Raw genomic sequence first — 92,715 nt, forward strand, 5'->3', positions numbered from 1 at the left:
CAGCCCGTCACCTGCTCCTCCGCCCGGCTCCGTTGGTTGCCGTCCGGCTCCGGCGGGTGCCGGGCCTATGACTCGCCCTGGCCGAGTCCGTCGAGGGCGCGCGAGATCCGGTCGGCCCGTGGGTGGTCGCCGAGGCCCCGCAGTACGCCGACGAGTACGTGATAGGCGGCGACGAGGTCCCGGCCGTACGTGGCCGGTGCCCGCTCCGCGAGCTCCTGGTAGAGCTCCACCGCCTCCATGGCGGCGTCGAGGGCCGCGGGAAGCTCCGCCCCCGCCGCGAGGCGCATACTGGCGTTCGCCACGAGAACGGCGGCCAGCGCCGGTGGCGTGACGGCGTCGGCCCGTACGCAGAGCCGGATGAGCTCCGTCGCCTCCGCGCTGTGTGCGAGAGCCGGCTCGAAGTCCTCCAGTGCGGCTTCGGCGATCGAGGTCAGGTGCAGGGCGTTCCCCAGTTCGTGCCGGTACGCGTCCGGGTCGTTCCCGGCGAGGTCGCGGTACCGCTCGACGGCCTGGGTGAGCAGGTCACGGCCCTGCGCGAAGTCGCCTTCGGCGAGGTACTGCTCCGCTCGGTGGACCAGGACGGCAGCGGCCAGGGCGTACGCGCCGACGGAGGACACCGAGATGTGGCGGACCCCGCGCCGGAGAGCGGTCCGCCGCAGCTCGGCCGGGAACGAGGTGTCGTCGAGGTCCTCCTGGACCTCCCGGCTGGACCGCACGGCCTCGGTGTACCGATCCCGCCGTACGGCGGCCAGCTCCGTGTAGGTCTCGGTCGCCTCGGCCGCGGCGGTGGCGGCGCGGCCGGTGTCGGTCCGCAGCACCTCCCGGACCGCCGCGTACTTGTGCAGGCTCTCCGCGAGGCCCGGCCGGTGGGCGGCCGGATCGGCCTCGGCGAGCCGTCGTTGGACGTCCACCGACTCGGCGGTGGCGGTGAGGGCTTCCTCCGGCCGGCCCGTCTGCGCGTACATCATGCCGAGATTGCCCAACGCGGCGCCGAGGGCCGCTTCGGCGGCGTGCGGGACGGGGCCCTCACGCAGCGAGCGGCAGGTTCCGACGGCCTCCTCGGCGACTTCCACGGCCTCCTGATGCCGTCCCAGCGCCCATAACTGGCCTCCCTGATTGGTCAGGAGCCGCACGAGCGTCGGCCCGTGAGCGGCCGGATCGATCCCGGCCCACACGCGGTGGGCCCGCACCGCCGCCGTGGTGTTCGTCAGCGCGTCCTCGTACCGGCCCAGCGCGGCCTGGGAGTTGCCGAGGCCGCCGAGGGCGGTCAGCAGTCCGCCGGCCTGGTCGACCGAGAAGTCGGCCTGGTCGAGCCCGCGGTAGATCGCGATGGCTTCCCGGTATTCGACCACCGCCTGGAGATGGAGGTCCGCGGACGCCAGCCTGGCACCGAGCAGGGTCCGCAGCCAGGCGCGGGCCGCGGCGTCGTCGGTGCGGGCCAGCCGGTCCTCGGTCAGACGGCGGGCGAACGCGGCGATGCCGACGTCGAGTTCCAGGCTGGGACCGACGGGGAGATGGGCGTCGATGCCTTCCAGCAGGTCGCTGTCGAGGAAGTCGAGTTCGGCCAGCGCGGTCAGCACGCCGTTGCCGCCCCGCACCGCGAGCCAGGGACGTTCTCGAAGCGCCCGGCACAGCCGCTCCGCGATGTGCGGCCAACGGCGCGCGGTCTCGATCATGACGGTCAGTGCCGGGCGGATCCAGGGGGACGCGGGGTCCTCCGGTGCTTCGGACAGCAGCTTCGCCATCGCCTCGTCCGCCCATGGGTCGGATTCGTGCGTGCGAGCGGGTAAGGGAGTGGACAGGGCGAGGAAGTCCTCGCCGAGGCGGTCCGGATACAGCGGTTCGAGGACCATGCCGGCGGCCGACGGGGGATAGCAGACGGTGTGGCTGGTGAGGACCTGATCGGGGTCGGCGGAGCGCATACCGATCCTGTGCAGGGCTCGCACCCCGACACGGTGGGGCAGTGGGCCGGTGAGCGTCGCGGTGTAGACGGCTCGGGCCATGGTGCCCGGGTCGGTCGGGACCAGGCGGCCGGGACCGTTGTACAGCTCCTGCCAGAAATAACGTTCGCGGGCGAGGAGGTAGGCGGAGACCTCCGTGGGTTCGGTAGGCGCCGTGGTCCCGTCGAGATGCGCGAGGACGGCGGTGAGCGCGGCCATGTGCACACTGAGGACCAGGCGGTACGCCTCGTGCCGCATGAGGGCCGGCGGTGCCGCCACGGCTTCCGGCTCCGGCACGCCGAGCTGCTCGGCGAAGCTGTCGCGGGCCGCCGTGAAGAGGTCGATCCGGCCGACGGGGTGCTGTGCGAGCGGTCCCAGCTCCTGGGCGTCCGCGGGCACTTCCATGCGGTAGGTGATCGGGTACTGGAGTCCCTGCCACCAGTGGCCGGGTGACCGGGCGAGGAGGAGGACCCGGACGGGGCCGCCGCCGGGCACGAGGAGGTCCTTCAGCAGGGAGAGCAGATCGGCGGTGTCCCACCGCTCGGCGTAGTCGACCACCACCAGTGTGCCGCGGGCGCCTGCCGTCGGACCGGCGGACCGCGCGGCCGGCGCGGGCTGGTCCCGGCGGTGATGGGCGATCAGCACCGACCACCCGTCGGCCGACCACAGCCGGGCGACCTGTGCGGCCAGGCGGGACTTGCCCTGCCCACCGGGGCCGTGCACCAACCGCACCGCCACGACGGGCAGGGAGACGTCGTCCCGCCAGCGGCGAAGGCTCTCCAGCTCCGCCTCGCGGCCGGTGAAGCGCACGACCGCGTTGTTCGTACGCAGCAGCAGGCTGGGGTGCGAGCGCGCTCGCTCCGGGGCCAGGACGGGCAGGTCGGCGGACCAACTCGTGAGGCCGTACGGCGCCGGCGCCTCGTAGACGGTCGTGTCCCCGGCGGACATGACGATGCGGCCGTGGTCCGACGCCGATGCCTTCATCGACACGCCGGGACGGTCCTCCCCCGCGGACGGGGGAGCGGGCACCCCGTGAGGGCCGGCTTCGCCGGTGCGGCTGTCCGGCGGCCGTCCGTTCTTGTCGGTCGGCCGGTTCCTGAACCAGCGAAGACGCGGCACCTCGACTCCCTCCAGGGGGCCGCTGCTCCTGCGACGAACCGGAACAGTCGTCAAGCGGCCGGGAACACCTCGATCAGCACCCGCGCCGGGGCGAGGGGCCTCCTGCCGTGTGCGTCCCGCAAGGGCCGTGCGGGAGCGAGGGGTCCGCGGGGGGCGGACGCCGACGCGGTCACCTGACGTTGACGTCCCTGCCCGCCACGTTCATCCGGGCATGTCCGGAGGCGGTCGCGGTGATCACGATCGACCCGTCGTGGGCCCGGGCGTGCTCCCTCAGCACCGGGTCCAGCGTCTCATCGAGCAGTCGTCGCAGTCCGTCCGCCAACGCGGGGTCCTCACCCAGCAGTTCCTGGAGCCGCACCTGCCAACTGCCGGTCAGCGCGGTCACGGTCGCGGTGTCCTCCGCGTCCTGGGCGGTGAGGACCTGGGTGCGGACGTCGGCGAGTTCGTCCCCGACGGCGTCGGCCTGTGCCGGGCGCACCCGCCGCCACAGCGCGACCAGTCCCGCTCGGGCTTGCTCCCAGCCGTCCGTGGCCATCGAACTGACCAGGGCCGACCCCGCCGCCAACACGATCGGATCCATCGTGCGCTCCCCCTCGCTGAGTCAACTCTGATACGACAGTAGGCACTTCGGCCCCAACTCGCTACCTTTTCGGCCCCCTTCGCAGGGGCTTCGTCGGCACGTCGTAGCGCGGCGGAGGCGTGCTCCCAGGTCGGCGAGGGCCGACAGCGAGCGACGTCAGGCGGGGGGCGTCGGTACGCGGTACGGGGGAAGCGGCCCCAGTCGGGCGACAGACACGGTGTGTGTCCCTATGGTGTGCGGAAAGTGAGGGTCACGCGCCACGCGGCGGAGTGCCGCGGTGGCGCTTCCGCGTGGGCGGGTTGAGGTGGGAGGGCACCGTGGACGGGGAACGGCGAGGGCGAGACGGGCATCCTCCGTTGCTTCGGGCAGCAGTTGCGGTTGCTGAGGACGAGCCGGGGGCTGACCCGCGCCGAGCTGGGCGCGATGCTGGGTTACGGCGAGGACATGATCGCCTCGGTGGAGTTGGGGCGGCGCATCCCGAGACCGGAGTTCATCGACCGGGCGGACGCGGCGCTCGGGGCCGGCGGGCTGCTGGTGGTGATGAAGGACGAGGTGGCCAGGGCTCGGTATCCGGCGTTCTTCCGGGACGCTGCAGCGTTGGAGCCGGAAGCGGTTGAGCTGCATGTGCACGCCTCGAGGCGGTGTGAGCCCGGGGCCACCGTGAGCCGGCCGTCCCCTGGCCGGTCGAGCGGAGGCGCGGGGCGACTCGTGAGGTGGGCGCTTCGCCCGAGGAAGCGCCCACCTTCGCCATGAGGACCGGCACCCGTACCTCGCCGCTCCCAGGCGGACTCCAGCGACCAGCGGCGCGCACCGAACGGGCGCGCCTCGACCACCACCTGCCCCATCCGGACGCGGCGGTGGCTCACCCGTCCTGAGCGGGCGGTGTCCTGGCCGGGTCCGCCCGCGCCGCACGGCCGCCCGCCCCCGCGGCCGCCGTAGGGGGACGTCCGGGCAGCGCACCGGCCCCCTCCCGGCCCGGCAGCGCGCGGCCCGCCACCGCGCCCGCCCCGGCGACCCCGGCGAGCACCGCCAGGGGCAGCCCGGCGCTCCCGCCGGCCGTCCGCAGCGCGGTCGCCGCGGCCACGCCCAGGACCGGGCCCACGTTCATCGCGGTCTGCTGCAAGCCGCCCGCGACCCCCGCGGAGGTGACCGCCGCCTCCCGTACGACGACGTGCGTCGCCGCCACCATCACCGTGCCGAACCCCGCGCCGAGCAGCGCGAAGCCGACGCCGAGACCGAGGGCGCCCGAGGCCCGGGCGAGCACCAGGACGCCCAGCGCCAGCGCGGCCATCGCCGCCACCGACGTACGGCGGGCTCCGCAGCGGCGCAGCAGCACCGGGCAGGCGGGCGCCGCGAGCACCATCAGCAGGGCCAGCGGCAGACTGCGCAGGGCGCTTTGGAAGGGGTCGAGGCCGAGGGTGTCCTGAAGGACGTACGTGACGACGAACAGGGTGCCGGACAGGGCCGCCGACGCGGCCACCAGCACGGCCAGCGCCGAGCCGACGGCCGCCGACCCGATGACGTCGGGCGGCAGCAGCGGGTCGCCGGTCCGGCGTTCGTGCCGGACGAAGCCGGTCATGGCGGCCACCGCCACCAGCGCGCCGACGGCCGCGGCCGGTCCGCCGCCGCCGGGTTCCGGCAGCGCGACCAGGGTGTGCACCGCGCAGCCGAGGGCCAGGGCGAGCAGCAGCGCGCCGGGCAGGTCGAGCCGTCCCGCCGGGGGCCGGTCCGGCCCGGTCCGCCCAGGGCCGGGGAGCAGGAGCGCGAGCAGCCCGAACAGCAGCGCCGGTGCGACGTTGAGGAAGAACACCGCCCGCCAGCCCGGCCCGGCCACCAGCGCCCCGCCTGCCACCGGCCCGGCGGCGGCCGCCAACGCGATGGCGCTCGTCCGCACCGCCAGGGGCGGGCCGAGCCGGTCGGGCGGGAACGCGGCGCGCAGCATCCCCAGCGTGGCGGGCTGCGCCAGCGCCCCGAACACCCCCTGGACGACGCGCAGTGCGATCACCCAGCCGATGCCGGGCGCCAGGCCGATGCCCGCCGAGGCCGCGCCGAAGCCCAGCATGCCGACGGCGAACAGCCGCCGGTGCCCGACGGGGCGCCCCCCGCGCCGCAGGCCGTGGGGGAGATCGCCCAGCCGGCCCGCGAACACCAGCAGGCTCGCCACCGCGACGAGATACCCGGTGCTGGTCCACTGGACCTGCGCGTACGACGCCCCCAGCTCCCGTTGCAGCCTGGGCTGGGCGACGGTGAGGACCGTGCCGTCCAGGGCGACGATCACCGCCCCGCCCACACTGCAGGTGAGCGCCACCGCCCGCTCGCGGCGGCTCACGGGGTCTCCTCCGGCCCGAGGTGCGCGTCGAGGACCGTACGCAGCAGCGGCGCGAGGTCGTCGGCGCCCGTGGCGAGCTGGAGGCTTCCCCAGCCCCAGAGCTGGGCGACGCCGTGCAGGCCGGCCCACAGGGAGCCGGCGACCAGGCGGGCGTCGGCGCCGGGGCGGACCCGGGCGACGAGGTCCACCAGGATCCCGAAGAGCGGCAGGCTGGTGTCCCGCAGGCCCAGGTGGCCGCTCTCCAGCAGGTCGTGCCGGAACATCAGCTCGTACATGCCGCGATTGCCCAGCGCGAACTCCAGATGGACCCGGCCCAGCGCGGTGAGCTGGGCGCGCGGGCTCGCCGTGCCGTCGCCGAGCGCGGCCGCGACCCGCTCGGCCAGCTCGGCGAAGCCGCGGCGCGCGATGGCCGACAGCAGCTCCAGATGGGTGGGGAAGTAACGGCGCGGCGCCCCGTGCGAGACACCCGCCCGGCGGGCGATCTCCCGCAGGGTCAGCGCCTGGGCGCCCTCCTCGGCCACCAGCCGCGTCCCCACGTCGACCAGCCGGTCCCGCAGTGCTCCCGGACCCTTCTCCGCATCACTCATAGACAGTGTCTACCAGTTGGGAGTAGACAGTGTCTACCGCTGTCGGCCGGGGAATGCGCGGCGCTGCCCGGCGAGTTGACCCCGGCATGACCCAGGACACAGCGCACGATCCCGCGCAGGCCGCACTCCTCGCCCTGCTCTCCGAAGGGCACGGCGGAGTGCTGGTCACCCTTAAGCGCGACGGCCGGCCCCAGCTCTCGAACGTCAGCCACGCCTACGACCCGGACGAGCGCGTCATCCGGGTGTCGATCACCGACGACCGCGCCAAGACCCGCAACCTGCGCAGGGACCCCCGGGCCTCCTACCACGTCACCGGCCCGGACCGCTGGGCCTACACGGTCGCCGAGGGCACCGCGGAACTCTCCGCGGTGGCGGCCGACCCGTACGACGAGACCGTGGAGGAACTGATCCGCCTGTACCGGGCCGTGCTCGGGGAACACCCCGACTGGGAGGACTTCCGCGCCGCTATGGTCCGCGACCGGCGGCTTGTGCTGCGGCTGCGGGTGGAACGGGCGTACGGCATCCCGGCGAGGACCGGGGGGCCGGGCGAGGACTGACGCGCCCCGGCCGGGCGGTCCCGCGCGTCAGTCCCGGAGGCCGGTGCGCGCCTCCAGCGCGCGCAGGACCGCCACCATGTCCTCGGCGCCGTGCCCGAGCGTCACCGTCTCCTCGAACAGGGCGTGGCAGACGTCGAGCAGCGGCGAGGCGATGCCGGACGCGCGGGCGGCCTCGGCGATCAGCCGGTTGTTCTTGAGCACGTCGAGGGCGGCCGCCTGCACCGCGAAGTCCCCGGCCAGGAGCTTGGGCGCCTTCATCAGCGAGACCGGGCTGGCCATCGGGCCGGCGCCCAGGACCTCCAGGAACAGCCGCGGGTCTAGCCCCTGCCGCCCGGCGAAGTGGAAGGACTCGGTGAGCCCGGTCACCTGCGTGATCAGGAACAGGTTCACCGCCAGCTTCATCAGCAGCGCGCCGGGCGCCGGACCGCACACGAACGTCCGCTCGCACATGGGCGCGAGCAGCGGCCGCACGGCCTCGACGGCCCGTTCCTCCCCGGCCAGCATCGCCACCAGCCTGCCGTCCTCCGCCGGGACGCGGGAGCCGGAGACCGGCGCCTCCACGTAACTCCCGCCCGCGGCCCGGACGGCGGCCTCCAGGTCCCGGGAGTACCCGGGCGAGGTGGTGCCCATGTGGACGACCGTCCGCCCCGCCACCCGGTCCGCGAAGTCCGCCGTGCCCCGGCACAGGACGGCGTCGATCGCGGCGCCGTCGGCGAGCATCAGGATCACCGTGTCCGCACGGGCGAACACCTCGCCCGGCCCGGCCGCCGCCTCGGCGCCGGCGGCGCACAGCGCGGCGGTGCGGGCGGCCGTGCGGTTCCAGACGACGAGGGGGGTGCCGGAGCGGAGCAGCCGGAGCGCCATGGGCCGTCCCATGACTCCGAGACCGATGAAACCGACGTTCACGGGAGACCGTCCTGGGGGCGAGACAGTTCTATGACGGCGGTCATAGTAGCGGGGTTTATGACGTCAGTCATAGGGTGGAGGCCGAGAAGTCCGCCGAACGGCGCCGGGAGGTAACACGATGACGGGAAGCCGACGGGGGCCGCGCGAGCGGATGGTCTTCAGCGCGGCCCAGCTCATCCGGCGCGACGGAGTCGGCGCGACGGGCATGCGGGACGTCGCCGCCCACGCCGAGGCGCCGCGCGGATCGCTCCAGCACTACTTCCCGGGCGGCAAGGAGCAACTGGTCAACGAGGCGGTGGCGTGGGCCGGCCGCTACGCCGGCCGGCGCGTCCCCCGCTTCCTGGCGGGGCTGGCCGAGCCGACGCCGAGCGGTCTGTTCGCCGCGATGGTCCGCCAGTGGACCGACGAGTACGAGACGACCGGCGCCGTGGGCGGCTGCCCGGTCGCCGCGGCGACCGTCGACCACGCGTCCTGCGGCGCGTCCACCCGGGAGGCGGCCGCCGCCGCGTTCGCGAACTGGCGGCAGCCGGTGGCCGAGGCCCTGGCCGAGCTGGGCGTGCCGACCGGGCGGGCGGAGTCGCTGGCCACGCTGATGATCAGCAGCCTGGAAGGGGCGATCATCATGGCCAGGGCCGAAGGCGGCACCGGGCCCCTGACGACCGTGGCCCGTGAACTGGGTCCGCTCCTGGACGCGGCCGTGTCACCGGCCGACGACCACCGCGCCACCGCCGGCCGGGACGGGGTCTGACCGGAACGCGGGGTACTCCGGCGACCGGCGCGCCTCGTCGGACGAGCGCGGGGCCCCGGGCGTTCCCGCCGGGGCCCCGCTCGGCCGAGGGCGCGAGGTCACCGCCGGGCCCCGCTCCTCGTCGCCCGGCGGCCGCCGAGGAGCGGGCCGCCGAGGGGCAAAGCCCGCTACGGCCCGGTGTTCCGCTACGGCCTGGTGTTCCACTCCGCGACGACCGGCCGGTCGTGCTCCGTGGACAGCCGGCTGACCGTGCCCGTCGCCAGTTGGAACAGCCGCCCGTCCGCGGGCGTCAGGCCCAGCCTGCGGGCGGTCAGCACCCGCAGGAAGTGGGCGTGCGCGACCAGGACCACGTCCCCGGCGTCCTGGCCGAGCGCGGCGTCGGCCCGGGCGAGCACCCGGTCGGCGCGCCGCCCGACCTCCTCGGGCGACTCGCCGGGGGCGCCGTCCGGCCCCGGCGGCACCCCGTCGGTCCACAGGTCCCAGGTGGGACGGGTGCGGTGGATCTCGGCCGTGGTCACGCCCTCGTAGCCGCCGTAGTCCCACTCGTGCAGATCGGGGTCCGGCACGGCCCCGGTCAGGCCCGCGAGTTCGGCGGTGCGCACGGCGCGGCCGAGCGGGCTGGTGAGCACCAGTGCGAAGGTCCGGCCGGACAGGAGCGGAGCGAGCGACTTGGCCTGTTCCTCACCGTGCTGGGTGAGGGGCAGGTCGGTGTGGCTGGTGTGCTGGCCCGACACGCTCCACTCCGTCTCACCGTGGCGGACCAGGAGAAGGTCCCCCACGGCGGATCAGCCCTTCTTCGCCGACTCGACGGCGTGGCCGCCGAACTGGTTGCGCAGCGCGGCGATCATCTTCATCTGCGGCGAGTCCTCCTGGCGGGAGGCGAACCGCGCGAACAGCGAGGCGGTGATCGTCGGCAGCGGCACGGCGTTGTCGATGGCCGCCTCGACGGTCCACCGGCCCTCGCCGGAGTCCTCCGCGTAGCCGCGCAGCTTGTCCAGGTGCTCGTCCTCGTCGAGGGCGTCGACCGCGAGGTCGAGCAGCCAGGAGCGGATGACCGTGCCCTCCTGCCAGGAACGGAAGACCTCGCGGACGTTCTCCACGGAGTCGGCCTTCTCCAGCAGCTCCCAGCCCTCGGCGTAGGCCTGCATCATCGCGTACTCGATGCCGTTGTGGACCATCTTCGCGAAGTGGCCGGCGCCCACCTTGCCGGCGTGGACGTACCCGTACGGGCCCTCCGGCTTGAGCGCGTCGAAGATCGGCTTGAGGTGGTCGACGCACTCCTTCTCGCCGCCCACCATGAGCGCGTAGCCGTTCTTCAGACCCCACACGCCGCCCGAGACGCCCGCGTCGACGAAGCCGATGCCCCGCGCGTGCAGCTGCTTGGCGTGCTTCTCGTCGTCCGTCCAGCGGGAGTTGCCGCCGTCCACGACCACGTCGCCCGGCTTGAGCAGGGTGGCGAGCTGGTCGATGACGTGCTGGGTGGCGCCGCCGGCCGGGACCATCACCCAGACGGTGCGCGGGCCGTCGAGCGCGTCGACGAGGTCGACCAGGCTTTCGACGTCGGAGAGTTCGGGGTTGCGGTCGTATCCGACGACCGTGTGGCCGGCGTTGCGGAGGCGCTCCCGCATGTTGCCGCCCATCTTGCCGAGGCCGATGAGTCCGAGCTGCATGTCAGTTCACTTCCTGAGTGTGCGGTAGGCGGCCACGAGGGCGGCGGTGGACGGGTCGAGGCCGGGCACGTCCGCGCCCTCGGTGAGGGCGGGTTCGACGCGTTTGGCGAGGACCTTGCCGAGTTCGACGCCCCACTGGTCGAAGGAGTCGATGTTCCACACCGCGCCCTGGACGAAGACCTTGTGTTCGTACAGGGCGATGAGCTGGCCGAGGACGGAGGGGGTCAGCTCGGTCGCCAGGATGGTGGTGGTGGGGTGGTTGCCGTGGAAGGTGCGGTGGGCGACCTGTTCCTCGGGCACGCCCTCGGCGCGTACCTCGTCGGCGCTCTTGCCGAAGGCGAGGGCCTGGCCCTGGGCGAAGAGGTTGGCCATGAGCAGGTCGTGCTGGGCCTTGAGTTCGCCGCTGAGTTCGGCGACGGGGTTGGCGAAGCCGATGAGGTCGGCGGGGATGAGCTTGGTGCCCTGGTGGATGAGCTGGTAGTAGGCGTGCTGGCCGTTGGTGCCGGGGGTGCCCCAGACGACCGGGCCGGTCTGCCAGTGGACGGGTTCGCCGTCGCGCTGCACGGACTTGCCGTTGGACTCCATGTCGAGCTGCTGGAGGTAGGCGGTGAACTTCGACAGGTAGTGGCTGTAGGGCAGGACCGCGTGGGTCTGGGCGTCGAAGAAGTTGCCGTACCAGATGCCCAGCAGGCCGAGCAGGAGGGGGGCGTTGGCCTCGGCGGGGGCGTTTTGGAAGTGGTCGTCGACGATGCGGAAGCCGTCGAGCATCTCGCGGAAGCGGTCTGGGCCGATGGCGATCATCAGGGACAGGCCGATGGCGGAGTCGTAGGAGTAGCGTCCGCCGACCCAGTCCCAGAACTCGAACATGTTGTCGACGTCGATGCCGAACGCGGTGACCTTCTCGCTGTTCGTGGACAGGGCCACGAAGTGCTTGGCGACGGCCTTGTCGTCGCCGTCGAGTCCGTTCAGCAGCCAGGTCCGGGCGGAGGTGGCGTTGGTGATCGTCTCGATGGTGGTGAACGTCTTGGAGGCGACGATGAACAGGGTCTCGGCCGGGTCGAGGTCACGGGTGGCCTCGTGCAGGTCGGCGCCGTCGACGTTGGAGACGAACCGGACGGTGAGGTCGCGGTCGGTGAAGGCGCGCAGGACCTCGTAGGCCATGGCGGGGCCGAGGTCGGAGCCGCCGATGCCGATGTTGACGATATTGCGGATGCGCTTGCCGGTGTGTCCGGTCCACTGTCCGGAGCGGACCCGGTCGGCGAAGCCGGCCATCTTGTCCAGCACGGCGTGCACCTTCGGCACGACGTTCTCGCCGTCGACCTCGACCACCGCGTCCCTGGGGGCGCGCAGCGCGGTGTGCAGCACGGCCCGGTTCTCGGTGAGGTTGATCCTCTCGCCGCGGAACATGGCGTCGCGCAGTCCGAAGACGTCGGTGGCGGCGGCCAGTTCCCGCAGCAGGGCCAGGGTCTCGTCGGTGATCAGGTGCTTGGAGTAGTCGATGCGCAGATCGCCGACGCGCACCGTGTACCGCTCCGCGCGGGAGGGATCCTCGGCGAACAGCTCCCGCAGGTGCGACGTCCACTGGCCGCGGTGGTCCGCCAGGGCGGACCACTCGGGCCGCCGGTTGAGCTCGGGGGTGTCGGACATGTCAGACGGTCTCCTTGATGCCGTCGCCGCGCAGGGCGATGGCGTACATCTCGTCGGCGTCGAGGCGGCGCAGCTCCTCGGCGATCAGTTCGGAGGTGGGGCGGACCTTCAGCGCGAGGGTGCGCGACGGCTGGCCCGGCAGGGTCAGCGTGGCCAGCGGGCCCTCGGGCCGGTCGATGACGATCTCGCCGGCCTCGGTGCCGAGGCGGACGGCCGTCACGAACGGTCCGGGGCTGCCGACCCGGTCGGCCGTGACGCCCAGCCGGGCCTCCAGCCAGCGGGCCAGCAGCTCGGCGCTCGGGTTGTCCGGCTCGGCCTCCACGGCCGCCGAGGTCACCTTCACCCGGGCCTGGTCCAGTGCGGCGGCGAGCATCGAGCGCCACAGGGTGAGCCGGGTCCAGGCGAGGTCGGTGTCGCCGGGCGCGTAGTGCCGCGCCCTCGACTCCAGGACCTCCAGCGGGCGGTCGAAGGCGTACAGGTCGGTGATCCTGCGCTGGGCCAGCGCGCCCAGCGGGTCCTCGGCCAGGTTGGCCGGCGCGTCCACCGGCCACCAGACGACGACCGGCGCGTCCGGGAGCAGCAGCGGCAGGACCACGGAGTCGGCGTGGTCGGAGACCTCGCCGTAGGTGCGCAGCACCACCGTCTCGCCGGTGCCGGCCTCGGAGCCGACCCGGACCTCCGCGTCCAGCCGGGAGTGGGTGCGGTCCCGCAGCGTGCGCGCGTGCCGCTTGATCACGACCAGGGTGCGCGAGGGGTGCTCGCGCGAGGCGTCCTCGGCCGCCTTGACCGAGTCGTAGGCGTTCTCCTCGTCCGTGACGATGACCATCGTCAGGACCATGCCCACGGCGGGCGTGCCGATGGCCCTGCGGCCCTGGACCAACGCCTTGTTGATCTTGCTTGCCGTGGTGTCGGTCAGGTCGATCTTCATGGCCTGCGCCAGCTCCGTCCGTCTCGTGCGAGCATCTCGTCGGCTTCCCGCGGACCCCATGTCCCCGACCGGTACTGGGCGGGCCTGCCGTGCTCGTCCCAGTAGGCCTCGATCGGGTCGAGGATCTTCCAGGACTCTTCCACTTCCTGGTGCCGGGGGAACAGGTTGGCGTCACCGAGCAGCACGTCCAGGATGAGGCGCTCGTACGCCTCCGGGCTGGACTCGGTGAAGGACTCGCCGTAGGCGAAGTCCATCGACACGTCCCGGATCTCCATCGAGGTGCCCGGCACCTTGGAACCGAACCGGACCGTCATGCCCTCGTCCGGCTGGACCCGGATCACCACGGCGTTCTCGCCCAGCTCCTCGGTGGCCGTGGAGTCGAACGGGGAGTGCGGGGCCCGCTTGAACACCACCGCGATCTCCGTCACCCGGCGGCCCAGCCGCTTGCCGGTGCGCAGGTAGAACGGGATTCCGGCCCAGCGGCGGTTGTCGATCTCCAGTTTGACCGCCGCGAAGGTGTCGGTCTTGGAGTGCGGGTCGATCCCCTCCTCCTGGAGGTAGCCGACCACCTTGGCGCCGCCCTGCCAGCCCTCGGCGTACTGGCCGCGCACCGTGTGGGCGCCCAGGTCCTCGGGCAGCCGCACCGACTTCAGCACCTTCAGCTTCTCGGTGAGCAGCGCCTCCGCGTCGAAGGCGATCGGCTCCTCCATCGCGGTGAGCGCCATCAGCTGCAGCAGGTGGTTCTGGATGACGTCACGGGCGGCGCCGATCCCGTCGTAGTAGCCCGCGCGACCGCCGATGCCGATGTCCTCGGCCATGGTGATCTGCACGTGGTCGACGTAGGACCGGTTCCAGATCGGCTCGTACATCTGGTTGGCGAAGCGCAGCGCCAGGATGTTCTGGACGGTCTCCTTGCCCAGGTAGTGGTCGATCCGGAAGACCTGCTCCGGGTCGAACACGTCGTGCACGATCCGGTTCAGCTCGCAGGCGCTGTCCAGGTCGTGGCCGAACGGCTTCTCGATCACCGCGCGTCGCCACGAACCCTGCTGGGCCTGCGCCAGCCCGTGCTTCTTGAGCTGCTGCACGACCTTGGGGAAGAACTTCGGCGGCACCGAGAGGTAGAAGGCGAAGTTGCCGCCGGTGCCCCGGGAGGCGTCCAGCTCGTCGACGGCCTCCTTGAGCTGCTTGAAGGCGGTGTCGTCGTCGAAGTCGCCGGGGATGAACCGCATCCCCTCGGTGAGCTGCTGCCAGACCTCCTCGCGGAACGGGGTGCGGGAGTGCTCCTTGACCGCCTCGTACACCACCTGGGCGAAGTCCTGGTTCTCCCAGTCGCGCCGGGCGAACCCGACCAGGGAGAAGCCCGGCGGCAGCAGACCGCGGTTGGCGAGGTCGTAGACGGCGGGCATCAGCTTCTTGCGGGACAGGTCGCCGGTGACGCCGAAGATGACGAGCCCGGAGGGGCCCGCGATCCTGGGCAGCCGGCGGTCCCGGTCGTCGCGCAGCGGATTCGCCCATTCGGCGGCGGGAGCGACCGGGAGGCGCACGTCGGACGGCGCGGTCCCGGCCGCGGCGGCCCCGGACGGGGCATCCTTCGACGGCTTCCGTCCGGACCGCTCGGCGGGGGCCGGTGCGGTCTCGGACTGCATGGCCTTGGGGCCCGGCTCCTGCGGGCGCCCGGCGGCGTCCACCGACGGGCTCTGCGCCGCGTCCGGCGTCGCCGGTTCGGCGGGCTTCTTGCTCATTCCGCGTCAACTCCCTTGCTGTTCAGGGACTTCGTGACCGCGTCCAGCAGGTCCTGCCAGGCCGCCTCGAACTTGGCGACGCCCTCGTCCTCGAGCTGCTGCACGACCTCGTCGTAGGAGATCCCCAGCCGCTCGACCGCCGCCAGGTCGGCGCGGGCCCGCTCGTAGCCGCCGGTCACCGTGTCCCCGGTGATGTCGCCGTGGTCGGCGGTGGCGTTCAGCGTGGCCTCCGGCATGGTGTTCACCGTGCCGGGCGCGACCAGCTCGTCCACATACAGGGTGTCCTTGTAGGCCGGATCCTTCACCCCGGTCGACGCCCACAGCGGACGCTGCGCGTTCGCGCCGGCGCCCGCCAGCTCGGCGAAGCGCTCGCCGGCCGGCCGCGCGCCGTCGGCGGAGCCGAACACCTGCTCGTACGCCTCGTACGCCAGCCGTGCGTTCGCCAGCGCCGCGCGGCCCTTCAGCGCCAGGGCCTCCTCGCCGCCCAGCAGGGTCAGCCGCTTGTCGATCTCGGAGTCGACCCGGGAGACGAAGAAGGAGGCCACCGAGTGGATCAGCGACAGGTCACGGCCCGCGGCACGCGCCTTCTCCAGACCGGCGAGGTAGGCGTCCATCACCTCGCGGTAGCGCTCCAGGGAGAAGATCAGCGTCACATTGACACTGATACCCGCTCCGACGACCTCGGTGATCGCCGGCAGGCCCGCGCGGGTGGCCGGAATCTTGATCATCACGTTGGGGCGGTCCACCAGCCAGGCGAGCTGCCGCGCCTCGGCGACGGTCGCCACCGTCTCGTGCGCGAGGCGCGGGTCGACCTCGATGGAGACCCGGCCGTCCCGGCCGCCGCTCGCCTCGTACACCGGCCGCAGGACGTCGGCGGCGGCGCGCACGTCGGCGGTGGTCATCATGCGCACCGCCTCGTCGACGGTGACGCCGCGCACCGCCAGGTCGGCGAGCTGCTCCTCGTAGCCCTCGCCGGAGCCGATGGCGGCCTGGAAGATCGACGGGTTCGTGGTGACACCCACCACGTGCTTGCTCTCGAGAAGACCGGCCAGGTTGCCCGAGTCGATCCGCCGCCGCGACAGGTCGTCCAGCCAGATCGACACGCCCTGCGCGGACAGGCGCTGGAGCGCTCCGGCGGTCGCGGTTGCTTTGGTCACAGTGATCATCTTCCTTGTTGCGTTCTCATCATGCGCGCGCTGCGGCCAGCGATTCGCGGGCCGCGGCGGCGACGTTCTCGGGGGTGAAGCCGTACTCGGCGAAGAGGGTCCCGGCGTCGGCGGAGGCGCCGAAGTGTTCCAGGGAGACGATGCGTCCCGCGTCACCCACGTAGCGGTACCAGGTCAGTCCGATGCCGGCCTCGACCGCGACCCGCGCCCGCACCGAGGGCGGCAGCACGCGCTCGCGGTACTCGCGGGGCTGCTCCTCGAACCACTCCACGGACGGCATCGACACCACGCGGGTGCCGATCCCCTCGGCCTCCAGCCGTTCCCGCGCGGCCACGGCGAGCTGCACCTCGGAGCCGGTGGCGATGAGCACGACGTCCGGGGCGCCGGTGGAGGACTCCTTGAGGACGTAGCCGCCCTTGGCCGCGTCCGGGTTCGGCGCGTACGTCGGCACGCCCTGGCGGGTGAGGGCCAGACCGTGCGGGGCCGGGTTGGTGGAGTGCCGCTTGAGGATCTCCGCCCAGGCGATCGCGGTCTCGTTGGCGTCGGCCGGGCGGATCAGGTTCAGCCCAGGGATGGCGCGCAGCGAGGCCAGGTGCTCGACCGGCTGGTGGGTGGGGCCGTCCTCGCCGAGGCCGATGGAGTCGTGCGTCCACACGTACGTCACCGGGAGCTGCATCAGCGCGGACAGCCGCACCGCGTTGCGCATGTAGTCGGAGAAGACCAGGAAGGTGCCGCCGTAGACGCGGGTGTTGCCGTGCAGGGCGATGCCGTTCAGCTCCGCGGCCATGGAGAACTCGCGGATGCCGAAGTGGACGGTGCGCCCGTAGGGGTCGGCCCCCGGCAGCGGGTTGCCGACGGGCAGGAAGGACGACGTCTTGTCGATGGTGGTGTTGTTCGAGCCGGCCAGGTCGGCGGAGCCGCCCCACAGCTCGGGCAGCACCGCGCCGAGCGCCTGGAGCACCTTGCCGGATGCGGCACGGGTGGCGACCGCCTTGCCCTCCTCGAAGACCGGCACCGAGTCCTCCCAGCCCTCGGGCAGCTTCCCGGCCACGATCCGGTCGAGCAGCCCGGCGCGCTCCGGCTGGGCCCCGCGCCACTTGTCGAGCCGCTTGTCCCAGGCCGCGTGCGCCTCGGCGCCCCGGTCCAGGGCCTGCCGGGTGTGGGCGAGGACGTCCTCGTCCACCTGGAAGGACCGCTCCGGGTCGAAGCCCAGGAGGCGCTTGGTGGCGGCGATCTCGTCCTCGCCCAGCGCCGAGCCGTGCGCCGCCTCGGTGTTCCGGGCGTTCGGGGCCGGCCAGGCGATGATCGTGCGCATCGCGATGATCGAGGGGCGGCCGGTCTCGGCCTTCGCCGCCGTCAGCGCCGTGTACAGGGCGGGCACGTCGATGTCGCCGTCCCGCGTCGGCTCCACGCGCTGGGTGTGCCAGCCGTAGGCCTCGTAGCGCTTCAGCACGTCCTCGGAGAAGGCGGTGGCGGTGTCGCCCTCGATGGAGATGTGGTTGTCGTCGTAGAGGAAGACCAGGTTGCCGAGCCGCTGGTGGCCGGCGAGCGAGGAGGCCTCGGCGGAGACGCCCTCCTCCAGGTCGCCGTCGGAGACGATCGCCCAGATGGTGTGGTCGAAGGGGGACTCGCCCTCGGGCGCGTCCGGGTCGAACAGGCCGCGCTCGTAGCGGGCGGCCATCGCCATGCCCACGGCCATCGCGACACCCTGGCCGAGCGGGCCGGTCGTGGACTCCACGCCCGCGGTGTGCCCGTACTCGGGGTGCCCGGGCGTCTTCGAACCGTAGGTGCGGAACGCCTTGAGGTCGTCCAGCTCCAGTTCGTAGCCGGCCAGGTAGAGCTGCGTGTAGAGGGTGAGCGACGTGTGCCCGGGGGAGAGCACGAAACGGTCACGGCCCGTCCACTCGGGATCGGCCGGATCGTGACGCATCACCTTTTGAAAGATCGTGTACGCCGCCGGGGCCAGGCTCATCGCGGTGCCGGGGTGGCCGTTGCCCACCTTCTGCACGGCATCGGCCGCCAGCAGGCGGGCGGTGTCGACGGCACGCCGGTCGAGGTCGGTCCACTCGAAGCGGTCGGTTGTCTGCTCGCTCATCTTCAAGAAGTCCTCGGAAGAAGCGGGATTGCTGTCGGACGTGTTCGAACTTAAAAGTCTGACTTTTTCGCGGGAAGGTCTGTGTGTGTCAGCCTGTGGTGAAAATGGGACACCCCCGACGGACGAGATCGCCCGGCGGGCGATCAAGGTGGTACGGAACGGACATGGCGGACGCGATCACCCGGGGAGCGCACGGCGCCCGGGACGACGGCGGCGAGGGGATCAGGACCTTCCCCTTCCCGGTCGACCTCAGCCTCGGCGGCGTCGGGCTCCAGATCGGCCCGATGGGCAGCGAGCGCACCTGGCACGCCGAGGCTCCTCTGCATCGCGTCCACCGCATCGACTTCCACGTGGTCATGCTCTTCAGCGACGGCCCCGTACGGCACATGGTCGACTTCGCCGAGTTCGAGGCCGCGGCCGGCGACGTGCTGTGGGTCCGCCCCGGACAGGTCCATCGCTTCTCCCGCACCGACGAGTACCGCGGAACCGTGCTGACCATGCAACCCGGCTTCCTGCCCCGGGCCACGGTCGAGGCGGCCGGCCTGTACCGCTACGACCTGCCGCCCCTGCTCCACCCCGACGAGGCCCAGCGCTCGGCGCTCGAGTCGGCGCTCGCCCAGCTCCGCCGGGAGTACGAGGACACCGACACCCTCCCGCTGAGCCTGCACACCGCGGTGCTGCGCCACTCGCTCACCGCGTTCCTGCTGCGCCTCGCCCACCTCGCGGCCAGCTCGGCCGAGGCGGCCCGCCGGCAGGACGACACCACCTTCACCCTGTTCCGCGACGCGGTCGAGCAGGGGTTCACCACCAACCACAGCGTCAGCGCCTACGCCGACGCCCTCGGCTACTCCCGCCGCACCCTCGTCCGCGCGGTCCGCGCCGCCACCGGCGAGACCCCCAAGGGCTTCATCGACAAACGGGTCGTGCTGGAGGCCAAACGCCTGCTCGCCCACACCGAACTGCCGATCGGCCGGGTCGGCGTGGCCGTCGGCTTCCCCGACGCGGCCAACTTCTCCAAGTTCTTCCAGCTCCACACGGGGCAGGCGCCGGTGACGTTCCGGGCGGAGCTGCGGTGAACGCGCGGGGGCTCCACGCGAGTCGCGTGGAGCCCCCGCGCGCCCTGCCCGGGCACGGGTATCAGTGGCCGAAGTCGAACCAGTTGACGTTCACGAAGTCGGCCGGCTGGCCGCTGGTGAAGGTGAGGTAGACGTCGTGGGTGCCGGTGACCGGGGAGATGTTCGCGGGCACGGTGCGCCATGACTGCCAGCCGCCCGTGCCGGCCAGCGCGAAGCTGCCGACGGGCGCGTTGCTCCGGCTGTCCAGGCGCACCTCGACCAGCCCGCTGACGCCGGCCGCCGCCCCGCTCGCGACCCGGCCGTAGAACTGCTTGGCGGGCGTGGAGCCGAAGTCGACGCCCTTGTAGAGCGCCCAGTCGCCGTTGGCGATCGCCCCGATGTCCCGCCCGCCGCCGCTGTCGGTGGTCGACTCGGTGATCACACCGCTCTGGCCGTCGTAGGACTCGGCCTGCACGGGGCCGTAGGCGTCGCGGCCGCCGGTCGGCGGGGGAGTGGTGCCGCCGCCGCTGCCGGCGGAGCGGAGCACCTGCACATAGTCCACCACCATCGGGTGGCCGGGCTCGGTGCCGCTGTCCGGACCGCCGCCGAACGCGCCGGGGAAGCCGCCGCCCATGGCCACGTTCAGGATGACGAAGTAACCGTGGTTCGTGGCGTTGGCCCAGGTCGTGGCGTCGACCTGACTGGCCCTGACCGTGTGGAAATTGACGCCGTCGAGGTAGAAGCGGATCTCCTCGGGGCTGGTGGACCTGTCCCACTCCATCGCGTAGGTGTGGAACCCGGCCTGGCAGGTGGCTCCGGCACAGGGGGTCGTACCGCCGATGCCGGAGGTCTCGTTGCAGGGGCCGCCCGGGTTGGTGCCGCAGTGCATCGTGGCCCAGTCGGTGTTGAGGCCCTGCACGTTCTCCATGACGTCCAGCTCGCCGACGGCCGGCCAGTTCTGGTAGTTGCCCCGGTAGGGCGAGCCCAGCATCCAGAAGGCGGGCCAGTAGCCCTTCGCCGCGGCGCCGGTGACGTTCGGGAGCTGGATCCGCGCCTGCACGCGCAGTTTGCCGCCCGCCGGGGGCTGGAAGTCGGTGCGGGTGGTCTCGATCCGGCCCGAGGTCCAGTGACCGGAGGCGTCCCGGCGCGGGGTGATGAGCAGGTCGCCGTTGCCGTCGAGCGAGACGTTGCCGGTGGCGGAGGTCATCGTCTCGACCTCACCGGTGCCCCAGTTGGCGGCCCCGCCCGGATACGACGTGCCCGTGTCGTACTGCCAGTTCGCCGTGTTGACGCCGGATCCGGCGGCGCCGTTGAAGTCGTCGAGGAAGACCTGGGTCCAGCCGGACGGGGGAGCGGGCGCGGAGGCGTTCGCGGACGGCGTCGCGACGGTCGCGGCCGCCGCCGCCAGACCGAGCGTGCCGAGCACCGCGACGAGTGCCCGCCGCACGGAACGCCGTCCGTGCCGAGCGCCGACGGATCTGCCCGCGGGCGGGCCGGAGGGCACGTCGGAGGACATGCCGAGGGGTATGCCGGAGGGTTCGCTCATGGGGGGTGCCTCTCGGGTACGGAGCGGTGGGGAGGGGTGGGAGGGGTGTGGGGGGTTCCGGAGGCCCTGGGGTTCCGGGGCTTCCGGGGTTCCGAGGAGAACTGTGAGAGCGCTCTCAAGCGGTGGGTGCGCCTGAGAATGTGCTCCCGGCCGCCCGGGTCGTCAAGACTTGAAGCGAGGAAAGTGCTTGGCCCGTACGCGAGTTCAGCTGATGAAGCCGGAGAAATCCGAGTTGTCCCGGCGGTGGAGGGAGGGGAACGGAGGGACCCGGCCGGTCATGCGCGGTCTGCCGCCCGCGTGGGGGAGGGGCTGGGGCGGGGCGGGCCTCTTACCCGGCCGCCGCGTGGCCGCGGCGTGGTCCGTCAGGCCGGGCGGCGCCGTCGCGGTGGGCCGATCAGCGAGGGTCCCGTTGCGACGGCGACGGCGACGGCGACGGCGACGGTGATGGCGGCGGCGGCGATGGCGGTGGGCGGGGCGGTGGGGCGCCGGTCCGTGGTCGTGGTCCGGCGCCCGGTGTCCGCTTCCACCGCCGTCCGCTTCCGTCCGCGTGCGGCGGAAGCCGTCGTGGTCCTACCGCTGCCGGTACGAGTAGACGGTCGTCGTGACCTCGCACACGCCCGGTGCGACGACCTCGGCGCGCAGCGTGCCGCGTGCCGCGTCGTAGTCCACGCCCTCCGCCTCGAACGTCCCGGAGCACACGCTGCGCTGGGGCAGCGCGAACAGGCTGGACACGTGCCCGGCGACCGGGCCGCCGTCCAGCTTGTGGGCCAGGTCCACCTGGAGCAGCGGCCGGTCCTCGGGGAAGAGCGCCTTCGAGCCGTCGTTCGACGCGCACAGCAGCCGGGTGTCGTCGACGAAGTCGCAGCCCTGGATGTCGCGCACGGGCTTGTCCAGGGTGATCTGGGGTGCCTGCGGCAGTGAGCCGCCGGTGGGCGGGGTGGCCGGGTTGAGCAGCGGAGCGGGGAAGACCTGGAGCCGGTTCTGGTCGCCCCACTCGCCCGACACCAGCCATTGGGCGTCCGGTGAGACGGCGGCGAAGGAGTTGTTCACCTTCTCGCCCGCGTCGAGCGGGTGGACGTACTCGTAGCGCTTCCCGTCCGGGGTGGTCACCGCGAACATCTTGGACGTCGCCGTGTCCGCGCCCTGGTACGCGTCGAAGACGTGACCCCGCGCGATGTCCGGGTCGCCTATGTGGTTCCAGCCCTTGACCCGCAGGCTCAGCGGGATCGAGGCGAGCCCCCGGTGCAACAGCGAGCCGTCCGCGCGGCTGGCGAGCCCCTGCCCACCGGTCAGCGAGTCGGTGTACGCGGTGCCGGACTCCTGCCAGAGCGGGCCGGCGGCCGCGGCGGAGGTGGCCGCGCCGAGGGTGACCGCCGCCGACAGAGCGGCCAGGACGAACAGTTGACGTCTCATCAGTACCTGCCGTGTCCACGAGGAGAGGATGGGTTCGCATCGAACCACGCGCGCGGCCGCCGGGGCACGGCTTTGCGGCGGGCGGTCCGGACCGGTCACCGGGGCCGCTCGTTCGGATCCCGCCGGCTCGAAGCGTCCGGGCACCGGCCCGCGTCGTTCCCCCGGAGTCCCGCCGTTCCGCGAGCGGTTCGCGGGCCGTGACACCGGCGACGAGTAGGGTTCGTGGCGAGCCGGCGACGGCCGGCGCAGCAGGCGTGGCGGGAAGGGTGCGAGGGTGAGGCTGACCATTCTGGGCGGCGGCGGATTCCGGGTGCCGTTGGTGTACGGGGCGCTGCTGGGCGACCGCGCCGAGGGCCGGGTCACCGAGGTCGTGCTGCACGACCTCGACACCGGACGGCTGTCCGCGGTGACCCGAGTGCTGGCCGAGCAGGCCGCCGGGGTGCCCGACGCTCCGGCGGTGCGGGCGACCACCGATCTCGACGAGGCGCTGAGCGGCGCCGACTTCGTCTTCTCCGCGATCCGGGTGGGCGGTCTGGAGGGGCGGGCGAACGACGAGCGGGTGGCCCTGGAGGAAGGGGTGCTCGGCCAGGAGACCGTCGGCGCGGGCGGCATCGCCTACGGTCTGCGCACGGTGCCCGTCGCGGTCGACATCGCCCGGCGGGTGGCCCGTCTCGCGCCCGACGCCTGGCTGATCAACTTCACCAACCCGGCCGGACTGGTCACCGAGGCCATGTCCCGCCACCTCGGCGACCGGGTCATCGGCATCTGCGACTCGCCGGTCGGCCTGGGCCGCCGCATCGCCCGCGTGCTCGGCGCCGACCCTCGGGAGGCGTGGATCGACTACGTCGGGCTCAACCACCTCGGCTGGGTGCGCGGCCTGCGGGTGGCCGGACGCGACCAACTGCCGCGCCTGCTGGACGACCCCGAACTGCTCGGGTCCTTCGAGGAGGGCAGGCTCTTCGGCGCCGAGTGGCTGCGGTCGCTCGGCGCGGTGCCCAACGAGTACCTGCACTACTACTACTTCAACCGCGAGGCCGTACACGCCTACCAGCGGGCCGAGAAGACCAGGGGCGCCTTCCTGCGCGACCAGCAGGCGCGGTTCTACGAGGAGTTGCGCGACCCGGACGCTCCGGCGCTCGCGGCCTGGATGCGCACCCGCGCCGAGCGGGAGGCCACCTACATGGCGGAGAACCGCGAGGCGGCCGGGGCGGGGGAGCGGGAGGCCGACGACCTCTCGGGCGGCTACGAGAAGGTGGCCCTCGCCCTGATGCGGGCCATCGCCCGCGACGAGCGCGCGACGCTGATCCTCAACGTCCGCAACCGCGGCACCCTTTCGGCCCTGGACGCCGACGCCGTCATCGAGGTCCCCTGCCTGGTCGACGCGGGCGGCGCACACCCCTTCTCGGTCGACCCGCTGCCCGGCCACGCCACCGGACTGGTCTGCGCGGTCAAGGCGGTCGAGCGCGAGGTGCTCGCCGCGGCCGAGTCGGGCTCCCGCGCGACGGCCGTGAAGGCCTTCGCGCTGCACCCGCTGGTCGACTCGGTGAACGTGGCCCGCAGGCTGGTCGAGGGGTACACCCGGGTCCACCCCGGTCTGGCGTACCTCGGCTGAACGCCGAGGGAGAACACACCGGGGCGGCCGGCCGCTCCCCCGTACAGCGGCCGACCGCCCCGTCCCCCGTGCTCCCCCGTCCCCCGTGATCCCCCGTGATCCCCCGTGATCCCCCGTGATCCCCGCTTCCCCACCCTTGAGAGTCGGGGGCGGCCGCCCTGATACACCCCTGACGGAAAAAATCTCGGGGAAGGATTCCGCGGTGGGGAGTCCGACCGGCCGACCGCTGACCGGCTGACCGCTGACCGGCTGACCGCCGTCTGGTCGACCGCCGGGCGCCGACCGGCCTGCCACGCCCGTGGGTCGGCCTGTCGCGGGTCCCTCGGCCGGGTGAGGCACGGCGCGCGGATTCGGCCACGCGGCCGGAACGGTGGCCCGGGAACCCCCTTGTCCGGATGCGCGCGGCTGTGTTCTTGTGGTGCCCGACCGGTGTGGTACGGACAGAGGGAGAGCGGTGACGGGGACAGCGGGCGGGGGCGGGCGGCTGCTGGCCGTCAGCGACCTGCACATCGGCTACCGCGAGAACCGGGCGCTGGTCGAGGGCATGGAACCCGGGTCGGACGACGACTGGCTGATCGTGGCCGGGGACGTCGCCGAGACCGTGGCCGACATCCGCTGGGCGCTGAAGACGCTGGCGGGCCGCTTCCGCAAGGTCGTCTGGGCGCCCGGCAACCACGAACTGTGGACCCATCCGCGGGACACCGTCGAACTGCGCGGGGTCGCCCGGTACGAGCACCTGGTCGACCTCTGCCGCGAACTGGACGTGGTGACGCCCGAGGACCCCTACCCGGTCTGGGACGGCCCCGGCGGCCCGGTCGCCGTGGCGCCGCTGTTCCTGCTGTACGACTACTCGTTCCTGCCGGCCGGCTGCGCCACCAAGGAGGAGGGGCTGGCCTACGCGCACGGCACCGGAATCGTCTGCAACGACGAGCACCTGCTGCACCCCGACCCGTACCCGACCCGCGAGGCGTGGTGCCGGGCCCGGGTCGCCGAGACCGAGCGCAGACTCGCCGAACTGCCCGGTGACCTGCCCACCGTGCTCGTCAACCACTACCCGCTGGACCGGCACCCCATGGACGTGCTGTGGTACCCCGAGTTCGCGATGTGGTGCGGCACCCGGCTGACCGCCGACTGGCACCGCAGGTTCCGCGTGGCCGCCATGGTCTACGGACACCTCCACATCCCCCGGACCACCTGGCACGAGGGGGTCCGCTTCGAGGAGGTCTCGGTGGGATACCCCCGCGAGTGGCGCAAACGCCCGGGACCTCCGGGCCGGCTGCGCCGGATCCTGCCCACGGAGGACTGAACCGGTGATCGATGAGCTGCTCCCGGACTCGGTGGTGGCCGTGGAGGCGTACGGCGAGGAAGCGCGCCGCCTCGCCCCGCTGTACCCCGAGGAACTGGCCTGCGTGGCGCGTGCGGTGGACAAGCGCCGCCGTGAGTTCGCCGCCGTACGGGCCTGTGCCCGCCGCGCCATGGAGAAGCTCGGCGTCCAGCCGCAGGCCGTCGTCCCCGGTGAGCGGGGGGCCCCGCGCTGGCCGGAGGGCCTGATCGGCAGCATGACCCACTGCGACGGCTACTGCGCCGCGGCTCTGGTCCGGGCCGGTGACCTGGCCTCCCTCGGTGTCGACGCCGAACCGCACGGCCCCCTTCCGGACGGGGTGCTGCCCAGCGTCGCCCTGCCCGACGAGGCCCGGCGCCTGGCGAACCTGACGGCGCTCCACCCCGAAGTCCACTGGGACCGGCTGCTGTTCAGCGCCAAGGAGTCCGTGTACAAGGCGTGGTTCCCGCTGACCGGGAAGTGGCTCGACTTCAAGGAGGCGGACATCGAGGTGCACACGGACCCCGGCACGTCCCGGCTCGGTGGGTTCCGCGCCGCGCTGCTCGTGCCCGGGCCCGTGGTCGGCGGCCGCCGTCTCAGCGGCTTCGAGGGCCGCTGGACCGTCACCGGAAGCCATGTCGCCACCGCGGTGACCGTCCCGCACGCCTGACCCGGCCTGCCGGCCGCCGGGCCCGCCCGGCACGGGGCGGCGCACGGCGCGGCACCCCGTCCCCGCCTGGTCCCGGCCCACGCCCCCCTGCTCAGGTCCGCGGCTCCGGAGGGCAAGTGGAGCGGACGCGCGGACTCGGAGGGAACGTGGGGCAGACACGCGGCCTCGGACGGGACGCCGGGCGGGCGCGCGGCCCCGGGCCGGTTACCCAGGTCGGACCCCCCGCGCCGGATAGCCAGGTCGGACACCCCGCGCCGGATGCCCCGGCCCGGCGGGCCGGGCTCCAGGGGCTCAGGGCTCCGTGCACCAGTTGCCGAGGAGGTCGAAGAAGGCCGCCTCGTTGCCCGCGAGACCGGCCCGGGTCAGGGCCAGTTCCGCCTCGGCGAGGACGGAGGGCGGGACGAGCGGTGGCCGGCCGGCGGTCGCCGGGCCGTCGAAGGTGGCGCGCACGGTGTGCAGCAACCGCAGGTAGGCCTGGACGGCGGTGCGCTCGTGGTCGGTCAGTACGGCGGTCGGCATGGTCGCTCTCCCCGGTTTCGGCGTCACGCGGTCACGCGCCCGGTTGCCCGTACGGCGCGGTCCCCCCAGCTTGCCGCCCACCACTGACAATGCCCCCGCCGTCCGTTCCGGTTCGCCCGCTCGGCGGAGCGGAAAACGCCGCCTCTACGGCCGGTTCCGGGGCAGCGGGTCCGCTTCCGCTTCCGCTTCCACCCGCCGGCCCAGGTAGCCCAGCGACGCCTCGATCCGCCCGGCCAGGTGATCGCGCTGCACCGGTCCGCGCAGCGACGAACCGGCCAGCCAGGTACGGCACTTGCTGGCGAGCAGCAGGCCGAAGCTCTCCGCTTCCTCCTCCTCGGCCACGTCGAAGCGGCTGCGCGCGGCCGCGCTGCGGACGGCCGCGAGGAGACCGGCGCGGTCGGCGCGGTCGTCCAGCAGGCGCGCGGCGACGGCGACCCCGTCGACGTGGTGGCGCCCGTGCCCCGCCCGCATGTGCCACAGCTCGTGGCCCAGGATCACCAACTGGTGGTCGGGAGCGGTGCGTTCCTCGACGAGCACCAGGTCCTGGTCGGCCATGTCGAGCCACAGCCCGCTCGCGGTCCCGGGCGGGAAGGCGGCCGTACGGAACCGCACCGGCCGTTCGCGCCGCCTGCTCATCGCGTCGCACAGCGCGGCGTACAGATCGTCCGGCCGGGCCGGCGCCGTCAGGTTCAGCTCGCCGACCAGCGCGCCGCACAGCCGGCGCATGTCCCGCCCGATGCCCACGCCCCTGCGCAGCATCACGACTCGGGCCGCTTGACGCTCTCCAGAAGCATGTCCAGCCACTCCGCGACCTTGTCGCGGTGCTGGTCGGTGGGCAGTTGCGCGGCCCGCCAGGCGATCCCGCGCACCCCGTGGTCCTGCAGCAGCCGCTCCAGCGGGTCGTCGGCGGCCGCGGCGGCCTCGCGCTCGGAGTCCGCGAGCCGTTGGAGCAGTTCCTGCTCGGTGCGTTGCAGGGCGCCGGCGAGCGCCTCGGGGTCCTCGGCGGTGAGGAAGCCGGCGTGCACGCGGAAGAACCGCTGGATGGCGTCGCAGTGCTCCATGGTGGGGCGCCGGTCGCCGTTGATGAGGGCCCCGGCCTGCTGCCGCGACATGCCCGCGCCGTCGGCTATCTCCTGCTGGGTGTAGCGCCGTCTGTTGGGCTTGAGCCGGGTACGGCGCAGCAGGTCCAGCCGTTGCAGGAAGCGGGCCTGCACATCCGGTTCGCCCGCCGGCCGGCCGCTCAGCAACGCCCTGATCACGGGCTCCGGCACGCCACAGGCCACCGACAGGCGGCCGACGTCGAAGACCTCCGACTGGGGAACGCCCAGCCGGTCGGCGAGCGTGCTGACACGTGCGACGACCGCCGACAGCACAGCCGAAGCCACGGTACCCGGATCCTCGATGCCATCCGTCACCGACAGATCTCCTACGTCTCTCACAGAGTTCTCACAGGGCGGGGTGCCGTGAACTTCCCGGAGAGTAGCCCGTCGCTCGAACTCACATCCAGGTCTCGCCACAACTGTGGCTAATTCCAGCCGTCAACCGGCATGAAATGCCACGATAGTTGACACAGTCGCGTCCGAACAGCAGGATCAAGGCGCCGCGTGAAGGCCGCAGAGGCAAGAGGGGTGACCTCCCGATGGCATTTCAGGCAGGAGGGCAGCGGCCGGCGCCGCGGCCCGTTCCCGTCAGTCCCGAGGCGCAGGCCTATCTACAGGACTACGCCGTCTTTCTGGAGGCCGTCTCCTTTCCCTCTCTCGTCATCGACCACCGCTGGGACGTCGTCCTGACCAACGGCGCCTACACCTCGCTCTTCCAGGGCGTCGGTCAGTATCCGACCGCCATGCCCGAGGAGAACTTCCTGCGTTTCGTCCTGTTCCACCCGGACGCCGGCACCGTCCTCGGCGACCACGAGACCCGCTGGTGCCTGCCGATGCTGGCGCAGTTCTCGGTGACCGTGGAACGCATGGGCCACGACCACGGCGTGCAGGCCATCCGCCGGGACATCGCCCAGGACCCGATCATGGACGCCGCCTTCCGGCAGGGGCTGCCGCACTGGATCCGCGCCGTCGGCCCGTCGGCCACCATCTCCGACGGCGCCGTCCGCCCGCTGCTCCACCCCGATCCGCGCTGGGGCGCCACCGACTGCCGGGTCATCGAGGAGACCCCGGCCACCCTGCGGGACCTGGGCTACACCCGGCTCACCCTGGTCCTGAGGGAGCCGCCCCGCCCCGCTCGCCCCCGGCACCGGCCGCGCCGCGCCCGCCGCCCGGCCGGCCACCTCAGCGTGGTGCCCGCGCGCGAGGCCTGACGCCCCGGCACCGTCGGCGTTCAGGTCGCCGACGGCGCCGGGTCCCCCCGCTCACGGCCCGGCCGGGACCGGGACCAGCGGCACGCCCGCGCGCGGAGCCGGCCGCGACCCGCCGGACGTGACGGCGCCCGCCTCGCGCAGCGCCGACGCGAAGCCCTTGCCCTGGTGAGGGATCAGGCCGAAGGAGCCGGACCGGTCGAGGCGGCGACCCGGCCGAGGGCGTTCACCAGAGGCACGCGGGCGGTGCTCCGCCTCGCGGCGCACCGTACGCCGCTCCGTGACGGGCAAACGCTGCCTGCCGCCGCACTAGAGAGTCAGCCGCAGGGCCACGAGCCGCGCCGCCGACTCCTCGACGCACCGCTCGGCCAGCGAACGGGCCGATTCGGCCGTCCCGTCCCGCACGGCGCGGACGACGGCGCGCTGCCGCTCCGCGACTTCCTCGCGGTACTCGTCGTCCCCCAGCACGAGACACAGCAGCGCGCCGACCTCGGTCTGGAGCGCGACCTGCTCCCGGGCGAGCCGGGCGGACCGCGCCGCCGCCGCGAGCTCCACGTGGAACCGGCCATGGACCCGGCCGCGCGCGGCGGCCTCCGCGGCCCCCGCCAACTCCTCGACCGAGCGCCGCAGGTCAGCGAGGTCCGCCGGCTCCGTACGGCCGGCCGCGAGCCGGGCCGCGGCGCCCGACAGCGCGGCCCAGTGATCGCCGAGGTCGCGCAGCTCCTGGCTGCTCCAGCCGCGCAGCCGGCTCAACAGCCGCTCCACGCCAGGTGGTTCGGGCACGGCGACGAAACTGCCCCCGCCGCGTCCGCGCCGGGTGGTGACCAGCCCCTGCTGCCGCAGCACCGTCAGCGCCTCCCGCAGGGTCACCGTGGACACGCCCAACTGCCCGGCCAGCCGGCTCTCGCCGGGCAACTGCTCTCCGTCGGCGAGCAGGCCGAGCTCTATGGCGTCGCCGATCCGGCGGACGACCGCCTCCACCCGGGCCCGGCTCTCCACCGGCGCGAAGACCGCCCCCAGCGCACCGGACCGACGCGGTTCGGCCCCCTCCCCGCCGGCGCCGCCCGCACCGCGCGCGCCGCCCTCCCCGCCGGCGCCGCCCGCACCGCGCGCGCCGCCCTCCCCGCCGGCGCCGCCCGCACCGCCCGCACCGCGCGCGCCGCCCGCACCGCGCGCGCCGCCCCCGCCGTACACCCCGAGTGAGCCGCGCGTCCTGACCGCGCCGCCCGCGTCACCCGCGCCGCCCGCGTCACCCGCGCCGCCCGTGCCCCCGCTCCCGCCCGTCATGACGGCCGGGCCCCCATGACGTCCGTTCCGCCGATGACGTCCGTACCGTCCGCTCCGGCGGTGCAGCGGGCGCCCGAGCCCCCGGCCCCGCTCCCGACGTGTCGCTGCCTCACGGCCACCACCCTGCCCGACCGGCCCGGGCATCGCCCGCAGGCGGTCTTGAGCTTTGAACTATGACTTCATATCTTTCCGTTCAGCGTTGCAACGTCGGCGAGCGCCAGAGAGGTTCCCGTATGGAGGGAATTGCGGTCCGGCTGCAGGGCCTGCGCAAGACGTTCGGGGAGACCACCGCGGTGGGCGGGCTGGACCTGGAGATCCGGGACGGGGAGTTCTTCTCGATGCTCGGCCCGTCCGGCTCGGGGAAGACCACCGTGCTGCGGCTCGTCGCCGGGTTCGAGGCCCCCACCGAGGGCCGGATCGAACTGGCCGGCCAGGAGGTCACCGGCCTCGCTCCCTTCGAACGGGACGTCCACACCGTCTTCCAGGACTACGCCCTCTTCCCGCACATGACCGTCGAGCAGAACGTCGCCTACGCCCTCAAGGTGCGCAAGGTGCCCAAGGCGGAGCGGCTGGCGCGGGCCCGCAAGGCGCTCGCCGAGGTCCGCCTCGAGGGGTACGGCGGACGGCGCCCGGACCGGCTCTCCGGCGGCCAGCGTCAGCGGGTCGCCCTCGCCCGCGCCCTCGTCGGCCGCCCCCGGCTGCTGCTGCTCGACGAGCCGCTCGGCGCCCTCGACCTCAAGCTGCGCGAGCAGATGCAGCTCGAGCTCAAGGCGCTCCAGCGCGAGGTCGGCATCACCTTCGTCCTGGTCACCCACGACCAGGAGGAGGCCCTGACGCTCAGCGACCGCATCGCCGTCCTCCGGCAGGGCCGGCTCGAACAGGTCGGCACCCCCGCGGAGATCTACGAACGCCCCGCGACGTCCTTCGTCGCCTCCTTCGTGGGCACCTCCAACCTGCTGCGCGGCGAGGCCGCCCGGCGCGTGCTCGGCGCCGCCGGCGCGCACAGCGTCCGGCCGGAGAGGATCCGGGTCCTCAAGGAGCACGCGATCGTCGACGACCACGGGCACGCCACCGCCACCGGCACCGTCGCCGAGGTCGTCTACCTGGGCGACACCACCCGCTTCCTGGTCGACCTCGACGCCGGCGGCCGCCTCATCGCGCTCCAGCAGAACCTGGAGACGTCCGCGGCGGACGTCGCCGCCTACCGCGGCACCCGGGTGCGCCTGGCCTGGGACCGCCGCCACACCGTCCAGCTACCCGACGCCCGCTGAACACCCCCGTCCCGTTGGGAGTCACGCCGTGCGCCTCACCCGAACCCTGAAGTCGGCCGCAGCCGCCGCACTGCTCCTGGCCGCCACCGCCTGCGGATCCTCGGACGACGCGGGCGGCGCCACCGCCGGCGGCCTCAACCCCCCGGATCTCAAGGCGCGGTCCAGCCTCGGCCCACCCGAGGGCGAGGTCGACCTGATCGCCTGGGCCGGCTACGTGGAGGACGGCTCCAACGACCCCGAGGCCGACTGGGTCAGCGGTTTCGAGAAGCGGACCGGCTGCCAGGTCCGCTCCAAGGTCGCGGCCAGTTCGGACGAGATGGTCAAGCTGATGAAGACGGGGGAGTACGACGCCGTGTCCGCCTCCGGCGACGCCTCCCTGCGGCTGATCGCCTCCGGCGACGCCGCACCGGTCAACACCGATCTCGTACCGAACTACAAGGACATCTTCCCCGACCTGAAGACGCAGGCCTGGAACTCCGTCGACGGCAAGGCCTACGGCATCCCGCACGGCCGCGGCGCCAATCTGCTGATGTACGACACCAGGAAGGTGACGCCCGCCCCCACCTCCTGGTCCGCGGTCTTCGACGACGCCGCGGCGCACAAGGGACACGTCACCGCCTACGACTCGCCCATCTACATCGCCGACGCGGCGCTCTACCTCCGGGCCACCAGGCCCGAGCTGGGCATCAAGGACCCGTACGCGCTGGACCAGAAGCAGTTCGACGCCGCCGTGGCCCTGCTGAAGAAGCAGAACGCCGACATCGGCGAGTACTGGAGCGACTACCTCAAGGAGGTCTCCGCCTTCAAGAGCGGCGACTCCGTGATCGGCACCACCTGGCAGGTCATCGCCAACCTCGCCGCCTCCGAAGGAGCCCACGTCAAGGCGTTCGTACCGAAGGAGGGCTCGACCGGCTGGTCCGACACCTGGATGGTCTCCGCGAAGGCCAAGCACCCCGACTGCGCCTACAAGTGGCTGGACTGGATCGTCTCCCCGAAGGTGAACGCCCAGGTCGCCGAGTACTTCGGCGAGGCGCCCGCCAACGCGAAGGCGTGCGCGCGGACCGCGGACCGGAACTTCTGCGCCGTCTACCACGCCGGTGACACGGCCTACTGGAAGCGGATCGCGTTCTGGAACACGCCCATCCAGCAGTGCCTGGACGGCCGCAGGGACGTCAGGTGCGTGCCGTACGCGAAGTGGGTGGAGGCATGGACCGAGATCAAGGGCTGAGCGCGACCGCCGCCGCGCGTCCCGGCGGGCCCGGCTCCCCGGGCGCCGCCCGTCGGCCGGCCGGGGCGCTGCACCGCAGGCCCCGGCTCTCACTCGCCCTGCTGCTGACCGCCCCGCTGCTGTGGCTGACCGTGCTCTACCTGGGCTCGCTGGCCGCGCTGTTCGCCTCCGCCTTCTGGACGACCGACTCCTTCACCTCCGAGGTCGTCAGGGTCTGGTCGGTGGACAACTTCCGCGCCCTGCTGACCACCCCCGTCTACCGCCAGGTGGTCGTGCGCAGCATCGGCGTGGCACTGGCGGTCACCGTGCTGTGCGCGCTCGTCGCCCTTCCGCTGGCCTACTGGACCGCCCGTGTCGCGCGGCCCCGGTGGCGGCCGCTGCTCGTGGTGGCGATCCTCACCCCGCTGTGGGCGAGCTACCTGGTCAAGGTGTACGCCTGGCGGCTGATCCTGTCCCAGGGCGGACCGGCCGACTGGATGCTGAGACCGTTCGGGCTCGCCGGGCCGGGATTCGGACTGCCCGCGGCCGTCCTGACGCTGACCTACCTCTGGCTGCCGTACATGATCCTGCCCGTCCACACCGCGCTGGAGCGGCTGCCGGCCAACCTGCTCGACGCCTCCGCCGACCTCGGCGCCAGGCCCGGGCGCACCTTCCGGTCGGTCGTGCTGCCCATGGTGCTGCCCTCCGTCGCCGCCGGCTCGGTCTTCACCTTCTCGCTCAGCCTCGGCGACTACATCACCGTGCAGATCGTCGGCGGCAAGACACAGCTCATCGGCAACCTCGTCTACTCGAACATCGAGCTCAACCTGCCCATGGCCGCCGCCCTCGGCACGGTCCCCGTCCTCGTCATCGTGCTCTACCTGCTGGCCGTGCGCCGCACGGGCGCGCTCAGCAGTCTCTAGAGGGGGTGTCCGCACGTCATGCAGCTCTCCCGCGGCGCGCGCGTCGCACTGGGCGCCGCCGCCGCCCTCGGCTTCGCGCTGATCTACCTCCCGCTGCTGCTGGTCCTCGTCAACTCCTTCAACCCGGACCGCAGCGCGGGCTGGCCGCCGTCCGGCCTCACCACGCACTGGTGGGCCGCGGCCTGGCGGAACACCGGCGCCCGCCACGCGCTGTGGGTGTCGGTGAAGGCGGGCCTCGGCGCCACCGGGATCGCGCTGGTGCTGGGCACGCTCATCGCCTTCGCGGTGGCCCGGCACCGCTTCTTCGGCCGCTCCGCGGTGTCCTTCGTGGTCGTCCTGCCGATCGCGCTGCCCGGCATCGTCACGGGCATCGCCCTCAACTCGGCCTTCGCCGCGGTGCTCCGGCCGCTCGGGGTCGGCCTCGGCCTGTTCACGGTGGTCGTCGGCCATGCCACGTTCTGCGTCGTCGTCGTCTTCAACAACGTCGTCGCCCGGCTGCGGCGCACCTCCGGTTCCTACGAGGAGGCGGCGATGGACCTCGGCGCGTCCGCCTTCCGCGCCTTCGCCGACATCACCTTCCCGCTGGTGCGCTCCGCGCTGTTCGCCGGCGGGCTGCTCGCCTTCGCCCTGTCCTTCGACGAGATCGTGGTGACCACCTTCACCGCCGGGCCGGGCGTGGAGACCCTGCCCATCTGGATCTACGACAACATGACCCGGCCGCAGCAGGCCCCGGTGGTCAACGTCGTCGCCGCCGTCCTCGTGCTGCTGTCCGTCCTGCCCGTCCACGTCGCCCAGCGGCTGTCGGCGGACACGACGGGCGCCGGCAGGGTGTAGGGGCCCCGGCCGGCCCGCGCCGCGTCGCCGAACACGCGTACCGCCGGCCGCGGCCCGGCGGGGGCGCTCCACCGGGTGCCCGGGGCACCCTGGCGGGAGCGGGGAGAGCGGTGGCCCCCCGGCGGGCTCGCGGTAGTGTGCCCCGGTGACCACGCATTCGAACACACCTGCAGGCTGGTACGCCGATCCGCACGGGGCGGCGCAGACGCTGCGGTACTGGGACGGCTCGCAGTGGACCGAGCACACCCATGCCGAACACCAGGCCCCCGCGGCGCAGCAGGTACCGCCGCAGATGCCGGCCCAGCCGGCCGGCCCCGACGCGGGCGTGCGGCGCCAGGTACGGGAGGAGGCCGGCGTCGCGACCGCCGGCGTCGGCGGCGGCAGCCTGTTCAGCGAGCCGGTGCTCGTGGTGAACCAGAAGGCGAAGCTGATCGAGCTGACCAACGAGTACAAGGTCTTCGACCAGAACGGCAACCAGATCGGCTCGGTCACCGAGATCGGGCAGGGCGTGTTCAGGAAGATCCTGCGGTTCGTCTCCAGCCTCGACCAGTTCCTGACGCACAAGCTGGAGATCCGGGACGGCTACGGGCAGCCGCAGCTGTTGCTCACCCGGCCCGCGAAGTTCCTCAAGTCGCGGGTGGTCGTGTCCCGTCCCGACGGCTCGCAGGTCGGCGAGATCGTCCAGCGGAACGTCTTCGGCAAGATCAACTTCGCGATGAACGCGAACGGGCAGCAGGTCGGCGCGATCAAGGCGGAGAACTGGCGCGCCTGGAACTTCGCGATCGTCGACCACGCCGACCACGAGGTCGCCCGGATCACCAAGACCTGGGAGGGCCTGGCCAAGACGATGTTCACGACGGCGGACAACTACGTGCTGCAGATCCACTACCAACTGCCCGAGCCGCTGCTGAGCCTCGTGGTGGCGACGGCCCTGACCGTCGACACGGCGCTCAAGCAGGACTCGCGCGGCCTGGGCTGAGGGGACCGCACGACGGGGCGGCCGTCACCGCGAGGGTGCGACCGTCGCGACGGCGCGACCGTCACCGCGCGGGTGCGGCCGTCACAGGGGTGTGAGGTGTTCCGGACCGGCCGGCCGCGGCCGGGGCAGGAGCGCCGGTTCCTGGGCCGCCGAGTCCGGTTCCAGGGCCAGTACGGCGGCCACGGGGTGCTCCTCGTGGCCGTCCGGCCGTCCGTGCCCCGCTCCGGACCGGGCGGCGGGGACCGCGGGAGCGGGTTGCATGCCACCGGACCGCGGACGCGCGGGGTCCGAAGACACCGCCGGTCGCGAACCCCCGGCCGCCCGGTGCGCGGTCGCCGGGACCAAGGGCACCGAGTCGAGGCCGGCCGGCCCCCGGCCCGCCGGTTCCGGGTCCGGCGAGGCAGGGGCGTCCGCCGAGGCGCGGGCGTCTGCCGAGGCGCGGGCGTCCGCCGGGACCGGGCCGGACGAGACCGGGCCGGACGAGACCGGGTCCGAAGCGTCCGCGGCCGCCGTGTCCGCGGCCGCCGCGTCCGGGTCCGAAGCGGCCGCCGCGCGCGGAGCGGCCCGGGAGAGTTCCACGACCCCCCAGGCGGCGAGCGCCGCTCCCGCCAGGGCGAGCAGTACGCCCCGCGGGCCGCCCTGGAGCCCCTGGCCGAGCAGCGTCAGCCCGATCACCGCGGCCGCCACCGGGTTGGCCAGCGTCACCACCGCCAGCGGAGCGCCCAGGCCGCCCCGGTAGGCGGTCTGCGCCAGCAGCAGCCCGCCGGCCGCGAAGGCCGCGACGAGCAGCGCCACGACGATCACCCGGGCACTGAGCAGCGGCCCGGTGTGGTCCGTCGCGGCCACCGTCACCGTCTGGGTGAGCGCGGACGCCACACCGGAGGCGACTCCGGACGCGGTGGCGTGCCGCAGCCCCGGCCGCGCCCCGGGCCGCGAGAGGGCGCCGATGAGGACGGCCGTCGCGCCGGCCACCGCCAGCGCCTCGGCCGGGCTCAGCACCTGTTCGGGGGCGGGCCCCGCGGCCGCGAGGAGGAGCGCGCCGAGCCCGAGCAGCGTGCACACCGTGCCCCGCCACTCGGCCGCGACGACCCGCCGCCCCGCCATCCGCGCCCCCATCGGCACGGCCGCCACCAGTGTGAGCGCGCCCAGCGGCTGCACCACGGTGAGCGGGCCGTACTTGAGGGCCACCACGTGCAGCAGGGCCGCCCCGCCGTTCAGCGTGACGGCCCACCACCAGCCGCCCGAGCGCAGCAGCCGCAGCGGGCCGGCGCCCGCGGCGCGCGAGGCGAGCCGCTCCTGGGCGACGGCGGCGGCCGCGTAGGCGACGGCCGAGACCAGCGACAGGAGCACGGCGAGCAGGGCGGCGCTCATCGGGCCGCTCCGACCAGGACGTGCTCCTCGGCCGGCACGGGCCGGCGCGGGGTCGGTGCGGTGGCGGCCGGCGTGCGGTGCGGCAGCGGTATCGCCGCGAGCACCAGACCCAGCAGGGCCGTCGCCGCCATCGCGTCGAGCCAGTAGTGGTTCGCGGTGCCCACGATCACCAGCAGCGTGAACAGCGGGTGCAGCAGCCACAGCCAGCGCCACCGGGACCGCGTGGCGACGATCAGCGCGACGGCCACCATGAGGGCCCAGCCGAAGTGCAGCGAGGGCATCGCGGCGAACTGGTTCGAGAGGTGGTCGGTCTTCGGCGGTCCGTACACCGAGGGACCGTACAGTCGTGCGGTGTCCACCAGGCCGGTCGCCGTGAGCATGCGCGGCGGCGCGAGCGGGAACGTGAGGTGCAGCACCAGGGCCGCGGCGGTCACGGCGGCGAGCGCCCGGCGGGTCCAGACGTAGTGCGCCGGGCGGCGCAGGTAGAGCCAGACGAGCAGGCCCGCGGTGGCGGGGAAGTGCACGGTGGCGTAGTAGGTGTTCGCGACGTGCACCAGGGTGTCGCCGTGCAGCAGCAGGGACTGCACCGCGCCCTCGCCGGGCAGATGGGCCCACCGCTCCAGGTCCCACACGTGGTGTGCGTTGCGGAAGGCCTCGCCGGTGTGGTCCGCGGCGAGCTGCCGGCCCACCTTGTAGACCAGGAACAGCCCCGTGACGAGCAGGAGCTCGCGTACGAGCGGAGGCCGCGCGGGCCTGTCGGGCGCCGCTGCGGCGGCCTCGTTTCGGGATTTCATGCCCCGGCCCCCTCGCTGGCGGTGTGTGTGCATGCGTGGCCTGTGCTCGGGCCTGTCGAGCCCTGCTGCCGACCGGCACGCTGATGCGGAACGGCATCGATACGGTAGCGTACCGATACGCAAGTGTACCGATACGGCGCAGTACCGGTACACTTGCGTATCGGATCGGTACGTCACACGGCGCCGCGTCACACTGGAAGTGGTCCGGAGCCGGAGCACGAGCGAGGAGAAGAGCGATGACGTCGCAGGCCGCGGACGGACCGGACACGGTTGTCGCCTCGCGCCGCTCCAAGATCACGCCCGAGCGTGAGCAGGAGTTCTTCGACGCCGTGCTCGAACAGATCCGCGAGTGCGGGTACGACGCCGTCACCATGGAGGGCGTCGCCGCCAGCACCCGTTGCAGCAAGTCCACGCTCTACCGGCAGTGGAAGAACAAGCCGCAGTTCGTGGTGGCCGCGCTGCGCGCCAACCGCCGGGCGAGGTTCGCGGGCATCGACAGCGGCTCGCTCGCCGAGGACCTGCGGCAGGCCGCGCGGGCGGCCGGCGAGTGGTCGGGCAAGGACACCCGGCTCCTCCAGGCGCTCGGCCACGCGATCACGCAGGACCGGGAGCTGAAGCAGGCCCTGCGCGAGACGCTGGTGGAGCCGGAGGTCGCGGCGCTGCGGGAGATCCTGCGGCGCGGCGTCGAGCGCGGGGAGGTCGACGCCGGCAATCCGGCGCTGGAGTACGTGCCCGCGCAGATGTTCGGCGTGCTGCGCATCCGGCCGGTGCTGGAGGGGGACTACGCCGACCCGGACTACCTGGTCCGGTTTGTGGAGGCCGCGGTGCTGCCCGCACTCGGCCTGGACCCGGAACCCAGGCCGCCGTCCAAGGGATGACTGGACGGTGACCTGTAGGCGCCGCACCGTGGGGACGGGGGCGGCGCACACCCCCGGCCGGGCGGGGTCCCTCTGGAGCGGAGAGGGACCCCGGCCGGCCGGCACAGGGGGGCGGCTCAGACGTTCTGGCCGTCGCCCCCGCCCGAGGACACCTTGATGCCCCGGGTGATCTCGTCGATCAGGGACAGCTTCTGCCCGACGTCCAGGCCGAAGCGCACGACGACCATCCGCCCGGGGTCCGCCGGGGAGGGGAAGGCCAGGGACTCGACATATCCGTCGGCGCCCTTGGCGGTGACCGCCTTCCAGCGCACCAGATAGCCCTTCTGCCCGGCCACGGTGACCGCCTGGGCGGCCAGCACCTCGTGCGAGGTGATGCCGCCGTACGCCTTGCCGTAGGCCTGCTCGGCGTTGGCCGCGATGTCGGCCTTGGCGACCTCCTCCGCCGTGTCGCCCAGTGCGCCGAGCACCGTGGGCGCCGAGGAGGCGCCGCCCTTGTTGCAGGTCGCGGAGGTGTCGCCGGGGCACTTGTAGGAGTCGTCGGAGTTGACCTGGGCGCCGCCCCGGGTGCCCTGCTGGCCGTACCAGCCGTCGGGGACGGGCAGGCTGATGCCGCTGGCCAGGTCGGTCACCGAACCGCTCCTGATCTTCGGCGGCTCGGACTGCCCGGGCCCGGGCGCCTGCCCGCCGGAGCCCCCGGAGCCCCCGGAACCGCCGGAGTCCCCGGAACCGCCCGAATTCCCGGAGCCGCCGTTGCCGCCCGTGCCGCCGCCGAAGGGCCCGCCCCGGCCGCCGGAGCCGTCCCGGCCGCCCTGCCCCTGCTGCGAACCGGCCCGGCTGCCGCTGCCGCCGTCGTCCTTGGTCAGCGCGTACACACCGACCCCTATGCTCGCCAGCACCGCGGCGGCCACCGCCACGGCGATGCCCGTGCGCAGCCCGCGGCGCGGGGCCGCGGCCGGCTGCCCCGGGTATCCGGGGTGCCCCGGGTACGCCGGCGGGCCCTGGTACGCCGGCGGGTACGCCGCCTGGCCAGGAGCCTGCGGGTGACCGGCATCTCCGGGAACCCGCGGGTAACCGTGATTTCCGGGCGCCTGCGGGTAACCGGCGTTCCCCGCGGGCGCCGGGTACGGCCCCGCGGCGGGCGGCTGCGCCGGCGGACCCCATGCGGCGGCCGACCCGGCCGGGCGGGTCCGGTCCGTCCATGCCCCACCGTCCCACCAGCGTTCGGTGGCGGGGCCGTCACTTGTCTGCCCCGGGTCGGGGTACCACCCGGGAGGAGTCACCTGCGTCATGTTCCCACCGTATGAGGCGTCCGTGAAAGAGGTATGAGAGGCCCCCGACTCCACCGCGAAGAACGGGCCTCACCACCCCTGTTGACGTCTCACCCCTTCCCGCGCAGGTCGCGGGCCCGCCGCGTCGCGCGGCCGCACCGGCCGTCACCCGTCACGGCAACAGGTGCGTGGTCCGGCCTCCGACCGGGCCATCCGGCCGCTACGCTCGGGATTCGTACGTCGTTCGGGCGACTTGGGGAGGTACCGGGATGACGGAGGTACGGCCGGGCACGGCCGCCTCGGCTTCCCTGTGGGAGCGCGACGAGGAAGTCACCGCCGTCCAGCGGGCGGTGGACGCCCTGTGCGACGAGGGCACGACCGCCGGGGGGCTGCTGGTCTTCCAGGGCGAGGCGGGGCTGGGCAAGACCGCCCTGCTGGCCGAGACCCGCCGCATCGCCGAACGGCGCGGCTGCACCGTGTGGACGGCACGGGGCGGCGAGATCCTCCGCTCCGTGCCGTTCAACGTGGTACGGCAGTTGCTCCGGCCGGCGCTGATGTCGCTGCTCGAGGAGGAGGCCCGCGACTACCTCGGCGAGTGGTACGGCATCGCCGGGCCGGCCCTCGGCATCACGGAACCCGGGGACCGGCAGGCGGACCCGCAGGGGGTGTGCGAGGGCCTGGTGCACGTGGCGCGCCGGCTGGCCGGGCGCCAGTGGCCGCTGGTACTGATGATCGACGACGCCCACTGGGCCGACGAGGAGACCCTGCACTGGCTCGCCGCGTTCGTCGAGCGCCTGGCCGACCTGCCCGTGCTGCTCGTGGTGGCCCGCAGGCCCGGCGGGACCGGCGGGGAGAGCGCCCGGCTGCTGGACGCGGTCGCCGCCGCCGCCGGCGTCAGCGACCTCAGCTCCCTGTCCCCGGACGCCACCGCCGGACTCACCCGCGCCGTCCTCGGCCCGCACGCGGACGCGCCGTTCTGCCGCGAGGTGTGGGCGGTCACCGACGGCAACCCCTACGACACCGTCGAACTCCTCGCCAAGGTGCGCGACGGCGAACTCCAACCGGTCGAGGCCCGGGCCGCCGAACTGCGCGACCTGAACCGCTCGGCCCGCGGCGGCGGCATCGTCGCGCGCCTGGAGGAACTGGGCGTCGACGCCACCCGGTTCGCCTGGGCCGCCGCCATCCTCGGCACCGACATCTCCGTGGACCTGGTCGCCCGGCTCGCCACCATGGACCGCGCGGACGCGGCACGCTGCGCCGAACGGCTGCGCGGCGCCCGCATCCTCACCGAACCGGACCCGGCGACCGCCCGCGGCGACGACGGGGACCTGGAGTTCGTCCACCCGCTGATCGCCACCGCCGTGTACAACTCCATCCCCGACGCCCTGCGCACCGCCATGCACGGCATCGCCGCCCAGGTCGTCACCGACTCCGGCCGGGGCGCCGCCGCCGCCTCCCGGCACCTGATCGAGGTGCACCCGGACGACGACGAGGAACTCGTCGACCAGCTCCGGCAGGCCGCCCGCGAACACCTCGCGGTCGGCGCCCCCGAGGCGGCCCGCCGCTGCCTGGAACGGGCCCTGCGCGAGCCGCCCACGCCCGAGGTCCACCCGCGGGTGCTCCACGAACTGGGCTGCGCCACACTCCTGACCGCCCCCGCCACCACCATCGAGCACCTGCGCCTGGCGCTGAGCATGCCGGGCCTGGACGGGCCGGCCCGGGTGGACGCCGTCTGGCGGCTCTCCCAGGCCATGCTCCACAACAACCAGTTGGAGGAGGCCGTCCGCACGGTCGAGGCCGAGGCCATCCGCCACGAACCGGGCCCCACCCGGCTGCGGCTGCACGCCGTGCAGTACATGTGGGAGGGCCTGCACGCCGGTGCGACGATCTCACCGGACCGCTCCCAGCGGCTCGCCGAACTCGCCGCCGGCTGCACCGGGCGCGACAACTCCGAGCGGGCCCTGCTGATCCTGCGCGGCTTCGACGCGATGGTCCGCGGCGAGAACGCCGAGGAGGTCGTCGAGGTCTGCGACCGCGCCCTGGTCAACGGCCGCCTCGCGCCCGGACTCGGCTGGACCGACACCGAGTGGGGCATCGAACTGCTGCTGATGCTCGCCGGCGCCTACGCCTACAGCGACCGCCTGGACCGCGCCGAGGCCTTCTACACCGAGGCCCTGCGCGCCTACGAGAGCGCGGGCTGGAACGGCGGCCACCTCGCCCTCGCGCACGCCTACGTCGGTCTGGGGCACCGCCGGCGCGGCCGGCTGAGGGACGCGGAGGCATCACTGCGCGAGTCGCTGCGGATCGCCGAGCGGGTCGGACGCGGACTGCCCCTGTACTGGACGGCGACCTGCAACCTCGTCGACACGCTGCTCGCCCGCGGCCACGTGCAGGAGGCGTGGGAGGCCGCCGAGCGCCACGAGTTCGCCCCGCCCTACCCGGCCACCATCGTGATCCCCGACCCGCGCAGCGTCCGCGGCAGGCTGCTGCTCGCCGCCGGCCGCACCGAGGAAGGGATCGACGAGCTGGAGGCCGCCGAGAAGGCCGCGGCCGTGCGCGGCCACCACAACCCGGTGATGGCCCCCTGGGCGGCCGACCTGGCCCGCGCCCTGGCCACCGAGGACCCGGCCCGCGCCGCCCGGCTCGCCGCGGACGTCCGCCGGCAGGCCGAGCGGTTCGGCACCGACACCGCGATAGGCGAGGCGCTGCGCTGCGCGGCCGCCCTGGAGACCGGTCAGCGCGCGCTCGGCCTGGCCGCCCAGGCCGTCACCTACCTCGAAGCCTCCCCGTGCCAGTACGAGCACGCCGCCGCCCGCGTCGAGTACGGCATCCTCTCCGGCTCGGCCGCCGAGCTGGACCGCGGCCTGGCGCTGGCGCGTTCGTGCGGCGCGGACGGGCTGGCGGACCGGGCGCGGGAGGCGCTGCGCTCGGGGAGCCGCCCGGGATAGGGCGGGCGCCGCCGGGCCGGGGCCGGACCCCGGGCCGGCGGCCGCGGGTCAGCCCGCCGCGTCCGTCCCCGGCTCCTCGGCCAGCACCCGCTGGGCCACCGCGAACGCCGAGTTCGCGGCCGGCACCCCGCAGTACACGGCGCTCTGCAACAGCACCGCGCCGATCTCCTCGGGGGTGAGCCCGTTGCGCCGGGCCGCGCGCACGTGCATGGCCAGTTCGTCGTAGTGGCCGTGGGCGACCAGCGCCGTCATCGTGATCATGCTGCGCTCACGGCGGGTGAGCGTCGGGTCGGTCCAGATCTCGCCCCAGGCGTAACGGGAGATGAAGTCCTGGAACCGGGCCGTGAACGGGGTCTGCCGGGCCTGCGCCCGGTCGACGTGCGCATCGCCCAGCACCTCGCGCCGCACCTGGACCCCGCGCCGGGGAGCGCCGCCGAGGTGGGTGCGCAGCGCGGCCAGGACCGCCTCCGGGCACTGCGCGGGCGCCAGGTGCGAGGCGCCCGGGATCTCCACGAGCGCGGCGCCCGGCACCGCGTCCGCGATCTGCCGCAGGTGCGCGGGCGGGGTGGCCGGGTCCTCACGGCCCGCGACGAGCAGCGTGGGCGCTCCGATCGCCGGCAGCCGGTCGGTCAGGTCGAAGGCGGCGAGCGCGTCGCAGCAGGCGGCGTACGCCTCCGGGTCGGCCTCCCGGTGGTCGCGGAGCAGCCCGGGGACGGTGAAGTCACCGGCGAACCAGCGCGCTCCGGCGCTCTCCACCAGCCACTGGAGGCCCTCGCGGCGGACCCGCTCGGCCCGTTCCCGCCACGCCCGCGCACCGTTGAAGTGGGCCGAGGAGCAGAGCACCGCCAGCGACGCCACGCGCTCGGGGTGGTGCACGGCGAGGTGCAGACCCACCGCGCCGCCCAGCGACACACCGGCGTAGGCGAACCGCTCGATGCCCAGCGAGTCGGCGAGCGCCAGCACCAGATCGGCGAGGTCGCCGACGCTCGCGCCCGGTGCGATGAGGCCGGCCGCCGATCCGCCGTGCCCCGGCAGGTCCCAGCGGACCACCCGGTGCGAGACGGCCAGCTCGGGGGCGACCGCGTCCCAGAGCGCGTACGACGTGCCGAGGGACGGCCCGAGCAGCAGCGGGGGAGCGGAGGCGGGGCCTTCGAGGAGGTGGTGCAGTGTCAACGTCGCTCCAGAGCGCGGTCGGTGAGGGCTCCGGCGGAGCCGGTGTAGCGGGTGGGGTCGGTGAGCTCGCTCACGTCGATACCGGTCAACTCCTCCTGTTCGGAGAGGAGTTCACCGAGGCTTCGGCCTTCGGCGTAGCAGCGGCGGGCCAGCTCGGTGAGCAGCCGTCCGGCGCGGGTGCGGCCGAGCACCCCGGCCAGCTCGGCCGACAGCCGCTCGGAGACGATCAGTCCGTGGGTGAGCCCGAGGTGGGCGAGCATGGCGTCCGCGTCCACCCGCAGCCCCTCGGTCAGCTCCGCGGCGTCCCGCGCCGCGCCGCCGACCAGGCGCAGCAGGTCGCGCAGCGGCTCCCACTCGGCGTGCCAGGCGCCGGCCGGGCGTTCGTCCTCGGCCGCCAGCGAGCCGTACAGCGTGGCGGCGAGCTGCGGGGCCCGCCGGGCAGCCGCCGCGATCAGGGTGGAGCGCACCGGGTTCGCCTTGTGCGGCATGGCCGAGGAGCCGCCGCCGCTGCCCTCCGCCAGTTCGGCGATCTCCGTACGGGAGAGCACCAGCACGTCCACGGCCGTCTTGCCCAGCGCCCCGGCCGCGAAGGCGAGGCAGCCGGCGAGGTCGGCGACCGGGGTGCGCAGGGTGTGCCAGGGCAGCAGCGGCGCGCGCAGGCCCAGTTCACGGGCGTAGGCCGCGGGCAGGGCGGTGGGGTCGTCGGCGCCGTAGGCCGAGAACGCCGCCAGGGTGCCCGCCGCCCCGCCGAGCTGGGCGGGCAGCGAGTCCCGTACGCGCGCCAGACGGTCCCGGGCGTCCAGCACCAGTGACCGCCACCCGGCCGCCTTGAGGCCGAAGGTCGTCGGGACGGCGTGCTGGGTGAGGGTCCGGCCGGGCATCGCCGTGTCGCGGTGCTCGGCGGCGAGCCGGGCCAGTGCCGCCTCGGTGCGGGCCAGATCCTCCAGGGCCGGGTCCAGGGCGCGTACGGCGACCAGCATCGTCGCGGTGTCCATGATGTCCTGGCTGGTCGCGCCCCGGTGGACGTAGGGGCCGTACTCCTCGCCGACCGCCCGGGTCAGCTCCGCGACCAGGGCGATGACCGGGTTCCCGCCGCCGCGGGCGCGCTCGGCGAGCGCGCCCGGGTCGAAGCGGGCCGGGTCGGCCGCCCGGGTGACCGCCTCCGCCGCCCCCGCCGGGGCGAGGCCGAGCGCGGCCTGGGCCCGGGTGAGGGCGGCCTCGGCGTCGAGCAGCGCCCGCAGGTAGGCGCCGTCGCTCGTCGCCGCGGCGGCGGGGGAAGCGGACCAGCCGGGCCCGAGCAGGCCGCGGTCGGCCTCGGCGGATGACGCGGGTGATGTCACCGGAACTCCAGGAAGACCGTCTCGCCCTCGCCCTGAAGGCGGATGTCGAAACGGTACGTCGCGTTCCCCTGGTCCGCGGCGATCAGCGTGCCGCGTCGCTGCTGGTCCAGCCGCGCGAGCAGCGGGTCGGCGGCGAGGGCCGCCTCGTCGCCGGGCAGGTAGATCCGGGTGAACAGGTGCACCAGCAGCCCGCGCGCGAACACGCACACGCTGAGGTAGGGGGCGTTGCGCCCGCGCGCGCCGGGCCGCAGGGTCCGCGCGTACCAGTGTCCGTCGGCGTCCGTCTGGATGCGCCCGAAGCCGGTGAACTCCACGCCGTTGCGGCCGAGGAAGCCGCCGGAGGCCGGATCGCGGCGCATCGAGCCGTCGACGGCCGGCAGGGCGCCGTCCGGGTCCGGCCCCCACACCTCCACCAGCGCGTCCGGCAGCGGCCGGCCCTCGCCGTCGTGGACGTACCCGTGCACGGTGACCGTCTCCGGGTGGCCCAGCGGCGCGATGTCCTCGCCGCCTCGGAAGGGCAGCGCGTAACCGTAGAAGGGGCCCACGGTGTGCGACGGAGTGGGCGGCACGCCCTCCGGGCCGCTCGTGTCGATCTTCGTCATGGCAGGTCAGCGTCCTTCTTCGATCCAGGTGGCGGCGGGGCCGTCCAGCACGATGTCCCAGTGGTAGCCGAGCGAGAACTCCGGCACCGACAGGTCGTGGTCGTAGGTGGCGATCAGCCGCTGCCGTGCGGCGTCGTCCGTCACGGACTGGAGGATCGGGTCGTACGGGAAGAGCGGGTCGTTCGGGAAGTACATCTGCGTCACGAGCCGCTGGGTGAACGCCGAGCCGAAGACCGAGAAGTGGATGTGCGCGGGACGCCAGGCGTTGAGGTGGTTGCGCCAGGGGTACGGGCCCGGCTGAACGGTGGTGAACCGGTAGTGGCCGTCCGCGTCGGTCAGGGTGCGGCCGAAGCCCGTGAAGTTGGGGTCGAGCGGGGCGTCGTGCTGCTCGCGCTGGTGGGCGTAGCGGCCGGCGGAGTTGGCCTGCCAGATCTCGACGAGCTGACCGCGCACCGGGCGTCCCGCGCGGTCCAGCAGCCGGCCCGACACGGTGATCCGCTCGCCGACCGGCTCCCCGGTGTGCTGCCGGGTGAGGTCGTTGTCGATCCCGGTGACGTCCCGCTCGCCGAACGCGGGCGAGGACAGCTCGACCAGCTCCGGGTCCTTGGAGGTGTCGATGGCGACCAGCGGCTGCTTGGGGTGGCGCAGCACCGAGGAGCGGTACGGCGCGTAGTCGCGGCGCGGGTGGTGCTCCACGGGGGCGCCCTCGGCGAGCCGCTTCTCGTACGCGGCGTGCTCCGCCGCGATCTCCTGGTCGATGTCGTGCTGGGTGAGAGCCATGTGGGTTACCTGACGCTTCCTTAGCGTTCGAGGACGAGGGCGAGGCCCTGGCCGACGCCGATGCAGAGGGTGGCGACTCCGGTGCCGCCGCCCCGGCGGGCGAGCTGGTGGGCGACCGTGCCGGCGAGGCGGGCGCCGGAGGCGCCGAGCGGATGGCCGAGGGCGATGGCGCCACCCTGCGGATTGAGCACCGCGGGGTCGAACTCGGGCCACTCGGCGAGGCAGCCGAGCACCTGTGCGGCGAAGGCCTCGTTGAGTTCGAGGACGTCCAGGTCGGCGAAGGTCCTCCCGGCCCTGGCCAGGGCGCGGTTGACGGCTTCGACGGGGGCGAGACCGAAGTAGTGCGGTTCGAGGGCGCTGACCCCGGTGGCGGAGATCCGGGCCAGCGGCTCGCGGCCGGTGGCCCTCAGGCCCGCCTCGTCGGTCAGCAGCAGGGCCGCCGCGCCGTCGTTCAGGGGCGAGGCGTTGCCCGCCGTGACCGTCCCGTTCTCGGTGCGGAACGACGGCTTGAGCCCGGCCAGCGCCGCCGGCGAGGTGTCGGGGCGTACCGACTCGTCGGCGGCGAGGACGACCGGTTCGCCCTTGCGCCGCGGGACGCTCACCGGTACGAGCTCGGCGTCGAACAGGCCGTCGGCCTGCGCCTTTGCGGCCTTGCGGTGGGAGGAGAGGGCGAACTCGTCCTGCCGCTCACGGCTGATCCCGTGCTTGTCGGCGATCAGCTCCGCGCTCTCGCCCAGCGGAACGGTCCACTGCGGCTCCATCCGCGGGTTGACCATGCGCCAGCCGAGGGTGGTCGAGAACAGCTCGGCGTGGCCGGCCGGGAACGGCCGGTCCGACTTGGGCAGCACGTACGGGGCGCGGGTCATGGACTCCACGCCGCCGGCCACGGCGACGGAGGCGTCGCCGACGGCGATGGCGCGGGCGGCCTGGATCACGGCCTCGAGGCCGGAGGCGCACAGCCGGTTGACGGTCACCCCGGGCACGCTGGTGGGCAGGCCGGCCAGCAGCGCGGCCATCCGGCCGACGTTGCGGTTCTCCTCGCCGGCGCCGTTGGCGTTGCCGAAGTACACGTCCTCCACCCGGGCCGGGTCCAGCCCGGGGGTCCGGGCGAGGAGTTCGCGGATGGCGTGGGCGGCCAGGTCGTCCGGGCGCACGCCCGCCAGGCCGCCGTTGTAACGGCCGATCGGCGTGCGGACCGCGTCGACCACGTAGACGGTCTTCACCGTGCTGCTCACTTCAGCCCCTCCACGACGGTCAGTTCGGCGTCGGTCCGGGCGGCGATCTCGTCCACGCTGACGCCGGGCGCGGTCTCGACCAGGACCAGGCCGTCCTCGGTGACGTCGAGGACGCCCAGGTCGGTGATGATCCGGTTCACGCACGCCCTGCCGGTCAGCGGCAGCGCGCACTCCTTCAGGATCTTGGGCGAGCCGTCCTTGGCCGTGTGGGTCATCACCACGATCACCGTGCGGGCGCCGTGGACCAGGTCCATCGCCCCGCCGATCCCGGTGATCATCTTGCCCGGGACGGCCCAGTTGGCCAGGTCGCCGCCGGCGGAGACCTGCATGGCCCCGAGCACCGCGACGTCGATGTGGCCGCCGCGGATCATCGAGAAGGACAGCGCCGAGTCGAAGAACGAAGCCCCCGGCAGGACCGTGACGGTCTCCTTGCCGGCGTTGATCAGGTCCGGGTCGACCTGCTCCTCGGCGGGGTAGGGGCCGGTGCCCAGGATGCCGTTCTCCGACTCCAGGACCACCTCGACGTCCTCGGGCAGGTAGTTCGGGATCAGCGTCGGCAGACCGATGCCGAGGTTGACGTACTGGCCGTCGCGCAGCTCGCGCGCCGCACGGGCGGCCATCTCCTCACGCGTCCAGGCCATCAGTCGCTCACCGTCTCCCGCGCGGCGGGCGTGGACACCGTCCGCTTCTCGATCCGCTTGTCCGACGCCTGCCCGGGAGTCAGCGCGACCACCCGCTGGACGAAGATCCCCGGCAGGTGCACCGCGTCCGGGTCCAGCTCGCCCGGCTCGACCAGCTCCTCCACCTCCGCGACCGTGACCTTGCCGGCCATCGCGGCGAGCGGGTTGAAGTTGCGGGCGGACTTGTTGAAGACCAGGTTCCCGTGCCGGTCGCCCCGGGCCGCCCGGACCAGGGCGAAGTCGGTGCGGATGCCGCGTTCCAGCACGTACTCGGCGCCGTCGAACTCGCGGACCTCCTTGGGCGGCGAGGCCAGCGAGACGCCGCCGGAACCGTCGTAGCGCCAGGGCAGTCCGCCGTCGGCGACCTGGGTGCCCACACCGGCGGGGGTGTAGAAGGCGGGGATCCCGGCGCCGCCGGCCCGCAGCCGCTCGGCCAGCGTGCCCTGCGGGATCAGCTCGACCTCCAGCTCACCGGCCAGGTACTGGCGGGCGAACTCCTTGTTCGCCCCGATGTAGGAGCCGGTCACCCGGGCGATCCGCCCGGCCGCCAGCAGCACCGCCAGACCGGAGTCCATCGCGCCGCAGTTGTTGGAGACGACCGACAGGCCGCCGACCCCGCGCTCGTGGAGCGCCTGGATCAGCACGTTCGGCACGCCGCTCAGCCCGAAACCGCCCACCGCCAGGGACGCGCCGTCCGGCACGTCCGCCACCGCCTCCACGGCCGTGGCGACCACCTTGTCCATCGAAAGAAGCCTCATCTCTACCGAGCGATACCCAGCGACACCTGGTGGGCTCGCAGCGACACCCAGCGACCTCAGCGCCCCGAATAGTCAGCGCACTGATTATTTCCGCGAGGTTGCCCTCACGCTGCCACTAGGCGGGTGAGCAGTCAAGAGTCCGCCAAAATGGCCTGTGTCTCCCGATTGGACGCTGATCCGGATGGCGGCAACACGCTGTATCGTTCAGTGCACCTACGAAATGTCGGTGACACGGCAAGGACTCTGGCGAGGAGCGCACATGGCCGCGGTGGACCTCACGACCCACCCCGGGCACCTGGCCCGGCGGCTCCAGCAGGCCCACTACCTGCTGTGGAACGCGATGGTCTCCGAGGAGATCACCTCGCCGCAGTTCGCGGTCCTCAACGCGCTCGTCGCCGAGCCGGGACTCGACCAGCGCACGGTGGGGGAGCGGGTCGGTCTGGACCGCTCCACCATCGCCGAGGTCATCAGCCGGCTCGGCCGCCGCGGGCTGCTCGACAAGGTCCGCGACCCGCAGGACGGCCGCCGCTTCCTGCTGCGGCTCACCGACGAGGGCGAGCGGACCCATCGCAGGCTCGCCGTGCGCACGGCCCGGATGAACCAGGTCTTCCTCGGCCCGCTCAGCACCGAGGAGCGGACCCAGTTCTTCGACCTCATCCGCCGCGTCGCGGACGCGGCCGAGGGGCTGCGCAACCCGGCGGACCCCGCCCGGACCTGAGGACGGCGCCCACCGCGCCCGCTCCCGGTCACGGGCGCCCGCCTCCGGCGGTGCGTGCCGGTCACCGGCCGTGCGCGCGGGGCCGGGCCTTTCCCGCGTGCCGGGGCTGTCCCCGTGTGCCGAGGGTCGTGTCGCCCGCCGTGGTCTTCCTCGCTCGTCACCGGCCGCGCGTGCCGGGGCCGTGTCTTCCCCCGTCCGCCAAGTGCCGTGCCCGCCCGCCACCGGCCGTGCCCGCGCCCTGGTCCGGCCGTCGCCGCCCGGTTCGGCCCGTCCGTGCTCCGCCCGGCCGGCCCGGCCCGGCGGTTCGCCCGGTCGGCCCCGGGTACCCGGGCGTCGGCGAAGGTGACGGAACGCGACGAAGGGCGCGACGCGATGAAGGCAGTGACCTGGCAGGGCAAGCGCGACGTCCGGGTGGAGGACGTCCCCGATCCGAAGATCCAGGAGCCGACGGACGCCGTCATCCGGATCACCTCCTCCGGCCTGTGCGGCTCCGACCTGCACCTGTACGAAGTGCTCACCCCGTTCATGACACCCGGGGACATCCTCGGTCACGAGCCGATGGGCATCGTCGAGGAGGTGGGACCGGAGGTGCCCAACCTCAAGCGCGGCGACCGTGTGGTCGTGCCGTTCCAGATCTCCTGCGGCCACTGCTACATGTGCTCCTCGGGCCTGCAGACCCAGTGCGAGACCACGCAGGTCACCAGCGAGCACATGGGCGCCCCGCTGTTCGGCTACACCCGTCTGTACGGCGCCGTCCCGGGCGCCCAGGCCGAGTACCTGCGCGTCCCCCAGGCCCAGTACGGGCCGATCAAGGTCCCGGTGGGGCCCGCCGACGACCGCTTCGTCTACCTCTCCGACGTGCTGCCCACCGCCTGGCAGGCGGTCGCCTACGCCGACGTCCCGCCCGGCGGCACCGTCGCCGTGCTGGGCCTCGGCCCCATCGGCGACATGGCCTGCCGGATCGCCCAGGTGCGCGGCGCCGAGCGGGTGTTCGGCGTGGACCTGGTCCCGGAGCGGCTGGAGCGGGCGCGCCGGCGCGGTGTGAAGACGTACGACCTGCGCGCCTTCGACAGCGAGAAGGAACTGGTCGCCGCCATCCACGACGAGACCGACGGACGCGGCCCCGACGCCGTGATCGACGCGGTCGGCACCGAGGCGCACGGCAGCGCGGTCGCCCGCATGGTCCAGCAGGCCGCCGCGGTGATGCCCCGCGCCCTGAGCGGACCGCTCGCGGAGCGTTTCAGCGTGGACCGGCTCGCCGCCCTCTACACCGCCATCGACCTGGTGCGCCGCGGCGGCACCATCTCGCTGTCCGGTGTCTACGGCGGCTCCGCCGACCCGATGCCGATGCTCACCATGTTCGACAAGCAGCTCCAGATCCGGATGGGCCAGGCCAACGTGCGCCGCTGGACCGACGTGATCATGCCCTTCCTGACGGACGAGGACGTGCTCGGCGTGGACGACTTCGCCACGCACCGGGTGCCGCTGTCGGACGCGCCGCACGCGTACGAGATGTTCCAGCGCAAGGAGGACGGCGCGGTCAAGGTGCTCATGACGCCGTGACCGGGCGCCCCTGACGCCGCTCCCCGGCTCGTGCCGCCCCCGGCCCGCGCCGGACGGACCTCCGGCCCGCGCCGGACGGACCTCCGGCCCGCGCCGGGCAGGGCGTCCTCAGCTTCCGGGGGGCCGGCCGAGGATCTCCGCGAGGTCGTAGCGGACCGGCTCCTCCAACTGGGCGTAGGTGCAGCTCTCCGGGGTGCGGTCCGGGCGCCAGCGGCGGAAGCGCGCCGTGTGCCGGAACCGCGCCCCGTTCTCCATGTGGTCGTACGCCACCTCGGCCACCCGCTCCGGCCGCAGCGGCACCCACGACAGGTCCTTCCCGCCCGACCAGCGGCTGGGCGCCCCCGGCAGCCGGTCCGACTCGTGGGCCGCCGCGTCCGACCAGGCCGCCCACGGATGTCCGGCCGGGTCGTCCATCCGCAGCGGAGCCAGCTCCTCGATCAGCTCGGCGCGCCTGCGCATCGTGAAGGCGGCCGCCACGCCGACGTGCTGGAGCCGCCCCTGGTCGTCGTGGAGCCCGAGCAGCAGGGAGCCGACGACGGGGCCGCTCTTGTGGTGGCGGTAGCCGGCCACCACCACGTCCGCCGTGCGTTCGTGCTTGATCTTGAACATGGCCCGCTCGTCCTGGCGGTAGCGCAGCCCCGGCGGTTTGGCGATCACCCCGTCCAGACCCGCGCCCTCGTACTGCTCGAACCACTGCCGGGCCACGTCGACGTCGGTCGTGGCCGGTGCGACGTGGACCGGGGCCGTCACCCCCTCCAGCGCCCGGACCAGCAGCGCCCGCCGGTCCGACAGCGGCACGTCCAGCAGCGACTCGCGGTCCAGCGCGAGCAGGTCGAAGGCCACGAAGGAGGACGGGGTCCGCTCGGCCAGCATCCGCACCCGGGAAGCGGCCGGGTGGATCCGCTCGGTCAGCGCGTCGAAGTCCAGCCGCCCCTCCCGGGCGATCACGATCTCCCCGTCCAGGACGCACCGCTCGGGCACCCGCTCCTTCAGCGCTTCCACCAGTTCCGGGAAGTACCTGGTCAGCGGCTTGCCCGTACGGCTGCCGAGCTCGACCTCCGAGCCGTCGCGGAACACGATCGCCCGGAACCCGTCCCACTTCGCCTCGTACTGCATGTCCGGCGGGATCCTCGCCACCGACTTGGCGAGCATCGGCTTCACGGGCGGCATCACGGGCAGATCCATGCAAGCGATTGTGCGCGCGCACGGTCCGCTGCGCCCGGTGTGCGAGGCGTGCGCGGGACGCCTACCGTGGCTCCCATGGGCGATGCGGTGGAACTGGACGTGGCCGGACGGACCGTACGGCTGTCCAGCCCCGACAAGGTCTTCTTCCCGGAGCGCGGCTACACCAAGCTGGACGTCGCCCGGTACTACCAGGCGGTGGCCCCCGGCATCCTGCGCGCCCTGCGCGACCGTCCCACCACCCTGGAGCGCTACCCGGACGGCATCAGCGGCGAGTGGTTCTTCCAGAAGCGGGCGCCCAAGGGCATGCCCGGCTGGATCCCGACCGCCCACATCACCTTCCCCAGCGGGCGCAGCGCCGACGAGATGTGCCCCACCGAGGAGGCGGCCGTGGTGTGGGCCGCCCAGTACGGCACGCTCACCTTCCACCCCTGGCCGGTCCGGCGCGAGGACGTCGACCACCCCGACGAACTGCGCATCGACCTGGACCCGCAGCCCGGCACCGACTACGCGGACGCGGTCCGCGCCGCGCACGAACTGCGCGCCGTGCTGGACGAGTTCGGCGGTCTGCGGGGCTGGCCCAAGACCTCGGGCGGACGCGGACTGCACGTCTTCGTGCCCATCGAGGCGCGCTGGACCTTCACCCAGGTGCGGAGGGCCGCCATCGCGGTGGGCAGGGAGCTGGAGCGGCGGATGCCCGAGCAGGTGACGACCAAGTGGTGGAAGGAGGAGCGGGGCGCCCGGATCTTCGTGGACTACAACCAGACCGCCCGCGACCGCACCATCGCCTCCGCCTACTCGGTGCGCCCCCGTCCGCACGCCCCCGTCTCGGCGCCCCTGCGCTGGGCGGAGGTGGGCGTCGCCCACCCCCGGGACTTCGACATCGCGACCATGCCCGTCCGCTTCGCCGAGGCGGGCGACGTGCACGCCGACATGGACGACCACGCCTTCTCCCTGGACTCCCTGCTGGAACTGGCCGCACGCGACGAGCGCGCCCACGGCCTCGGCGACCTCCCCTATCCGCCCGAGTATCCGAAGATGCCGGGCGAGCCCAAGCGGGTGCAGCCGAGCCGCGCCAGACGCCCGGACCCGCCCGCCGCCGGGCCCCCGTCCGCATCCGAGCCGGAGGCGTCGTAGAGCCCCGGCGCCGGGCATCCGGGGGCGCCCCGGCCGCCCACCGCGCGCGGGGCGGCCGGCCCGGAGAGCGAGGGGGAACGCACGGCCGTGCCGCTCCGGACCGCGTCCCGCGTGGTGAGAGCGCTCTCATGGGGCCGATCGGCCCGCGGCTATCCTGATCCGGCGAACCCGCCGGTGAGGAGCCCCGAAGTGACCGAGACAGCGCCGCGACCCACACTGGAGGCCGTGGCCGCGCGGGCGGGGGTGTCCCGGGCCACCGTCTCCCGGGTGGTCAACGGCGCCGAGGGGGTCAGAGCCCCGCTGGCCGAGCGGGTCAGGCGGGCCGTGGAGGAACTCGGCTACGTGCCCAACCAGGCGGCCCGCAGCCTGGTGACCAGGCGGCACGACGCCGTCGCCGTCGTCGTCGCCGAGCCGGAGACCCGCGTCTTCGCCGACCCCTTCTTCGCGCTGCAACTGCGCGGCATCAGCAAGGAGCTGACGGCCCATGACACCCAGCTCGTCCTGCTGCTGACCGAGGGGCGGGAGGACCACGCCCGGGTCGGGCGCTACCTCGCGGGCGGTCACGTCGACGGCGCGCTCGTCTTCTCGCTCCACCTCGACGACCCGCTGCCCGGCCTGATCCGGCGCGCCGGGGTGCCGACCGTGTTCGGCGGCCGGCCCGGCTGGAGCGACGGCACGCCCGCCGGGGCCGGCGCGGACCCGGCCGTGGTGTACGTCGACAGCGACAACCGGGGCGGGGCACGGGAGGCCGTGCGCCATCTCGTCGGGCTCGGGCGCACCCGGATCGGGCACATCACCGGCGCCCTGGACCAGACCTCGGCGGTGGACCGGCTCGACGGCTTCCGGGACGTCATGGCCGACGCCGATCCGGCACTCGTCGTGGAGAGCGACTTCACGCCGTCCGGCGGCGAGCGCGCCATGCGTGAACTCCTCGACCGCCGGCCGGACCTCGACGCCGTGTTCGCCGCGAACGACCTGGCCGCCTCCGGCGCGCTGCGCGTGCTGCGCGAACGCGGGCTGCGGGTGCCGGAGGACGTCGCCGTGGTCGGCTTCGACGACATGCTGCCCGTCGCCGAGCAGACCGATCCGCCGCTGACGACCGTCCGGCAGGACATCGAGGAGATGGGCCGGCTGATGGCCCGCATACTGCTGCGCGGCCCGGACCGGGCGGGCGCCGGCGAGGACGTGGACGGCCTGCCGCGCGGTGTCGTCCTGCCCACGACACTGGTACGACGCGCCTCCGCCTGAGCCCCGTCGTCGAACTCCCGGGCGCCGGCGCCCGGGAGGAGGCTCACCGTTCCGGCCGGCTCACGGCCGCTGCGGCGGGACGGGCCTGATCACCGCGAACCGGGCGCCGCAGGGATCGGCGAGCCGGGCGACGCGGCCGACGCCCGGGACGTCGGCGGCGGCCGCGCGGACGGTGCCGCCCAGTTCCTCGGCCCTGGCGACCGTCGCGTCGGCGTCCGTGACGTCGAAGTACGGCAGCCAGTACGGGCCGTCCGCCGCCTCGGCCGGGTCGTCGGCGAGCGGGACGATGCCGCCGAACATGGCGTCCTGCCCGCCCTCGGCGGGGCTGACGCACGTGTACGCCCCGCCGGGGAAGTGAACCGCCGAGGTCTCCAGGCCCAGAACCCGGTGGTAGAAGGCTGCGGCGGCCGGGACGTCCGGCGTGTGCAGCTCGACCCAGCACAGCGAGCCCGGGGCGCCGGCCACCTCCACGCCCGGGGTCCGGCCCGGCTGCCAGAGACCGAACGGCACACCCGCCCGATCGGCGAGGACGGCCATGCGGCCCTGGTCCATCACGTCCAGCGGCCGGACCAGCACCCTGCCGTGCGCCTGCTCGGCGGCCTGTGCCGTGGCCCGCGCGTCCGAGCTGCGGAAGTACACGGTCCAGGAGGGCGGCCCCTGCTCCGGGGTGATCGGCATCCCGCCGGCCACGGTCCGGTCCTCGGACCGGAAGAAGCCGTAGCCGCCGGCGTCGGGACCCGCCGACCGGAACCGCCAGCCGAACAGCCCGCCGTAGAAGGCGCGGGCGCGGTCCAGGTCTGCCGTGCCGACGTCGATCCAGTTCGGAGCGCCGTCGACGAAACGGGTGGTGAGCATCCTCGCCCTCCTTCGAAGGGACCCGTTGTCCGCTCTGCCGAGTCTCGCACCGCCCACCGGCGATCGCCGCCGGAGCACGCGGGTGGGCGCGCCGCCGTGCGCCGGCGCCGTTCGCCGGGCCATGATCGAGGCGGTCCCGGGCGAGTGAGCTGCGTTGATCCCGCGTTGATCGAACGTTTTTCGCCGCCCGGCACGATCTCGTTCATGCACATCGACACGATCATCCCGGCCGAGCCCGCCTGGCAGACCCAGGCGCTGTGCGCGCAGACCGGGGCCGACTTCTTCTTTCCCGAGCCGGGCAGTTCGGTGCGCGAGGCGAAGCGCATCTGCGCCATGTGCGAGATGCGCCCGGCCTGTCTGGAGTACGCGCTGGCGAACGACGAGCGCTTCGGTGTCTGGGGCGGCCTGTCCGAGAAGGAACGCCTGAGCCTGCGACGGGCCGCGCGCTAGAGCCGCGGCCGGCGCCGTTCGCCCGTCAGGCGGCGGCGTCGGCGCGTGTTCCGGGGGAGTCCCCTGCTCGAAGATGCCCTGGGGGAGCCCGCTGCTCGAAGAGCTCGGGGGAGTGCCGGCCGGGAGTCCTCGTACGGGGCGTACCTGGGCTTTCGGCCGGCGTGGGGGTGGGGGCCCGCTCGAGGAGCCGGAGGAGGCGTGCCGGGCGTCGCGACGGGGCGGACGGCTCCTGCCGCGGCCCTGGCCCCTGTCGTCGGACTCCCGTCGTCCGCCCGCGGGGCGGGGCCCGCGTGCGGAGGCCCGCGGGGCGGGGCTCGCGGTGGAACGCTCCGGAGGCAGCGCCGGCCCGGCGGGGTCGCGGCAGGACCGGCTCCGGCCCTGCGGGGGGCGCGGCAGCACCGGTTCGCGCGGGAGGGCCGCCTCCCGCGCGCTCGGGTGCCCCGCCCGCCGCGGAGGCCGTTCCCGCGGCGGGGGGCGTTGGTTCAGGCGCCGGCCCGCGCCGCCATCCGCGCCTTGCGGGCCGCCAGCTTCTCGTCGAACTTGGTGGCCTCCGCGTCCAGGCCGCCCATGTACAGACCCAGTTCCTCCTGCGCCCGGCGGCCCTCGGGGCCGAGTCCGTCGATCTCCATGATCTTCAGGAAGCGCAGCACCGGCTGCAGCACGTCGTCGTGGTGGATGCGCAGGTTGTAGACCTCGCCGATCGCCATCTGGGCCGCCGCCCGTTCGAAGCCGGGGATGCCGTGGCCGGGCATGCGGAAGTCCACCACCACGTCCCGCACCGCCAGCATGGTCGGGTCGGGGGCGATCTCGAACGCGGCCTTGAGCAGGTTGCGGTAGAAGACCATGTGCAGGTTCTCGTCGGTCGCGATGCGGGCGAGCATGCGGTCGCAGACCGGATCGCCGGACTGGTGGCCGGTGTTGCGGTGCGAGATGCGGGTGGCGAGTTCCTGGAAGGCCACATAGGCGACCGAGTGCAGCATCGAGTGCCGGTTGTCGGACTCGAAGCCCTCGCTCATGTGCGCCATCCGGAACCGCTCCAGCGCGTCCGGGTCGACCGCGCGCGAGGCGAGCAGGTAGTCGCGCATCACGATGCCGTGCCGGCCCTCCTCCGCGGTCCAGCGGTGCACCCAGGTGCCCCAGGCGCCGTTGCGGCCGAAGAGCGTGGCGATCTCGTGGTGGTAACTGGGGAGGTTGTCCTCGGTCAGCAGGTTGACGACGAGCGCGATCCGGCCGATCTCCGTGACCTTGGACTGCTCCTTGTCCCACGCCTCGCCGTCGGCGAAGTGGCCCGGGAAGTTACGGCCGTCGCTCCACGGGACGTACTCGTGCGGCATCCAGTCCCGGGCCACCTGGAGATGCCGGTTGAGCTCCTTCTCGACCACTTCCTCCAGTGCGTACAGCAGCCGCGCGTCGGTCCAAACGGAGGGGCTGCCGAGGTGAGGGGAGGTGATCGTCACAGGAACTCCAGGGGACGCGCGCGCCGGGCGGAGCCGGCGAGGACAAGCGGGGACAGCGGACGAACCGGCGAGCGGTGCCGGGAACCTACGGGATCGTAGGCTACGAAGCCGTAGGTTACGAAGCCGTAGGTTAAGGGCGCTGTAAAAGAGCGCTGATCAGGCCACCGGACCAGGGCGGTTGACGGAGTGTCGGCGCTCCCGCGCCCCGCAGGTCGGGGCGCCGGACGGGCACTGCTCACCGGCTCGGGAGCGCGGCCCTCAGCGGTCGTGCCGAGAGGCACGTCACACGTCCCTCGTGCTCTCGGACCGGCGCCCGGGAGCGGCCGTCGCGGCAGGGCGCGGCGCCGGGCCGCCGCCGCGCGCCGCCCGCGGACAACTCCGCCGCCTTTCGGGCCTGTCGTCGTGCCGGGCGGGGCGGCGCGTCGTGCGCCGCCCCGCCCGGTCACGCCGGATCCGCCACGGCCTCCCAGGTGGTCTCCGTCAGTTCCCCCTCCGACATCAGCAGCCAGCGGGTGATGCCGATGGACCTCAGGAACGGCAGGTCGTGGCCGGCCACGACCAGGGCGCCCTCATAGGACTCCAGGGCGGTGGTCAGCCGGCGCACGCTCGCCATGTCCAGGTTGTTCGTCGGCTCGTCGAGCAGGAGCAACTGGGGCGCGGGCTCGGCCAGCATCAGCGCGGCCAGCGCGGCCCGGAAGCGCTCGCCGCCGGACAGCGTCCCCGCCTTCCGGTCGGCCCGCGCGCCCCGGAACAGGAAGCGGGCCAAACGCGCCCGGATCCGGTTGCCGGTGGCGCCCGGCGCGAACCGGGCCACGTTCTCGACGACGCTCAGCTCATCGTCGAGGACGTCCAGCCGCTGCGGCAGGAACCGCAGCGGGACGTGCGCCGTCGCCTCGCCCGACACCGGCGCCAGTTGGCCGGCGACGGTGCGCAGCAGGGTCGTCTTGCCCGCGCCGTTGCGCCCGATCAGCGCGACGCGCTCGGGACCGCGCAGGTCGAGACCGCCGGTCAGCCGCGCGCCGTGCGCCAGTTCCAGGTCCCGGAGGGTGAGGACGCCCCGTCCCGGCGGCACGGCCGTGTACGGCAGCTCGACGCGGATCTCGTCGTCGTCGCGCACCGCCTCCACCGCCTCGTCGAGCCGCTCCCTGGCCTCGGCGAGCTTCTCCTCGTGCAGGATGCGGTGCTTGCCCGAGGACTCCTGCGCCGCGCGTTTGCGCGCCCCCATGACGATCTTCGGCTCGCGCTTGTTCTCCCACATCTTCTGGCCGTACCGCTTGCGGCGGGCCAGCTTGACCTGGGCGTCGGCCAGCTCGCGCTGCTGCCTGCGCAGGTCGGCCCCGGCCACGCGCACCATCCGTTCGGCGGCGTCCTGTTCGACGGCGAGGGCCTCCTGGTACGCCGAGAAGCCACCGCCGTACCAGGTGATCCCGCCGGAGCGCAGGTCGGCGATCCGGTCGACCAGCTCCAGCAGTTCGCGGTCGTGGCTGACCACGACGAGCACGCCGGGCCAGGCCGTGACGGCCGCGTACAGCCGCCGCCGGGCGTACAGGTCGAGGTTGTTCGTCGGTTCGTCCAGCAGCAGCACGTCCGGCCGGCGCAGCAGCAGCGCGGCCAGGCGCAGCAGCACCGACTCGCCGCCGGACACCTCGCCGACGGTGCGGTCCAGGCCGACGTGGCCGAGCCCGAGCTCGCCGAGCGTGGCCAGGGCGCGTTCCTCGACGTCCCAGTCGTCGCCGACGGTCTCGAAGTGGCCCTCGGACGCGTCGCCCGCCTCGATGGCGTGCAGCGCGGCCCGCTGCGCGGCGATGCCGAGCGCCTGGTCCACCCGCAGCGCGGTGTCGAGCGTGACGTTCTGCGGGAGGTACCCCACCTGGCCGGTGACGCGGACGACGCCGTCGCCCGGTGCGAGCTCACCGGCGATCAGTCTCAACAGGGTCGACTTCCCCGTGCCGTTGACGCCGACGAGTCCGGTGCGGCCGGGACCGAAGGCGACGTCGAGGCCGGTGAGGACGGGGACGCCGTCGGGCCAGGCGAAGGAGAGGGAGGTACAGGTGACGGATACGGACGGGGACATGGGCGCCTCACGGTTGCTGCGTGTGGTCGGATCGGTGGCGAACGCGTGCCGGGACACCGCGAGACGACGGGGGGCCGTGTAGGGAAGGAGCCGCGGGGCATGAGAAGAGCCCTGGGCCGGACTTCCAGGAGGACGGCTCGGACGCCGAGGTCGCACGCGACGCACACACCTGTTCGGTGTGACGCGGTGTCTCAGGACCTCAGACGAGCAACGTCCTTCTCCAATCGACGGCAACAGGACCATTCACACCGTACGAGCGGCCGGGGCGGCTGTCCAACGAATATCGGCGTGGGCCCCGGGCCCACCGTGCGAAGGAGGTCCGCCCGTGCCCGACGGCCCGCTCCCGCCGCCCCGGCTCTCGCTGCCGGCCCGGCTCTACCTGCTGGCCTGGGACACCACCCGGCTGCGCGTCACCGGCGCCACCCGCCTGCACCACCTGGTCCGGGCCGGCGCGCTCACCGAGCTGGCCCAGCGCGGGCTGCTCGTCGACGACGACGGCATCGCCACCCCCGTCGACCTGGACGCTCGCACCGGTGACCCGGTGCTGGACGGGCTTCTCGACCTGGTCCGCGAGTCCTGCCCGCGCCGCTGGCGCACATGGGTGACCCTGCGGGCCGGGCGCACGCTCGTGGCCGTACGGGAGCAACTGGCCGCCGAGGGGTACCTGCGCGCCGAGAAGCGGCGCGTTCTGGGGGTGTTCCCGTCGGTGGAGTACGCCCTGGAGCGGGTCGCGGCCGTGGACGCGCTGCGCGAGGAGACCCGGCGGGTGCTGGAGGGCGCACGGCCGGCCGCGGACGTCTGCGAGCGCGCCGCCGCCGTCGCCGCCCTCGCCGCCGCCGCGCGGCTGCGCACCCTCGCGCCCGGCGGGGACCGCGGACGCCACCAACGACGCGTGGAGGAACTGACCGAACGCAGCGCGGCGGCGGCCCCCGCCCTGCGCGGAGTCGTCCACGAGGTCCGCGCCGCGCTCACCCCGGCGGCGGCAGCGGCCTGAGCGCCCCGCGGGCGGCCGGGCCGCGGGCCTCATGACGGCCGGGTCGCGGGCCCTCCGACGGCCGGGTCGCGGTCCCTCCGACGGCCGGGGTCGCATCAGATCCCGGCCGGACCCCGGCCGGGCTTCCGGCCCCCTTCGGCCGCCCCGCCGGCCGAGTGGCGCACCGGACGGGCCGCTCGCCGTCATGGCCGGCCCGGGAGCCCCGCGGGACGCTGGGCCGGCCGTCGCGCGCAGCCGCCCGCATCGTGGTCCGTCGTGCCGCGCGGGCCGCCCGCGCGGTGGTCCGCCGCGCCGCGCGGAAGGTGCCGCACGCGGGCACCCACGACGGGGCCGCCCCGGGCGGGCTCGGCCGCGGCGGGCGCGACACACCGGTGGTAGTCGGCCGTCGGCCGCATGACCCCGGACAAGTCCTCAGCAGGCGTCCCGCATCAACTCGGCCAGGTCGTGGTCGAGGTCGAGCTGGAGGTGCTCCAGGCCGGCGGGCACCAGTTCGCCGGTGGCGCGCAGGAACCGGCGTATCTCACCGCTGTGGACGTGGACCACGGCGGTGCCCTCCGGGGCGTGGAACTCCAGTACGGTGCGGTCGTACCCGTACGGCCGCACCCGTACGTCGCCGTCTCCCTCGGGTTCCCGCAGGCCGGCCGTGAGGAGGTCCCGGGCGAAGGTCCAGCAGACCTCGACGCCCTCGAGGGTGGCCGGGGCCGGGAAGGTCATGCGGACGGCGAACGGGTCGCGGCGGTCGTAGTGCAGCGTGGCGGGGATGCTGGGCATCCGCGGCGCGGCGGCGACCAGGCGCGCCTCGACGGGCTGCTCGATGACGGTGGACAACGCCTTGCTCCCTTGTGACGTGTGGCGTGCGACGGCTGGACGGACGTTCGGGCGGACGGGACCGGGTACTGGAGGAGACGACGGATCCGGCGCCTGAGTGCACCTGCGAAGAGAGTGACCTCTGTCACCGCGTTCATGCACCGGGGCGACGCGTCGCAGGCGGCACGGTGCGGCCGTCCGGCGACGGGGCGTCCGGCGAGCCGGGCGGGTAGCTCGACTGGGGGATTGAATATCGCCTGATATGACGAACTGTTCCAGGATGCGGGTATCCGTTCCTTGACAGAGAGGAAGTGAACGGCATGCCACGCGGTTCGAGTTCCAAACGCGAGCGCCAGTACGAGCACATCAAGGAGAGCGCGCAGGACCGGGGGGAGAGCACCGGCCGCGCCAAGGAGATCGCCGCGCGCACGGTGAACAAGGAGCGAGCCCGCTCGGGCGAGTCGAAGACCGCCAGCCGCTCGTCCACCCAGGACATGTCCTCCGGCAAGCGGGGCGGGCAGCGCTCGGGCCGGGGCTCCGAGGGCCCCACCTACGACCAGCTCTACGAGGAGGCCAAGCGGCGCAACATCCACGGCCGCTCGGACATGAACAAGCAGCAGCTGCGGCAGGCACTGGACAAGGGCTGACCGGCCCCGGGCGGGACGGGCCCGGGAAGTCGCGAGCCCGTCCCGCCGCCGGCCCGTCCCGCCGCCGGCCCGCCCCGTCGTCGGCCCGCCCCGTCCCGCGACGCCGCGTCGGCCCCTCCCGTCGCCGCCCGCCGAGCCCGCCCTGCGTCCCCGTCGCGGTCCCGTCGCGCTCCCGTCGCCCGGCGGCCGCCCCCGCCGGGGCCCCGTGCCCCTCGCGGTCCGCCGGGCCGTACTCTCGTCACCACCATGACGACGACCGTAGGCATCCCCGCGGGCTGGCCCGCGACAGAGCGGCAGGCGCGCGCCGTGCAGGACGAGTTGCGCGCGCGGGTGGTGCTGGACGAGACGGGCCCGGCACCCGGGACGGGGAACGTCACGGGGGTGGACGTCGCCTACGACGACGAGCGGGACGTCGTCGCGGCGGCCGCCGTGGTGCTGGACGCGGCCACCCTGCGGGTCGTCGCCGAGGCCACCGCGGTCGGGCGGATCTCCTTCCCCTACGTGCCCGGACTGCTGGCCTTCCGGGAGATCCCCACCGTGCTCGCCGCGCTGGGCGCCCTCGACCACCCGCCCGGCCTGATCGTCTGCGACGGCTACGGCCTGGCCCACCCCCGCCGGTTCGGCCTCGCCAGCCACCTCGGCGTGCTGACCGGGCTCCCGACGATCGGCGTCGCCAAGAACCCGTTCACCTTCGCCCACGACGAGCCGGACGCCCCGCGCGGCAGCGCCTCGCCGCTCCTGGCCGGCGCGGACGAGGTCGGCCGCGCCCTGCGCACCCGGGACGGCGTCAAGCCGGTCTTCGTCTCCGTGGGGCACCGCACGACCCTGGACGCCGCCTGCGCCCACACCCTCGCCCTCACCCCGGCCTACCGCCTGCCGGAGACCACCCGCAGGGCCGACGCGCTGTGCCGGCGGGCACTGCGGGAGGCCACGGCGGAGCCGCGGCCCGAGGAGCCTTCGCCGGCGTCCGGCCCGGCCGGGCCGGACGGACCCTAACGGCTCGCCGCCGTGCGGAAGGTGAGGCCGGCCGCGCGCAGCCGGCCCAGCAACGCGTCGCCCATGGCCACGGCCGTCGTCACCTGGCCCGACGTCGCGGGCAGGTCGTCGAGGGCCAGCGAGAGGGCCGACTCGGCGAACATCATCGCCGTCTCGTCGTACCCGGGGTCGCCGCCGGCGACCTCGGTGAGCACCCGCCGGCCGCCGCCCTCGCCCACGAAGCGCACGGAGAACCAGCTCCGGGCCCGCCGCTCGGCGCTCGGGCCGTCACCCGGTTCCAGCCGGTCCGACAACCAGCGCCGGGCGGCCGGCAGTTGGGCGGCGGCCGCGATCGCGCCGACGGCCGCGACCCCGCCCAGCGCCACCGGCAGGCGCCTGACGGCCGCGTAGTGGCGGTAGCGGAAGTCGGGGCCGTAGCGCTCCAGCGCCCGGGCCGAGCGCACCACGATCTGCGGGTCGATGGTCGGCAGCGGCAGCGCCCAGGCGCCCACCTCCCCGGCGTAGCGCGGTGCGCCGGCCGGCGCGGAAGCCCGCCGCCCCACCAGCCGCGGCTCGTGCCGGGCGCGGTCCCGGGCGGCGGCCCGCATCCGCAGCGGCCGCGCGAACTGGCCCAGCGCCGAGGCGAAGGTGCCGCCGGAGAAGGCCGCCGACACCCGGACGAAACCGTCCACGGTCAGCGGCACTCCCCGCGGAAGCTGCCGCACCGTGAAGTACACGCCCAGGTCGTGCGGGACCGAGTCGAACCCGCACGCGTGCACCAGCCGCGCGCCGGTCTCCCGCGCGCGAGCGTCGTGCCGGACGTAGACCAGGTCGACGAACTCGGGCTCGCCGGTCAGGTCCAGATAGTCCGTGCCGCGGTCGGCGCAGGCGGCGACCAGCCCCTCGCCGTACGTCACGTAGGGGCCCACGGTGGTGGCCACCACGCGCGCCTGCCCGGCGAGCGCGCGCAGCGAGTCCGGGTCGGCCGCGTCCGCCGTCAGCACTCCGACGGACGCGCCGCCGGGCAGTCGCTCGCGCAGCTCCTCCAGCCGTCGTCCGCTGCGGCCGGCGACCGCCCAGCGCAGCCCCTCCGGCGCGTGCGCGGCCAGGTACCGAGCGGTCAGTTCCCCCACGAAGCCGGTGGCCCCGAAGAGCACGATGTCGTACGGACGGTCGGTCCTTTTCGGCCTGCTCATGACACCCCTTACTCGCGCAGCGCGCGCCGCGGTCGGTGGCCGAGGCTAGCGTGAGAGGTGCCCGGCGGCGTCGGCGAGGGGTGGGACGGCGGTGCCGCGGTGCCGGTCGCGGCGCCGGTGGCGACCGGGGGAGTGGTGTGCGGTACGGCCGTGGTCGCATCGGGTACCACTCGGACACGGCTTGGCTAAGCGCTTGCTCGTTCGGGGCTTGTGCCCGGTGGAACACGTTCTTAGCATCGTCGGTGTTACATCGGTTGTGTCACAGAGGTCGCAGCGAGGGGGCCGGATGACAGCGGCACAGACGCCGGGGCGGCACGGGCCGCTGACCGGAGTGCGCGTCGTCGAGCTGGCGGGCATCGGTCCGGGTCCGTTCGCCGCGATGCTGCTGGCCGACCTGGGCGCCGACGTGGTCCGGGTGGACCGTCCCGGAGGCGCCGGCCTCGGCATCGACCCGGCCCGCGACGTCACCAACCGCAACAAGCGCTCGGTCCTGCTCGACCTGAAGTCCGCCGAGGGCCCCGCCCGCGTCCTGGACCTCGTCGCCCGAGCCGACATCTTGATCGAGGGCTACCGCCCCGGCGTCGCCGAACGCCTCGGCGTCGGCCCCGACGCCTGCCACGCCCGCAACCCCGCGCTCGTCTACGGCCGCATGACCGGCTGGGGCCAGGACGGACCGCTCGCCCCGCGCGCGGGACACGACATCGCCTACGTCGCCGTCACTGGCACCCTCGGCCTGATCGGCGCCCCGGACGGGGCCCCGGCCGTCCCCGCCAACCTCCTCGGCGACTACGCGGGCGGCTCGCTCTACCTCGTCGTCGGCGTACTCGCCGCCCTGCACCACGCCCGCGCGACCGGCGCCGGCCAGGTCGTGGACGCCGCCATCGTCGACGGAACCGCCCACCTGGCCGCGATGATCCACGGCATGCTCGCCGCCGGGGCCTGGCAGGACCGACGCGGCGCCAACCTCCTCGACGGCGGCTGCCCCTACTACGGCGTCTACGAGACCGCCGACGGCGGACACATGGCGGTCGGGGCCCTGGAACGGCGCTTCTACGACGAGTTCCTGCGCCTGCTCGGCCTGCCGGACCAGGCCGGGGCGCACGCGGACCTCACCCGCTGGGACGGACTGCGCGAGGCCGTCACGGCCCGCTTCAGGACCCGCACCCGCGAGGAGTGGACCGCCGTCTTCGAGGGCTCCGACGCGTGCGTGGCCCCCGTGCTGTCGCTGCGCGAGGCCCCGCACCACCCGCACCTCGCCGCCCGCGGCACCTTCACCGACCACGACGGGCTCACCCAGCCCGCCCCCGCGCCCCGTTTCTCCGCGACCCCCGCCGCCGTCCGCACCGGCCCCGCCCGGCCGGGCGCCGACACGGCCGGCGTGGCCCGCGACTGGGACCTGCCCGCACTCCTCCAGGACGGCGACCGACGGCCCGACGGCGACCGACGGCCCGACGGCGCTGCCGCGCCCCCGCCCCCCAGCCACGAGAACCCTCATCGAAAGGCTTGTCAGTGAGCACCGAAGCGTACGTGTACGACGCGATCCGCACCCCGCGCGGGCGCGGCAAGGCCGACGGCGCCCTGCACGGCACCAAGCCGATCGACCTGGTCGTCGGCCTCATCCACGAGATCCGCGACCGCTTCCCCGGCCTGGACCCGGCCGCCGTCGACGACGTCGTGCTCGGCGTCGTCGGCCCGGTCGGCGACCAGGGGTCCGACATCGCGCGCATCGCCGCGATCGCGGCCGGACTGCCCGACACCGTGGCCGGCGTGCAGGAGAACCGCTTCTGCGCCTCGGGCCTGGAGGCCGTCAACCTGGCCGCCGCCAAGGTCCGCTCCGGCTGGGAGGACCTGGTCCTCGCGGGCGGCGTCGAGTCGATGTCCCGGGTGCCGATGGCCTCCGACGGCGGCGCCTGGTTCAACGACCCGATGACCAACCTGGCCGTCAACTTCGTGCCCCAGGGCATCGGCGCCGACCTGATCGCCACCATCGAGGGCTTCTCCCGGCGGGACGTGGACGAGTACGCCGCCCTGTCCCAGGAACGTGCCGCGGCGGCCTGGAAGGACGGCCGTTTCGACCGGTCCGTCGTCCCGGTCAGGGACCGCAACGGGCTCGTCGTCCTCGACCACGACGAGCACCCGCGCCCCGGCACCACCGCCGACTCCCTGGCCCGGCTGAAGCCGTCCTTCGCGGACATCGGGGAGCTGGGCGGCTTCGACGCCGTCGCCCTCCAGCAGTACCACTGGGTGGAGAGGATCGACCACGTCCACCACGCCGGCAACTCCTCCGGCATCGTCGACGGCGCCTCCCTCGTCGCCATCGGCTCCAAGGAGGTCGGAGAGCGGTACGGCCTCACCCCGCGCGCGCGGATCGTCTCCGCGGCCGTCTCCGGCTCCGAGCCCACCATCATGCTCACCGGCCCCGCTCCGGCCACCCGCAAGGCGCTCGCCAAGGCCGGCCTCACCATCGACGACATCGACCTCGTCGAGATCAACGAGGCGTTCGCCGCCGTCGTCCTGCGCTTCGCCAAGGACATGGGCCTGTCCCTGGACAAGATCAACGTCAACGGCGGCGCGATCGCGCTCGGCCACCCGCTCGGCGCCACCGGCGCGATGATCCTCGGCACCCTCGTCGACGAGCTGGAGCGCCAGGACAAGCGCTACGGGCTCGCCACGCTCTGCGTGGGCGGCGGAATGGGCGTGGCCACCGTCGTCGAGCGCCTCTGACCCAGCGGCACCCTCAGCCACAGACCTCAACGGAGACCCCTGACATGACCGAGAGCACCACCATCCGCTGGGAACAGGACGACACCGGTGTCGTCACCCTCGTCCTCGACGACCCCGATCAGTCCGCGAACACCATGAACCAGGCGTTCCGCGACTCCTTCACCGCGGTCACCGACCGCCTTCAGGCGCAGATCCAGGCCGACCCCGACTCCGTCCGCGGCATCATCCTCACCTCGGCCAAGAAGACCTTCTTCGCCGGCGGCGACCTGCGGGACCTGATCCAGGTCACCCCCGAAACCGCCCGCGAACTGTTCGACGGCGGCCTCGCCGTCAAGCGGGACATGCGGCGCCTGGAAACCCTCGGCAAGCCGCTCGTCGCCGCGATCAACGGCGCGGCCCTGGGCGGCGGCTACGAACTCGCCCTCGCCTGCCACCACCGGATCGCCCTCGACACCCCCGGCACGAAGATCGGCTGCCCCGAGGTGACCCTCGGCCTGCTCCCCGGAGGCGGCGGCGTCGTCCGCACCGTGCGGCTGCTGGGCATCGCCGACGCCCTGCTCAAGGTGCTGCTCCAGGGCACGCAGTACGACGCGCGCCGCGCCCGGGAGAACGGCCTCGTGCACGAGGTGGCCGGGACCCCGGAGGAGATGCTGGCCAAGGCCCGCGCCTTCATCGACGCCCACCCCGCCTCGCGGCAGCCCTGGGACGAGCCCGGTTACCGCATCCCGGGCGGCACCCCGGCCAGCCCCAGGTTCGCCGCCAACCTGCCGGCCTTCCCGGCCAATCTGCGCAAGCAGACGAACGGCGCGCCCTACCCGGCCCCGCGCAACATCCTCGCCGCCGCCGTCGAGGGAGCCCAGGTCGACTTCGAGACCGCCCAGGTCATCGAGGCCCGCTACTTCGTGGAGCTGGCCGCCGGGCAGACCTCGAAGAACATGATCCAGGCGTTCTTCTTCGACCTCCAGGCGGTCAACTCCGGCGCCAACCGCCCCAAGGGCGTCGAGCCCCGCCAGGTCCGCAGGGTCGCCGTCCTCGGCGCCGGGATGATGGGCGCCGGCATCGCCTACTCCTGCGCCCGCGCGGGCATCGACGTGGTCCTCAAGGACGTGTCCCTGGAAGCCGCCGTCAAGGGCAAGGGCTACTCCGAGAAGCTGTGCGCCAAGGCCGTGGCCCGGGGCCGCACCAGCCAGGAGAAGGCGGACGCGCTGCTCGCCCGCATCACGCCCACCGCCGACGCGGCCGACCTCGCGGGCTGCGACGCGGTGATCGAGGCGGTCTTCGAGGACCCGGCGCTCAAGCACAAGGTCTTCCAGGAGATCGAGCACGTCGTCGAGCCCGACGCGCTGCTGTGCTCCAACACCTCGACCCTGCCGATCACCGCGCTCGCCGAGGGCGTGGAGCGCCAGGGCGACTTCATCGGGCTGCACTTCTTCTCGCCCGTCGACAAGATGCCGCTGGTGGAGATCATCAAGGGCGAGCGCACCGGCGAGGAGGCGCTGGCCCGCGCCTTCGACCTGGTCCGGCAGATCAGGAAGACCCCGATCGTCGTCAACGACTCGCGCGGCTTCTTCACCTCCCGGGTCATCGGCCACTTCATCAACGAGGGCGTGGCCATGGTCGGCGAGGGCGTCGAACCCGCCTCGGTGGAGCAGGCGGCGGCCCAGGCGGGTTACCCGGCCAAGGTCCTGTCCCTGATGGACGAGCTGACCCTCACCCTGCCCCGCAAGATCCGTAACGAGTCCAGGCGGGCCGTGGAGGAAGCGGGCGGCACCTGGCCGGCGCACCCCGCCGAGGCGGTCGTCGACCGCATGGTCGACGAGTTCGGCCGCACGGGCCGCAGCGGCGGCGCCGGCTTCTACGACTACGGCGAGGACGGCAAGCGGGCCGGACTCTGGCCCGGCCTGCGCGAGCACTTCACCCGGCCCGGCCACGAGATCCCGTTCAGGGACATGCAGGAGCGGATGCTCTTCTCGGAGGCGCTCGACACCGTCAGGCTCCTGGAGGAGGGCGTCCTGACCTCGGTCGCCGACGCAAACATCGGCTCGATCTTCGGCATCGGCTTCCCCGGCTGGACCGGCGGCGTGCTCCAGTACGTCAACGGCTACGAGGGCGGCCTGCCCGGCTTCGTGGCCCGTGCGCGGGAACTCGCCGAGCGCTACGGCGAGCGGTTCACCCCGCCCGCCCTGCTGGTGGCGAAGGCGGAGCGCGGGGAGACCTTCACCGACGGCCGCTGAGGCGCGCGCTCACGCGGAGGGCGCGTCCCCGGGACCGGTGTCCGGGGACGCGCCCCGCGCACGGGCCGCGTCGACCCACTCGCGCAGCTCCTCCCTCAGCGACCGCTGGAAGGTGGTGAGCAGCGCCTCCACCACCAGCGGGCGCATGTCGGCCGAGAGCGACCGCACGTCCTCGGCGTCGCGCTCGGCGACCGCGTCGCGCAGCAGTCCCGACAGCTCATGGGCGGCGGCGCGCGCGTGTTCGATCAGCACCGTACGGGCCGCGAGGATCGTCTCCTGGGACAGCGGCACGTCCAGCAGCCGCACACCGAGCCGGAACAGCCCGGAGTCGACGCGGAAGGACTCGCCGTCCCGGGCCAGCACGTCCATCGCCGCCAGCCGGTCCACCTCCTCGTCGGTGAGCGGGCGGCCGGCCCGACGTCCCAGCTCGCGCCGGGACACCGTCTCCACGCTCTGAGGCGCCCAGGAGGCGACGACCGCGCGGTGCACCGCCAGGTCGTGCGGGCCGAGGTCGGGCGGGAGCTGCCGCAGGTGCCGCTCGATCGCGGCGAGCGTCATGCCCTGGTGCTGCATCTCCTCGATCAGGGCCAGCCGGGCCAGGTGGTCCCTGCCGTAGCGGCCCACCCGGCGCGGACCGATCACGGGCGGGGGCAGCAGACCCCGGCTGCCGTAGAAGCGGACCGTGCGCACCGTGACGCCGGCCCGCGCGGCGAGCTCGTCGATCGTGAGGGCCGGCTCCCCGGTGTCCGTCGTCATGTTCAGCAGTATCGCTGTTACACCGTCACTGTGAAAGCCAGTGCCCGATCTGCGCAGGTCGTGTGAGAAGTTCCGCTCTGTGACATCGGCCATCGCATGAAAGTGATCGCAGGGGGAAGCTGGTTTCCTGGTCTGTACCGCGTCCATGGGTGGTGCGGGCCGGAACCGTACGGACCCCCGGGCCCATCCCGCCCGGGACACCAGAGAGTGGAACCACCCTTGACCAAGGACGTGCACACGGCACCAGTCGTCGACCATCCCCAGGCGACCGGTACGCCCGCCGACGCGGGCGACGCCGGGTACAGCAAGGACCTCAAGCACCGCCACGTCAACATGATCGCCATCGGCGGCGCGATCGGCACCGGCCTCTTCCTGGGCGCCGGCGGCCGTCTGCACTCGGCGGGCCCGGCGCTGGCGCTGGCCTACCTGGTGTGCGGAGTCTTCGCGTTCTTCGTCGTCCGCGCCCTGGGAGAGCTGGTCCTCTACCGGCCCTCGTCCGGGTCCTTCGTGTCGTACGCGCGCGAGTTCCTCGGCGAGAAGGGCGCCTACGTCGCCGGCTGGATGTACTTCCTGAACTGGTCGACGACCGGCATCGCCGACATCACGGCCATCGCGCTCTACACGCACTACTGGAGCTTCTTCACACCCATCCCGCAGTGGGTGCTGGCCCTGATCGCCCTCGCCGTGGTGCTCACCGTGAACCTGATCTCGGTGAAGATCTTCGGCGAGATGGAGTTCTGGTTCGCCATCGTCAAGGTGGCCACCCTGGTCGCCTTCATGCTGATCGGCATCTTCCTGCTGGCCACGCAGCACCAGGTGGACGGTCAGACGCCCGGCCTGAGCGTGATCAACGACCACGGCGGACTGCTGCCGCACGGAGCGATGCCGGTCGTCCTCGTCATGCAGGGCGTGATCTTCGCCTACGCCGCGCTGGAGCTGGTCGGCGTCGCCGCCGGCGAGACCGCCGAGCCGGAGAAGGTCGTCCCGCGCGCGGTGAACTCGATCATGTGGCGGGTCGCCCTCTTCTACGTCGGCTCGGTCGTCCTGCTGGCGCTGCTGCTGCCGGGCTCGGTCTACTCGGGCGACGAGAGCCCGTTCGTCACCGTCCTGTCGAAGATCGGCGTCCCGGCCGCCGGCGACGTCATGAACCTCGTGGTGCTGACCGCCGCCATGTCGTCGCTGAACTCCGGCCTCTACTCCACCGGCCGCATCCTGCGCTCCATGGCGATGGCCGGCTCCGCGCCCAAGTTCACCCGTGTCATGAGCCGCAGCCAGGTGCCCTACGGCGGCATCCTGCTGACCTGCGCGGTCTGCGTGCTCGGCGTCGGACTGAACTACCTGGTGCCCAGCCAGGCCTTCGAGATCGTGCTGAACGTCGCCTCGCTCGGCATCGTCAGCACCTGGGTGATCATCATGGTCTGCCACCTGGTCTTCGTCCGCCGGGCCAAGGCGGGCCTGGTCACCCGGCCGCACTTCCGCCTCCCGGGCAGCCCGGTCACCGAGATCGCCACCATCGCCTTCCTGCTGGCCTGCCTCGGCCTGATGTGGAACGACCCGGAGGTGGGCCGCAGGACCCTCTTCCTGATCCCCCTGGTCGCGGTCCTGCTGGTGGGCGGCTGGTTCGGCGTCCGCCGCCGCGTCACCGAGCAGGCGCAGCACCCCTCGCGGCTCACGAAGTAGCCGCCCGGAGCCACTGTCGGTGGCAGCCCCCCGCGGTGGGGGGGGGGGGGGGGGGGGGGGGGGGGGGGGGGGGGCCCCCCCCCCCCCCCCCCCCCCGGCCCGGCCGGAAGACGCCCCACCGGTGCGGTCGCCGCCGCCGCCGAGGAAGCCGCTCCCGGCCGCCGGGCACGGCGGCGGAACCGTGGAACACCCTGGGCCATCGACCGCCGGCTACCGGCTACCGGCTACCGGCTACCGGCTACCGGCCACCGGCCGGTCGTCGACCACCGCCCACTGGAGACTGTCGGCCGCCGGTCATTCGCCGACCGCCGACCGCCCGCCATCGGCCGACTGCCGACCGCTCACCGCCGCACCGGAGATCGGCCGGTCATCGACCACCGCCCACTGCCGGCCACTGCCCACTGCCGGCCACCGGTCATCGGCCGACCACCGGCCGTCGACCGCCCACCACCGCCCACTGGCGACCGCGGAACGCCCCGCCCCGGCATCACTGCCGACGCCGACGAGGGGGACCGGGTGGTGCCGGTTCGCCCCCCGGCGTCCGCGGCGCCGTCACTTGGTCGCCCCCTGGCTGGACCCGTCGTAGATGGAGCGCTGGGGCAAGAGGAAGACCAGCAGGGTCGGCAGGATGACCAGGACGGCTCCCGCCGAGATGTCCTCCCAGTGCGCCCCGGAGGGGCCCTTGAAGCGGAACAGCGCCCTGGAGATCGTGCCCTGTCCTTCGAGGGCATGTAGAGGAAGCTCGTAGAGCTCGCCGGGAACGGACTGGATCGCGCCGAGGAACAGCACGAGGTTGAGCCCGGTGGAGCGCCACACCGAGAACCCGGCCCGGGCGGTGTTGGCCGACCGCGGGTCGCCGAGCCAGGCGTGGTCGCCGCCGGACCCGAAGAGGGACAGCACCGGGTCGAGGGTGCCGCCGTCCTGGACGAAGTACAGGAACACGAAGCCGAACGCGACCCCGTTGACGGTACGGCCGCGCGGGGCGCGGGCCTCGCCGCCGTGCCGGGGCCGGCCGCGAGCCGGCGGTCGGTGGTCGGAGGCCGGCGGAGTCGCTGCGGTGCGGCTCGGCCGGGGCGCCCGCTGCGGTGCCGTGCGGTCGGGGGGTCGCCCGGTGCCGTGCGGTCGGCGGTCGGGGGCTCGAAGTGTGCCTTCCGGCGCGGCTCCGGCGTGGGTGGCCGCACTCCCGGGTGCTTTGGTGCTCCTCCTCTTGACTGCGGGTCCGGGCGGCATGACACTCCAGTAGGGAATCCTAGTGAACAGGTAGGGATACATGGGGCGCCTTGAGCCGGTCGCCGGCCGTCCGAGCCGTAGCCGCACGCCTGGGCCCTCGCCCCTCCTCACCTCCCGCCGGCACATCGACCTGCTGCGCGTCTGCAGCGCCATCGGTCCCAAGGGCTGAGCCGGGGCCACCGGTCCGCCCCGGCCGCCACGGTTTCGTCATCGCCTCAGCGGCGCGTGCGTCCGTGCGCGCCCTTCACCCGGGGAGACCCATGTCCGTCACACCGTCGGCCGCCCGCCCCGCCACCCGGTCCGCGCCCGCCTTCCGGGGCCGGATCGGCCGGGACCCGCGCAGCGGCCACTACGCCGTGCCGCGCCGCTACCGCCTCCACCTGTCCACCGCCTGTCCGCGGGGACTGGCCATCGCCGTGACCCACGGCCTGCTCGGCATCGGCGAGGAGTGTCCGGTGACCCTCCTGCCGGCCGTACCGGACTGTCCGGGCGGCGGCCACGCGGCACTGCGCCCGCTGTACGAGGCGAGCGCCCACCACCACCCGGGACCGGCCCTCGCGCCGGTGCTCAGCGACGACTGGTCCGGGCGGATCGTCAGCACCCACGCCCCCGACATCATGCGCGACCTGGACGGCCGCTTCGGCGACGGCCGGGCCGCGCTGTACCCGCACCACGCCGAGGCGGAGATCGAGGCCGTCGAACGGCTCTGCGACCAGGGCGTCGAGGAGGCGGCGCAACGTGCAGGCCGGGCCGACGCCGGACCGGCCGAGCGCGCCGAGGCACTGGAGGAGCTGCTGGGCGCACTGGGCACCCTGGACCGCCGGCTGACCGGCCGGGACCATCTCGTGGGCGACCGGCTGACCGCCGCCGACGTGGTGCTGTGGACGGCGCTGGTCCAGCTCGACATCGTGCACCGGCACCACCTCGACGCCCGTGCCGTGCAACGCGTCGCCGACCACCCGGCCCTGTGGGCGCACGCCCGCCGTCTCACCGCCCACCCGGCCTTCGGCACCCGCCTCGACCTCGACGGCATCGCCCGCCGCCACCACGCCCGCTGCCGTGGGCTGGAAGCCGCGGGTTCGGCCGTCCAGATCCTGGACTGGGCCGCCCACGCCGACACCGCCCGCCGTGCGCACCGGCCCTGACCCGTTCCACCTGCTGGACCGGGCGTTGACTTCCGACCGGACGACTGACTTACTTACCGCCACGACGGTCATGAGCGTCTGCGACAGGCCCCGGCCCGCCGGCCGGCGACCCCCGCGCCGCGGTGGGGCGCCCCGGGCGACGGCCGGGCCGGGCGGCGTCTCGCCGAGCGCGAGGGCCCCACGGGGCCGGAACGGTGACAGGTGACGGACATGCGCGCAGCTTCCCGGACGGCCCCGCGCCGCCCGCAGGACTGCGTCCCGCCGGCCGCCCAACTCCTCGTCGCCGACCGCGCCGTCGACCTGCTCCGGGTCAGCAGCGCCCTGTGTACGGCCGCCGGCCGCGGCCGGGGCTGACGACTCACCACAGCCGCCGGCTTCCCCGCGAACACCGCTGAAGCGGTGCGCCGTCGTCCGGCCCGCCCCAGGTCCCGCGCGTCCTCCGCGCACCGGCCGACCCGCCGGAGCGCCACCGGCCCCGTCGAGTGGCCGCGGCAGCCGTGCCGTGGCGGTGCCGGGGCGCCCGGCGCCGCGGAGTTCCCCGCATCGAGCGAGCCCCGGGGCCGCCCGGAGCCCTCGGCGCCACCGAGGGGACCACGTCGGGGAGCTTGCGGCAGACCTCGGTGAAGACCGCGGGGAGGCCCCCCGAAGCCGAAGCCGAAGCCGAAGCCGAAGCCGACGCCGACGCCGTCGGTGCCGGACCGGCCCGCCCCGGCCGCCGCTCGACGGCACCCGGGCCCGCCGCTCGACGGCGCCCGACCCCGTTCCCGTACGGACCCGAAGGAAGGCAACCCACCCGTGTCCCCGAACCCTTCCGCGCCCCTGCACCTCGCCGTGGCCCTCGACGGCACCGGCTGGCACCCCGCCTCCTGGCGGGAGCCGGTGTCCCGGCCCCGCGAACTGTTCACCGCCCGGTACTGGGCCGAGCTCGTCGCCGAGGCCGAGCGCGGCCTGCTCGACTTCGTGACCTTCGAGGACGGCCTAGGCCCGCAGTCCTCGCACTTCCTCGACCCCGACGAGCGCACCGACCAGGTACGCGGCCGCCTCGACGCCGTCCTGACCGCGGCCCGGGTCGCCCCGCTCACCCGGCACATAGGCCTCGTGCCGACCGTCGTCGCCACCCACACCGAGCCGTTCCACATCTCCAAGGCGATCGCCACCCTCGACCACGTCAGCCACGGCCGAGCCGGAGTGCGCGTGCGGATCAGCGCCCGCCCGAACGAGGCGGGACACTTCGGCCGCCGCACCGTCCCGCGCATCGAGGGCTACGACAGCCCCGCCGCGCAGGACGTGCTGAGCGACCTGTTCGACGAGGCCGCCGACCACGTGGAGGTCGTCCGGCGGCTGTGGGACAGCTGGGAGGACGACGCCGAGATCCGGGACGTGGCCACGGGCCGTTTCGTGGACCGCGACAAGCTGCACTACATCGACTTCGAGGGCCGGCACTTCAGCGTCCGGGGCCCCTCCATCACACCCCGGCCGCCGCAGGGCCAGCCGGTGGTCACCGCCCTCGCCCACCAGACCCTGCCGTACCGGCTCGTGGCCCGGCAGGCCGACATCGGGTACGTCACCCCGCGGGACGCCGACGAGGCCCGCGCGATCGTCGCCGAGATACGTGCCGAGCAGGAGGCGGCCGGCCGGGCCGGCGAACCGCTGCACGTCTTCGCAGACCTCGCGGTCTTCCTCGACGACGACCCGTCCGCCGCGGCCGCCCGCCGGGAACGTCTCGACGACCTCGCCGGCGAGCCGTACACCGGCGATGCCCGCGTGTTCACCGGGACCGCGACACAACTCGCCGATCTGCTGGAGGAGTTGTCGTCCGCCGGGCTGAGCGGATTCCGGTTGCGGCCGGCCGTGGCAGGCCACGACCTGCCGGCGATCACCCGGAACCTGGTGCCCGAACTCCAGCGCCGGGGCGTCTTCCGCCGCGCCTACGAGGCCGGCACCCTGCGCGGACTGCTGGGACTGGCCCGCCCCGCGAACCGCTACGCCGCCACCGTCTGAGCCGGAGGAACCCACGACCATGAGTAAGCCGCTGAAGCAGATCCACCTGGCCGCGCACTTCCCCGGCGTCAACAACACCACCGTGTGGAGCGATCCGGCCGCGGGCAGCCACATCGAGTTCGACTCCTTCACCCACTTCGCGCGCACCGCCGAACGCGCCAGGTTCGACTTCCTGTTCCTCGCCGAGGGGCTGCGCCTGCGCGAACAGGGCGGGAAGATATACGACCTGGACGTCGTCGGCCGCCCCGACACCTTCACCGTCCTGGCCGCGCTGGCCGCCGTCACCGATCGCATCGGCCTGACCGGCACGATCAACTCCACCTTCAACGAGCCCTACGAGGTGGCCCGGCAGTTCGCGAGCCTCGACCACCTCTCCGGCGGCCGTTCCGCGTGGAACGTCGTCACCTCCTGGGACGCCTTCACCGGTGAGAACTTCCGGCGCGGCGGCTTCCTCCCGCAGGCCGAACGCTACTCGCGCGCCAAGGAGTTCCTGGCCACCGCGAACGAACTGTTCGACTCCTGGCGGGAGGACGAGATCGTCGCGGATCCGGCCACCGGCGCCTTCCTGCGCGACGCGAGCGCCGGCGCGTTCGTCCACCGGGGCAAGCACTTCGACATCCACGGCCGGTTCGACGTCCCGCGCTCGCCGCAGGGCCGCCCGGTGATCTTCCAGGCCGGCGACTCCGAGGAGGGCCGGGAGTTCGCCGCCGCGGGCGCCGACGCCATCTTCAGCCGGTACGCCACCTGGGAAGAGGGCCGGTCCTTCTACGCGGACGTCAAGTCACGCCTGGCCAGGTACGGCCGCCGCCCGGACCAGCTGCTCATCCTGCCCGCCGCCACCTTCGTGCTCGGCGACACCGACGCCGAGGCCGGGGAACTCGCCCGCGAGGTGCGCCGACAGCAGGTCAGCGGCGCCACCGCGATCAAGCACCTGGAGTTCGTCTGGAACCGGGACCTGTCCGCGTACGATCCGGACGGCCCGCTGCCCGACATCGACCCGGACACCGGCGAGGACCACATCGCGCGGGGCCGCGCCCAGGTGCGGATGTACCGGGACCCGCTGACCACGGCCCGTGAGTGGCGCGAACTCGCGGCCGCCAAGGGCTGGTCGATCCGCGACCTGGTCATCAACACCGGCAACCGGCAGACCTTCGTCGGTTCGCCGGCGACCGTCGCCCGGACCATCGACGAGTTCGTCCAGGGGGACGTCGCCGACGGCTTCATCCTGGTCCCGCACATCACCCCCGGCGGCCTCGACCCGTTCGCCGACAAGGTGGTCCCGCTCCTCCAGGAACAGGGTGTCTTCCGCGCCGACTACGCGGGCACGACCCTGCGCGACCACCTCGGCCTCGCCCACCCGGACCAGGCGCGCGACGAGCGGGCGGCGTCGTGAGGTTCCTCGCCGTCACCCTGATCGCGCACCGCCCGGACCCGGAGACCGGCGTGCGCGTGACGCCCCGGGAACGCTTCCGGGAAGTCCTCGACAGCGCGCTGCTCGCCGAGGAACTGGGCTTCGACGGATTCGGAGTGGGGGAGCGGCACGAGCGGCCGTTCCTCTCCTCCTCGCCCACGGTGGTGCTCAGCCACATCGCCGCGATCACCCGGCGCATCCGGCTGTTCACCGCCGTCACCACACTGAGCCTGCTGGACCCGGTCCGCGCCTACGAGGACTACGCGACGCTGGACCACCTCTCCGACGGCCGGCTCGACCTCATCATCGGCAAGGGCAACGGCACCGCCCAGCGCGAGCTCTTCCACGTCACGCCCGAGGAGCAGTGGGACCGCAACGCCGAGGGCTACGAGGTGTTCCGGCGGATCTGGCGACAGGACAAGGTGACCGCCGACACCCGCTTCCGGCCGCCGCTGAAGGACGCGGAGGTGTGGCCGCGTCCCTACCAGCAGCCCGTCCGGATCTGGCACGGCAGCGCGACCAGCAAGGAGAGCGTCGACCTGGCCGCCCGCCACGGCGACCCGCTGTTCTCCGCGAACGTCACCCACCCGATCGAGCCGTACGCAGAGCTGATCCGGTACTACCGCGAGCGGTGGGAGCACCACGGCCACGATCCGGCCGGCATCGCCGTGGGCGCCGGCTCGGCGGGCCTCCAGGTGGCCCGCACCTCACAGGAGGCGCTGGACGCGTACCGGCCGGTCTTCGAGAGCAACCTGGCGTTCCAGCGGAAGGCCGGCCTGCCCGTCGTCTTCGAGACGCCGGAGGACTTCGCCGAGCGCAGCTCGGCGCTGATCGGCAGTCCGCAGCAGGTGATCGAGAAGGTGCACCGCTACCACGAACGGTTCGGACACACGGTGCTGCACCTGCCCGCGGACGCCGGCGGAGGGACCGCCACCCGGCACCGGGACTCTCTGGAGCTGTTCCAGAGCGAGGTCGCGCCCGTGCTGCGCGAGGAGATCCCCGACCCGCCCTTCGCCTGGCGGCCGGTGCTCGCCCCGGACACGCCGGAGCCCGGGGGCGAGCACCGCCCCGGACCCGAGGCCTGAAGCGCAGCGGGCGACGCACCGTTCGCCCGGTCGTGCCGCCCGGCACCCCCGGGCGACGCGGCCGGTCCGTCCGGAGCCCGCTCCCACGTCCCGTCCGCCCGTTTGCCCGGCCCGGTCCGCCCGGTTCCGGTGGACGGGCGGCCGGTGCGAGGGCGTCCTCAGGCCGCGCCGAACGCCGAGAACGCCCAGCCGGTGGCCCGGTGCGTCGCGTCGTCCGGCAGCGCGGCCCGCGCGTCGCGCAGCGCCTCGGCGAGCGACAGCCCGGCGGCGATCCCCTGGTGCAGGGCCAGCATGAGGGGCACCACCGCCTCGTCGTTCACCGGCGCGCTGCACGCCACCACCCCGGCCGTGCCCAGCGGCAGCAACGCCGTGACCAGGCCGAGCAGTTCATCGGCGCCGACCGACGCGAACCGGGCGGTGTCGCAGCAGGACAGGATGATCCGGTAGGGGCTGCGGCGCAGGCCCTCGAAGTCGTGCACGATGAGCGGACCGTCCGCCATCGTCAGCGCCGAGAACAGGGGGCTGTCCGCGCGGAAGGTGCCGTGGGCGGCGATGTGCGCCAGCGCCGCCCCGTCCAGCTCCCGCAGCACCCGCGACACGTGCGCCGCGGCCCCCTCCAGGAGCACCGGGGCGCCGTACCGGCCGGCCAGCTCCGGCACCTCCGCGCCACCGGAGGCCAGACCGGGACCGCGCACCAGCACCGGCCGGCCGGCCGGCGGCGGCGCGGTCTCCCGGGCGCGCAGCCAGCTGCTCGCCGACGGCGACACGCTCAGCACCCGGTCTCGCAGCGACGGCAGCAGCGCCCACGGCACCCGGTGCAGCGAGCCCGGCGGCACCACCACGACCGGCCCGGACCCCAGGTGCCGGACGGCCGGACCGAGCAGCAGCTCCTCCAGACGCCGGCCCGCCGCCTCCACCAGCGGCAACCGGGCCGCCGCCCCCGGGTGCGCCAGCCGCCGCAGCCCCGCCTGGACGTGCTCGGCCTCGAGCACCGCGTCGGCGAGCCGTCCGGCCTCGAAGCGCCTGACCCGGCCCTGGGCGCACAGCAGCACGTGCACCCGGCCGTCCAGCACGGCCAGCTCGACCAGCAGCCCGTCCCCGAGCCGTTCCAGCAGCCGGCCGGGCTCGAACCGGGCGCCGCCGCCGGGGGCCGCACCGCGCAGGCGCAGGGTGCGGGAGCGGATCTCCCGCTCCAGGCGGCGCTGTTCGCGCTCCAGCGCCGGCACCGGATGCCCCTCCTGCCGGGCCTCCTCCGCGCGGGCGGCGATCTCCCGGAACGCCGTCAGACCGCTGAGCAGCGCCGGGTCGGCGGGCGGCCGGGTGGACGGCGCGGACAGCACGGTGGCCCGCCAGCGCTCGCTCCACACCAGCAGCCGCCGCGGCTCACCGGAGGCGAGAGCGGCCTCCTGCGCCAGCGCGGCCAGCTCGGCCCCCTGCGCGCTCGCCCGGGCGCGCAACTCCGAGGCGCCCAGCGTCATCCGGTGGTCGTCGAGCACGTCGAGCCCGCGCCGGCACGCTTCCAGCACCCCCCGGCCCGAGCCGGCCGCCCGCGCCCGCAGCGCCTGCGCGGCCCAGCCGGTCACCCGGGCCAGCGGCGGCCCGCCGTGCCGGCTGCGCGCGGCGACGGCCAGATGCCGCTCCGCCTCCACCGGCCGGCCCAGGGCGAGCGCGATCCGGCCGGCCAGCAACGACGCCTCGGGCGCGGCCGGCGAGCCGAAGGCCGCCAGCCGCCCGGCCACCGCGGCGGCGTCCGCCACCAGACGGCCGGACCGGAGCCCGGTGGCGACCCGGGCCTCGATCAGCACCAGCCGGGCGTGCGTCGCCCACCAGGCACGCCGCTGACCGGCGAACAGCCGCACCGCCACCGCCGCCCGCTCGGTCGCCGTGTCCGGGTCGTCCGCCAGCCGCGCCGCGCGGGCCGCGGCCAGCAGCAGTTCCGCCTTGCGGGTGGACTGGCCGCCCAGCCGGTCGAGCTCCGCGATCGCCGCGTCCGCCTCGGCCAGCGCCTCCGGGGCGAGCCCGGCCGCCATCAGGACCTCGCAGCGCCGGATGTTCAGCATGAACGTCGGCGTGCCCAGCTTGGCGTACCTCTCCTCGGCCTCGTCCAGCAGCCGCAGCGCCACCGGGATGTCACCCCGCCGGAAGGCCGCCAGGCCCCGGCTCTCCACGGCGTCGGCCTTGTCGTGCTCCTGGTCCGTGGTGTCCCACAGCGCCTCGGCCGCCGTGAAGTCGGCGTCCGCCCGCTCCACCGCGCCCAGCGCCAGGTGCACGGTGGCCCGCAGGGTCAGCGCCCGGGCCGTCCAGATCACGTCGTCCGCCTGCCGCAGCACCGGCACGGCGCGGCGTACGTCCTCCAGCGCCTCACGATGCCGGCCCAGCACCCACCAGACGTACGCCCTGCGGTACAGCACCCGGGCCCGGGTGTGCCCCGTGCCGCGCGCGACGCCCCGCTCGAACGCCGCCAGTCCGTGCCGGGTCCGCCCCGCGTGCACCAGCGCCACCCCGAGCGTGGCCAGCACGTCGGCCTCCCGCTCGGCCGAGTCCGCCCGCGCCGCCAGGTCCCGGGCCCGCCGCAGGTGCCGCAGGGCCAGCCGCATGTCACCGAAGTCCCGCTGCCAGATGCCGATCACCTGGTGCGCCACGGAACCGTGCAACGGCGCCGGGCCGGCTTCGAGCAGCCCACGGGCCCGGGCCAGCGCCTCGCCGGGGGCGGCGAACACCATCGGCAGCAGGTCGAGAACCGATTCGCTGCTTCCCGCTGTCACGCCTCGGATGGTAGTGGCCCCGCGGAACGCGGTCACACCCGTCGACGCCGCACCGGCCGGCGCTGTATCAATCGACCCGGCGCCGCATCTGACTGACGACCACCGTCCCGACGGGAGGACCGCCATGGCCCCACAGCGTTTCCAGGAGCAGTACCGGCAGATCCAGCGCTCGATGCCCGACGTCCCGCTGGCGATGGGCCCGGACGACGCGGCCGAGTTCCTCTACGAGAAGGGAGTCGTCCTCGCCCGCGACGGCGAGGAGGCCCGGCTGGTCGAGGACACCGTCCGCACGCACTTCACCCGGACGACCGGACTGACCGCCGACCGGGTGCGCCGGGCGAGCCCGGAGAACAACCGAACCGGCATCACCCGGATCCAGGTCGGCGACCCCGGGCACGGCGACCACACCGGCGACCACGCCGTCGCGAACGCGCTGCGCGCCCTGCGCACGCACGAGGGACGGGCCGGCCGGCGGCTGGTCAGCCGCAACCACGTGGTGTCGATCGCCTCGGTCAACGCCTGCCCCGGCGACGAGCCGGTGCCCGCCCCGCTCGCCCAGGGCACCAACCCGGCCCCCGAGCGGACCGCTTACGACCCGGACACCGCCGTCGGCGTCCTCGTCATCGACACCGGCCTCATGAGCGACCACCGTGCGCTCGCGCTGCTCGCCCACGTCCAGGGCGACGCCCAGGCCAGGGAGACCGACGACCGGGGCGTCCTCCAGCAGTACGTCGGCCACGGCACGTTCATCGCCGGACTCGTCGCCGCCGTCGCCCCCAACACCGACATCACGGTGCGCGGCACCCTCAACGACGCCGGCGCCATCCTGGAGTCCGACTTCGGGCACAAGCTCTTCGAAGCGGTCGACGCCGGCGGCTGGCCGGACATCATCAGCCTCTCGGCCGGCACCTCCAACGGCCGCACCGACGGCCTGCTCGGCGTCGACGCCTTCATGCGGGAACTGCGGTCCCGGGGCACCCTGCTCGTGGCCGCCGCCGGCAACAACGCCAGCGCCACCCCGTTCTGGCCCGCCGCCTACGCCGACCTGCCCGCCTACGCCGACTCCGTGCTGTCCGTCGGCGCGCTGCGCGGCGACGGGGAGCACGGCGCCTGCTTCAGCAACCACGGCGGCTGGGTCAAGGCGTACGCGCCGGGGGAACGCCTCACCAGCGTCCTCACCGGCTTCGAGACCCCGGTGCCCTACGTCTACCAGCACTCCACCTTCGACGCCTGCCGGTTCGGATTCGGCTATGCCTGCACCTGCCAGTACCCGCGCCACAGCGGGGTGTTGACCGAGGGCGAGGACAGCGGATCGGCCAAGGCGGACCAGGTGATGTTCGAGGGGTACGCCCAGTGGAGCGGGACCTCCTTCGCCACCCCCGTGGCCGCCGCCATGGTCGCCGCCCACATGACGGCGCACAAGGAGCGGGACGCGCGCGCGGCCCGTCGCCGGCTCCTGGAGTCCAACACCGAGTACGCGGAGGTGCGCGGGGCGCACGTGCCCGCGCTGCGCCCGCCGACTTGGCGCCCGGTGCCCGTCGCACGACTCGATCCTCCGGCATGAGGAGCGGAACCGTCCCCTCCACGGCGTACGATTGCTTGCCGTACACGAGGGGTGAGTCGGTGGATCGTGCAGATGTCGGCGTGCTCGTCCAATCCGCTGTCGACGGCGACGCGGCTGCCTGGAAGGCGCTGGTGGAGGGGCTCAGCCCGCTGGTGTGGTCGGTCGTGCGCGCGCACCGGCTCTCCGACGCCGACGGACACGAGGTGTACCAGACCGTGTGGTTCCGCTTCGCCCAGCACCTCGGGCGGATCCGGGAACCCGACAAGGCGGGCTCGTGGCTGGCGAGCACCGCGCGCAACGAGTGCCTGAAGACGCTGCGGGGCCTGAGCCGGCTGACGGTGACGAACGACCCGCGGCTGCTCGACCGGATCAGCGAGGAGAGCACCCCGGAGCAGTCGGTGCTGGACTTGGAGGAGGCCGCCGCGCAGAGCGAGCGGGTCCGCAGACTGTGGCAGGAGTTCGAGGAACTCGGCGACCGCTGCCGCCAGTTGCTGCGGGTGCTGATCGCCTCGCCGCCGCCCAGCTACCAGGAGGTCTCGGCCGCGCTGGGCGTGGCCGTGGGCAGCATCGGACCACTGCGCCAGCGCTGTCTGAGGCGGCTGCGCGCACGACTCGACGCACGGGGGACACAGTGAACGAGCACAGCGGCGGCAACGACAGTGCCGACGGGTTCGACGAGGCACTGCTGGAGGAGGAGCTGCGACAGGCGGCCGCCGTACTGGACCCGGTACCGGTCGAGTTGCGCCAACTGGCCCTGGACGCCTACGCGCTGCACGACCTCGACGCCCGCGTCGCCGACCTGACCTTCGACTCCCTGCTCGACGCCATCCCGGTCAGGGGCGCCTCGGACGTCCCGCGGATGCTCACCTTCCAGGCGGGCGGGCTGACCATCGACGTGGAGGTCACCGGGGACGGCCTGATGGGCCAGTTGATACCGCCACGGCCGGCCCGGATCGAGGTGCTGCACGGCCCCCGCCCGGGAGCCCGGCTCACCGCCGACGACCTCGGCCGCTTCACCGGTGAGGCCCCGCCCGCCGGCCCGTTCGCGCTGCGGCTGCGCACCGGCGGGGACACGGTGGTCACCGAATGGCTGCGGGCGTGAGCACGCCCGAGCCGCTCACCGGGTGACGGGGAGGGCCCGCGGACCGCGGATCGTCGTCCGGCGGCGCCGGGCGACCTCGATCCGGGCCGGTGTCCGCCCTCACCGCCCCCGCCCTCACCAGCCCGTCCCGCGCTCGTCGCGCCCCAGTGCTCCACGCGCCGGGTCCCGGGCCGGGCACCGGGAGCCCGGCGCCGCCCCCGTGCTACGGCTCCGCCCCGGCCGGCGCGGTGCCGGCCGGGGCGGAGTGGTGCGGGCCCGTCAGGCCCGGGGAGTCACCGGGGTCAGCTCAGGGAGGCGAGCGTCTCGTTCCAGGTGGCCGACGGACGCATGACCTCGGCGGCCTTGGCCGGGTCGGGCTGGTAGTAGCCGCCGATGTCGGCCGGCTTGCCCTGGGCGGCGATCAGCTCGTCGACGATCTGCCGCTCGTTGGCGGCGAGCGTCTCGGCGAGCGGCGCGAAGGCCTTGGCCAGGTCGGCGTCGTCGGTCTGCCGGGCCAGCTCCTGCGCCCAGTACAGGGACAGGTAGAAGTGGCTGCCGCGGTTGTCGATGCCGCCGACCCGGCGGGTCGGGGACTTGTCCTCGTCGAGGAAGGTCGCCGTGGCCCGGTCGAGGGTGTCGGCCAGGACCTTGGCGCGGGCGTTGCCCGTGGCCTCGGCGTACTGCTCGAAGGACGGCACCAGGGCGAAGAACTCGCCCAGGGAGTCCCAGCGCAGGTAGTTCTCCTTGACGAGCTGCTGCACGTGCTTGGGCGCGGAGCCGCCGGCGCCGGTCTCGAACAGGCCGCCGCCCGCCATCAGCGGGACGACCGACAGCATCTTGGCGCTGGTGCCCAGCTCCAGGATCGGGAAGAGGTCGGTCAGGTAGTCGCGGAGCACGTTGCCGGTGACGGAGATGGTGTTCTCACCGCGGCGGATGCGCTCCACCGACAGCTTGGTGGCCTCCACCGGGGACAGGATCCTGATGTCCAGGCCCTCGGTGTCGTGCTCCGGCAGGTACTGCTCGACCTTGGCGATCAGGTTGGCGTCGTGGGCGCGGGTGGCGTCCAGCCAGAAGACGGCCGGGTCGCCGGTGGCGCGGGCACGGGTGACGGCCAGCTTCACCCAGTCCCTGATCGGGGCGTCCTTGGTCTGGCAGGCGCGGAAGATGTCGCCGGCCGAGACGGTCTGCTCGAGCACGACGTCGCCGGCCTGGTCGACGAGGCGGACCGTGCCGGTGACCGGGATCTCGAAGGTCTTGTCGTGGCTGCCGTACTCCTCGGCCTTCTGCGCCATCAGACCGACGTTCGGGACCGAGCCCATGGTCGACGGGTCGTAGGCGCCGTTGGCGCGGCAGTCGTCGAGGACGGCCTGGTAGACGCCCGCGTAGGAGGAGTCCGGCAGGACCGCGAGGGTGTCGTGCTCCTGGCCGTCCGGGCCCCACATGTGGCCGGAGGTGCGGATCATGGCCGGCATGGAGGCGTCGACGATCACGTCGGAGGGCACGTGCAGGTTGGTGATGCCCTTGTCGGAGTCGACCATGGCCAGCTCGGGGCCCTCGGCGAGCTCGGCGTCGAAGGAGGCCTTGATCTCGGCGCCCTCCGGCAGGCTGTCCAGGCCCTTGAAGATGCCGCCCAGACCGTCGTTCGGGGTCAGGCCGGCCGCGGCGAACGTCTCGCCGTACTTCGCGAAGGTCTTCGGGAAGAAGGCACGCAGCACGTGACCGAAGACGATCGGGTCGGAGACCTTCATCATCGTGGCCTTCAGGTGCACCGAGAACAGCACGCCCTCCGCCTTGGCGCGGGCGACCTGCGCGGTGAGGAACTCGCGCAGCGCGGCGACCCGCATCACCGAGGCGTCGACGACCTCGCCGGCCAGGACCGGGACCGACTCGCGCAGCACGGTGGTGGAGCCGTCGTCGCCCTTCAGCTCGATGCGCAGCGCGCCGTCCTCGGCGATGACGACGGACTTCTCGGTGGAGCGGAAGTCGTCGACGCCCATGGTGGCCACGTTCGTCTTGGACTCGGCGGTCCAGGCGCCCATGCGGTGCGGGTGGGTCTTGGCGTAGTTCTTCACCGAGGCGGGGGCGCGGCGGTCGGAGTTGCCCTCACGCAGCACCGGGTTCACCGCGGAGCCCTTGACCTTGTCGTAGCGGGCGCGGATCTCGCGCTCCTCGTCGGTCTTCGGGTCGTCCGGGTAGTCCGGCAGCGCGTAGCCCTGGCCCTGGAGCTCGGCGACCGCGGCCTTGAGCTGCGGGATGGACGCCGAGATGTTCGGCAGCTTGATGATGTTGGCCTCGGGCGTCTTGGCCAGCTCACCGAGCTCGGACAGCGCGTCGGGGATCCGCTGGTCCTCGGTCAGGTACTCCGGGAACACGGCGATGATGCGTCCCGCCAGCGAGATGTCACGGGTCTCCACAGTCACACCCGCCTGCGAGGCGTACGCCCGCACCACCGGCAGGAAGGAATACGTCGCCAGGGCCGGGGCCTCGTCAGTGTGTGTGTAGATGATGGTCGAGTCAGTCACCGGGTGCTCCGCTCCACGTCCACGTCTGCAACATTGCTCGACATCAAGATATCTCGTGATCGGCCCCGGCTCGACAGGGGTCCGTCACGGGTCTCGCCCGACGGCCGGAACGGGCCGGTGCGGCCGGGTGGGCCGGGCCTTCGGGCAGGCCGGCCGGACGGGGCGGGTCGGCCGGGGGAGGCCGGTGGACTGGGGGCCGGTGGACTGGAGGGTGCGGGTCGACCGAGCCGAGCCGAGCCGGGCCGGGGGTGGAACGGACGGGGAGGGTTGACCGAGGCGGTGGAGCGGGCGGGGCCGGTGGCCCGGGTGAGGCCCGGTCGGGCGGACGGGGCCGGTGGAGCGGGTGTCGCGGCTCGTGCGGATGCGCACCCGTTCACCCGTCCGCCACCTCCCGCTCGATCCAGCGGCAGATCACCTCCACCACATAGGCCCGCTCGGCGCGGCTCAGCTCTCGTCCCTTGGGTATCCCGTGCCAGCGCAGGAGGCAGCCGCGGCAGCAGGTCGCGGTCGCGTGCTGGGCGACGAAGACCGGGTGGCCCCGGTAGGGCGTCTGCTTGCCGTCCTTGTGCGGCGCGGCCGGCGCCAGCCGCTTGGCGATGAGGTCGCGCGCGTGCCACCGCAGGGTGGCCGGGCCGCTCAGCTCGGCGGTGACCCGGTCGCGGCCGCGCAGGTGGAACTTGGCCCGGAACGGATGCCGGGCGATCGTGTCCAGCCGCGCGTCGAGCGACCGGGGCGCGGGGACGGGGCCGGTCGCCGGTCCGGGCGCCTGACCGGCGACGGGCCCGTCCGCCGGGTCGGCCGTCGGCTCGGGCTCCGGACCGGTCGTCGGCTCGGGCGCCGGGCCCGTCGCCCGCTCGTCCGCCGGACCGGGCACTCGCTCGTCCGCCGGACCGGGCACCCGGCCGCGCGCTGGTTCGGGCATCGGTGCGTCGGGGGAAGGAATCATGCTGTCTCGAGCATATGACCCCGATGCGGCGGCACCGGGGTGGCGGGGCGCCGAACCCGTTCCCGGGCGGCCGCGGAGCCCGGTCCCGCCTGGCGACGCCACTTCGCGCGCCGTCCCCGCGAACCTCCCCTCCGACCCGCCCCGGCTGTCCGGCGCGCCCCCGGGATCCGGCTCCGTGTCCGCCCCGGCCGCCCGGCGACCCCGGATTCCGTCTCCCTGTCACGCCTCCGCTGTCCGGCGCCCCGGAATCCGGCTCCGTGTCCGCCGCCGCTATCCGGCGACACCGGAACCCGACTCCGCGTCCGCGCCGCTGCGCTGCTGCGGTATCACCGCGGTGCCCTGGTGCAACGCGACCGTGCGGGTCGGCGCGGGGATGGCGATGCCCTCCTCGCGGTAGCGCCGGTGCAGGCGCTTGATGAACTCGTGTTTGATCCGGTACTGGTCGCTGAACTCGCCGACGCCCAGGATGACGGTGAAGTCGATCCGCGAGTCGCCGAAGGTGTGGAACCGGATGGCGGGCTCGTGCTCCGGCAGGGCGCCGGTGATCTCGTGCATCACCTCGGCGACCACCTCCAGCGTCACCCGCTCGACGTGCTCCAGATCGCTGTCGTAGCCGACGCCCACCTGGACCAGGATCGTCAGCCGCTGCTCGGGCCGGGTGAAGTTGGTCATGTTCGTCTTGGCGAGCTGCCCGTTGGGGATCACGACCAGGTTGTTGGAGAGCTGGCGGACCGTCGTCTGGCGCCAGTTGATGTCCTCGACGTAGCCCTCCTCGCCCGTGCTCAGCCGGATGTAGTCACCGGGCTGGACGGTCTTGGAGGCGAGGATGTGCACGCCGGCGAAGAGGTTGGCCAGGGTGTCCTGCAGGGCGAGGGCGACCGCGAGACCACCCACGCCCAGGGCGGTGAGCAGCGGGGCTATGGAGATGCCCAGGGTCTGCAGCACGACCAGGAAGCCGATCGCCAGCACCAGGATGCGGGTGATGTTGACGAAGATCGTGGCCGAACCGGCGACCCCGGAGCGGGACTGCGTCACCGTCCGCACCAGACCGGCGATCACCCGGGCCGCCGAGAGGGTGACCACGAAGATGATCCAGACGGTAAGGATCTGGTTGACGTGGTGCTGCACCGGCCGGGTCAGCGGCAGCATCGCCGCGCCGGCCGCCGCGCCGCCCGCGATCGCCGCCCACGGCACCACCGTGCGCAGCGCGTCCACGATCACGTCGTCGCCGCTCCACTTGGTCCGCTTGGCGTGCTTGGCCAGCCAGAGCAGCAGCGTGCGGGACAGGAACGCGCCCGCCAGTCCCGCGGCCAGGGCGACGCCGGCGAGGATGAGGTCGTCCAGGGTCACGGCGCGGTTCACCGGCCACCTCCGGGGAGACGGTCTGCGGCGCACGGGGCCGCCGAAGGCCGGATGTGGGATTGCGTCACGTTGTCACCTGCTCGGTTCCGGGATGTGCGAGCGCGCCGGCCGGCCCCGGGGCCCCTGCCTGCGCAGTCGCTCATCCTGCCGCATCCAGCAGGGCGGTTCGTACCGTTACCGGCCCGGAGGCGGGCCGCCCGGACGCCCCCTCGACCGCCGTGCCCGGCACCGGCCCGGCGGCACGGCCGGCCGCGTCCGGCGCCGCACCCAGCACACCGCCCCGGACCTGGAGCGCCTCCCGCACCGCCTCGGCCCGCGCCGCGTCGTCCTGGCCCGCGCCCACTGCGCGCGGCGCGGCCCGCTCGCCACCGCCTCCGGGGCGACGCCGGGCGCCCGGCGCCCTGGGCGCGCCGTTCCCGCCGCCGCGCGGCGGCTCACCCCTCCGTGAACGAGCCGTGCCGCCCCGCCCCCGCAGCGAACCGGGCGGCGCCCTCCGTACCGGCGGACAGCACGCCGATGCCGTGCCGGAGTTCGCCCCGCATCGCCGCCTCCTCCTCCAGGCCCTCCTGGTCGAGCACCGAGGCCCGGTCGGAGCGCAGGCACTCCTGCGGGAACCGGCCGATCTCCGCGGCCAGCCGCTCCGCCTCGGCGCGGGCCCGCCCGGCGGCGACGACCCGGCTCACCAGCCCGATCCCGTACGCCTCCCGGGCCGGGACCGGACGGCCGGTGAGGATCATGTCCAGGGCGCGGCCGGTGCCGATCAGCCGGGGCAGCCGGACCGTGCCGCCGTCGATCAGCGGCACGCCCCAGCGGCGGCAGAACACCCCGAACACGGCGTCCTCCTCCGCCACCCGCAGATCGCACCACAGCGCGAGCTCCAGACCGCCGGCCACCGCGTGCCCCGCGACCGCCGCGACGACCGGCTTCGACAGCCGCATGCGGGTCGGCCCCATCGGCCCGTCGCCGTCCTCGGCGACCCGGTTGCCGCGCTCGGTGCCGATCGCCTTCAGGTCCGCCCCCGCGCAGAACGTGCCGCCCTCGCCCCACAACACCGCCACCCTGGCCTCGTCGTCGTCCTCGAACTCGCGGAAGGCGCGGACGAGTTCGGCGGCGGTCGGCCCGTCCACCGCGTTGCGGGCGGCCGGCCGGGACAGGACGACCGTGGTGACGTACCCCTGACGCTCGACGCGTACCGGCATGGGCGGCGACTCCTCCTGCTCCGCGGGACGGGAACGGCAGGTTACTCCTTGGTCGCACCGCGCCAAGGGGCGTCCGAGCCGCCGGGAAGCGCTTTTCGGTACCCGTCCCGCGCCCCCTGACGCCCCCCACCATTGACCTCAACCTTGCTCAAGGTCCTAGGTTCTCTCCCATGAGCATGGAGACCACGGCGTGGACGCAGTTGCACAGCGTCATGACCGCCCAGCAGGAACGCCGCCCCTTCGCCCGGGCGACGCTGCGCCGCATCGGCGCGTTCGCCCGTCCGCACCGTAGCCGTATCGCACAGTTCGTCGCGCTCGGGGTGGCCACCGCGCTGCTCGCCGTGGCGACCCCGGTACTCGCCGGCCGGGTCGTCGACACGATCGTCTCGCACGGCGACCGGGGCACCGTCGTACGCCTGGCCCTGCTGATCGCCGCGATCGCGGTGGCCGAGGCCGCGCTCGGCATCCTCGGCAGACGCCTGTCGGCGACGCTCGGCGAAGGGCTCATCCTCGACCTGCGGACGGCGGTCTTCGACCATGTGCAGCGCATGCCGGTCGCCTTCTTCACCCGCACCCGCACCGGAGCGCTGGTCTCCCGGCTCAACAACGACGTCATCGGCGCCCAGCGGGCCTTCAGCAACACCCTGTCCGGAGTGGTGAGCAACGTCGTCACGCTGCTGCTCACGCTCGCCGTCATGCTCACGCTGTCCTGGCAGATCACCCTGCTCGCACTGGTGCTGCTGCCGGTGTTCGTGCTGCCGGCCCGGCGGATGGGCAGCAGGATGGCCCGGATGCAGCGCGAGGCGGCCACGCTCAACGCGGCGATGGGCACCCGGATGACCGAGCGGTTCTCCGCCCCCGGCGCCACCCTGGTCAAGCTCTTCGGCCGCCCCGAGGAGGAGTCCGCGGAGTTCGCGGCCCGCGCCCGCCAGGTCCGGGACATCGGCATCCGTACGGCCACCGCGCAGTCGGCGTTCATCACCGCGCTGACCCTGGTGTCCTCCCTGGCGCTCGCCCTGGTCTACGGGCTCGGCGGCTTCTTCGCCCTGCGCGGCAGCCTGGAACCGGGCGCCGTCGTCTCGCTCGCGCTGCTGCTGACCCGGCTCTACGCACCGCTCACCGCGCTCGCCGGGGCACGCGTGGAGGTGATGAGCGCCCTGGTCAGCTTCGAAAGGGTCTTCGAGGTGCTCGACCTCAGGCCGCTGATCGAGGAGAAGCCGGACGCCCGTGAGGTCCCGGACGGCCCGGTCGCGGTCGAGTTCGACGACGTGCGCTTCGGCTACCCGTCCGCCGACAAGGTCTCCCTCGCCTCGCTGGAGGAGGTCGCGAGCCTGGACACCCGGGGCGGCGCCGAGGTCCTGCACGGCGTCTCCTTCCGCGCCGAACCGGGCCAGACCGTCGCGCTGGTCGGGTCCTCCGGCGCCGGCAAGTCGACCATCGCCCAACTCCTGCCGCGGCTGTACGACACCGACGAGGGCGCCGTACGCGTCGGCGGCGTCGACGTGCGCGACCTGAGCGCGGCCACCCTGCGCGCCACCCTCGGCATGGTCACCCAGGACGGCCACCTCTTCCACGACTCGGTGCGCGCCAACCTGCTGCTGGCCCGCCCCACGGCCGACGACGACGAACTGTGGGACGCCCTGCGCCGGGCCCGCCTCGACGACCTCGTCCACGCCCTGCCCGACGGCCTCGACACGGTCGTCGGCGAGCGCGGCTACCGGCTGTCCGGCGGTGAACGGCAGCGCATGACCATCGCCCGGCTGCTGCTGGCCCGCCAGCGGGTCGTCATCCTCGACGAGGCCACCGCCCACCTCGACAACACCTCGGAGGCCGCCGTCCAGGAGGCGCTCGCCGAGGCCCTGGCCGACCGTACGGCGGTCGTGATCGCCCACCGGCTGTCCACGGTCCGCGCCGCCGACCTCATCCTGGTCGTCGAGGCGGGCACGATCGTCGAACGCGGCACCCATGACGAACTCCTGGCGGCCGGCGGCCGGTACGCGGAGCTGTACCGCACCCAGTTCGAACAGCAACCGGACACGGCGGGCGCCGTGTGACGCCGTGGAGCGCACCGGGCCGGCCCTCCAGCGGCCGGCCCGGGGGCCCGATCGTCGCGGGACGGGGCTCATGGCGTCCTCCACGGACGTCCTCCGCGCACGCGGCGACCCGGCGCGGGGCGGCGGTCAGGGCTCGAGGTCGACCACTCCCTTGCCGCTCAGGACGTCGAGCGGCACCGAGACCTGGTCGTGCACGCCCAGCCAGGCGCCGTCGGTCCTCCGCAGGCAGTACGTGACCCTGACCCACATGCCGTTCGCCGCCGTCCCGTCCCGGAGCGTGCCGCCGAGACGAGCGAACGCGTGTCCGAAGGCGATGTCGTCGCCCACGGTGAGCGTCAGGTCGCGCACCTCGTACGTCACGCTCCCGAAGGATGTGAACACGGGCGCCCAGTTCCCGAGTTTCGCCTCGATCACCGGGGCGCGGCTCAGCCCGCGCCGGGCGGGCCGAGTCCCCGCCCGCGTTCCTCCAGCGGTCGCAGAGCCCGCAGGACGGCAGCGGCGACCTCCTCGGGGGTCCGGCCGTCCACCGCCACCACGCAGGTCGCGACCTCCTCGTACAGCGGGCGGCGGGCCCGGGCCAGCGCGGACCAGCGCGCACCCGGGTCGCCCGCCAGCAGGGGCCGTGTCCGGTCGCCCGCGACGCGCTGGACGGCCTCCTCGACGTCCATCGACAGGTGGACCACGGGCAGTCCGGCGAGCAGGGCCCGGGTGCCGGCGTCGAGGACGGCGCCGCCGCCGAGCGCGAGGACACCCTCGTGCCCGGCGAGCGCCGCCCGCACCGCCTGCTTCTCCAGGGCCCGGAAGGCGCTCTCACCGTCGTCGACGAAGATCTCCGCGATGCTGCGGCCCTGCCCGGCGACGATGTCG

The 92,715-nt window shown here is 73.9% G+C and carries 80 protein-coding genes, 1 pseudogene and 1 riboswitch; of the genes and pseudogenes, 37 read left to right on the forward strand and 44 right to left on the reverse strand.

What is annotated here, in order from left to right; genetic code table 11:
• Window positions 1–65: 65 nt before the first annotated feature.
• Together ACF061_RS20305 and ACF061_RS20310 are read right to left on the reverse strand one after the other, a co-directional pair.
• Window positions 66–2,930, reverse strand: a complete 2,865-nt coding sequence (locus ACF061_RS20305) for a hypothetical protein (protein WP_392268284.1) — start codon at window positions 2,928–2,930, stop codon at window positions 66–68.
• A gap of 298 nt (window positions 2,931–3,228) precedes the next feature.
• Window positions 3,229–3,639 carry a hypothetical protein gene (locus tag ACF061_RS20310; RefSeq protein WP_392268285.1) on the reverse strand — a complete coding sequence of 137 codons (411 nt, stop codon included), beginning with the start codon at window positions 3,637–3,639 and terminating at the stop codon, window positions 3,229–3,231.
• Between the two features lie 372 nt (window positions 3,640–4,011).
• Here ACF061_RS20310 and ACF061_RS20315 point away from each other — a divergent pair, with 372 nt between their 5' ends.
• A complete protein-coding gene (locus tag ACF061_RS20315; RefSeq protein ID WP_392268286.1) occupies window positions 4,012–4,392 on the forward strand; it encodes a multiprotein-bridging factor 1 family protein in 381 nt (126 codons plus the stop codon).
• Window positions 4,393–4,501: 109 nt separating this feature from the next.
• Here ACF061_RS20315 and ACF061_RS20320 read toward each other — a convergent pair whose 3' ends face one another.
• Window positions 4,502–5,968: an MFS transporter gene (locus ACF061_RS20320; protein ID WP_392268287.1), complete on the reverse strand. Its 1,467-nt coding sequence runs from the start codon at window positions 5,966–5,968 to the stop codon at window positions 4,502–4,504.
• Window positions 5,965–6,555: a TetR/AcrR family transcriptional regulator gene (locus ACF061_RS20325; RefSeq protein ID WP_392268288.1), complete on the reverse strand. Its 591-nt coding sequence runs from the start codon at window positions 6,553–6,555 to the stop codon at window positions 5,965–5,967. Before ACF061_RS20325 ends, ACF061_RS20320 begins: the two co-directional genes overlap by 4 nt.
• A gap of 86 nt (window positions 6,556–6,641) precedes the next feature.
• Here ACF061_RS20325 and ACF061_RS20330 point away from each other — a divergent pair, with 86 nt between their 5' ends.
• Entirely contained in the window at window positions 6,642–7,112 is a 471-nt protein-coding gene (locus ACF061_RS20330; protein ID WP_392268289.1) for a TIGR03618 family F420-dependent PPOX class oxidoreductase, read from the forward strand.
• Between the two features lie 27 nt (window positions 7,113–7,139).
• Here the strand turns inward: ACF061_RS20330 and ACF061_RS20335 are convergent, their stop codons facing one another.
• Window positions 7,140–8,018: an NAD(P)-dependent oxidoreductase gene (locus ACF061_RS20335; protein ID WP_392268290.1), complete on the reverse strand. Its 879-nt coding sequence runs from the start codon at window positions 8,016–8,018 to the stop codon at window positions 7,140–7,142.
• A gap of 118 nt (window positions 8,019–8,136) precedes the next feature.
• Between ACF061_RS20335 and ACF061_RS20340 the strand changes: the two genes are divergently transcribed.
• Entirely contained in the window at window positions 8,137–8,766 is a 630-nt protein-coding gene (locus tag ACF061_RS20340) for a TetR/AcrR family transcriptional regulator (protein WP_392268291.1), read from the forward strand.
• A gap of 185 nt (window positions 8,767–8,951) precedes the next feature.
• Here the strand turns inward: ACF061_RS20340 and ACF061_RS20345 are convergent, their stop codons facing one another.
• Genes ACF061_RS20345 through tkt form a run of 7 tightly spaced genes read right to left on the reverse strand, consistent with a single transcriptional unit; the run spans window position 8,952 to window position 18,014 of the window.
• On the reverse strand, window positions 8,952–9,545 hold the full coding sequence (locus tag ACF061_RS20345; RefSeq protein WP_392268292.1) for a histidine phosphatase family protein: 594 nt from the start codon (window positions 9,543–9,545) through the stop codon (window positions 8,952–8,954).
• A gap of 6 nt (window positions 9,546–9,551) precedes the next feature.
• Window positions 9,552–10,436 carry a phosphogluconate dehydrogenase (NAD(+)-dependent, decarboxylating) gene (gnd, locus tag ACF061_RS20350; RefSeq protein WP_392268293.1) on the reverse strand — a complete coding sequence of 295 codons (885 nt, stop codon included), beginning with the start codon at window positions 10,434–10,436 and terminating at the stop codon, window positions 9,552–9,554.
• A gap of 6 nt (window positions 10,437–10,442) precedes the next feature.
• A complete protein-coding gene (pgi, locus tag ACF061_RS20355) occupies window positions 10,443–12,083 on the reverse strand; it encodes a glucose-6-phosphate isomerase (RefSeq protein WP_392268294.1) in 1,641 nt (546 codons plus the stop codon).
• 1 nt (window position 12,084) lies between these two features.
• Window positions 12,085–13,011 (reverse strand): glucose-6-phosphate dehydrogenase assembly protein OpcA, encoded by a 927-nt coding sequence (opcA, locus tag ACF061_RS20360; protein ID WP_392268295.1) that lies wholly within the window; start codon window positions 13,009–13,011, stop codon window positions 12,085–12,087.
• Window positions 13,008–14,753 (reverse strand): glucose-6-phosphate dehydrogenase, encoded by a 1,746-nt coding sequence (gene zwf, locus ACF061_RS20365; protein ID WP_392268296.1) that lies wholly within the window; start codon window positions 14,751–14,753, stop codon window positions 13,008–13,010. Before zwf ends, opcA begins: the two co-directional genes overlap by 4 nt.
• Window positions 14,750–15,919 carry a transaldolase gene (gene tal / locus ACF061_RS20370; protein WP_392268297.1) on the reverse strand — a complete coding sequence of 390 codons (1,170 nt, stop codon included), beginning with the start codon at window positions 15,917–15,919 and terminating at the stop codon, window positions 14,750–14,752. The genes zwf and tal overlap by 4 nt, the downstream gene beginning before the upstream one ends.
• Window positions 15,920–15,938: 19 nt before the next feature.
• Window positions 15,939–18,014, reverse strand: a complete 2,076-nt coding sequence (gene tkt, locus ACF061_RS20375; RefSeq protein ID WP_392268298.1) for a transketolase — start codon at window positions 18,012–18,014, stop codon at window positions 15,939–15,941.
• Between the two features lie 164 nt (window positions 18,015–18,178).
• Between tkt and ACF061_RS20380 the strand changes: the two genes are divergently transcribed.
• Window positions 18,179–19,090 (forward strand): helix-turn-helix domain-containing protein, encoded by a 912-nt coding sequence (locus tag ACF061_RS20380; RefSeq protein WP_392268299.1) that lies wholly within the window; start codon window positions 18,179–18,181, stop codon window positions 19,088–19,090.
• A 61-nt stretch (window positions 19,091–19,151) separates the two neighbouring features.
• Here ACF061_RS20380 and ACF061_RS20385 read toward each other — a convergent pair whose 3' ends face one another.
• The 3 genes from ACF061_RS20385 to ACF061_RS20395 all read right to left on the reverse strand — a co-directional run bounded on the left by ACF061_RS20385 (window position 19,152) and on the right by ACF061_RS20395 (window position 22,028).
• The gene (locus tag ACF061_RS20385) at window positions 19,152–20,585 is read right to left on the reverse strand and encodes a glycoside hydrolase family 16 protein (RefSeq protein WP_392268368.1); all 1,434 of its coding nucleotides are present in this window, start codon (window positions 20,583–20,585) and stop codon (window positions 19,152–19,154) included.
• A gap of 392 nt (window positions 20,586–20,977) precedes the next feature.
• Window positions 20,978–21,142, reverse strand: coding sequence for a hypothetical protein (locus ACF061_RS20390; protein ID WP_392268300.1), 165 nt, complete (start codon window positions 21,140–21,142; stop codon window positions 20,978–20,980).
• Between the two features lie 43 nt (window positions 21,143–21,185).
• Complete coding sequence (locus ACF061_RS20395) at window positions 21,186–22,028, reverse strand: hypothetical protein (RefSeq protein WP_392268301.1); 843 nt, start codon at window positions 22,026–22,028, stop codon at window positions 21,186–21,188.
• Window positions 22,029–22,302: 274 nt separating this feature from the next.
• Between ACF061_RS20395 and ACF061_RS20400 the strand changes: the two genes are divergently transcribed.
• The 3 genes from ACF061_RS20400 (at window position 22,303) to ACF061_RS20410 (ending at window position 25,631) form a co-directional block, all read left to right on the forward strand.
• The gene (locus ACF061_RS20400) at window positions 22,303–23,640 is read left to right on the forward strand and encodes a 6-phospho-beta-glucosidase (protein ID WP_392268302.1); all 1,338 of its coding nucleotides are present in this window, start codon (window positions 22,303–22,305) and stop codon (window positions 23,638–23,640) included.
• Window positions 23,641–24,094: 454 nt separating this feature from the next.
• Window positions 24,095–24,946 (forward strand): metallophosphoesterase family protein, encoded by an 852-nt coding sequence (locus tag ACF061_RS20405; RefSeq protein ID WP_392268303.1) that lies wholly within the window; start codon window positions 24,095–24,097, stop codon window positions 24,944–24,946.
• A gap of 4 nt (window positions 24,947–24,950) precedes the next feature.
• Entirely contained in the window at window positions 24,951–25,631 is a 681-nt protein-coding gene (locus ACF061_RS20410; RefSeq protein WP_392268304.1) for a 4'-phosphopantetheinyl transferase, read from the forward strand.
• Between the two features lie 291 nt (window positions 25,632–25,922).
• On the opposite strand, the gene ACF061_RS20415 is transcribed toward ACF061_RS20410, so the two are convergent.
• The 3 genes from ACF061_RS20415 to ACF061_RS20425 form a co-directional block, all read right to left on the reverse strand.
• Complete coding sequence (locus ACF061_RS20415; RefSeq protein WP_392268305.1) at window positions 25,923–26,150, reverse strand: hypothetical protein; 228 nt, start codon at window positions 26,148–26,150, stop codon at window positions 25,923–25,925.
• Window positions 26,151–26,294: 144 nt separating this feature from the next.
• Window positions 26,295–26,876, reverse strand: a complete 582-nt coding sequence (locus ACF061_RS20420) for a toxin-antitoxin system, toxin component (protein WP_392268369.1) — start codon at window positions 26,874–26,876, stop codon at window positions 26,295–26,297.
• Window positions 26,877–26,908: 32 nt separating this feature from the next.
• Window positions 26,909–27,565, reverse strand: a complete 657-nt coding sequence (locus ACF061_RS20425) for a helix-turn-helix domain-containing protein (protein WP_392268306.1) — start codon at window positions 27,563–27,565, stop codon at window positions 26,909–26,911.
• A 224-nt stretch (window positions 27,566–27,789) separates the two neighbouring features.
• On the opposite strand from ACF061_RS20425, the gene ACF061_RS20430 reads away from it, so the two are divergent.
• A complete protein-coding gene (locus ACF061_RS20430) occupies window positions 27,790–28,461 on the forward strand; it encodes a hypothetical protein (RefSeq protein WP_392268307.1) in 672 nt (223 codons plus the stop codon).
• Window positions 28,462–28,767: 306 nt separating this feature from the next.
• Here the strand turns inward: ACF061_RS20430 and ACF061_RS20435 are convergent, their stop codons facing one another.
• Window positions 28,768–29,478 carry a FadR/GntR family transcriptional regulator gene (locus ACF061_RS20435; RefSeq protein ID WP_392268370.1) on the reverse strand — a complete coding sequence of 237 codons (711 nt, stop codon included), beginning with the start codon at window positions 29,476–29,478 and terminating at the stop codon, window positions 28,768–28,770.
• A 500-nt stretch (window positions 29,479–29,978) separates the two neighbouring features.
• On the opposite strand from ACF061_RS20435, the gene ACF061_RS20440 reads away from it, so the two are divergent.
• The 5 genes from ACF061_RS20440 (at window position 29,979) to ACF061_RS20460 (ending at window position 34,959) form a co-directional block, all read left to right on the forward strand.
• Window positions 29,979–31,016 carry an ABC transporter ATP-binding protein gene (locus tag ACF061_RS20440; protein ID WP_392268308.1) on the forward strand — a complete coding sequence of 346 codons (1,038 nt, stop codon included), beginning with the start codon at window positions 29,979–29,981 and terminating at the stop codon, window positions 31,014–31,016.
• Window positions 31,017–31,044: 28 nt separating this feature from the next.
• A complete protein-coding gene (locus ACF061_RS20445) occupies window positions 31,045–32,244 on the forward strand; it encodes an ABC transporter substrate-binding protein (RefSeq protein ID WP_392268309.1) in 1,200 nt (399 codons plus the stop codon).
• On the forward strand, window positions 32,223–33,146 hold the full coding sequence (locus tag ACF061_RS20450; protein ID WP_392268310.1) for an ABC transporter permease: 924 nt from the start codon (window positions 32,223–32,225) through the stop codon (window positions 33,144–33,146). Before ACF061_RS20445 ends, ACF061_RS20450 begins: the two co-directional genes overlap by 22 nt.
• Before the next feature lie 18 nt (window positions 33,147–33,164).
• Window positions 33,165–33,980 carry an ABC transporter permease gene (locus ACF061_RS20455; protein ID WP_392268311.1) on the forward strand — a complete coding sequence of 272 codons (816 nt, stop codon included), beginning with the start codon at window positions 33,165–33,167 and terminating at the stop codon, window positions 33,978–33,980.
• 145 nt (window positions 33,981–34,125) lie between these two features.
• Window positions 34,126–34,959, forward strand: a complete 834-nt coding sequence (locus ACF061_RS20460; protein WP_392268312.1) for a phospholipid scramblase-related protein — start codon at window positions 34,126–34,128, stop codon at window positions 34,957–34,959.
• Between the two features lie 81 nt (window positions 34,960–35,040).
• Here the strand turns inward: ACF061_RS20460 and ACF061_RS20465 are convergent, their stop codons facing one another.
• Entirely contained in the window at window positions 35,041–36,330 is a 1,290-nt protein-coding gene (locus tag ACF061_RS20465; RefSeq protein ID WP_392268313.1) for a hypothetical protein, read from the reverse strand.
• On the reverse strand, window positions 36,327–37,124 hold the full coding sequence (locus ACF061_RS20470) for a phosphatase PAP2 family protein (protein WP_392268314.1): 798 nt from the start codon (window positions 37,122–37,124) through the stop codon (window positions 36,327–36,329). Before ACF061_RS20470 ends, ACF061_RS20465 begins: the two co-directional genes overlap by 4 nt.
• Before the next feature lie 236 nt (window positions 37,125–37,360).
• On the opposite strand from ACF061_RS20470, the gene ACF061_RS20475 reads away from it, so the two are divergent.
• On the forward strand, window positions 37,361–38,002 hold the full coding sequence (locus tag ACF061_RS20475) for a TetR/AcrR family transcriptional regulator (protein WP_392268315.1): 642 nt from the start codon (window positions 37,361–37,363) through the stop codon (window positions 38,000–38,002).
• A 116-nt stretch (window positions 38,003–38,118) separates the two neighbouring features.
• On the opposite strand, the gene ACF061_RS20480 is transcribed toward ACF061_RS20475, so the two are convergent.
• On the reverse strand, window positions 38,119–39,291 hold the full coding sequence (locus ACF061_RS20480) for a DUF2510 domain-containing protein (protein ID WP_392268316.1): 1,173 nt from the start codon (window positions 39,289–39,291) through the stop codon (window positions 38,119–38,121).
• A 248-nt stretch (window positions 39,292–39,539) separates the two neighbouring features.
• On the opposite strand from ACF061_RS20480, the gene ACF061_RS20485 reads away from it, so the two are divergent.
• Window positions 39,540–42,218 (forward strand): ATP-binding protein, encoded by a 2,679-nt coding sequence (locus ACF061_RS20485; RefSeq protein ID WP_392268317.1) that lies wholly within the window; start codon window positions 39,540–39,542, stop codon window positions 42,216–42,218.
• A gap of 48 nt (window positions 42,219–42,266) precedes the next feature.
• On the opposite strand, the gene pcaD is transcribed toward ACF061_RS20485, so the two are convergent.
• From pcaD to ACF061_RS20520, 7 genes are read right to left on the reverse strand one after another with little or no spacing between them, the layout of a single operon-like run.
• On the reverse strand, window positions 42,267–43,391 hold the full coding sequence (gene pcaD, locus ACF061_RS20490; RefSeq protein WP_392268318.1) for a 3-oxoadipate enol-lactonase: 1,125 nt from the start codon (window positions 43,389–43,391) through the stop codon (window positions 42,267–42,269).
• A complete protein-coding gene (pcaB, locus tag ACF061_RS20495; protein ID WP_392268319.1) occupies window positions 43,388–44,731 on the reverse strand; it encodes a 3-carboxy-cis,cis-muconate cycloisomerase in 1,344 nt (447 codons plus the stop codon). Before pcaB ends, pcaD begins: the two co-directional genes overlap by 4 nt.
• Window positions 44,728–45,333 (reverse strand): protocatechuate 3,4-dioxygenase subunit alpha, encoded by a 606-nt coding sequence (gene pcaG / locus ACF061_RS20500; RefSeq protein ID WP_392268320.1) that lies wholly within the window; start codon window positions 45,331–45,333, stop codon window positions 44,728–44,730. Before pcaG ends, pcaB begins: the two co-directional genes overlap by 4 nt.
• A 6-nt stretch (window positions 45,334–45,339) precedes the next feature.
• Complete coding sequence (gene pcaH / locus ACF061_RS20505; RefSeq protein WP_392268321.1) at window positions 45,340–46,113, reverse strand: protocatechuate 3,4-dioxygenase subunit beta; 774 nt, start codon at window positions 46,111–46,113, stop codon at window positions 45,340–45,342.
• A 20-nt stretch (window positions 46,114–46,133) separates the two neighbouring features.
• Complete coding sequence (locus tag ACF061_RS20510; protein ID WP_392268371.1) at window positions 46,134–47,336, reverse strand: thiolase family protein; 1,203 nt, start codon at window positions 47,334–47,336, stop codon at window positions 46,134–46,136.
• 8 nt (window positions 47,337–47,344) lie between these two features.
• Window positions 47,345–47,989 (reverse strand): CoA transferase subunit B, encoded by a 645-nt coding sequence (locus ACF061_RS20515; RefSeq protein ID WP_392268322.1) that lies wholly within the window; start codon window positions 47,987–47,989, stop codon window positions 47,345–47,347.
• Window positions 47,989–48,771: a CoA transferase subunit A gene (locus ACF061_RS20520; RefSeq protein WP_392268323.1), complete on the reverse strand. Its 783-nt coding sequence runs from the start codon at window positions 48,769–48,771 to the stop codon at window positions 47,989–47,991. Before ACF061_RS20520 ends, ACF061_RS20515 begins: the two co-directional genes overlap by 1 nt.
• 274 nt (window positions 48,772–49,045) lie before the next feature.
• On the opposite strand from ACF061_RS20520, the gene ACF061_RS20525 reads away from it, so the two are divergent.
• Window positions 49,046–49,504, forward strand: a complete 459-nt coding sequence (locus ACF061_RS20525) for a MarR family winged helix-turn-helix transcriptional regulator (RefSeq protein WP_392268324.1) — start codon at window positions 49,046–49,048, stop codon at window positions 49,502–49,504.
• A 372-nt stretch (window positions 49,505–49,876) separates the two neighbouring features.
• Complete coding sequence (locus ACF061_RS20530) at window positions 49,877–51,067, forward strand: zinc-dependent alcohol dehydrogenase (RefSeq protein WP_392268325.1); 1,191 nt, start codon at window positions 49,877–49,879, stop codon at window positions 51,065–51,067.
• Between the two features lie 108 nt (window positions 51,068–51,175).
• On the opposite strand, the gene ACF061_RS20535 is transcribed toward ACF061_RS20530, so the two are convergent.
• Complete coding sequence (locus tag ACF061_RS20535; RefSeq protein WP_392268326.1) at window positions 51,176–52,252, reverse strand: ATP-dependent DNA ligase; 1,077 nt, start codon at window positions 52,250–52,252, stop codon at window positions 51,176–51,178.
• A gap of 75 nt (window positions 52,253–52,327) precedes the next feature.
• Between ACF061_RS20535 and ligD the strand changes: the two genes are divergently transcribed.
• Together ligD and ACF061_RS20545 are read left to right on the forward strand one after the other, a co-directional pair.
• Window positions 52,328–53,386: a non-homologous end-joining DNA ligase gene (gene ligD / locus ACF061_RS20540; RefSeq protein WP_392268327.1), complete on the forward strand. Its 1,059-nt coding sequence runs from the start codon at window positions 52,328–52,330 to the stop codon at window positions 53,384–53,386.
• A 189-nt stretch (window positions 53,387–53,575) separates the two neighbouring features.
• On the forward strand, window positions 53,576–54,634 hold the full coding sequence (locus ACF061_RS20545; RefSeq protein WP_392268328.1) for a LacI family DNA-binding transcriptional regulator: 1,059 nt from the start codon (window positions 53,576–53,578) through the stop codon (window positions 54,632–54,634).
• Between the two features lie 60 nt (window positions 54,635–54,694).
• On the opposite strand, the gene ACF061_RS20550 is transcribed toward ACF061_RS20545, so the two are convergent.
• Complete coding sequence (locus tag ACF061_RS20550) at window positions 54,695–55,489, reverse strand: VOC family protein (protein WP_392268329.1); 795 nt, start codon at window positions 55,487–55,489, stop codon at window positions 54,695–54,697.
• 204 nt (window positions 55,490–55,693) lie between these two features.
• Here ACF061_RS20550 and ACF061_RS20555 point away from each other — a divergent pair, with 204 nt between their 5' ends.
• Window positions 55,694–55,939 carry a WhiB family transcriptional regulator gene (locus ACF061_RS20555; RefSeq protein WP_392268330.1) on the forward strand — a complete coding sequence of 82 codons (246 nt, stop codon included), beginning with the start codon at window positions 55,694–55,696 and terminating at the stop codon, window positions 55,937–55,939.
• Between the two features lie 482 nt (window positions 55,940–56,421).
• Here ACF061_RS20555 and ACF061_RS20560 read toward each other — a convergent pair whose 3' ends face one another.
• Window positions 56,422–57,396: an acyl-ACP desaturase gene (locus ACF061_RS20560; protein ID WP_392268331.1), complete on the reverse strand. Its 975-nt coding sequence runs from the start codon at window positions 57,394–57,396 to the stop codon at window positions 56,422–56,424.
• Between the two features lie 442 nt (window positions 57,397–57,838).
• Window positions 57,839–59,470 carry an ABC-F family ATP-binding cassette domain-containing protein gene (locus ACF061_RS20565; RefSeq protein WP_392268332.1) on the reverse strand — a complete coding sequence of 544 codons (1,632 nt, stop codon included), beginning with the start codon at window positions 59,468–59,470 and terminating at the stop codon, window positions 57,839–57,841.
• A gap of 325 nt (window positions 59,471–59,795) precedes the next feature.
• On the opposite strand from ACF061_RS20565, the gene ACF061_RS20570 reads away from it, so the two are divergent.
• On the forward strand, window positions 59,796–60,464 hold the full coding sequence (locus ACF061_RS20570) for a GPP34 family phosphoprotein (RefSeq protein ID WP_392268333.1): 669 nt from the start codon (window positions 59,796–59,798) through the stop codon (window positions 60,462–60,464).
• A 411-nt stretch (window positions 60,465–60,875) separates the two neighbouring features.
• On the opposite strand, the gene ACF061_RS20575 is transcribed toward ACF061_RS20570, so the two are convergent.
• The gene (locus tag ACF061_RS20575) at window positions 60,876–61,292 is read right to left on the reverse strand and encodes an SsgA family sporulation/cell division regulator (protein WP_392268334.1); all 417 of its coding nucleotides are present in this window, start codon (window positions 61,290–61,292) and stop codon (window positions 60,876–60,878) included.
• A gap of 299 nt (window positions 61,293–61,591) precedes the next feature.
• Between ACF061_RS20575 and ACF061_RS20580 the strand changes: the two genes are divergently transcribed.
• A complete protein-coding gene (locus ACF061_RS20580; RefSeq protein WP_392268335.1) occupies window positions 61,592–61,918 on the forward strand; it encodes a plasmid stabilization protein in 327 nt (108 codons plus the stop codon).
• Window positions 61,919–62,164: 246 nt separating this feature from the next.
• Window positions 62,165–62,914 (forward strand): endonuclease V, encoded by a 750-nt coding sequence (locus tag ACF061_RS20585; protein WP_392268336.1) that lies wholly within the window; start codon window positions 62,165–62,167, stop codon window positions 62,912–62,914.
• Here the strand turns inward: ACF061_RS20585 and ACF061_RS20590 are convergent.
• Complete coding sequence (locus ACF061_RS20590; RefSeq protein ID WP_392268337.1) at window positions 62,911–64,089, reverse strand: saccharopine dehydrogenase family protein; 1,179 nt, start codon at window positions 64,087–64,089, stop codon at window positions 62,911–62,913. The genes ACF061_RS20585 and ACF061_RS20590 overlap by 4 nt on opposite strands.
• A 286-nt stretch (window positions 64,090–64,375) precedes the next feature.
• Here ACF061_RS20590 and ACF061_RS20595 point away from each other — a divergent pair, with 286 nt between their 5' ends.
• From ACF061_RS20595 to ACF061_RS20605, 3 genes are read left to right on the forward strand one after another with little or no spacing between them, the layout of a single operon-like run.
• Window positions 64,376–65,602, forward strand: a complete 1,227-nt coding sequence (locus tag ACF061_RS20595; RefSeq protein WP_392268338.1) for a CaiB/BaiF CoA transferase family protein — start codon at window positions 64,376–64,378, stop codon at window positions 65,600–65,602.
• Window positions 65,599–66,813: an acetyl-CoA C-acetyltransferase gene (locus ACF061_RS20600; RefSeq protein ID WP_392268339.1), complete on the forward strand. Its 1,215-nt coding sequence runs from the start codon at window positions 65,599–65,601 to the stop codon at window positions 66,811–66,813. The genes ACF061_RS20595 and ACF061_RS20600 overlap by 4 nt, the downstream gene beginning before the upstream one ends.
• A 44-nt stretch (window positions 66,814–66,857) precedes the next feature.
• A complete protein-coding gene (locus tag ACF061_RS20605; RefSeq protein ID WP_392268340.1) occupies window positions 66,858–69,047 on the forward strand; it encodes a 3-hydroxyacyl-CoA dehydrogenase NAD-binding domain-containing protein in 2,190 nt (729 codons plus the stop codon).
• A 9-nt stretch (window positions 69,048–69,056) separates the two neighbouring features.
• Here the strand turns inward: ACF061_RS20605 and ACF061_RS20610 are convergent, their stop codons facing one another.
• A complete protein-coding gene (locus ACF061_RS20610) occupies window positions 69,057–69,803 on the reverse strand; it encodes a MerR family transcriptional regulator (RefSeq protein WP_392268341.1) in 747 nt (248 codons plus the stop codon).
• A gap of 219 nt (window positions 69,804–70,022) precedes the next feature.
• On the opposite strand from ACF061_RS20610, the gene ACF061_RS20615 reads away from it, so the two are divergent.
• Window positions 70,023–71,483, forward strand: coding sequence for an amino acid permease (locus tag ACF061_RS20615; RefSeq protein ID WP_392268342.1), 1,461 nt, complete (start codon window positions 70,023–70,025; stop codon window positions 71,481–71,483).
• Window positions 71,484–72,224: 741 nt separating this feature from the next.
• On the opposite strand, the pseudogene ACF061_RS20620 reads toward ACF061_RS20615, so the two are convergent.
• Window positions 72,225–72,449 (reverse strand): annotated as a pseudogene (locus tag ACF061_RS20620) (sugar ABC transporter permease); the annotation flags it as partial.
• Between the two features lie 304 nt (window positions 72,450–72,753).
• Between ACF061_RS20620 and ACF061_RS20625 the strand changes: the two are divergent.
• The 6 genes from ACF061_RS20625 to ACF061_RS20650 all read left to right on the forward strand — a co-directional run bounded on the left by ACF061_RS20625 (window position 72,754) and on the right by ACF061_RS20650 (window position 78,355).
• Window positions 72,754–72,882: a putative leader peptide gene (locus ACF061_RS20625; protein ID WP_392268343.1), complete on the forward strand. Its 129-nt coding sequence runs from the start codon at window positions 72,754–72,756 to the stop codon at window positions 72,880–72,882.
• A 91-nt stretch (window positions 72,883–72,973) separates the two neighbouring features.
• Entirely contained in the window at window positions 72,974–73,858 is an 885-nt protein-coding gene (locus ACF061_RS20630) for a glutathione S-transferase C-terminal domain-containing protein (protein WP_392268344.1), read from the forward strand.
• Window positions 73,859–73,924: 66 nt separating this feature from the next.
• A riboswitch (SAM riboswitch) is annotated at window positions 73,925–74,003 on the forward strand.
• Between the two features lie 65 nt (window positions 74,004–74,068).
• Window positions 74,069–74,212, forward strand: a complete 144-nt coding sequence (locus tag ACF061_RS20635; RefSeq protein ID WP_392268345.1) for a hypothetical protein — start codon at window positions 74,069–74,071, stop codon at window positions 74,210–74,212.
• A 441-nt stretch (window positions 74,213–74,653) separates the two neighbouring features.
• Window positions 74,654–75,859, forward strand: coding sequence for an LLM class flavin-dependent oxidoreductase (locus tag ACF061_RS20640; RefSeq protein WP_392268346.1), 1,206 nt, complete (start codon window positions 74,654–74,656; stop codon window positions 75,857–75,859).
• A 19-nt stretch (window positions 75,860–75,878) separates the two neighbouring features.
• Window positions 75,879–77,252, forward strand: coding sequence for an NtaA/DmoA family FMN-dependent monooxygenase (locus ACF061_RS20645; RefSeq protein WP_392268347.1), 1,374 nt, complete (start codon window positions 75,879–75,881; stop codon window positions 77,250–77,252).
• Window positions 77,249–78,355, forward strand: a complete 1,107-nt coding sequence (locus ACF061_RS20650) for an LLM class flavin-dependent oxidoreductase (RefSeq protein WP_392268348.1) — start codon at window positions 77,249–77,251, stop codon at window positions 78,353–78,355. The genes ACF061_RS20645 and ACF061_RS20650 overlap by 4 nt, the downstream gene beginning before the upstream one ends.
• Window positions 78,356–78,513: 158 nt before the next feature.
• On the opposite strand, the gene ACF061_RS20655 is transcribed toward ACF061_RS20650, so the two are convergent.
• Window positions 78,514–81,078 (reverse strand): CHAT domain-containing protein, encoded by a 2,565-nt coding sequence (locus ACF061_RS20655; protein ID WP_392268372.1) that lies wholly within the window; start codon window positions 81,076–81,078, stop codon window positions 78,514–78,516.
• Window positions 81,079–81,244: 166 nt separating this feature from the next.
• On the opposite strand from ACF061_RS20655, the gene ACF061_RS20660 reads away from it, so the two are divergent.
• From ACF061_RS20660 to ACF061_RS20670, 3 genes are read left to right on the forward strand one after another with little or no spacing between them, the layout of a single operon-like run.
• Window positions 81,245–82,684 (forward strand): S8/S53 family peptidase, encoded by a 1,440-nt coding sequence (locus ACF061_RS20660; protein WP_392268349.1) that lies wholly within the window; start codon window positions 81,245–81,247, stop codon window positions 82,682–82,684.
• Window positions 82,681–83,319: an RNA polymerase sigma factor gene (locus tag ACF061_RS20665; RefSeq protein WP_392268350.1), complete on the forward strand. Its 639-nt coding sequence runs from the start codon at window positions 82,681–82,683 to the stop codon at window positions 83,317–83,319. The genes ACF061_RS20660 and ACF061_RS20665 overlap by 4 nt, the downstream gene beginning before the upstream one ends.
• Window positions 83,316–83,786 carry a hypothetical protein gene (locus ACF061_RS20670; RefSeq protein ID WP_392268351.1) on the forward strand — a complete coding sequence of 157 codons (471 nt, stop codon included), beginning with the start codon at window positions 83,316–83,318 and terminating at the stop codon, window positions 83,784–83,786. Before ACF061_RS20665 ends, ACF061_RS20670 begins: the two co-directional genes overlap by 4 nt.
• A 281-nt stretch (window positions 83,787–84,067) precedes the next feature.
• On the opposite strand, the gene ACF061_RS20675 is transcribed toward ACF061_RS20670, so the two are convergent.
• The 4 genes from ACF061_RS20675 to ACF061_RS20690 form a co-directional block, all read right to left on the reverse strand.
• Window positions 84,068–86,287 (reverse strand): NADP-dependent isocitrate dehydrogenase, encoded by a 2,220-nt coding sequence (locus tag ACF061_RS20675; RefSeq protein WP_392268352.1) that lies wholly within the window; start codon window positions 86,285–86,287, stop codon window positions 84,068–84,070.
• 373 nt (window positions 86,288–86,660) lie between these two features.
• Window positions 86,661–87,233: a DUF4186 family protein gene (locus ACF061_RS20680; RefSeq protein WP_392268353.1), complete on the reverse strand. Its 573-nt coding sequence runs from the start codon at window positions 87,231–87,233 to the stop codon at window positions 86,661–86,663.
• 270 nt (window positions 87,234–87,503) lie between these two features.
• Complete coding sequence (locus ACF061_RS20685) at window positions 87,504–88,595, reverse strand: mechanosensitive ion channel family protein (RefSeq protein ID WP_392268354.1); 1,092 nt, start codon at window positions 88,593–88,595, stop codon at window positions 87,504–87,506.
• A 434-nt stretch (window positions 88,596–89,029) separates the two neighbouring features.
• Complete coding sequence (locus ACF061_RS20690; protein ID WP_392268355.1) at window positions 89,030–89,794, reverse strand: crotonase/enoyl-CoA hydratase family protein; 765 nt, start codon at window positions 89,792–89,794, stop codon at window positions 89,030–89,032.
• A gap of 176 nt (window positions 89,795–89,970) precedes the next feature.
• Between ACF061_RS20690 and ACF061_RS20695 the strand changes: the two genes are divergently transcribed.
• The gene (locus ACF061_RS20695) at window positions 89,971–91,848 is read left to right on the forward strand and encodes an ABC transporter ATP-binding protein (protein WP_392268373.1); all 1,878 of its coding nucleotides are present in this window, start codon (window positions 89,971–89,973) and stop codon (window positions 91,846–91,848) included.
• Between the two features lie 126 nt (window positions 91,849–91,974).
• Here ACF061_RS20695 and ACF061_RS20700 read toward each other — a convergent pair whose 3' ends face one another.
• Both ACF061_RS20700 and ACF061_RS20705 read right to left on the reverse strand, forming a co-directional pair.
• Window positions 91,975–92,262, reverse strand: a complete 288-nt coding sequence (locus ACF061_RS20700) for a YybH family protein (protein WP_392268356.1) — start codon at window positions 92,260–92,262, stop codon at window positions 91,975–91,977.
• An 11-nt stretch (window positions 92,263–92,273) separates the two neighbouring features.
• The coding region (locus ACF061_RS20705) for a shikimate kinase (protein WP_392268357.1) at window positions 92,274–92,715 on the reverse strand (442 nt) is incomplete at its 5' end.

The sequence above is a fragment of the Streptomyces sp. NPDC015220 genome (genome assembly GCF_043079345.1).
GTDB lineage: Bacteria > Actinomycetota > Actinomycetes > Streptomycetales > Streptomycetaceae > Streptomyces.

What these genes read in the sequence shown, in the direction of transcription:
- ACF061_RS20665 (WP_392268350.1), top strand. Translation starts at nt 82,681, where the DNA reads ATGAGGAGCGGAACCGTCCCCTCCACGGCGTACGATTGCTTGCCGTAC.
- gnd (WP_392268293.1), bottom strand. Translation starts at nt 10,436, where the DNA reads ATGCAGCTCGGACTCATCGGCCTCGGCAAGATGGGCGGCAACATGCGG.
- ACF061_RS20695 (WP_392268373.1), top strand. Translation starts at nt 89,971, where the DNA reads ATGGAGACCACGGCGTGGACGCAGTTGCACAGCGTCATGACCGCCCAG.
- ACF061_RS20480 (WP_392268316.1), bottom strand. Translation starts at nt 39,291, where the DNA reads ATGACGCAGGTGACTCCTCCCGGGTGGTACCCCGACCCGGGGCAGACA.
- ACF061_RS20590 (WP_392268337.1), bottom strand. Translation starts at nt 64,089, where the DNA reads ATGAGCAGGCCGAAAAGGACCGACCGTCCGTACGACATCGTGCTCTTC.
- ACF061_RS20515 (WP_392268322.1), bottom strand. Translation starts at nt 47,989, where the DNA reads ATGGCCTGGACGCGTGAGGAGATGGCCGCCCGTGCGGCGCGCGAGCTG.
- ACF061_RS20550 (WP_392268329.1), bottom strand. Translation starts at nt 55,489, where the DNA reads ATGCTCACCACCCGTTTCGTCGACGGCGCTCCGAACTGGATCGACGTC.
- ACF061_RS20565 (WP_392268332.1), bottom strand. Translation starts at nt 59,470, where the DNA reads ATGTCCCCGTCCGTATCCGTCACCTGTACCTCCCTCTCCTTCGCCTGG.
- zwf (WP_392268296.1), bottom strand. Translation starts at nt 14,753, where the DNA reads ATGAGCAAGAAGCCCGCCGAACCGGCGACGCCGGACGCGGCGCAGAGC.
- ACF061_RS20605 (WP_392268340.1), top strand. Translation starts at nt 66,858, where the DNA reads ATGACCGAGAGCACCACCATCCGCTGGGAACAGGACGACACCGGTGTC.
- ACF061_RS20330 (WP_392268289.1), top strand. Translation starts at nt 6,642, where the DNA reads ATGACCCAGGACACAGCGCACGATCCCGCGCAGGCCGCACTCCTCGCC.
- opcA (WP_392268295.1), bottom strand. Translation starts at nt 13,011, where the DNA reads ATGAAGATCGACCTGACCGACACCACGGCAAGCAAGATCAACAAGGCG.
- pcaH (WP_392268321.1), bottom strand. Translation starts at nt 46,113, where the DNA reads ATGGCTCTCACCCAGCACGACATCGACCAGGAGATCGCGGCGGAGCAC.
- ACF061_RS20475 (WP_392268315.1), top strand. Translation starts at nt 37,361, where the DNA reads ATGACGTCGCAGGCCGCGGACGGACCGGACACGGTTGTCGCCTCGCGC.
- ACF061_RS20455 (WP_392268311.1), top strand. Translation starts at nt 33,165, where the DNA reads ATGCAGCTCTCCCGCGGCGCGCGCGTCGCACTGGGCGCCGCCGCCGCC.
- pgi (WP_392268294.1), bottom strand. Translation starts at nt 12,083, where the DNA reads ATGTCCGACACCCCCGAGCTCAACCGGCGGCCCGAGTGGTCCGCCCTG.
- ligD (WP_392268327.1), top strand. Translation starts at nt 52,328, where the DNA reads ATGGGCGATGCGGTGGAACTGGACGTGGCCGGACGGACCGTACGGCTG.
- ACF061_RS20465 (WP_392268313.1), bottom strand. Translation starts at nt 36,330, where the DNA reads ATGAGCGCCGCCCTGCTCGCCGTGCTCCTGTCGCTGGTCTCGGCCGTC.
- ACF061_RS20485 (WP_392268317.1), top strand. Translation starts at nt 39,540, where the DNA reads ATGACGGAGGTACGGCCGGGCACGGCCGCCTCGGCTTCCCTGTGGGAG.
- ACF061_RS20470 (WP_392268314.1), bottom strand. Translation starts at nt 37,124, where the DNA reads ATGAAATCCCGAAACGAGGCCGCCGCAGCGGCGCCCGACAGGCCCGCG.
- ACF061_RS20630 (WP_392268344.1), top strand. Translation starts at nt 72,974, where the DNA reads ATGTCCGTCACACCGTCGGCCGCCCGCCCCGCCACCCGGTCCGCGCCC.
- ACF061_RS20325 (WP_392268288.1), bottom strand. Translation starts at nt 6,555, where the DNA reads ATGAGTGATGCGGAGAAGGGTCCGGGAGCACTGCGGGACCGGCTGGTC.
- pcaG (WP_392268320.1), bottom strand. Translation starts at nt 45,333, where the DNA reads ATGACGAAGATCGACACGAGCGGCCCGGAGGGCGTGCCGCCCACTCCG.
- ACF061_RS20530 (WP_392268325.1), top strand. Translation starts at nt 49,877, where the DNA reads ATGAAGGCAGTGACCTGGCAGGGCAAGCGCGACGTCCGGGTGGAGGAC.
- tal (WP_392268297.1), bottom strand. Translation starts at nt 15,919, where the DNA reads ATGATCACTGTGACCAAAGCAACCGCGACCGCCGGAGCGCTCCAGCGC.
- ACF061_RS20635 (WP_392268345.1), top strand. Translation starts at nt 74,069, where the DNA reads ATGCGCGCAGCTTCCCGGACGGCCCCGCGCCGCCCGCAGGACTGCGTC.
- ACF061_RS20395 (WP_392268301.1), bottom strand. Translation starts at nt 22,028, where the DNA reads ATGAGACGTCAACTGTTCGTCCTGGCCGCTCTGTCGGCGGCGGTCACC.
- ACF061_RS20430 (WP_392268307.1), top strand. Translation starts at nt 27,790, where the DNA reads ATGGCATTTCAGGCAGGAGGGCAGCGGCCGGCGCCGCGGCCCGTTCCC.
- ACF061_RS20380 (WP_392268299.1), top strand. Translation starts at nt 18,179, where the DNA reads ATGGCGGACGCGATCACCCGGGGAGCGCACGGCGCCCGGGACGACGGC.
- ACF061_RS20385 (WP_392268368.1), bottom strand. Translation starts at nt 20,585, where the DNA reads ATGTCCTCCGACGTGCCCTCCGGCCCGCCCGCGGGCAGATCCGTCGGC.
- ACF061_RS20580 (WP_392268335.1), top strand. Translation starts at nt 61,592, where the DNA reads ATGCCACGCGGTTCGAGTTCCAAACGCGAGCGCCAGTACGAGCACATC.
- ACF061_RS20690 (WP_392268355.1), bottom strand. Translation starts at nt 89,794, where the DNA reads ATGCCGGTACGCGTCGAGCGTCAGGGGTACGTCACCACGGTCGTCCTG.
- ACF061_RS20610 (WP_392268341.1), bottom strand. Translation starts at nt 69,803, where the DNA reads ATGACGACGGACACCGGGGAGCCGGCCCTCACGATCGACGAGCTCGCC.
- ACF061_RS20655 (WP_392268372.1), bottom strand. Translation starts at nt 81,078, where the DNA reads ATGGTGTTCGCCGCCCCCGGCGAGGCGCTGGCCCGGGCCCGTGGGCTG.
- tkt (WP_392268298.1), bottom strand. Translation starts at nt 18,014, where the DNA reads ATGAGCGAGCAGACAACCGACCGCTTCGAGTGGACCGACCTCGACCGG.
- ACF061_RS20440 (WP_392268308.1), top strand. Translation starts at nt 29,979, where the DNA reads ATGGAGGGAATTGCGGTCCGGCTGCAGGGCCTGCGCAAGACGTTCGGG.
- ACF061_RS20310 (WP_392268285.1), bottom strand. Translation starts at nt 3,639, where the DNA reads ATGGATCCGATCGTGTTGGCGGCGGGGTCGGCCCTGGTCAGTTCGATG.
- ACF061_RS20555 (WP_392268330.1), top strand. Translation starts at nt 55,694, where the DNA reads ATGCACATCGACACGATCATCCCGGCCGAGCCCGCCTGGCAGACCCAG.
- ACF061_RS20450 (WP_392268310.1), top strand. Translation starts at nt 32,223, where the DNA reads ATGGACCGAGATCAAGGGCTGAGCGCGACCGCCGCCGCGCGTCCCGGC.
- ACF061_RS20585 (WP_392268336.1), top strand. Translation starts at nt 62,165, where the DNA reads ATGACGACGACCGTAGGCATCCCCGCGGGCTGGCCCGCGACAGAGCGG.
- ACF061_RS20520 (WP_392268323.1), bottom strand. Translation starts at nt 48,771, where the DNA reads ATGGACAAGGTGGTCGCCACGGCCGTGGAGGCGGTGGCGGACGTGCCG.
- ACF061_RS20595 (WP_392268338.1), top strand. Translation starts at nt 64,376, where the DNA reads ATGACAGCGGCACAGACGCCGGGGCGGCACGGGCCGCTGACCGGAGTG.
- ACF061_RS20340 (WP_392268291.1), top strand. Translation starts at nt 8,137, where the DNA reads ATGACGGGAAGCCGACGGGGGCCGCGCGAGCGGATGGTCTTCAGCGCG.
- ACF061_RS20625 (WP_392268343.1), top strand. Translation starts at nt 72,754, where the DNA reads ATGGGGCGCCTTGAGCCGGTCGCCGGCCGTCCGAGCCGTAGCCGCACG.
- ACF061_RS20535 (WP_392268326.1), bottom strand. Translation starts at nt 52,252, where the DNA reads ATGGATCTGCCCGTGATGCCGCCCGTGAAGCCGATGCTCGCCAAGTCG.
- ACF061_RS20645 (WP_392268347.1), top strand. Translation starts at nt 75,879, where the DNA reads ATGAGTAAGCCGCTGAAGCAGATCCACCTGGCCGCGCACTTCCCCGGC.
- ACF061_RS20660 (WP_392268349.1), top strand. Translation starts at nt 81,245, where the DNA reads ATGGCCCCACAGCGTTTCCAGGAGCAGTACCGGCAGATCCAGCGCTCG.
- ACF061_RS20415 (WP_392268305.1), bottom strand. Translation starts at nt 26,150, where the DNA reads ATGCCGACCGCCGTACTGACCGACCACGAGCGCACCGCCGTCCAGGCC.
- ACF061_RS20525 (WP_392268324.1), top strand. Translation starts at nt 49,046, where the DNA reads ATGGCCGCGGTGGACCTCACGACCCACCCCGGGCACCTGGCCCGGCGG.
- ACF061_RS20420 (WP_392268369.1), bottom strand. Translation starts at nt 26,876, where the DNA reads ATGCGCCGGCTGTGCGGCGCGCTGGTCGGCGAGCTGAACCTGACGGCG.
- ACF061_RS20680 (WP_392268353.1), bottom strand. Translation starts at nt 87,233, where the DNA reads ATGATTCCTTCCCCCGACGCACCGATGCCCGAACCAGCGCGCGGCCGG.